The organism is Neisseria sp. P0013.S005, assembly GCF_051958425.1.
GTDB lineage: Bacteria > Pseudomonadota > Gammaproteobacteria > Burkholderiales > Neisseriaceae > Neisseria > Neisseria subflava.
In genome coordinates this window covers 56,525-171,867 of sequence record NZ_JBQCVL010000003.1, presented here as the reverse complement: position 1 = coordinate 171,867, position 115,343 = coordinate 56,525, and the positions used below count along the sequence as shown (strand labels likewise).

The 115,343-nt window shown below is 47.6% G+C and carries 105 protein-coding genes, 3 tRNA genes and 4 pseudogenes (2 of these 112 running past the window's edge); 54 read left to right on the top strand and 58 right to left on the bottom strand.

Annotated features, from left to right (window positions below):
* A protein-coding gene (locus ACTHTA_RS04835) for an FAD/FMN-binding oxidoreductase (protein ID WP_308887588.1) crosses the window boundary here: on the top strand, positions 1-1,029 show its end. Its footprint begins 2,805 nt before the window's first position; 1,029 of the gene's 3,834 nt are visible here — the last part of the coding sequence; its start codon lies beyond the left edge, outside the window; the stop codon is at positions 1,027-1,029.
* 187 nt (positions 1,030-1,216) lie between these two features.
* Here ACTHTA_RS04835 and ACTHTA_RS04830 read toward each other — a convergent pair whose 3' ends face one another.
* From ACTHTA_RS04830 to ACTHTA_RS04820, 3 genes are read right to left on the bottom strand one after another with little or no spacing between them, the layout of a single operon-like run.
* Positions 1,217-2,671: a LutB/LldF family L-lactate oxidation iron-sulfur protein gene (locus ACTHTA_RS04830; protein ID WP_049333852.1), complete on the bottom strand. Its 1,455-nt coding sequence runs from the start codon at positions 2,669-2,671 to the stop codon at positions 1,217-1,219.
* A complete protein-coding gene (locus ACTHTA_RS04825; protein WP_440364080.1) occupies positions 2,668-3,369 on the bottom strand; it encodes a LutC/YkgG family protein in 702 nt (233 codons plus the stop codon). The genes ACTHTA_RS04830 and ACTHTA_RS04825 overlap by 4 nt, the downstream gene beginning before the upstream one ends.
* Positions 3,366-4,145 (bottom strand): (Fe-S)-binding protein, encoded by a 780-nt coding sequence (locus tag ACTHTA_RS04820; protein WP_308887590.1) that lies wholly within the window; start codon positions 4,143-4,145, stop codon positions 3,366-3,368. Before ACTHTA_RS04820 ends, ACTHTA_RS04825 begins: the two co-directional genes overlap by 4 nt.
* A gap of 667 nt (positions 4,146-4,812) precedes the next feature.
* On the opposite strand from ACTHTA_RS04820, the gene ACTHTA_RS04815 reads away from it, so the two are divergent.
* From ACTHTA_RS04815 to clpP, 11 genes and pseudogenes are all read left to right on the top strand, one after another.
* Positions 4,813-6,723 carry an alpha-amylase family protein gene (locus ACTHTA_RS04815; protein WP_440364081.1) on the top strand — a complete coding sequence of 637 codons (1,911 nt, stop codon included), beginning with the start codon at positions 4,813-4,815 and terminating at the stop codon, positions 6,721-6,723.
* A gap of 153 nt (positions 6,724-6,876) precedes the next feature.
* The gene (locus tag ACTHTA_RS04810; protein WP_070748714.1) at positions 6,877-7,701 is read left to right on the top strand and encodes an amino acid ABC transporter substrate-binding protein; all 825 of its coding nucleotides are present in this window, start codon (positions 6,877-6,879) and stop codon (positions 7,699-7,701) included.
* On the top strand, positions 7,691-8,407 hold the full coding sequence (locus ACTHTA_RS04805) for an amino acid ABC transporter permease (protein WP_308887592.1): 717 nt from the start codon (positions 7,691-7,693) through the stop codon (positions 8,405-8,407). The genes ACTHTA_RS04810 and ACTHTA_RS04805 overlap by 11 nt, the downstream gene beginning before the upstream one ends.
* Positions 8,408-8,416: 9 nt before the next feature.
* On the top strand, positions 8,417-9,184 hold the full coding sequence (locus tag ACTHTA_RS04800; RefSeq protein WP_308887593.1) for an amino acid ABC transporter ATP-binding protein: 768 nt from the start codon (positions 8,417-8,419) through the stop codon (positions 9,182-9,184).
* A 171-nt stretch (positions 9,185-9,355) separates the two neighbouring features.
* Complete coding sequence (locus ACTHTA_RS04795; protein ID WP_308887594.1) at positions 9,356-11,275, top strand: ATP-binding cassette domain-containing protein; 1,920 nt, start codon at positions 9,356-9,358, stop codon at positions 11,273-11,275.
* A 47-nt stretch (positions 11,276-11,322) separates the two neighbouring features.
* A complete protein-coding gene (locus ACTHTA_RS04790) occupies positions 11,323-11,676 on the top strand; it encodes a nucleolar protein (protein WP_440364082.1) in 354 nt (117 codons plus the stop codon).
* 36 nt (positions 11,677-11,712) lie between these two features.
* Entirely contained in the window at positions 11,713-12,264 is a 552-nt protein-coding gene (locus ACTHTA_RS04785) for a hypothetical protein (protein ID WP_440364083.1), read from the top strand.
* 188 nt (positions 12,265-12,452) lie between these two features.
* Positions 12,453-13,155: pseudogene (locus ACTHTA_RS04780) on the top strand (DNA translocase FtsK 4TM domain-containing protein); the annotation flags it as partial.
* A gap of 101 nt (positions 13,156-13,256) precedes the next feature.
* Positions 13,257-14,897: pseudogene (locus ACTHTA_RS04775) on the top strand (DNA translocase FtsK); the annotation flags it as partial.
* Between the two features lie 192 nt (positions 14,898-15,089).
* Positions 15,090-16,400: a trigger factor gene (tig, locus tag ACTHTA_RS04770; RefSeq protein WP_308887598.1), complete on the top strand. Its 1,311-nt coding sequence runs from the start codon at positions 15,090-15,092 to the stop codon at positions 16,398-16,400.
* A 90-nt stretch (positions 16,401-16,490) separates the two neighbouring features.
* Complete coding sequence (clpP, locus tag ACTHTA_RS04765; RefSeq protein WP_003683589.1) at positions 16,491-17,111, top strand: ATP-dependent Clp endopeptidase proteolytic subunit ClpP; 621 nt, start codon at positions 16,491-16,493, stop codon at positions 17,109-17,111.
* Between the two features lie 65 nt (positions 17,112-17,176).
* Here the strand turns inward: clpP and ACTHTA_RS04760 are convergent, their stop codons facing one another.
* Both ACTHTA_RS04760 and clpB read right to left on the bottom strand, forming a co-directional pair.
* A complete protein-coding gene (locus ACTHTA_RS04760; protein WP_440375717.1) occupies positions 17,177-19,165 on the bottom strand; it encodes a site-specific recombinase in 1,989 nt (662 codons plus the stop codon).
* A gap of 229 nt (positions 19,166-19,394) precedes the next feature.
* Positions 19,395-21,968 (bottom strand): ATP-dependent chaperone ClpB, encoded by a 2,574-nt coding sequence (gene clpB, locus ACTHTA_RS04755; RefSeq protein ID WP_313971599.1) that lies wholly within the window; start codon positions 21,966-21,968, stop codon positions 19,395-19,397.
* Between the two features lie 258 nt (positions 21,969-22,226).
* On the opposite strand from clpB, the gene trpS reads away from it, so the two are divergent.
* The 3 genes from trpS to tpx all read left to right on the top strand — a co-directional run bounded on the left by trpS (position 22,227) and on the right by tpx (position 24,395).
* Entirely contained in the window at positions 22,227-23,237 is a 1,011-nt protein-coding gene (gene trpS / locus ACTHTA_RS04750) for a tryptophan--tRNA ligase (protein ID WP_308887601.1), read from the top strand.
* Between the two features lie 81 nt (positions 23,238-23,318).
* The gene (locus ACTHTA_RS04745; protein ID WP_137040815.1) at positions 23,319-23,858 is read left to right on the top strand and encodes a hypothetical protein; all 540 of its coding nucleotides are present in this window, start codon (positions 23,319-23,321) and stop codon (positions 23,856-23,858) included.
* A 42-nt stretch (positions 23,859-23,900) separates the two neighbouring features.
* On the top strand, positions 23,901-24,395 hold the full coding sequence (gene tpx, locus ACTHTA_RS04740; RefSeq protein WP_003679194.1) for a thiol peroxidase: 495 nt from the start codon (positions 23,901-23,903) through the stop codon (positions 24,393-24,395).
* Between the two features lie 103 nt (positions 24,396-24,498).
* On the opposite strand, the gene ftsH is transcribed toward tpx, so the two are convergent.
* Positions 24,499-26,460, bottom strand: a complete 1,962-nt coding sequence (gene ftsH / locus ACTHTA_RS04735) for an ATP-dependent zinc metalloprotease FtsH (RefSeq protein ID WP_308887602.1) — start codon at positions 26,458-26,460, stop codon at positions 24,499-24,501.
* A 70-nt stretch (positions 26,461-26,530) separates the two neighbouring features.
* Positions 26,531-27,151: an RlmE family RNA methyltransferase gene (locus ACTHTA_RS04730; protein ID WP_308887603.1), complete on the bottom strand. Its 621-nt coding sequence runs from the start codon at positions 27,149-27,151 to the stop codon at positions 26,531-26,533.
* Positions 27,152-27,262: 111 nt separating this feature from the next.
* Between ACTHTA_RS04730 and yhbY the strand changes: the two genes are divergently transcribed.
* The 6 genes from yhbY to ACTHTA_RS04700 all read left to right on the top strand — a co-directional run bounded on the left by yhbY (position 27,263) and on the right by ACTHTA_RS04700 (position 36,509).
* Positions 27,263-27,550: a ribosome assembly RNA-binding protein YhbY gene (gene yhbY / locus ACTHTA_RS04725; RefSeq protein ID WP_039863504.1), complete on the top strand. Its 288-nt coding sequence runs from the start codon at positions 27,263-27,265 to the stop codon at positions 27,548-27,550.
* A gap of 224 nt (positions 27,551-27,774) precedes the next feature.
* Positions 27,775-29,202, top strand: a complete 1,428-nt coding sequence (locus tag ACTHTA_RS04720; protein WP_308887604.1) for a tetratricopeptide repeat protein — start codon at positions 27,775-27,777, stop codon at positions 29,200-29,202.
* A 600-nt stretch (positions 29,203-29,802) separates the two neighbouring features.
* Entirely contained in the window at positions 29,803-32,466 is a 2,664-nt protein-coding gene (gene aceE, locus ACTHTA_RS04715; RefSeq protein WP_308887605.1) for a pyruvate dehydrogenase (acetyl-transferring), homodimeric type, read from the top strand.
* 144 nt (positions 32,467-32,610) lie between these two features.
* Positions 32,611-34,221, top strand: a complete 1,611-nt coding sequence (gene aceF, locus ACTHTA_RS04710) for a dihydrolipoyllysine-residue acetyltransferase (protein ID WP_440364285.1) — start codon at positions 32,611-32,613, stop codon at positions 34,219-34,221.
* Between the two features lie 78 nt (positions 34,222-34,299).
* Entirely contained in the window at positions 34,300-36,081 is a 1,782-nt protein-coding gene (lpdA, locus tag ACTHTA_RS04705) for a dihydrolipoyl dehydrogenase (protein ID WP_313971604.1), read from the top strand.
* 89 nt (positions 36,082-36,170) lie between these two features.
* Positions 36,171-36,509, top strand: coding sequence for a P-II family nitrogen regulator (locus tag ACTHTA_RS04700; RefSeq protein ID WP_003683576.1), 339 nt, complete (start codon positions 36,171-36,173; stop codon positions 36,507-36,509).
* Positions 36,510-36,763: 254 nt separating this feature from the next.
* On the opposite strand, the gene ACTHTA_RS04695 is transcribed toward ACTHTA_RS04700, so the two are convergent.
* Positions 36,764-36,991: a hypothetical protein gene (locus ACTHTA_RS04695; protein WP_003683601.1), complete on the bottom strand. Its 228-nt coding sequence runs from the start codon at positions 36,989-36,991 to the stop codon at positions 36,764-36,766.
* Here ACTHTA_RS04695 and ACTHTA_RS04690 point away from each other — a divergent pair.
* From ACTHTA_RS04690 to ACTHTA_RS04680, 3 genes and pseudogenes are all read left to right on the top strand, one after another.
* Positions 36,977-37,690 carry an aldo/keto reductase gene (locus ACTHTA_RS04690; protein ID WP_308887309.1) on the top strand — a complete coding sequence of 238 codons (714 nt, stop codon included), beginning with the start codon at positions 36,977-36,979 and terminating at the stop codon, positions 37,688-37,690. The genes ACTHTA_RS04695 and ACTHTA_RS04690 overlap by 15 nt on opposite strands.
* A 74-nt stretch (positions 37,691-37,764) precedes the next feature.
* A pseudogene (locus tag ACTHTA_RS04685) lies at positions 37,765-38,589 on the top strand (low temperature requirement protein A).
* Positions 38,590-38,719: 130 nt separating this feature from the next.
* The gene (locus tag ACTHTA_RS04680) at positions 38,720-39,094 is read left to right on the top strand and encodes a hypothetical protein (protein WP_308887308.1); all 375 of its coding nucleotides are present in this window, start codon (positions 38,720-38,722) and stop codon (positions 39,092-39,094) included.
* On the opposite strand, the gene ACTHTA_RS04675 is transcribed toward ACTHTA_RS04680, so the two are convergent.
* Together ACTHTA_RS04675 and ACTHTA_RS04670 are read right to left on the bottom strand one after the other, a co-directional pair.
* Positions 39,065-39,388 (bottom strand): BCCT family transporter, encoded by a 324-nt coding sequence (locus ACTHTA_RS04675; RefSeq protein WP_308887307.1) that lies wholly within the window; start codon positions 39,386-39,388, stop codon positions 39,065-39,067. The genes ACTHTA_RS04680 and ACTHTA_RS04675 overlap by 30 nt on opposite strands.
* The gene (locus tag ACTHTA_RS04670) at positions 39,303-39,548 is read right to left on the bottom strand and encodes a hypothetical protein (RefSeq protein WP_308887313.1); all 246 of its coding nucleotides are present in this window, start codon (positions 39,546-39,548) and stop codon (positions 39,303-39,305) included. Before ACTHTA_RS04670 ends, ACTHTA_RS04675 begins: the two co-directional genes overlap by 86 nt.
* A gap of 217 nt (positions 39,549-39,765) precedes the next feature.
* Here ACTHTA_RS04670 and mpl point away from each other — a divergent pair, with 217 nt between their 5' ends.
* Complete coding sequence (gene mpl, locus ACTHTA_RS04665) at positions 39,766-41,142, top strand: UDP-N-acetylmuramate:L-alanyl-gamma-D-glutamyl-meso-diaminopimelate ligase (protein WP_308887306.1); 1,377 nt, start codon at positions 39,766-39,768, stop codon at positions 41,140-41,142.
* 262 nt (positions 41,143-41,404) lie between these two features.
* Here the strand turns inward: mpl and ubiT are convergent, their stop codons facing one another.
* From ubiT to ubiU, 3 genes are read right to left on the bottom strand one after another with little or no spacing between them, the layout of a single operon-like run.
* On the bottom strand, positions 41,405-41,845 hold the full coding sequence (gene ubiT / locus ACTHTA_RS04660) for a ubiquinone anaerobic biosynthesis accessory factor UbiT (protein WP_308887305.1): 441 nt from the start codon (positions 41,843-41,845) through the stop codon (positions 41,405-41,407).
* On the bottom strand, positions 41,832-42,749 hold the full coding sequence (locus ACTHTA_RS04655) for a U32 family peptidase (RefSeq protein WP_049328364.1): 918 nt from the start codon (positions 42,747-42,749) through the stop codon (positions 41,832-41,834). Before ACTHTA_RS04655 ends, ubiT begins: the two co-directional genes overlap by 14 nt.
* A gap of 13 nt (positions 42,750-42,762) precedes the next feature.
* A complete protein-coding gene (gene ubiU / locus ACTHTA_RS04650; RefSeq protein WP_070631052.1) occupies positions 42,763-43,770 on the bottom strand; it encodes a ubiquinone anaerobic biosynthesis protein UbiU in 1,008 nt (335 codons plus the stop codon).
* A 455-nt stretch (positions 43,771-44,225) separates the two neighbouring features.
* Here ubiU and ACTHTA_RS04645 point away from each other — a divergent pair, with 455 nt between their 5' ends.
* Positions 44,226-44,879 carry a DUF1287 domain-containing protein gene (locus ACTHTA_RS04645; RefSeq protein WP_308887304.1) on the top strand — a complete coding sequence of 218 codons (654 nt, stop codon included), beginning with the start codon at positions 44,226-44,228 and terminating at the stop codon, positions 44,877-44,879.
* A 386-nt stretch (positions 44,880-45,265) separates the two neighbouring features.
* Positions 45,266-45,712: a phosphatase PAP2 family protein gene (locus ACTHTA_RS04640; RefSeq protein ID WP_308186697.1), complete on the top strand. Its 447-nt coding sequence runs from the start codon at positions 45,266-45,268 to the stop codon at positions 45,710-45,712.
* Positions 45,713-45,834: 122 nt separating this feature from the next.
* On the opposite strand, the gene ACTHTA_RS04635 is transcribed toward ACTHTA_RS04640, so the two are convergent.
* The 5 genes from ACTHTA_RS04635 to lon form a co-directional block, all read right to left on the bottom strand.
* Positions 45,835-45,963: a FeoB-associated Cys-rich membrane protein gene (locus ACTHTA_RS04635; protein WP_003683546.1), complete on the bottom strand. Its 129-nt coding sequence runs from the start codon at positions 45,961-45,963 to the stop codon at positions 45,835-45,837.
* On the bottom strand, positions 45,960-47,828 hold the full coding sequence (feoB, locus tag ACTHTA_RS04630) for a ferrous iron transporter B (protein WP_308887312.1): 1,869 nt from the start codon (positions 47,826-47,828) through the stop codon (positions 45,960-45,962). Before feoB ends, ACTHTA_RS04635 begins: the two co-directional genes overlap by 4 nt.
* Before the next feature lie 27 nt (positions 47,829-47,855).
* A complete protein-coding gene (locus tag ACTHTA_RS04625; RefSeq protein WP_440364286.1) occupies positions 47,856-48,125 on the bottom strand; it encodes a FeoA family protein in 270 nt (89 codons plus the stop codon).
* Positions 48,126-48,471: 346 nt separating this feature from the next.
* Complete coding sequence (locus ACTHTA_RS04620) at positions 48,472-48,741, bottom strand: HU family DNA-binding protein (protein ID WP_003683413.1); 270 nt, start codon at positions 48,739-48,741, stop codon at positions 48,472-48,474.
* A 185-nt stretch (positions 48,742-48,926) separates the two neighbouring features.
* Positions 48,927-51,386, bottom strand: a complete 2,460-nt coding sequence (lon, locus tag ACTHTA_RS04615; protein ID WP_049328368.1) for an endopeptidase La — start codon at positions 51,384-51,386, stop codon at positions 48,927-48,929.
* A gap of 213 nt (positions 51,387-51,599) precedes the next feature.
* Here lon and ACTHTA_RS04610 point away from each other — a divergent pair, with 213 nt between their 5' ends.
* From ACTHTA_RS04610 to lipA, 3 genes are all read left to right on the top strand, one after another.
* Positions 51,600-51,875 carry an HP0495 family protein gene (locus ACTHTA_RS04610; protein ID WP_254346331.1) on the top strand — a complete coding sequence of 92 codons (276 nt, stop codon included), beginning with the start codon at positions 51,600-51,602 and terminating at the stop codon, positions 51,873-51,875.
* Positions 51,875-52,477, top strand: coding sequence for a lipoyl(octanoyl) transferase LipB (gene lipB / locus ACTHTA_RS04605; protein WP_308887301.1), 603 nt, complete (start codon positions 51,875-51,877; stop codon positions 52,475-52,477). The genes ACTHTA_RS04610 and lipB overlap by 1 nt, the downstream gene beginning before the upstream one ends.
* A 129-nt stretch (positions 52,478-52,606) precedes the next feature.
* Positions 52,607-53,590 (top strand): lipoyl synthase, encoded by a 984-nt coding sequence (lipA, locus tag ACTHTA_RS04600; RefSeq protein ID WP_003683323.1) that lies wholly within the window; start codon positions 52,607-52,609, stop codon positions 53,588-53,590.
* 203 nt (positions 53,591-53,793) lie between these two features.
* On the opposite strand, the gene hemB is transcribed toward lipA, so the two are convergent.
* From hemB to ybaK, 5 genes are all read right to left on the bottom strand, one after another.
* On the bottom strand, positions 53,794-54,795 hold the full coding sequence (hemB, locus tag ACTHTA_RS04595) for a porphobilinogen synthase (protein ID WP_308887300.1): 1,002 nt from the start codon (positions 54,793-54,795) through the stop codon (positions 53,794-53,796).
* Between the two features lie 32 nt (positions 54,796-54,827).
* Positions 54,828-55,538, bottom strand: a complete 711-nt coding sequence (locus ACTHTA_RS04590) for a DUF6973 domain-containing protein (protein ID WP_308887299.1) — start codon at positions 55,536-55,538, stop codon at positions 54,828-54,830.
* A gap of 160 nt (positions 55,539-55,698) precedes the next feature.
* A complete protein-coding gene (locus ACTHTA_RS04585) occupies positions 55,699-56,571 on the bottom strand; it encodes a DMT family transporter (protein ID WP_308887298.1) in 873 nt (290 codons plus the stop codon).
* 3 nt (positions 56,572-56,574) lie between these two features.
* A complete protein-coding gene (locus tag ACTHTA_RS04580; RefSeq protein ID WP_003683538.1) occupies positions 56,575-57,162 on the bottom strand; it encodes a DnaJ domain-containing protein in 588 nt (195 codons plus the stop codon).
* A 15-nt stretch (positions 57,163-57,177) separates the two neighbouring features.
* Positions 57,178-57,663 (bottom strand): Cys-tRNA(Pro) deacylase, encoded by a 486-nt coding sequence (ybaK, locus tag ACTHTA_RS04575; RefSeq protein WP_128580975.1) that lies wholly within the window; start codon positions 57,661-57,663, stop codon positions 57,178-57,180.
* Between the two features lie 99 nt (positions 57,664-57,762).
* Here ybaK and ACTHTA_RS04570 point away from each other — a divergent pair, with 99 nt between their 5' ends.
* From ACTHTA_RS04570 to ACTHTA_RS04560, 3 genes are all read left to right on the top strand, one after another.
* Positions 57,763-58,116, top strand: a complete 354-nt coding sequence (locus ACTHTA_RS04570) for a RidA family protein (RefSeq protein ID WP_003683286.1) — start codon at positions 57,763-57,765, stop codon at positions 58,114-58,116.
* A 128-nt stretch (positions 58,117-58,244) separates the two neighbouring features.
* On the top strand, positions 58,245-59,204 hold the full coding sequence (gene ttcA, locus ACTHTA_RS04565) for a tRNA 2-thiocytidine(32) synthetase TtcA (RefSeq protein WP_308887297.1): 960 nt from the start codon (positions 58,245-58,247) through the stop codon (positions 59,202-59,204).
* A 159-nt stretch (positions 59,205-59,363) separates the two neighbouring features.
* A complete protein-coding gene (locus ACTHTA_RS04560) occupies positions 59,364-59,852 on the top strand; it encodes a DUF456 domain-containing protein (RefSeq protein WP_036472395.1) in 489 nt (162 codons plus the stop codon).
* A gap of 61 nt (positions 59,853-59,913) precedes the next feature.
* On the opposite strand, the gene ACTHTA_RS04555 is transcribed toward ACTHTA_RS04560, so the two are convergent.
* The 6 genes from ACTHTA_RS04555 to ACTHTA_RS04530 all read right to left on the bottom strand — a co-directional run bounded on the left by ACTHTA_RS04555 (position 59,914) and on the right by ACTHTA_RS04530 (position 65,264).
* On the bottom strand, positions 59,914-60,573 hold the full coding sequence (locus ACTHTA_RS04555; protein ID WP_250589879.1) for a YecA family protein: 660 nt from the start codon (positions 60,571-60,573) through the stop codon (positions 59,914-59,916).
* A 34-nt stretch (positions 60,574-60,607) separates the two neighbouring features.
* Positions 60,608-61,399, bottom strand: coding sequence for a TrmH family RNA methyltransferase (locus ACTHTA_RS04550; RefSeq protein WP_308887296.1), 792 nt, complete (start codon positions 61,397-61,399; stop codon positions 60,608-60,610).
* Positions 61,400-61,517: 118 nt separating this feature from the next.
* Positions 61,518-62,066, bottom strand: coding sequence for a sigma-E factor negative regulatory protein (locus ACTHTA_RS04545; RefSeq protein WP_308887295.1), 549 nt, complete (start codon positions 62,064-62,066; stop codon positions 61,518-61,520).
* A gap of 5 nt (positions 62,067-62,071) precedes the next feature.
* Positions 62,072-62,671, bottom strand: coding sequence for an RNA polymerase sigma factor RpoE (gene rpoE / locus ACTHTA_RS04540; protein WP_004519728.1), 600 nt, complete (start codon positions 62,669-62,671; stop codon positions 62,072-62,074).
* 219 nt (positions 62,672-62,890) lie between these two features.
* Positions 62,891-64,216, bottom strand: a complete 1,326-nt coding sequence (gene tilS, locus ACTHTA_RS04535) for a tRNA lysidine(34) synthetase TilS (protein ID WP_308887294.1) — start codon at positions 64,214-64,216, stop codon at positions 62,891-62,893.
* 88 nt (positions 64,217-64,304) lie between these two features.
* Positions 64,305-65,264 carry an acetyl-CoA carboxylase carboxyltransferase subunit alpha gene (locus ACTHTA_RS04530; RefSeq protein ID WP_003683467.1) on the bottom strand — a complete coding sequence of 320 codons (960 nt, stop codon included), beginning with the start codon at positions 65,262-65,264 and terminating at the stop codon, positions 64,305-64,307.
* Positions 65,265-65,468: 204 nt separating this feature from the next.
* On the opposite strand from ACTHTA_RS04530, the gene ACTHTA_RS04525 reads away from it, so the two are divergent.
* On the top strand, positions 65,469-65,870 hold the full coding sequence (locus tag ACTHTA_RS04525; protein WP_003679090.1) for an RNA-binding S4 domain-containing protein: 402 nt from the start codon (positions 65,469-65,471) through the stop codon (positions 65,868-65,870).
* 102 nt (positions 65,871-65,972) lie between these two features.
* Here the strand turns inward: ACTHTA_RS04525 and ACTHTA_RS04520 are convergent, their stop codons facing one another.
* The 4 genes from ACTHTA_RS04520 to ACTHTA_RS04505 form a co-directional block, all read right to left on the bottom strand.
* The gene (locus ACTHTA_RS04520) at positions 65,973-67,172 is read right to left on the bottom strand and encodes a hypothetical protein (protein ID WP_308887293.1); all 1,200 of its coding nucleotides are present in this window, start codon (positions 67,170-67,172) and stop codon (positions 65,973-65,975) included.
* Between the two features lie 96 nt (positions 67,173-67,268).
* Positions 67,269-69,032 (bottom strand): exodeoxyribonuclease V subunit alpha, encoded by a 1,764-nt coding sequence (recD, locus tag ACTHTA_RS04515; protein WP_308887292.1) that lies wholly within the window; start codon positions 69,030-69,032, stop codon positions 67,269-67,271.
* 132 nt (positions 69,033-69,164) lie between these two features.
* Positions 69,165-69,848 (bottom strand): lipoprotein-releasing ABC transporter ATP-binding protein LolD, encoded by a 684-nt coding sequence (gene lolD, locus ACTHTA_RS04510; protein ID WP_003683651.1) that lies wholly within the window; start codon positions 69,846-69,848, stop codon positions 69,165-69,167.
* Positions 69,841-71,091, bottom strand: coding sequence for a lipoprotein-releasing ABC transporter permease subunit (locus ACTHTA_RS04505; protein ID WP_308887291.1), 1,251 nt, complete (start codon positions 71,089-71,091; stop codon positions 69,841-69,843). Before ACTHTA_RS04505 ends, lolD begins: the two co-directional genes overlap by 8 nt.
* 214 nt (positions 71,092-71,305) lie before the next feature.
* Between ACTHTA_RS04505 and ACTHTA_RS04500 the strand changes: the two genes are divergently transcribed.
* Positions 71,306-71,593, top strand: coding sequence for a hypothetical protein (locus tag ACTHTA_RS04500; protein WP_003683377.1), 288 nt, complete (start codon positions 71,306-71,308; stop codon positions 71,591-71,593).
* A 62-nt stretch (positions 71,594-71,655) separates the two neighbouring features.
* On the opposite strand, the gene recR is transcribed toward ACTHTA_RS04500, so the two are convergent.
* From recR to rnr, 4 genes are all read right to left on the bottom strand, one after another.
* On the bottom strand, positions 71,656-72,261 hold the full coding sequence (gene recR / locus ACTHTA_RS04495; RefSeq protein ID WP_440364508.1) for a recombination mediator RecR: 606 nt from the start codon (positions 72,259-72,261) through the stop codon (positions 71,656-71,658).
* Positions 72,262-72,343: 82 nt separating this feature from the next.
* On the bottom strand, positions 72,344-74,197 hold the full coding sequence (locus ACTHTA_RS04490; protein ID WP_308887290.1) for a SurA N-terminal domain-containing protein: 1,854 nt from the start codon (positions 74,195-74,197) through the stop codon (positions 72,344-72,346).
* A gap of 145 nt (positions 74,198-74,342) precedes the next feature.
* Positions 74,343-74,690 (bottom strand): ArsC family reductase, encoded by a 348-nt coding sequence (locus tag ACTHTA_RS04485; RefSeq protein WP_308887289.1) that lies wholly within the window; start codon positions 74,688-74,690, stop codon positions 74,343-74,345.
* An 81-nt stretch (positions 74,691-74,771) separates the two neighbouring features.
* Positions 74,772-77,267, bottom strand: a complete 2,496-nt coding sequence (gene rnr / locus ACTHTA_RS04480; RefSeq protein ID WP_308887288.1) for a ribonuclease R — start codon at positions 77,265-77,267, stop codon at positions 74,772-74,774.
* 79 nt (positions 77,268-77,346) lie between these two features.
* Between rnr and ACTHTA_RS04475 the strand changes: the two genes are divergently transcribed.
* The 3 genes from ACTHTA_RS04475 (at position 77,347) to ACTHTA_RS04465 (ending at position 77,714) form a co-directional block, all read left to right on the top strand.
* Positions 77,347-77,433 (top strand) — tRNA-Leu (locus ACTHTA_RS04475).
* Positions 77,434-77,472: 39 nt separating this feature from the next.
* Positions 77,473-77,559 (top strand) — tRNA-Leu (locus ACTHTA_RS04470).
* A 64-nt stretch (positions 77,560-77,623) separates the two neighbouring features.
* Positions 77,624-77,714: transfer RNA gene (locus tag ACTHTA_RS04465), tRNA-Ser, on the top strand.
* A gap of 179 nt (positions 77,715-77,893) precedes the next feature.
* Here ACTHTA_RS04465 and ACTHTA_RS04460 read toward each other — a convergent pair.
* From ACTHTA_RS04460 to dnaQ, 5 genes are all read right to left on the bottom strand, one after another.
* Positions 77,894-78,631 (bottom strand): thermonuclease family protein, encoded by a 738-nt coding sequence (locus tag ACTHTA_RS04460; protein WP_440364142.1) that lies wholly within the window; start codon positions 78,629-78,631, stop codon positions 77,894-77,896.
* Between the two features lie 73 nt (positions 78,632-78,704).
* Complete coding sequence (rpiA, locus tag ACTHTA_RS04455) at positions 78,705-79,376, bottom strand: ribose-5-phosphate isomerase RpiA (protein ID WP_154953726.1); 672 nt, start codon at positions 79,374-79,376, stop codon at positions 78,705-78,707.
* Between the two features lie 43 nt (positions 79,377-79,419).
* Positions 79,420-79,899, bottom strand: coding sequence for a 2-C-methyl-D-erythritol 2,4-cyclodiphosphate synthase (gene ispF, locus ACTHTA_RS04450; protein ID WP_308887286.1), 480 nt, complete (start codon positions 79,897-79,899; stop codon positions 79,420-79,422).
* A gap of 32 nt (positions 79,900-79,931) precedes the next feature.
* Entirely contained in the window at positions 79,932-80,618 is a 687-nt protein-coding gene (ispD, locus tag ACTHTA_RS04445; protein ID WP_440364141.1) for a 2-C-methyl-D-erythritol 4-phosphate cytidylyltransferase, read from the bottom strand.
* A complete protein-coding gene (gene dnaQ / locus ACTHTA_RS04440; RefSeq protein ID WP_049352375.1) occupies positions 80,615-81,352 on the bottom strand; it encodes a DNA polymerase III subunit epsilon in 738 nt (245 codons plus the stop codon). The genes ispD and dnaQ overlap by 4 nt, the downstream gene beginning before the upstream one ends.
* A gap of 340 nt (positions 81,353-81,692) precedes the next feature.
* On the opposite strand from dnaQ, the gene ACTHTA_RS04435 reads away from it, so the two are divergent.
* From ACTHTA_RS04435 to ACTHTA_RS04425, 3 genes are all read left to right on the top strand, one after another.
* Complete coding sequence (locus tag ACTHTA_RS04435) at positions 81,693-82,169, top strand: hypothetical protein (RefSeq protein ID WP_003683363.1); 477 nt, start codon at positions 81,693-81,695, stop codon at positions 82,167-82,169.
* Positions 82,170-82,316: 147 nt separating this feature from the next.
* On the top strand, positions 82,317-83,000 hold the full coding sequence (locus tag ACTHTA_RS04430; RefSeq protein WP_049352378.1) for a 16S rRNA pseudouridine(516) synthase: 684 nt from the start codon (positions 82,317-82,319) through the stop codon (positions 82,998-83,000).
* A 781-nt stretch (positions 83,001-83,781) separates the two neighbouring features.
* On the top strand, positions 83,782-85,146 hold the full coding sequence (locus ACTHTA_RS04425) for a sodium-dependent transporter (RefSeq protein ID WP_049352380.1): 1,365 nt from the start codon (positions 83,782-83,784) through the stop codon (positions 85,144-85,146).
* A 60-nt stretch (positions 85,147-85,206) separates the two neighbouring features.
* Here ACTHTA_RS04425 and dld read toward each other — a convergent pair whose 3' ends face one another.
* The 4 genes from dld to ACTHTA_RS04405 form a co-directional block, all read right to left on the bottom strand.
* Complete coding sequence (dld, locus tag ACTHTA_RS04420) at positions 85,207-86,898, bottom strand: D-lactate dehydrogenase (protein ID WP_049352383.1); 1,692 nt, start codon at positions 86,896-86,898, stop codon at positions 85,207-85,209.
* Between the two features lie 165 nt (positions 86,899-87,063).
* The gene (gene pnp / locus ACTHTA_RS04415) at positions 87,064-89,184 is read right to left on the bottom strand and encodes a polyribonucleotide nucleotidyltransferase (protein ID WP_440364140.1); all 2,121 of its coding nucleotides are present in this window, start codon (positions 89,182-89,184) and stop codon (positions 87,064-87,066) included.
* 237 nt (positions 89,185-89,421) lie between these two features.
* Positions 89,422-90,285 (bottom strand): phosphoribosylaminoimidazolesuccinocarboxamide synthase, encoded by an 864-nt coding sequence (locus tag ACTHTA_RS04410; RefSeq protein WP_003683512.1) that lies wholly within the window; start codon positions 90,283-90,285, stop codon positions 89,422-89,424.
* A 152-nt stretch (positions 90,286-90,437) separates the two neighbouring features.
* Positions 90,438-91,625 carry a calcium-binding protein gene (locus tag ACTHTA_RS04405; protein ID WP_440375715.1) on the bottom strand — a complete coding sequence of 396 codons (1,188 nt, stop codon included), beginning with the start codon at positions 91,623-91,625 and terminating at the stop codon, positions 90,438-90,440.
* A 627-nt stretch (positions 91,626-92,252) separates the two neighbouring features.
* On the opposite strand from ACTHTA_RS04405, the gene rfbD reads away from it, so the two are divergent.
* The 4 genes from rfbD to ACTHTA_RS04385 all read left to right on the top strand — a co-directional run bounded on the left by rfbD (position 92,253) and on the right by ACTHTA_RS04385 (position 97,871).
* Positions 92,253-93,116: a dTDP-4-dehydrorhamnose reductase gene (gene rfbD / locus ACTHTA_RS04400; protein ID WP_070630986.1), complete on the top strand. Its 864-nt coding sequence runs from the start codon at positions 92,253-92,255 to the stop codon at positions 93,114-93,116.
* 151 nt (positions 93,117-93,267) lie between these two features.
* Entirely contained in the window at positions 93,268-96,126 is a 2,859-nt protein-coding gene (uvrA, locus tag ACTHTA_RS04395) for an excinuclease ABC subunit UvrA (RefSeq protein WP_313971266.1), read from the top strand.
* Positions 96,127-96,171: 45 nt separating this feature from the next.
* A complete protein-coding gene (locus ACTHTA_RS04390) occupies positions 96,172-97,071 on the top strand; it encodes a hypothetical protein (protein WP_308887275.1) in 900 nt (299 codons plus the stop codon).
* A 269-nt stretch (positions 97,072-97,340) separates the two neighbouring features.
* Positions 97,341-97,871, top strand: coding sequence for an REP-associated tyrosine transposase (locus ACTHTA_RS04385; protein WP_308887274.1), 531 nt, complete (start codon positions 97,341-97,343; stop codon positions 97,869-97,871).
* 293 nt (positions 97,872-98,164) lie between these two features.
* On the opposite strand, the gene ACTHTA_RS04380 is transcribed toward ACTHTA_RS04385, so the two are convergent.
* The 5 genes from ACTHTA_RS04380 to ACTHTA_RS04360 form a co-directional block, all read right to left on the bottom strand.
* Positions 98,165-98,500 carry a DUF5339 family protein gene (locus ACTHTA_RS04380; protein WP_308887273.1) on the bottom strand — a complete coding sequence of 112 codons (336 nt, stop codon included), beginning with the start codon at positions 98,498-98,500 and terminating at the stop codon, positions 98,165-98,167.
* A gap of 191 nt (positions 98,501-98,691) precedes the next feature.
* Complete coding sequence (gene nrdD, locus ACTHTA_RS04375) at positions 98,692-100,473, bottom strand: anaerobic ribonucleoside-triphosphate reductase (protein ID WP_308887272.1); 1,782 nt, start codon at positions 100,471-100,473, stop codon at positions 98,692-98,694.
* A 117-nt stretch (positions 100,474-100,590) separates the two neighbouring features.
* The gene (gene nrdG, locus ACTHTA_RS04370) at positions 100,591-101,100 is read right to left on the bottom strand and encodes an anaerobic ribonucleoside-triphosphate reductase activating protein (protein ID WP_308887271.1); all 510 of its coding nucleotides are present in this window, start codon (positions 101,098-101,100) and stop codon (positions 100,591-100,593) included.
* Positions 101,101-101,387: 287 nt separating this feature from the next.
* Positions 101,388-102,530, bottom strand: a complete 1,143-nt coding sequence (locus tag ACTHTA_RS04365; protein WP_070630972.1) for a THUMP domain-containing class I SAM-dependent RNA methyltransferase — start codon at positions 102,528-102,530, stop codon at positions 101,388-101,390.
* 116 nt (positions 102,531-102,646) lie between these two features.
* Positions 102,647-104,038, bottom strand: a complete 1,392-nt coding sequence (locus tag ACTHTA_RS04360) for a nucleobase:cation symporter-2 family protein (RefSeq protein WP_003683421.1) — start codon at positions 104,036-104,038, stop codon at positions 102,647-102,649.
* A gap of 336 nt (positions 104,039-104,374) precedes the next feature.
* On the opposite strand from ACTHTA_RS04360, the gene dapA reads away from it, so the two are divergent.
* The 8 genes and pseudogenes from dapA to ACTHTA_RS04320 all read left to right on the top strand — a co-directional run.
* On the top strand, positions 104,375-105,250 hold the full coding sequence (gene dapA, locus ACTHTA_RS04355; protein ID WP_049351544.1) for a 4-hydroxy-tetrahydrodipicolinate synthase: 876 nt from the start codon (positions 104,375-104,377) through the stop codon (positions 105,248-105,250).
* Positions 105,251-105,331: 81 nt separating this feature from the next.
* Positions 105,332-106,462, top strand: coding sequence for an outer membrane protein assembly factor BamC (bamC, locus tag ACTHTA_RS04350; protein WP_070748803.1), 1,131 nt, complete (start codon positions 105,332-105,334; stop codon positions 106,460-106,462).
* 122 nt (positions 106,463-106,584) lie between these two features.
* The gene (locus ACTHTA_RS04345) at positions 106,585-106,815 is read left to right on the top strand and encodes an NGO_0222 family membrane protein (protein ID WP_003679018.1); all 231 of its coding nucleotides are present in this window, start codon (positions 106,585-106,587) and stop codon (positions 106,813-106,815) included.
* Positions 106,816-106,824: 9 nt separating this feature from the next.
* Positions 106,825-107,418 carry an RdgB/HAM1 family non-canonical purine NTP pyrophosphatase gene (rdgB, locus tag ACTHTA_RS04340; protein ID WP_308887268.1) on the top strand — a complete coding sequence of 198 codons (594 nt, stop codon included), beginning with the start codon at positions 106,825-106,827 and terminating at the stop codon, positions 107,416-107,418.
* A 75-nt stretch (positions 107,419-107,493) separates the two neighbouring features.
* On the top strand, positions 107,494-108,003 hold the full coding sequence (locus ACTHTA_RS04335) for a hypothetical protein (RefSeq protein WP_308887267.1): 510 nt from the start codon (positions 107,494-107,496) through the stop codon (positions 108,001-108,003).
* A 72-nt stretch (positions 108,004-108,075) separates the two neighbouring features.
* Positions 108,076-108,414: a glutaredoxin family protein gene (locus ACTHTA_RS04330; protein WP_241479528.1), complete on the top strand. Its 339-nt coding sequence runs from the start codon at positions 108,076-108,078 to the stop codon at positions 108,412-108,414.
* A gap of 96 nt (positions 108,415-108,510) precedes the next feature.
* A complete protein-coding gene (gene hemW, locus ACTHTA_RS04325; RefSeq protein ID WP_308887265.1) occupies positions 108,511-109,686 on the top strand; it encodes a radical SAM family heme chaperone HemW in 1,176 nt (391 codons plus the stop codon).
* Between the two features lie 59 nt (positions 109,687-109,745).
* Positions 109,746-109,853: pseudogene (locus tag ACTHTA_RS04320) on the top strand (opacity family porin); the annotation flags it as partial.
* 111 nt (positions 109,854-109,964) lie between these two features.
* On the opposite strand, the gene ACTHTA_RS04315 reads toward ACTHTA_RS04320, so the two are convergent.
* From ACTHTA_RS04315 to ruvB, 7 genes are all read right to left on the bottom strand, one after another.
* Entirely contained in the window at positions 109,965-110,333 is a 369-nt protein-coding gene (locus tag ACTHTA_RS04315; protein WP_070632916.1) for a VanZ family protein, read from the bottom strand.
* Entirely contained in the window at positions 110,330-110,539 is a 210-nt protein-coding gene (locus tag ACTHTA_RS04310) for a hypothetical protein (protein WP_036472378.1), read from the bottom strand. Before ACTHTA_RS04310 ends, ACTHTA_RS04315 begins: the two co-directional genes overlap by 4 nt.
* 103 nt (positions 110,540-110,642) lie before the next feature.
* Positions 110,643-111,221, bottom strand: coding sequence for an aminoacyl-tRNA hydrolase (pth, locus tag ACTHTA_RS04305; protein WP_254346280.1), 579 nt, complete (start codon positions 111,219-111,221; stop codon positions 110,643-110,645).
* A gap of 54 nt (positions 111,222-111,275) precedes the next feature.
* Positions 111,276-111,548 (bottom strand): RnfH family protein, encoded by a 273-nt coding sequence (locus tag ACTHTA_RS04300; RefSeq protein WP_308887264.1) that lies wholly within the window; start codon positions 111,546-111,548, stop codon positions 111,276-111,278.
* Positions 111,541-111,972 carry a type II toxin-antitoxin system RatA family toxin gene (locus ACTHTA_RS04295; RefSeq protein ID WP_003683270.1) on the bottom strand — a complete coding sequence of 144 codons (432 nt, stop codon included), beginning with the start codon at positions 111,970-111,972 and terminating at the stop codon, positions 111,541-111,543. The genes ACTHTA_RS04300 and ACTHTA_RS04295 overlap by 8 nt, the downstream gene beginning before the upstream one ends.
* 90 nt (positions 111,973-112,062) lie before the next feature.
* Positions 112,063-113,970: an ATP-binding cassette domain-containing protein gene (locus ACTHTA_RS04290; protein WP_440364138.1), complete on the bottom strand. Its 1,908-nt coding sequence runs from the start codon at positions 113,968-113,970 to the stop codon at positions 112,063-112,065.
* 122 nt (positions 113,971-114,092) lie between these two features.
* A complete protein-coding gene (gene ruvB, locus ACTHTA_RS04285) occupies positions 114,093-115,124 on the bottom strand; it encodes a Holliday junction branch migration DNA helicase RuvB (protein ID WP_308887261.1) in 1,032 nt (343 codons plus the stop codon).
* A 216-nt stretch (positions 115,125-115,340) separates the two neighbouring features.
* On the opposite strand from ruvB, the gene cmk reads away from it, so the two are divergent.
* Positions 115,341-115,343: the beginning of a (d)CMP kinase gene (gene cmk, locus ACTHTA_RS04280; RefSeq protein WP_308887259.1), read on the top strand. The gene runs 657 nt beyond the window's last position; the window shows 3 of its 660 coding nt (coding positions 1-3); its start codon is at positions 115,341-115,343; the stop codon falls past the right edge of the window.

Genomic DNA, 115,343 nt, shown 5'->3' with positions numbered 1-115,343 from the left:
ATGATACAGACCGGCTTCCCTGCGCAAAACTTTGCCTACAAAATCGGCAAGCTTCTTCCGATTGGCACTAAAAAACAAAAAGCCGAACCGAAAGCCACCGTCGGCACCGCCTCAATCAAAGAACAGGTTATCCACTTCATCAACCGTCCTTTGCCGAAAAGCGTACCTGCTAAAACTCCGCGCTCCATGCTGGGTATAGAAGACGACAAGAGTATTCCTATCATCCGCAATCCGGCTTCTCCTGAAGATGCCGAGGCCGTATTCTACTTTCCAGGTTGCGGTTCCGAACGTCTGTTCAGCCAAATCGGGCTTGCCGTTCAAGCCATGCTCTGGCATGTCGGTGTACAAACCGTCCTGCCGCCGGGCTATATGTGTTGCGGCTATCCGCAAGACGCAGGCGGCAATAAGGCTAAAGCCGAAGAAATGAGTACCAACAACCGCGTGGCTTTCCACCGTATGGCAAATACCCTCAACTACCTCGACATTAAAACCGTCGTCGTCAGTTGCGGTACCTGCTACGACCAACTGGAAAAATACCGTTTTGAGGAAATCTTCCCAGGCTGCCGTATCATCGACATCCACGAATATCTGCTTGAAAAAGGTGTACAGTTAAACGGAGTACAAGGTCAGCAATACCTCTACCACGACCCTTGCCATACCCCGATCAAAACCATGAATGCCACCCAAATGGCCAGCAGCCTGATGGGACAGAAAGTCGTCTTAAGCGACCGCTGCTGCGGCGAGTCCGGTATGTTTGCCGTCAAACGGCCAGACATTGCCACTCAGGTCAAGTTCCGCAAACAAGAGGAAATTGAGAAAAACCTCAAAGAGCTGCCGCAGGGCGAACCCGTCAAAATGCTTACCTCCTGCCCAGCCTGCCTGCAAGGCTTGAGCCGCTACGCTGATGACAACAATATGCCCGCAGACTACATCGTCATCGAAATGGCGAAACACATCCTCGGCGAAAACTGGCTGGATGAGTTTGTGAAAAAAGCCAATAACGGTGGTGTAGAAAAAGTATTGCTCTAAGGACTTAGACAAAAACTTGTGGCTGTAATAAAGGCCGTCTGAAAATCTTTCAGACGGCCTTTTTATTCAAAAGAACCAAAATACAATAATCAAATCAAATGCCTTTACAAATAGCGATGCTACACCAGCAGTATTCAATAAAAAATAAAACCTGAGGCTTTTATCCCCCAGGTTTTATTTTCAAGTCTTATGCTTTTTCTTGCTGACGTTTTCTTTCTGCCATCATCTCATGCAATGTTTGCTTGGCAGGTTTCATCGGAACATGGTTATTGGTCCAGCTTAACTGCTTGCTTGGCGTCAATGCACGGAATTTGGTAGCAGCCCAGCCGAATGCTCGATAAGCTTTACTGCCGCTGAAAATACCGTTAAACGTACGCCATGCCATTTGTTCGCCGAAAGTATGCGATGCACCTTGACCACGGATAGGATGTGGAACGGTTTCTGTTGGCGAACGTTGTGCTTCAACACGCAGACGTTGCATTTGTTCGGTAATCGGAATGCGTACCGGACAAACTTCAACACAGGCACCGCACATGGTACACGCAGTCGGCAGATCGCGTGTCGCATCCAAGCCCAACAAGTGCGGAGAGATAATCTCGCCAATCGGGCCGGGATAAGTCGTACCGTAAGCCGCACCGCCGATACGTGTATAAACCGGACAGTGGTTCATACACGCACCGCAACGGATACATTGCAAGGTGCGGCGCATTTGATCTTCTGCATACGCTTGGCTACGGCCGTTATCAAGCAGTACCAAGTGCATTTCTTGAGGACCGTCCAACTCTTCGCTACGGCGAGGACCGGTAATCATATTGAAATAAGTGGTAATGTTCTGACCGATGGCGGAGCGTGGCAGCAGACTGTACAAAGGTGGAACATCCGACAGCTTCGCAACCACTTTTTCAATACCGGTAATGGCAATATGCACAGGCGGTACAGTGGTACTCAAGCGGCCGTTGCCTTCGTTTTCGACCAGACACAAAGTGCCCGTTTCAGCAACGGCAAAGTTCACACCGCTCAAACCGACATCGGCAGTACTATAAATATCGCGCAATGCTTTACGAGCAAATCCGGTCAACTGGTCTACATCGTCTGTTAATGGAGTACCGAGGTTTTGATGGAAAAGCTCACTCACCTGCTCTTTGGTCTTGTGAATGGCAGGCATCACGATATGAGTTGGTTTCTCGCCGGCCATTTGAACGATAAACTCGCCCAAGTCGCTCTCAACCGCTTTAATGCCTTGATCTTGCAGATAATGGTTCAGCTCAATCTCTTCGCTGACCATAGATTTACCTTTCACCATCAGCTTACCGTTTTTATCGGTAATGATGTTGTGAATGATTTGGCAGGCTTCGGCAGGGGTTTCCGCCCAGTGGACTTTAACGCCTAACTTGGTCAGGTTTTCTTCCAGCTGTTCCAACAATGCAGGCAATTTGGACAACGAACGTTGACGGACATGCTCACACAAGTCACGCAGGCTTTGCAGCTCTTCTTCATCTGTCAAAACGGCTTTGCGCTTGGTCATCAGCATATCCATCGCTGTACGCAAGCTTTTACGCAGAGGCTTGTCTTGCAAAGAAATCGCAGCGTTTTGCTTGAACGTTTCCGGCTTCATATGGAATTTAATGGTTTGGGAACTCATGCTTTTTCCTCCAAATCGGCAGGGGAAATATGATCAGGCAGAACGGCCAAAACCACCAAATCGCGCGGGCCGTGTGCACCATAGGCCAAAGTTAATTGAATATCGGCAGTCTTAGATGGGCCGGAAATCAAAATAACGTTGGTAGGCATGCCTTTTTCTACCAGTTTTTCGCCTTCAACAGCATTATGGAATTCGTTGTACATTTTGCTGGTGTCAAACAGGCAGAAATGCACAGGCGGAACCAAACTCAGGCTGCGCGGCTCGACAGGACTGGACTCCAGCATAATCGTACCGGTACGGGCAATACCGCATTTAGAGCCGCTAAAACCCGCCTCAATATCTGTAAAGAATTCGTTTTTCCAATCGTCGATTTTTCGCTCAAAACCACGCGGTTCAATATTGGTATCGGCCAAAGCTGCACGAGCCAGCTGACCATGTTCTGTTTCCAATGGGAGCAGAATGTTTTTCAAGCCTTTGTCTTCGGCTGCTTGACGAAATACTTGCGGCCAGTTGGATTTGGTAACCCAATAGATTTCAGTTTTGACGGCACGCATGGCAGCCGCCCAATGTTTCAAGCGTTCGACATCGTTTGCCCAAGAAACACCCATTTCACGGTAATAATCAAAAACCGGCGGTTCTTCCATCGGCAAGGCATCGGCTTTTTTCAATTTCGCTAAAATATTTTCGCGCGCGCTCATGCTTTACCTCCGGTACGTTCCAACAGGAAAGATGCAATATGTTTCGGACGTGGCATATTGGGTTCATCTTTGGCAATTTTGCCACCGATATTCATCATGCAGCCGCAATCCGCGCTGATGATTTCAGTTGCACCTGTTTCTTTTAAGGCTGCGACTTTGTCGGTTACCATCGCGCCGGAAATATCAGCTTGTTTCACAGAGAATGTACCGCCAAAACCGCAGCACTCGCTTTCATGGTCGTGAACGATACGTTCAACATTTTCCATGCCGTCAATCAGCTGCCAGCCTGACAAATGGACATTCATCTCACGACGTGCCGCGCAGGAAGTATGAACGGCCACTTTAACCGGCTCGCCTTTATCTTCAGGTTTGTAACCAATCGCCAGCAGGAAGTGGGTAAATTCAATGATACGGTTGGCACAATCAATCGCTTTTTGCTCGTACTCGGTGCCTTTGAACAAAATCGGCCAGTGGTGTTTCATCATGCCGCCGCAAGAACCGGAAGGCACGACAATCGGCCAATTTTCAGGGAATAAATCCAGTTGCGCTTTGGCAACATCAAAAGCTTCTTTAGGATGACCTGACGAATAGGCAGGTTGGCCGCAGCAGCTTTGCTCCATAGGATAATGGATATGGATGCCCTGTTGTTCGATTAAAGTGATGGCATCCATGCCTGCTTCGGGCATGAAAAGGTCGAGAACGCAAGTACCGAAGAAATAAGCATCGGTTGGCTTGCTGTCGAATACGGTGATTTGTGGTGGTTTGATTGCGCTCATTTTTTTGGAACGGGATAACCCATTTTCTTGTGTAAAAATAAGATGGATACTTTAAGTAATTGCTTGTAATGGGTCAAGTCTAATTTTAAAAAATAATATTAAAAAAGCATGACAAACCAGGCAGACACCTCTCCCTTATTGATTTGATAATCTACATAATAACCACTATCAATAAGAAATTTTATGGGTTCATTTTTAAATAAATGAAATTCAACCATTCACTCTCTCTTCAAAACACAATAACTGCCTCTTTATAGAATCTTGATTTACATCAGAAGTCATGAACTTAATCTCTATGACACGTTTTGAAACAAAATAAGCAACCCGTTATGCTGCACATATGTTTCAGACGGCCATACTTAGCATAAAAAGATGTCTAATATAATAAAAATAAAAGTTTTTCTCACAAGACTCAGGCCGTCTGAAAAATAGTTCGTCAAAAGGCTACTTTCCATCTGCTCAATCCTACTTTTAATCAAAATCAAACACTTGAAAAATCATCATCCCTAACCTTGAAAACCTTATGCACACTCAAGCACTTCCAGTATTATTGTGACAGTTTCTTGACGCAAAATTACAGTCTTAGCCGCCCACAATCGGCATGGATTTGCAAAAGAATTGAAACCAAGCTTCAAAACAATTTCACCTTAACTTCGGAGTAGGCATTATGTTGACCCAGACTCAACAGGTTGATTTGACCTTGCATCACCTTAAAGAACGCACCCTATCGATTTATACCCCCGAACAGCGTGCAAGCATCGAGACATCTGAAGACTGGAAACAGTTTGACAGACGACTTGAAGAACACTTCCCAAAACTGATGCACGAGCTGGACAATGTTTACAACAACAACGAAGCCATCCTCCCCATGCTGGAGCAACTGATTGCCCAAGCATGGCAAAGCTATTCACAACGCAACTCATCCTTAAAAGATATTGATATTGCGCGCGAAAACGATCCTGACTGGATTTTGTCCAACAAACAGGTTGGCGGCGTGTACTACGTCGATTTGTTTGCCGGCGATCTGCAAGGCTTGAAAGCCAAAATCCCTTATTTCCAAGAGTTGGGCCTGACCTATCTGCACTTGATGCCCCTGTTTAAATGTCCTGAAGGCAAAAGCGACGGCGGCTATGCAGTCAGCAGCTACCGTGATGTCAATCCGGCACTGGGTACGATAGACGACTTGCGCAATGTCATTGCCGCCTTGCACGAAGCAGGTATTTCCGCCGTCGTCGATTTCATCTTCAACCATACTTCTAACGAACACGAATGGGCAAAAGGCTGCGCCGCCGGTGATCCGCTCTACGATAACTTCTACTACATCTTCCCCGACCGCTGGATGCCCGACCAATACGACCGCACCCTGCGCGAAATCTTCCCCGACCAGCATCTGGGCGGCTTCTCCCAATTGGAAGACGGACGCTGGGTATGGACGACGTTCAATTCCTTCCAATGGGATTTGAATTACAGCAATCCATGGGTATTCCGCGCCATGGCGGGCGAAATGATGTTCCTCGCCAATTTGGGCGTCGATATCCTACGTATGGACGCCGTCGCCTTCATTTGGAAACAAATGGGTACGGATTGCGAAAACCTGCCGCAAGCCCACGCCTTAATCCGCGCGTTCAACGCCGTCATGCGCATCGCCGCACCTGCCGTGTTCTTCAAATCCGAAGCCATCGTCCACCCCGACCAAGTCGTCCAATACATCGGACAAGACGAATGCCAAATCGGCTACAACCCGCTGCAAATGGCATTGCTGTGGAACACCCTCGCCACCCGCGAAGTCAACCTGCTCCATCAAGCACTGACCTACCGCCACAACCTGCCCGACCATACTGCATGGGTCAACTATGTCCGCAGTCATGACGACATCGGCTGGACGTTCGCCGACGAAGACGCATCGCAATTCGGCATCCACGGCTACGACCACCAACAATTCCTCAACCGCTTCTTCGTCAACCATTTCGACGGCAGCTTCGCGCGCGGTGTACCGTTCCAATACAACCCCAACACAGGCGACTACCGTGTTAGCGGCACAGCCGCAGCATTGGTCGGCTTGGCTCAAAACGATCCATATGCCGTTGACCGCATCAAACTTTTATACAGCATTGCTTTGAGTACCGGCGGCCTGCCGCTGATTTACCTAGGCGACGAAGTGGGTACGCTCAATGACGACGACTGGTCGCAAGACAGCAATAAGAGCGACGACAGCCGCTGGGCACACCGTCCTCGTTACAATGAGGAGTTGTACAAGCAACGTCATGACAGCTCGACCACTGCCGGTCAAATCTTCCAAGGTTTGCGCCATATGATTTCCATCCGCCAAAGCAATCCGCACTTTAATGGCGGCAGGTTGGTCACCTTTAACACCAACAACAAACACATCATCGGCTATATGCGCAACAACGCGCTTTTGGCATTCGGCAACTTCAGCGAACATGCGCAAACCATCAGTGCGCACACCCTACAGGCCATGCCGTTTAAAGCGCACGATTTGATCAGCGGTCAAACCGTTTCTCTGAATCAGGACTTGGTACTGCAACCCTATCAAGTCATGTGGCTTGAAATTGCATAAGCTGAATTTTTTATGCATCATTCAAGGCCGTCTGAACAAATCAGCGTTCAGACGGCCTTTTAAGGCATAAGATGTATTTTGTATTTTTGGCAGTTTCGCTTAGAATGCACGCTTTAATACCAAATGACACACTTAAGTCAGGAGTAAAAATCCATGTTGAAAAAATTCGTACTCGGCACCATCGCTGCAGTAGTTTTGGCTGCTTGCGGCGGAGAAGGCAGCAACTCAGCTTCTTCTGCTCCAGCGCAATCCGGTGCGGCCTCCGGTTCACTGATTGAGCGTATCAACAACAAAGGTACCATCACTGTCGGTACGGAAGGTACTTACGCACCCTTCACCTACCACGACAAAGACGGCAAATTGACCGGCTACGATGTCGAAGTAACCCGCGCAGTTGCCGACAAACTGGGCATCAAAGTTGAATTTAAAGAAACACAATGGGACTCCATGATGGCAGGTTTGAAAGCCGGCCGTTTTGACGTGGTTGCCAACCAAGTCGGCCTGACCAGCCCTGAGCGTCAAGCGACTTTTGACAAATCCGAGCCTTACAGCTGGAGCGGTGCCGTATTGGTTGCCCGTAAAGACAGCAACATCAAATCCATCGACGACATCAAAGGCGTAAAAACCGCACAATCCCTGACCAGCAACTATGGCGAAAAAGCCAAAGCTGCGGGCGCAGAACTCGTACCGGTGGACGGTTTGGCACAATCGCTGACCCTGATTGAACAAAAACGCGCGGATGCGACTTTAAACGATGAATTGGCAGTTTTAGACTATATGAAGAAAAACCCGAATGCGGGCGTAAAAATCGTTTGGTCTGCGCCTGCCGATGAAAAAGTCGGTTCCGGCTTGATTGTCAATAAAGGCAATGACGAAGTCTTGGCGAAATTCAGCACGGCAATCAACGAACTGAAAGCCGACGGCACGCTGAAAAAACTGGGCGAACAATTCTTCGGAAAAGACATCAGTGTTAAATAATTTCCTTGCCTCTCTGCCGTTTATGACGGAAACACGCGCTGATATGCTCATCAGCGCGTTTTGGCCTATGGTCAAAGCCGGCTTCGCAGTATCTTTGCCTTTGGCGATCGCTTCTTTCGTTATCAGCATGATTATTGCCGTGGCCGTTGCTTTGGTGCGAATCATGCCCTCCGACAGCATTTTCCAAAAATGCTTGCTGAAGCTGGTTGAATTTTATATTTCCGTCATTCGCGGTACGCCGCTATTGGTGCAGTTGGTCATCGTATTCTACGGTTTGCCTTCCGTCGGCATCTATATCGATCCGATTCCTGCCGCCATCATCGGCTTTTCGCTCAATGTCGGCGCATACGCTTCCGAAACCATACGCGCGGCAATTTTGTCCGTACCTAAAGGACAATGGGAAGCAGGTTTCTCCATCGGTATGACCTATATGCAGACTTTCCGCCGCATTGTCGCACCGCAGGCATTCCGCGTTGCCGTGCCGCCTTTGAGCAATGAATTTATCGGTTTGTTCAAAAACACCTCGCTTGCCGCCGTGGTAACGGTAACCGAGCTTTTCCGTGTCGCCCAAGAGACAGCAAACCGTACTTATGACTTTTTGCCGGTTTATATCGAAGCTGCATTGGTTTATTGGTGTTTCTGCAAAGTACTGTTTCTGATTCAGGCGCGTTTGGAAAAACGTTTCGACCGCTATGTCGCCAAATAAGGAGTTGTCATGATTAAAATCCGCAATATCCATAAGACCTTTGGCGAAAATACCATTTTGCGCGGCATCGATTTGGATGTCGGCAAAGGACAAGTGATTGTTATCTTAGGTCCTTCCGGCTCAGGCAAAACCACGTTTTTACGCTGTTTAAACGCTTTAGAAATGCCTGAACAAGGTCAGATCGAGTTTAACAATGCGCAGCCGTTAAGCATCGATTTTTCCAAAAAACCAAGCAAACACGATATTTTGGCACTGCGCCGCAAATCCGGCATGGTGTTCCAACAATACAACCTCTTTCCACACAAAACTGCGTTGGAAAACGTCATGGAAGGGCCGGTTGCCGTACAAGGCAAGCCTGTCGCCAAAGCGCGTGAAGAGGCTGTCAAATTGCTTGAAAAAGTTGGTTTGGGCGATAAGATTGACCTCTACCCCTACCAACTATCCGGCGGTCAACAGCAGCGTGTCGGCATTGCCCGCGCATTGGCAATTCAGCCTGAATTAATGCTGTTTGATGAACCGACTTCCGCACTCGACCCTGAATTGGTGCAAGATGTTTTGGATACCATGAAGGAATTGGCGCAAGAAGGCTGGACCATGGTTGTCGTTACGCATGAAATCAAATTTGCCTTAGAAGTGGCAACCACCGTTGTCGTGATGGACGGCGGCGTTATTGTCGAACAAGGCAGCCCGCAAGATTTGTTCAATCATCCCAAACATGAGCGGACACAAAAATTCCTGCGCCAAATCCGTGCGGACAATGCCGATCTTCAAATTTAATTGAAACAACAGACAATTTGAAAGCATTTCCGACCGTCATTTCATAAAGGCCGTCTGAATAAGTGAAATAGAAATCGTTGATTTCGTTTTCATACTTGTTCAGACGGCCTTTTATATGTCTTTTCAGGTAAAATAACGCCTTTCGTTTTACTCATCCCTTTGCCTGCCATCATGATAGAAATTAAAAAACTCACCCTGCAACGCGGTTTGAAAGTCCTGCTCGATAAAGCCGATGCCGTAATCAACCCCGGCCAACGCGTTGGTTTAATCGGTAAAAACGGTACGGGAAAATCCAGCCTGTTTGCGCTGATAAAAGGTGAAATCACACAAGATGGCGGCGAAATCCTTATTCCCAAAACATGGCGTCTGGCTTCCGTCTCTCAAGAAACGCCTGATTTAGATATTTCCGCTTTAGACTACGTTTTGCAAGGCGATGCCGAATTACAGGCTTTTCAGACGGCCTTAGCCCAAGCAGAAGCGCAAAACGACGGCATGAAGCAAGCCGAATATCACGCCAAACTTGAAGAAATCGATGCCTACACTGCTCCGGCACGCGCCGCCAAACTGCTTAACGGCTTAGGTTTTGCACAAGAAGAACATACCCGTCCCGTCAAATCCTTCTCCGGCGGCTGGCGCATGCGCCTCAACCTTGCCCAAGCGCTGATTTGTCGTGCCGATTTGCTGCTCTTGGACGAACCAACCAACCATTTGGATTTGGAAACCGTACTGTGGCTGGAAAACCATCTCGCTTCCCTACCCTGTACGCAAATCATCATCTCCCATGACCGCGACTTCTTGAATGCCACCACAACGCAAACCATCGAACTGTCGCAACAAAAACTGACCCAATACGGCGGCAATTACGATTTCTACCAAGCCGAACGCGCCCAACGTCTGGCGCAACAACAAGCCGCTTACGTCAAACAACAGGCACAAATCAAACATCTGCAATCCTTTATCGACCGTTTCAAAGCCAAAGCCACAAAGGCCGTACAAGCTCAAAGTCGCATGAAGGCATTAGCCAAGCTCGAGCGCATAGCCCCGGCGCATTTGGATAGCGAGTTTTCCTTTGAGTTTGCCAATCCGACCCACCTGCCCAATCCGTTATTAAAACTCGACCATGCCGACTTGGGTTATGGTGATCATACCGTTTTGCACGATATCACCTTGTCTCTGGAAAGCGGTGCACGTTACGGCCTGTTGGGCGTTAACGGCAGCGGTAAATCCACATTTATCAAAGCATTGGCAGGAAAAATCAATTTACTTTCCGGCAGCATCGTCCGCTCCGAAAAGCTCAATATCGGCTATTTTGCCCAACACCAACTAGATACCTTACGCGCCGACCAAAGCCCGGTTTGGCATATCCAACAGCTTTCACCCGAAGTCCGCGAACAGGAAATCCGCAACTTTTTAGGCGGTTTCAACTTTGTTGGCGATATGGCGGTTCAAAAGACCGAGCCGTTCTCCGGCGGCGAAAAAGCGCGGCTTGCCCTTGCCATGATTATCTGGCAAAAACCTAATCTGCTCCTGCTTGACGAACCGACCAACCACCTAGACTTGGATATGCGCCACGCCCTGACACTTGCCCTGCAAAGCTTCCAAGGTGCATTAATCGTCGTTTCGCACGACCGCAGCCTGCTTGAAGCAACTACCGACAGCTTCCTATTGATTGACAAAGGCCGTCTGAACAACTTCGACGGCGATTTGAACGACTACCGTCAATGGCGATTGGCACAAGAAAACGCTGCAGCAGCCCCCGCCGCATCTGCCCAAAGCCAAAGCCGCAAGGACACCAAGCGCATAGAAGCACAAATCCGTCAGGAAAAAGCCAAACGCAGCAAACCGATTCAGCAGAAGATCGACAAAGCCGAAAAAGAAATCGCACGATTAACTGATATTCAGACAGCCTGTGAAGCATTTTTGGCACAAGAATCTGCTTATTCAGAAGAAAATAAACCCAAATTGCAAGAGACACTCGCACAATTAACAGAAACTAAAGTAAAATTAACGCAACTGGAAGAAAACTGGCTGCAATGGCAGGAAGAGCTTGAGCAAATCCAAGTTGATGTCGAAGCCGAGTTTTCCCAATAAAAATAGAGCCATCAGGCCGTCTGAAATAAAACACAATACGGAAAAACATGACTTCAACCATCAAACAAGCCGGATACTTCCTCGTATCCTCTTTCGTCTTGGGCATTTCTCTTCACGCAGCCGCCGCAGTTTATTCCTGCGGCAACGGCAGCTATACCTCCGAACCCAAATCCTCCTGCGCACAGGCTCAATTGCCTAAAATCAGCGGTCATCAAGGCAGCGGTTACCACCTCAACATCCGCAGCCTCAATGCCTCTGATGAACGCGTCAATGCAAAACCCAAGAAAAAGAAGCGTACGGAAAAATCCGATAAACAAGAGAAAAAAGCCGATAAACCGAGCAAAAACAAAAACAGTGCAAAAGCTAAAAAACAGCAGCCCATGCCGTCTGAACAAGAATAAAATGCTCAACTGCAACGAATTAGCCCTACCTGAATCATGAAAAAATATCTGCTTACCCTATCCCTGCTGCCGCTTGCTGTTTTCAACAGCCAAGCCCACGCCGCAAAAATCTACGCCTGTGAAGTCAACGGCTCGATTGTCTATACCTCGCGTCCAAGCGGCAACTGCCAAGCCGTCAACGATTTGCCGATTGTCGGCAAATACAGTAGCAGCCGATACGACGCCCCGGTCAGCGATGCGCCTACACTCAACGCGCCAACATCACAAACGGCTCCGGCAAAAAGCAAAAACACAGCGGCAAAATCCAACCACAAAGCAACGCCCAAACCTGCCCCTATCCGCACTGCTTCTGAAACGGCTCCTCCTCCGGTTCCAAAATCCTCCGGTGTCAACAGCCGCCGCTCTATTCTGGAAACCGAGTTATCCAATGAACGCGCGGCTTTGGCCGATGCCAAAAAGCAACTGAGCCAAGCGCGGACAGCCAAAGGCGGCAGCGTCAATCAACAGGCCATCAGTACGCTGCAAGGCGCTGTTTTGGATAGGGAGAAAAACATTCAAGCCCTCCAGCGCGAACTGGGCAGGATGTAAGTCCAAATCAATCAAAACATCAGGCCGTCTGAATAGGTGGAAACGAAATCCAAAATTTTCGTTATGCCAAACAGACGGCCTGAATCCTATAATGATTACGCCCGTTTCAATTTCTTGTGCCCAGTAAATACGGTATAATTTGCCCTTTACGCACATTACCTCCGGTCTTTTCAGACGGCCTTTATCTCATGACTGCAAAATCTTCTAAAACCCAAACAAAAAAACGCGTCTCTACTAAACCGGCAGCCAAACCGACCACACGCAAATCCACCAAAGCACAAACTCAAGCCGACAATAAAGTCTCCCAACGCCTCAAGGCCGCCAAAGAGCTGCAAAAAAATGAAGAAAAAAAAGCGCGTCCCGAGCATGTCGTCAACTTGATTAATGATGCTTTATGGCTGTTTGGCTTGGTTATCACCATTTATCTGGCTATTTCCCTGGCCAGCTTCAGCATGGACGACCCTGCATGGTCGCGCAGCGTTCCCAAAAGCAACGATGTCGCCAATCTCGGCGGCCTCTTTGGCTCCTATCTTTCCGATGTCGGATATTATCTGTTCGGCTTATCGTTTTGGTGGTGGATAGCTGCATCTTGCGTTTTCCTCTATAAAAATTTCCGCCCCATGAAAAAGCAGGAAAACCATAAGCCTTACAATCACGGCGTAGCCGCTTTGGCATTATTTCTCCTGCTGGTGTGCAGCCCGATTATCGAACATTTCTTGTTTGACAACGCATTGAGCGAATCCCTTCCCGTCGGTGCAGGCGGCTTGGTCGGCTTACTTGCGGGCTCAGGCTTGGCTTGGCTGTTGGGCAAATCAGGCAGCCTGTTGATTATGCTGGTGATGTTGCTGTTGTCCATTTCCCTGTTGGCTCAGGTGTCATGGTTGGAAGTCATGGCCAAATCCAGCAGCCATGTGGGCGACCTGTTTGGCAGCTTGATGAAAAAACTGTCGCAATATCAAAATAAAAAAGAAGATGTCAGCGCCGAAGCTTTGGAAACCCAAAATACGCGCCGCATGGTTAAAGAGGCAAAAACCATTACCGCCACTCCGGTTGCTCCGTTGGCAGGAAGCAGCAGCAACCGTAAAACTGTTGCCGTATCTGTTGCGCCGCCTCCTAAAATCCAAACTTCCCTGTTTGACGATACAGAACCTAAAAACAATGGCGAGTACCACAAGCCCAACATGAACCTGTTGCGTATGCCGTCTGAAGAACCAGTTGCCGTCAATCCGGATGAATTGCAACAGACCGCAGAATTGATCGAAGCCAAGCTGGCTGAATTTGGCATCGGCGTACAGGTTGTTTCCGCCACTTCCGGCCCCGTGATTACCCGCTACGAAATCGAACCGGCACAAGGTGTCAAAGGCAGTCAAATTGTCGCGCTGTCCAAAGATTTGGCGCGCTCGATGTCTCTGCAAGCGGTACGCATCGTAGAAACCATTGCCGGTAAAAACACCATGGGCATTGAATTGCCCAATGAGAAACGCCAAGACGTGATGTTGAGCGAAATCCTCTCTTCATCCGTATTTACCGATGCCAAGTCCAAACTGACCGTTGCTTTGGGTAAAGATATTGCAGGTACGCCCGTTGTCGGCGACTTGGCAAAAATGCCGCACCTTTTGGTCGCAGGTATGACCGGCTCGGGCAAATCTGTCGGCGTGAACGGTATGATTATGTCTATGCTCTTCAAAGCCACGCCTGACGAGGTCCGTTTCATTATGATTGACCCGAAAATGCTGGAATTGAGCATTTACGACGGCATTCCGCACCTGCTTTGTCCGGTTGTGACCGATATGCGCGAGGCAGGACAAGCGTTGAACTGGTGCGTTGCCGAAATGGAAAAACGTTATCGCCTGCTTTCTCATGCCGGCGTGCGTAATTTGGACGGCTTCAACCAAAAAGTCGAACAAGCCAAAGCAGCAGGCAAACCATTACTCAATCCGTTCAGCTTAAATCCTGACGATCCTGAGCCTCTGGAAAAACTGCCGTTGATTGTGGTCGTTATCGATGAGTTGGCTGACTTGATGATGACCGAACGCAAATCCGTTGAGCAGCAAATCGCACGTCTTGCCCAAAAAGCGCGTGCGGCAGGCATTCACATGATTGTCGCCACCCAGCGCCCGAGTGTCGATGTAGTTACCGGTCTGATTAAAGCCAACATTCCAACACGCATGGCCTTTACCGTACAAAGCAAAATCGACAGCCGCACCATTCTTGACCAAATGGGTGCAGATGAATTGCTCAAATACGGCGACTCGTTATTCCTGCAACCGGGCAGCGCAGAACCGACACGCCTGCAAGGTGCGTTTGTTTCCGATGATGAAGTGCATCAAGTCGTCAATTTCGTCAAAGAACAGGCTCCGACCAATTATGTGGAAGGTCTGCTCAGTGGTGAAGCAGCCATCGAAACCACCAATATTGTCAATCCGAATGCAAACAGCGATGAGCTATTCGATCAAGCCGTTGCCTTCGTATTGGAAAGCCGGAAAACTTCCATTTCTGCACTGCAACGCCAATTACGCATCGGCTACAACCGTGCCGCCAATTTGGTAGATGCTCTTGAAAATGCCGGTGTTCTCTCTCCTGCAGACATCAACGGCAGCCGACGGATTCTGGCGCAAAAAGACCAGCTGTAAAAAACAACAATATCGAAACTCAAAGGCCGTCTGAAAAGAATTTCCCACTTTTCAGACGGCCTTTTTATGTTATTCGTGAAACATTGTGTTATACTAAGCAGCTAAATTTTGACCTTATGCACGCTTCCGAAATTCTTCGGAATACTGAGCAGAAGGATAACCGTTTAAACACAACAAATTTAAGGGCTTACGATGAGCGTAACTGTTGAAACTTTAGAAAATCTGGAACGCAAAGTAGTATTGTCTCTGCCTTGGTCCAAAATCAACGCAGAAACTGAGAAAAAACTGAAACAAACCCAACGCCGTGCAAAAATTGACGGCTTCCGTCCCGGTAAAGCACCGTTCAAAATGATTGCCCAAATGTACGGTGCAAGCGCACAAAACGACGTTATCAACGAATTGGTACAACGCGAATTCTATGAAGTTGCCGTTGCTCAAGAATTGAAAGTTGCCGGTTACCCACGCTTTGAAGCCGTTGAAGAACAAGACGATCAAGAGTCTTTCAAAGTTGCCGCTATTTTTGAAGTTTTCCCTGAAGTAACTATTGGCGACCTGTCTGCCCAAGAAGTAGAAAAAGTTATTGCGACTGTTGGCGATGCCGAAGTTGACCAAACTGTAGAAATCCTGCGTAAACAACGCACCCGCTTCAACCATGTTGACCGCGAAGCCCAAAACGGCGACCGCGTCATCATCGACTTTGAAGGCAAAATCGACGGCGAACCTTTCGCTGGCGGTGCGTCTAAAAACTACGCTTTCGTATTGGGCGCAGGTCAAATGTTGCCTGAATTTGAAGCCGGTGTTGTCGGCATGAAAGCCGGCGAAAGTAAAGATGTTACCGTAAACTTCCCTGAAGACTACCACGGTAAAGATGTTGCCGGTAAATCTGCCGTATTCACCATCACTCTGAACAACGTTTCTGAAGCTACTTTGCCTGAAGTTGACGCAGACTTCGCTAAAGCTTTGGGTATTGAAGACGGCGACGTTGCCAAAATGCGTGAAGAAGTGAAGAAAAACGTTGGCCGCGAAGTTGAGCGCCGCATCGGTGAACAAACCAAAGAATCTGTAATGAACGCCCTGCTCAAAGCAGCCGATTTGCAAGTTCCTGTTGCTTTGGTCAACGAAGAAGCCGCCCGCTTGGCAAACGAAATGAAACAAAACTTCGTTAACCAAGGTATGGCTGACGCCGCCAACTTGGATCTGCCTTTGGATATGTTCAAAGAACAAGCAGAACGCCGCGTTTCTTTGGGCCTGATTTTGGCTAAATTGGTTGAAGAAAACAAACTTGAGCCAACTGAAGGCCAAATCAAAGCCGTTGTTGCCAACTTCGCAGAAAGCTACGAAGATCCTCAAGAAGTTATCGACTGGTACTACGCAGAGCCTTCCCGCCTGCAAGGTCCGACTTCTTTGGCAGTAGAAAGCAACGTTGTTGATTTCGTTCTGAGCAAAGCTAAAGTAACCGAAAAAGCGCTGTCTTTTGACGAAGTAATGGGCGCACAAGCTTAATTGCTCTAAGGCCGTCTGAAACAGACAATCAAAAGCACCGAAGCGCTTTAAATGGCTTTGGTGCTTTTCCATCATTAATAGGAGACAAAAATGTCCTTCGATTTCAATAATTACCTTGTCCCTACCGTTATCGAACAAAGCGGTCGCGGCGAGCGCGCATTCGACATCTACTCACGCCTTTTGAAAGAGCGCATCGTTTTCTTGATCGGCCCGGTGACAGACGAATCTGCCAACTTGGTTGTTGCGCAATTACTGTTCTTGGAAAGTGAAAACCCTGATAAAGATATCTTCTTCTATATCAACTCTCCGGGCGGTTCGGTTACTGCAGGTATGTCGATTTACGACACCATGAACTTCATCAAGCCTCATGTTTCTACCTTATGCTTGGGTCAAGCAGCAAGCATGGGCGCATTCCTGTTGTCCGCAGGTGAAAAAGGCAAACGCTTTGCCCTGCCAAACAGCCGTATCATGATTCACCAACCGCTCATCAGCGGCGGTTTGGCCGGTCAGGCTTCCGATATTGAAATTCACGCTAAAGAGCTGCTGAAAATCAAAGAGAAACTGAATCGCTTACTCGCCAAACATTGTGACCGCGATTTGGCCGACTTGGAGCGCGATACCGACCGCGACAATTATATGTCTGCCGATGAAGCTAAAGAATATGGTTTGATTGACCAAGTTTTGGAAAACCGCGCCTCTCTGCAAGCCTAATCTTTATCGGTTTTAAATCAAAAGGCCGTCTGAAAAATATATATTCAGACGGCCTTTCTTCAATCTTACTTCGTATTTTCTTTGTTATTCACTTGAACCGGATACAACAAAATCAAAGGATTGGCTTTCACTTGACTCCAGAAGCTTTTCAGCAAATTGTGCATACTGCCCAAACGCGTACCGCGAGAACGAAGCGCAACAGCCAAAGCCAAAGAAAAACTGACCACCAGATTCACCATACCGATTGCCAATACACTTGCCAAGCCAAGTATAAAAGTGAATATATCTGCATGACCGCTAATCGCGGCATAACCCAAGTTTGCCGAAGAGAACGCCACATGGCGAATATCCAGCGGCAAGCCGAAAAGATGGCCAAAATAGCCGGTCATCCCCAAAAGCATACCGAAAATAAAATTGCCCATAAGCGAGCCGTAATGCTTATGAATATAAGCGGCCAAACGGCGACGCGGCTGCGGACGCATGATTTTTCGTAAAAACGGATTAAACGGCAGGCGCTGACGCAGGTTCAGATAATCGGAACGGTTATCAAAGAAGCCGGCAATAATCCCCGAACAAAACAACCATACACCGGCAATAGCGGCATACCATAAGGTTGGCTGAGTAAAAATCTCAATAGATTTAAGCTGGTAGGCTGTAACCGCCTCATTCAACAAGGGCTGCCCATGCGTGTAGGCATAACCCCAAGCGATCCCAGCCGCCAACAATACGGCAATCGATACATTACCAAACACGGCCACACTTTGCGAACGACACACGTCAATCAGCAGTTTTGCCAATTTATTGTCCACCGCTTTACTGCCTTCATTTGAGTCCACCTGCTCGGCAAAGCTCGCCGCTGTCATGGCAGGCTGCTTAGTCGCAACGGTGCAGTGCAGCATATGAATCAGCATAAAGCCTAAGCCATAGTTAAGTCCGGCAAGGAATGAAGTAGTAAACTCGCCGAATCCCAAAGACGCAATATGGATTTTATTTAATGCCATCAAAGCAATAATTACGCCGCCACCTGCTGCAGAATAAAACATTTTGAAATATTCGCTACGGTTGCGCGTAATGTAATGCTCACCATGATGACTTTTGTTTTCCGTAATACTGCGCGCCAGCATTCGGATACTGCTTTTACGCAAGTGGCTGGTACTGTATTGCTCTACCGCCGCGTAAATCATCGCATTCATCAGATTGATGGTTAAGCGGGTACGGCTGCCGGTTTCGATTTGAATATTGGTCAACAGTTTCAGACGGCCTAGGGTTTGCTGCAGACGCTCCAGCAAGTGGGCCACTTTCACTGACGAACCAGACCCCGCCCCTGTACCACGACGACGCAGATACTCAATTTGCTTGTTGCACTGGTCAAACATGACCTCCAAGTGCGCCGTATCGTAAGTTTCTTCACTGTGGCGATAGTGTTCAACCAATTTTGCAATTTCACGTTGCAAAGCAACAAATGCCGAATCCGCCTCCAACAAACGGGGAGCAATCCGTATTAAATCCGGCTCAATCGCTTCGGAAGCAATCCAAATAGACAGCATTTCTACCGCTCGCAAACGGGCATCTGCCAACTGTCGGCTGGCCGTCTGAAGCAAAGCAGGATCCGCTTTACCCAGCAACAATTCATACATGCTCAACCATTGGCGCAAACTCAGGGTCTGCAACCATTTATCATCGTTTTTCGAATGAAAAAGATATAAAAATACTTCGCGCAGATTGGAAAAATCTTTATAAGACGGGCTGAAACGTTCATAAATCCGTATGCCCATCTCTCGAGTAAAGCTATGGCGCGAGAAAATACCCAGCTTAATCAGCGCAGGATAGATGTGAACTTTGGACAACCAGGCATAGAAGCGCAGGCTGAATTGACGGCATAAAGCATCGTCTTGTTTTAAAGTAGATAAAATCAAATCGAAACGTTCGGAGGCCTGTTTTTTGCCTCCTCGGCGCAAAAATTTGATTAATGCATTGAGAATAAGAACAAAGTCGGTATCATTTAAGCGCTCCGACAAAATAATGTGAAGATTTTGATTAGTCAGTTTTTGCATTGTAGTATTATTACATAAAATGAGATATTTAGCAAGAACCTCAACAAACAGGTCGGATTATATCGCATTCTTTATCAACCGATGGCACAAGATTTTCGATTAATATTCTCTAAAATTCAATGAATAATCAAATTAGATAACAAATATATGATGTGAATCAATAACTAGGAAAGGCCGTCTGAATTCTTTCAGACGGCCTTTTACAACAGCATACTACATTGTTTTAACCTTATGCAAACAAGAGCTTACCACCCTCTTCTTTAACATGGATTGTGCTATCAGGTGCATATTTGCCTTCAAGCAATGCTTTTGCCAGCGTATTTTCGATTTCTGATTGGATGGCGCGTTTGAGCGGACGGGCACCATACACAGGGTCGAAACCGGCTTTAGCAATCAGATCCAAGGCAGCATCATCGACTTTCAGATGCAGATGTTGTGCTTCCAAACGTTTTTCCAAACCTTTAAGCTGGATTTTCGCAATGCTGCGGATATTGGCCTGATCCAAACCATGGAACACGACTACTTCATCAATACGGTTGATCATTTCAGGACGGAAATGTTCTTTCACATCCTCCATCACAACTTCTTTTACCGCTTCGTAGTCCTGAGTACCCATTTGTTGGATATGTTGGCTACCGATATTGGAAGTCATCACGATAACGGTATTTTTGAAGTCCACTGTTCGACCTTGTCCATCGGTCAAGCGGCCGTCATCCAATACTTGTAACAGAATGTTGAATACGTCCGGATGAGCTTTTTCCACTTCATCCAAAAGAATCACGCTGTATGGTTTGCGGCGGACTTGCTCAGTCAGGTAGCCGCCTTCTTCGTAGCCGACATAGCCGGGAGGCGCACCGATTAAGCGGGCAACAGCATGTTTTTCCATGTATTCGGACATGTCGATACGAATCAGGTGATCCTCGCTGTCAAACAGGAAACCTGCCAATGCCTTACACAATTCAGTTTTACCCACACCGGTCGGGCCTAAGAACAAGAAGCTGCCATAAGGTTTATTCGGATCGGCAAGGCCTGAGCGGCTGCGGCGGATAGCGTCAGACACAGCACGCACGGCTTCGTCTTGACCAACCACGCGGCGGTGCAATACTTCCTCCATCTTCAGCAGCTTGTCGCGTTCACCTTCCATCATTTTTGACACAGGGATGCCGGTCATGCGGGAAACGATTTCGGCTACTTCATCCGCACCGACTTCAGTACGGAAAAGTTTGTTTTGTTTTTTGCCGTCAGGATTGCTTTCTGCCGCTTGCAATTGCGCGCTCAATTTAGGCAACTCACCGTATTCAAGCTCAGAGGCACGGGCAAAATCGCCTTGGCGTTTAGCCTGCTCGATTTTGACTTTGATGTCGTCCATCTGTTTCTTGATGTCGGCAGTGCTGGATGATGCCGCTTTTTCGGCTTTCCAGATTTCATCCAAATCGGCGTATTCTTTTTGCAGTCCGTCGATTTCTTCGTCTATCAATTCCAGACGTTTTTTGCTGGCATCATCGGTTTCTTTGGCAACGTGCATTTTTTCCATTTTGAGCTGGATAATGCGACGGTCAAGTTTATCCATTTGCTCAGGTTTGCTGTCCAGCTCCATTTTGATACGGCTGGCTGCTTCGTCAATCAAATCAATCGCTTTATCAGGCAGGAAGCGGTCGGTGATGTAGCGGTCGCTCAATTCTGCGGCGGCAACGATGGCGGGGTCGGTGATGTCGATGCCGTGGTGGATTTCGTAACGTTCCTGCAAACCGCGCAGGATGGCGATGGTGTCTTCCACGCTGGGTTCGCCGACCAATACTTTTTGGAAGCGGCGTTCGAGTGCCGCGTCTTTTTCAATGTATTGGCGGTATTCGTCCAAAGTGGTCGCGCCGATGCAGTGCAGTTCGCCGCGCGCCAAAGCCGGTTTCAACATATTGCCCGCATCCATTGCGCCGTCGGTTTTGCCTGCGCCAACCAAAGTATGGATTTCGTCAATGAAAATCAGAGTGTTGCCGTCATCTTTAGCCAAGTCGTTCAACACGCCTTTCAAGCGTTCTTCAAATTCGCCGCGATATTTCGCACCCGCAATCAAAGCCGCCAAATCCAAAACCAAAAGGCGTTTGTTACGCAGAGATTCAGGTACTTCGCCGTTGACGATACGTTGTGCCAAACCTTCAACAATAGCGGTTTTACCTACACCCGGCTCACCAATCAGCACAGGGTTGTTTTTGGTACGGCGTTGCAATACTTGAATCGCACGACGAATTTCATCATCACGACCGATAACAGGGTCGAGCTTACCATCACGGGCGCGTTGAGTCAGATCAAGTGTGTATTTTTTCAAAGCATCTCGTTGGTCTTCGGCATTCGCATCGTTCACGTTTTGTCCTCCTCGTACCGCATCGATTGCGGCATTGATATTTTGTTCGGTCGCACCGGCTTCTTTCAAAATGTTGCCGGTAGCATCATTCTGCTGAACCAAAGCCAGCAGGAAAAGTTCGCTGGCGATATAGGCATCGCCGCGTTTGGTTGCAGCCTTGTCCATCAAGTTCAATACAGCTTGCAGCTCACGGCTAGGCATAATATCGCCGCCTTGACCGGATACTTTTGGCAAGCTGCTCAAATGTTGCTGCAAACGTTGTTTTACTTGAGGCACATTCACGCCTGCATGAGCCAGTAACGCAGCAGCACCACTGTTTTGATCGTCAAGCAACGCTTTTAAGATAAAGCCGGCCTCAAGGTAGCTGCTGTCCGCAGCCAAAGCCAAACTTTGACCTTCTTGCAGAGCTTGCTGGAATTTAGCAGTCAATTTATCAAATCTCATTTTACGTTCCTCTTCAAATATATTCTGTTAGAGCCTATATAAGCGCAAATGTGGATAACTCAATAGCTATTTACTCCATTAATCAAAAATTTTTACTATATTATTGTTTTATAAAGTTTTATTTTTATAATTTTATGTGCATAACTTTTATTATCCAGTTACCCTTTGCCCAAAAGGCCGTCTGAAAAATTAAGAATAATCAGGTATAATCGGCACCATATTTATTTTCAGACGGCCTTTGTGCCGAAGGATACTTTCATGAGCAAAAAACGAGTTTTAACAGGCGTTACCACAACAGGTATTCCACACTTGGGCAACTATGTCGGTGCCATCCGCCCGGCTATCCGCGCAGCGCAAGATTCCAATACCGAATCATTCCTCTTTTTAGCCGACTATCACGGCATCATCAAATGTCATGAGCCGGAAATGATTCATCAATCTACTCAAGCTGTTGCCGCCACATGGCTCGCCTGCGGACTCAATCCGGAACAGACTACTTTCTACCGTCAAAGCGACATTCCCGAAGTGATGGAGCTAAACTGGATTCTGACCTGTATCACCGCAAAAGGCCTGATGAACCGCGCCCACGCTTATAAAGCCGCAGTACAGACAAATACCGAAAACGGTCAGGAAGATCCGGATCACGGCGTGGAAATGGGCCTGTACAGCTACCCTATCCTCATGACTGCCGACATCCTTATGTTCAATGCCCATGAAGTACCAGTCGGTCGCGACCAAATCCAACACGTTGAAATGGCACGCGATATTGCCGGCCGCTTCAACCACCGCTTCCAAGAACTCTTCACCCTGCCAGAAGTAAAAATCGACGAAAATGTCGAACTCTTGGTCGGCTTAGACGGACGCAAAATGTCCAAGTCCTACGGCAATACCATTCCGCTTTGGGAAAACGACAAGAAAACCCAAAAATCGGTCAACAAAATCATCACCAATATGAAAGAACCCGGCGAGCCGAAACAGCCTGATGAAAGTCCTCTGTTTGAAATCTACAAAGCCTTTTCCACGCCGTCTGAAACTGCCGAGTTCACGCAAATGCTGGCCGAAGGCCTTGCTTGGGGTGAGGCCAAGAAACTCTTGAGCGCAAAAATCAATGCCGAACTCGCAGAGCCGCGCGAGCGCTACAATGAATTGACCGCCAAACCCTCTCAAATTGAAGACATTTTGCAGTCCGGCGCACAAAAGGCACGTAAAGAAGCACGCGAATTGTTGGATAAAGTACGCGATGCAGTAGGTATTCGTCCGTTGAAATAATAGCAAGGCCGTCTGAAAATTTCAGACGGCCATAGTATCGTTTATTATTTGAAATATAATCGTTTTTCTAGGGTTTCTCATATGAAAAAAACCTTTCCCCTTATCTTGCTCAGCCTTTCATTGGCTGCCTGCGGCGGTAAATCTGAAGATAATGCAGCCAATGATGCTGCTTCAGGCAAAGCGCCAAAGCCTACCTTCAAAGTTAAATATATCGATGAACAAGCCATAGCCGGTTTGGATTTGGGTACAGCTCAAGAAGGCGAAACCAAAGAAGGTAAAAAACAACGCACCTATCCGATTAACGGCATAGAGGGTGGCGTCATCAATCTGATTGGCAAGCACCCTACCGACTTAGAAGTCATCAGCGGCCAATGCATGGAAAAAAATGAAAAAGGCGTTTCAGCCGGCTGGTCAGCCAACGGAGTCTGCCACACTACCTTTGCAAAAATGGTGGATAATATTGCCCAAGACGGCAGCAAACTAACTGACTATCTGATATCACATGCTGCTTTGCAACCTTATACCGAAGGTAAAAGCGGTTATGCCGCCGTACAAAACGGCCGCTATATTTTAGAAATTGACAGCGAAGGCATGTTCTATTTCCGCCGCCGTCATTACTAACCCCCTGACTATCCTATTTTCCCCTGACACAAGGACTGAATCATGGCCCAAGTTACTTTCCAAGGCTCACCTATTTCTACAAACGGCAATTTGCCCGCTATCGGCCAAGTTGCACCTGATTTCACATTGGTAGCAGCAGACCTATCTGAGAAATCATTGGCTGACTTTGCAGGCAAACGCAAAGTGCTGAATATTTTCCCTAGTATTGACACCGGCGTATGCGCCCAGTCCGTCCGCACTTTCAACAAACGTGCCTCTTCTTTGGATAATACCGTCGTTTTGTGCATTTCTGCCGATTTACCGTTTGCACAAGCCCGTTTCTGCGGTGCAGAAGGTTTGGAAAATGTAGTGACACTTTCTACATTCCGCAGCAGCTTTTCTAACGATTACGGTGTTACACTGACAGAAAGCCCATTACGCGGCCTGACTGCCCGTGCAGTGGTGGTTTTGAACGAGCAAAACCAAGTTCTCCACGCTGAGTTGGTTTCTGAAATTGCGAACGAGCCTGACTACGAAGCTGCTTTGGCTGTTTTGTAATTGACTCAATAAAATCAGGCCGTCTGAAGCTTTTCAGACGGCCTTTTGCTTATCTTCAAAATAAAAACGGTAGCTTAAAAGCTACCGTTTTCTGTTTCAAGCCTTATACAGATTTATCTGTTTTGTCTGCTTCTACTGACTCAGTATTCTGAACCTCATTTTGCTCAACAGGTTCAACAGTTTCAGCAACAGGCGCTTCAGGCTCTTCTACTTTGTCATCACGGACATTGTGGCTGTAATCTTTAGGCGGACTAGGTTGTTTACCGGCCATAATTTCCAAAACTTGGTCTCGATCGATGGTTTCCCAATCCATCAGTGCTTTGCACATGGTTTCCATCTTATCGCGATTTTCATCCAAGATTTTGTAAGCGACTTGGTATTGCTCATCCAAAATACGGCGGATTTCCGCATCGATATCTTGTTGGGTTTTCTCGGAAATATTTTGAGATCGGGTTACGCTGCGACCCAAGAATACTTCACCTTCGTTCTCAGCATAAACCATCACCCCCATTTTATCGCTCATACCATAACGCGTTACCATCTCGCGTGCCATTTGAGTTGCACGCTCGAAGTCATTAGATGCGCCGGTAGAAATACGGCCGACAAAAATATCTTCAGCAATACGGCCACCAAACAAGATTGAGAGCTGACTCAGTATTTGGTCTTTGTACATGCTGATACGGTCACGCTCAGGCAACTGCCAAGTCAAACCCAATGCGCGGCCACGAGGCATAATGGTTACTTTGTGAACCGGATCGGTAAACGGCAGGCTTTCCGCTACGATGGCATGACCGGCCTCATGATAGGCTGTCGCACGTTTTTCATCTTCGTGCATCACCATGCTGCGACGCTCCGGACCCATGTAGATTTTGTCTTTTGCATCTTCAAAGTCGCTTTGATCGACTTTCACTTTATTGCGACGACCAGCAAACAAAGCTGCTTCATTGACCAAGTTTGCCAAATCCGCACCTGAAAAACCAGGTGTACCGCGTGCTAAAGAAGTCAAATCTACGGATGCATCCAAAGGTACTTTTTTAGCGTGTACTTTCAAGATTTGCTCACGGCCACGGATATCAGGCAATGGAACAACGACTTGGCGGTCAAAACGGCCCGGACGCTGCAACGCAGGGTCAAGTACATCAGGACGGTTGGTTGCTGCGATCACAATAACAGTTTGGTTGCTTTCAAAACCATCCATTTCAACCAACAATTGGTTCAATGTTTGCTCACGCTCATCATTGCCACCGCCCAAACCGGCACCACGCTGACGGCCGACAGCATCAATTTCATCAATAAAGATGATACATGGCGCATTTTTCTTAGCCTGCTCGAACATATCGCGGACACGGCTCGCACCGACACCGACAAACATTTCTACGAAGTCAGAACCTGAAATACTGAAGAATGGCACACCGGCCTCACCAGCAATCGCTTTGGCCAGCAATGTTTTACCCGTACCAGGGCTACCGGCCAACAAAATACCGCGCGGTACACGACCACCCAGGCTTTGGTAACGGTTAGGCGATTTCAAGTAATCCACGATTTCTTGTACTTCTTCTTTTGCCTCATCACAACCGGCAACATCGGCAAAAGTAACTTTATTGGAATCTTTGTCCAACAAACGTGCACGGCTCTTACCAAAAGAGAATGCTCCGCCTTTACTGCCACCGCCGCTTTGCATGCGCATGAAGTAGAACCATGCACCGATCAACAACAAAACAGGCAGCAGGCTGTAAAACAGACTAGCCAGCATGCTTGGTTTTTCTTCCGGAGTCACTTTGACGCGTACTTTGTTGTCCAACAGTGTTTTAACCAAGTTGTCATCCAAAGGCGCATTGGTATAGAAGGCAGTTTTATCGGTGCGCTCACCTTTAATCAGATAGCCGCTGACAACAGATCCTTCAATATTGACATTGGATACTTCGCCACTATTAACTTGCTGAATAAATTGAGAATATTCGATTTGCTGTTTATCTTCCTGCTTATCGCTGAGTGCATTGAATGCTGCTAAAAGCATAGCACCACCCACTACCCAGACTAATATGTTTTTAATGGTATTCCCCACTGAACAGGCTCCATGGTTACAAAATAAATAAAATCAAGGGAAAGAATTTTAAAGCACCCACCCTACATTGTCAGCGTTTATTTTTACCTAATAGGTAAATCTCACTGGAACGATTGCGGGAAGCATCCGGCTTTCGGGTTTGTACACTGGCAAAAATTTCATGCATAGCCGCCGTATACTCTTGATAACCCGCGCCTTGAAACACCTTCACCAAAAAACTGCCTCCGGTTTTCAAATGCTGGGAGGCAAAATCCAAAGCCAGTTCACACAAATAAAAACTGCGTGCCTGGTCGGTTACGGCATTGCCTGACATATTGGGTGCCATATCACAGATTACAAGGTCTAACGGACGATTATCCAATAAGGCTTCAAACTGCTCCAAAACAGCATCTTCCCTAAAGTCACCCTGAATAAATGACACGCCTTCAATAGCATCCATCGGCAAAATATCCAAAGCAAACACTGCCCCTGTTTTACCGACCAGCTTGGCTGCAACCTGTGACCAACTTCCCGGCGCGCTGCCCAAATCCGCCAAAACCGTACCTGGCTTGATTAATTTGTCTTTTTGATTAATTTCCAATAATTTATAAGCCGCTCTGGCACGATATCCGTCCTTTTGTGCCATATGGACATAATGATCGTTGACATGCTCATGCAGCCATGCTTTTGAAGATTTTGAGCGTACAGCCATCTTGATTTGAAATGCTTAAGTTAAAATCAGCATTGTACGTTATTTCCCCCGTAAATGTTCTAAATCGCGTACAATATAGCCATTATTCTTTTTAATTGGATACTTATTAATATGAGCGACAACAAATTAAGCACCAAAGAAATTTTGGCCTTGAAAGCCCAAGCACATCACCTCCACCCTGTCGTTATGGTTGGCCAACAAGGCTTGACCGACTCGGTCATCAAAGAAACCGATGCCGCATTGACAGCGCATGAATTGATTAAAGTCCGTGTTTTTGGTGATGATCGCGCTGAACGTATTGAAATTTGCAATGCCCTGTGTGAAACACTGGGTGCTCAACTGGTGCAACATATTGGCAAATTACTTGTTTTATGGCGCAAAAAACCGGACGATGAATAATTTAAACTGAATAAACAACAGAAGTATTTTCTCAACCCACTTTATCACACCCTTCTGTTGTATTTATGCAGCATAAAACAAATTATTCCATTATTCTAAGTATAAAAATACAAATACGGTTGTCTGTTTTTGTAAATAACCTCAAAATTACAAAATCATAACGGCCGCCCCCTGTCGGCCGATTATTTTATTCTTAATCCTTCACAAAATATAAAAGCAAACCGATGAATGCTCAACAATATGAAGAATCTTTTCTGCTAGCAGAAAAATTAATCACTCAAGACCCACCTGACTTTGCACGAGCCATCCCATTGCTCTGCGAAGCAGCAGAAGCCGGACATATTGAGGCTGCATTTCAACTGGCAGGCTGCCTATTCGAAAACCACGAAAACGAACAAGATTTGGCAATTGCAGTTGAATATTTAAAACAAGCAGCAAGAGCCGGTCATCCCTATGCCCGCTATAATCTTCTCCAATTACAAGAAAATAACGGTGCAGAAGTAGAAACGCTTATTTCAGCCTATCAAGAGCTTGCCGAAGAAGGATTAGCCCCTGCCCAGCTGCGCCTGATGCGTTTATATGCAGACAATGGCAATGACCAAGAAGCAGTCAAATGGGCATTGAAAGCTGCCGAACAGCAAAATCCTCAGGCACAATACTTCTTAGCCCAACATTACCAATATTCCAGCTCTCCTGATTTGGAATATTCCCATAAACTTTATCAGCAATCCGCTGCACAGGGATTTATTGCGGCACACTGGCAACTCGGCCTTCAATACAAATTGGGGCAAGGTGTTGCACAAAACCCTGAAAAAGCAATCGAACATTTGCGTATTGCCGCCGATTACGACATTGTTCCGGCGCAAACTTCTCTTGCAGAACTCTTAGTCGCATCAAATCCTGCTGAAGCATTGGAATGGTTTGAAAAAGCTGCCGAAAAAGGTGACAGCAACGCGCATGTAGCACTTGCCGAAATCTATCTATTGGGCAAAAACACCGAACGAGACCCTCAAAAGGCCTATCAGCACGCTAAATTTGCTGCGGATCAAAATGATCCGGAAGGCTTGCGCCTTTTAGGTGATATCCATCGCTACGGATTGGGACGAGCAGTTGATGCAGACACAGCCCGTCAATATTATCAACGCTCGGCTGATTTAGGTAATCTTGTCGCCTACCAAAAACTTCTGTCTGACAGCGCATTGAATAACCAGCAAAACTATGAGCTGACGAAAGAAATCGCCCTCCAACGTCAGGAAGCTGAACGTCTATACAAGCTGGCATTTGCAGCGCACTATGGCTTAAAACGCCAACAGAATTACGCTGAAGCACTGGATCTATACCATCAATCCGCAGAACGTGGACACAGCAAATCCCAAACCAATCTTGGCATGATGTATTACAGTGGACAAGGCGTACCTGTCGACTATGCCCAAGCTGCAAAATGGTTTGAAGCAGCAGCCAAACAAAGAGACACGATGGCTCAATATAATCTTGCCTGTCTGTATTATCACGGTATGGGCGTAGAAAAAGACATCAATAATGCTTGTTTCTGGCTGCAAGAAGCCATCCAACATGGACATGAACAGCAAGACGTTCTCAAAGAGCTTTTGGCTCAATGGAAGCAATTCGCTCAAAAAGGCTCTGCCGATTAAAGGCCGTCTGAAATTCTAACTTCCTACACAAATGACATGTCAGAACTAAACAGACTGTACATGTCATTTTTTCATTTATCCTTCCTCAATAATCTTCATTTCAAATCCCATTCTCTCTTAATCTCTTTTAAAGTCTTCAGACGGCCTATTCTATTTGTAAAAAATCAGATAATATAAATTTTCTCTTTCAAACCCTAAATCCAATCTGAACTTTCAATTTACAACAAAATTTGAAAAATATTTTTCGTATTCGAATTCATTTACTCAAATATCTAATACTTTTTACTGTATCACTAAAAACAAGCTCCATAACTCTTTTAAAAAGTCTTAATTTCAACCTCTACATCCTATCAATATCTACAGCATGATTTGCCAGTTTGCCCAATTACTGATAGCATTTGCAGATTAGCTGGTTCGCAAAAAGTTCAATTCTTTCTAATTTTTCATCAACGGTTATAACGTATTGAAAATATTTCAGTAATTAAAACTTTTTCGAATTTGACTCTAGGAATTTTCGTTTTTAACTAACATCTGTTCGCAAACGAAAATATCGGAGTAATACTCCGTCATTGAAAAACACTCAACACAAGGATAGATATTATGTCCACCCAATTACACGATGTTGACCCAATTGAAACCAAAGAATGGTTAGACGCGTTAAGCTCTGTTTTAGAATATGAAGGCAGCGAGCGCGCCCAATACCTGCTGGAAAGTTTGGTCAAATACAGCCGTGACAAAGGCATCCGTATGCCTCACGGCACCACTACTCCATACTTGAACACCGTTTCCGTTGAAGATGAAAAAGGCATCCCCGGCGACCAAAACATCGAACACCGCATCCGTGCATTCGTTCGTTGGAACGCTGCCGCTATCGTTTTGCGCGCGGGTAAAAAAGATTTGGAATTGGGTGGACACATCGCATCTTTCCAATCAGCCGCCACTATGTACGAAGTCGGCTTCAACCATTTCTGGAAAGCTAAAGGCGAAGGCGAAGAAGGCGATTTGGTATTCTTCCAAGGCCACGTTGCCCCTGGTATCTACGCACGCGCTTTCGTTGAAGGCCGTCTGACTGAAGACCAGCTGAACAACTTCCGTCAAGAAGTTAACGGTAAAGGTCTGCCTTCTTACCCTCATCCTCACCTGTTGCCTGACTTCTGGCAATTCCCAACCGTATCTATGGGTCTTGGCCCATTGATGGCAATTTACCAAGCACGCTTCCTGAAATACTTGGAATCTCGCGGTCTGGCTAAAACCAAAGGCCGTAAAGTATGGGTATTCTGTGGCGACGGCGAAATGGACGAACCTGAAAGCCAAGGTGCTATTGCTCTGGCTTCACGCGAAGGCTTGGACAACTTGGTATTCGTCATCAACTGTAACCTGCAACGTTTGGACGGCCCAGTACGCGGTAATGGCAAAATCATTCAAGAGCTGGAAGGCAACTTTGCCGGCGCCGGCTGGAATGTTGTGAAAGTTATCTGGGGCCGTCGTTGGGACCGCCTCTTGGCAAAAGACAAAGACGGCATCCTGCGCAAACGCATGGAAGAGTGCTTGGATGGTGACTACCAAACTTACAAATCCAAAGACGGTGCATACGTTCGCGAACACTTCTTCAATACGCCTGAACTGAAAGCATTGGTCGCCGATATGACTGATGACGAAATTTGGGCATTGAACCGTGGTGGTCATGACCCTCAAAAAGTGTACAACGCTTACGACCGCGCAGTGAACCACGCCGACGGCAAACCTACTGTAATCTTGGCGAAAACCATTAAAGGTTACGGTATGGGTGCATCCGGCGAAGGTCAAAACGTTGCCCACCAAGCCAAAAAAATGGACAAAGCGTCTCTGAAACAATTCCGTGACCGCTTTGACATTCCTGTAACTGACGAGCAAATCGACAGCGGCGACCTGCCTTACCTGACTTTTGCTCCCGACAGCGAAGAATACAAATACCTGCATGCACGCCGTGAAGCTTTGGGTGGCTACCTGCCTCAACGCAACCCTACCCAAGAAGTTCTGGAAGTGCCTGAACTGTCTGCATTTGATGCTCAACTGAAATCCAGCGGTGACCGTGAATTCTCAACCACCATGGCTTTCGTCCGCATCCTGTCTACTTTGCTGAAAGACAAAAAAATTGGCAAACGCGTGGTGCCTATCGTTCCAGATGAAAGCCGTACGTTCGGTATGGAAGGCATGTTCCGTCAATACGGTATTTGGAACCCTAAAGGCCAACAATACACTCCTCAAGATAAAGACCAACTGATGTTCTATAAAGAGTCTGTTGACGGTCAAATCTTGCAAGAAGGTATTAACGAACCAGGTGCTATGGCTGACTGGATTGCTGCTGCGACCAGCTACGCAAACAACGACTTTGCCATGATTCCTTTCTACATCTACTACTCTATGTTCGGTTTCCAACGCGTTGGCGACTTGGCATGGGCAGCAGGCGATATGCATGCACGCGGTTTCCTGCTGGGTGGTACTGCCGGCCGTACAACGCTGAACGGTGAAGGTCTGCAACATGAAGACGGCCACAGCCATGTTCAAGCAGATTTGATTCCAAATTGCGTTTCTTACGATCCGACATTCCAATACGAAGTAGCCGTTATCGTTCAAGACGGTCTGCGCCGTATGTATGCCAATAACGAAGACGTGTTCTACTACATCACCCTGATGAACGAAAACTACGCTCACCCGGATATGCCTGAAGGCGCAGAAGAAAACATCCTGAAAGGTATGTACCTGCTGAAAGCCGGCGGCAAAGGCGACAAGAAAGTTCAATTGATGGGTTCCGGTACTATCCTGCAAGAAGTCATTGCCGGTGCTGAATTGTTGAAAGCCGACTTCGGCGTGGAAGCAGACATCTGGTCTTGCCCATCATTCAACCAGCTGCACCGCGATGCCATCGAAGTGGAACGCTTCAATCGTCTGAACCCATTGGAAACTGCAAAAGTACCGTTTGTTACTTCTCAACTGCAAGGTCATGACGGCCCAGTGATTGCCGCTACCGACTATATCCGCAGCTATGCTGACCGCATCCGTGCCTATATTCCTAACGACTACCACGTCTTGGGTACTGACGGCTTCGGTCGCTCCGACAGCCGTGCCAACCTGCGCAGCTTCTTCGAAGTTGACCGCTACAACGTTGCCGTTGCTGCATTGAGCGCATTGGCTGAGCAAGGCAAAGTCAGCAAAGAAACCGTTCAACAAGCCATTGAAAAATATGGTATCAAAGCCGATTCAGCTCCTAGCTGGAAACGCTAATTGGTGTTTCAGACGGCCTGTCTGCTTCATTCAGACATCAGGCCGTCTGGAAACCGAATGCTTGAATGGTTTGAACAAACTGTACCGATGCCGTAAGAAACTGTTTTCGGACGGCATCAAACTGAAAATATTAAAGGAACTCAAATGAGTATCGTAGAAATCAAAGTCCCTGATATCGGCGGTCATGAAAACGTCGACATCATCGCCGTAGAAGTCAAAGCGGGCGACACCATCGCCGTTGACGACACCCTGATTACGTTGGAAACCGACAAAGCCACTATGGACGTACCTGCTGATGCAGCCGGTATTGTTAAAGAAGTTAAAGTTAAAGTGGGCGATAAAATCTCTGAAGGCGGCGTTATTCTGACCGTTGAAACCGGTGCTGCCGCTGCAGATTCCGCTCCTGCAGCAGAAGCTCCTGCTGCTCCAGCTGCTGCGCCTGCAGCCACTCCTGCCGGTGGCGCTACCGTACAAGTTGTTGTACCTGATATCGGCGGTCACTCTGACGTTGACGTTATTGCCGTTGAAATTAAAGTCGGCGACACTGTTGCCGTTGACGACACCCTGATTACTCTGGAAACCGACAAAGCCACCATGGACGTACCATGTACCGAAGCCGGTGTGGTTAAAGCCGTATTCCTGAAAGTTGGCGACAAAGTATCCGAAGGCTCCGCCATTATTGAAGTAGAAACTGCCGGCTCTGCCGAAGCAGCCCCTGCTCCTGCCACTCAAGCCGCTGCGCCTGCACCAGCTGCCGCTCCTGCTCCTACTGCACCAGCAGCTGCGCCTGCACCTGCTGCTCCTGCTGCTCCTGCTGCTGCCAAAATCGATGAAGCTGCATTTGCAAAAGCGCATGCAGGTCCTTCCGCACGCAAACTGGCGCGCGAATTGGGCGTAGATTTGGGCCAAGTCAAAGGTACCGGTCTGAAAGGCCGTATCATGGGCGAAGACGTTAAAACCTTCGTTAAATCCGTTATGCAAAGCGGTGCAGGCAAACCTGCCGCTGCTTCTTTGGGCGGCGGTCTGGACTTGTTGCCATGGCCTAAAGTTGACTTCTCTAAATTCGGCAGCGTCGAAGTTAAAGAACTGTCACGCATTAAGAAAATCTCCGGTCAAAACCTGTCTCGCAACTGGGTTGTGATTCCTCACGTTACCGTACACGAAGAAGCGGACATGACCGAATTGGAAGAATTCCGCAAACAGCTGAACAAAGAATGGGAACGCGAAGGCGTAAAACTGTCCCCATTGGCGTTCATCATTAAAGCCTCTGTTGCTGCGCTGAAAGCCTTCCCTGAATTCAACGCCTCTCTGGATGGCGACAACTTGGTGCTGAAAAACTACTTCAACATCGGTTTCGCAGCAGACACGCCGAACGGCTTGGTTGTTCCTGTAATCAAAGACGTGGATCAAAAAGGCTTGAAACAAATCAGCCAAGAACTGACCGAATTGTCTAAAAAAGCCCGCGAAGGCAAGCTCAAGCCACAAGAAATGCAAGGCGCATGCTTTACCATTTCCAGCTTGGGTGGCATCGGCGGTACAGGCTTCACGCCAATCGTGAATGCTCCTGAAGTTGCTATCTTGGGCGTGTGCAAATCCCAAATCAAACCGGTTTGGAACGGCAAAGAATTTGCTCCTCGCCTGATGTGCCCGTTGAGCCTGTCCTTTGACCACCGTGTCATCGACGGTGCCGCCGGTATGCGCTTCACCGTATTCCTGGCTAACATGTTGAAAGACTTCCGCCGCATTACTCTGTAATCCGAGCATTTTCAGACGGCCTAAATAAAAAGGCCGTCTGAAAAAAAGAAGCCCGAACATCATTCAGAAAGATTAGACATGAGCTTAATTGAATTGAAAGTGCCCGACATTGGCGGTCACGAAAATGTAGATATTATTGCGGTTGAAGTAAATGTGGGTGATACCATTGCTGTGGACGATACCCTGATTACTTTGGAAACTGATAAAGCGACTATGGACGTACCTGCCGAAGTTGCAGGCGTAGTCAAAGAAGTTAAAGTTAAAGTGGGCGACAAAATCTCTGAAGGCGGTTTGATTGTTGTCGTTGAGGCCGAAGGTGCAGCTGCTCCTAAAGCCGAAGCACCTGCCGCTCCTGCACAAGAAGCTCCTAAAGCAGCCGCTCCTGCTCCTCAAGCTGCTCAATTCGGCGGTTCTGCCGATGCCGAATACGACGTAGTCGTATTGGGTGGTGGCCCCGGCGGTTATTCTGCTGCATTTGCTGCTGCTGACGAAGGCTTGAAAGTTGCCATCGTCGAGCGTTACAAAACTTTGGGCGGCGTTTGCCTGAACGTCGGCTGTATCCCTTCCAAAGCCTTGTTGCACAATGCTGCCGTTATCGATGAAGTACGCCACTTGGCTGCCAACGGTATCAAATACCCTGAGCCTGAACTCGATATCGACATGCTGCGCGCCTACAAAGACGGCGTGGTTTCCCGTCTGACCGGCGGTTTGGCAGGTATGGCTAAAGGCCGCAAAGTAGATATTATCCAAGGTGACGGCCAATTCTTAGATCCGCACCACTTGGAAGTTTCTCTGACGACCAGCGAAGTGTACGAACAAGCGGCTCCTACCGGTGAGAAAAAAATCGTTGCCTTTAAAAACTGTATCATTGCAGCAGGCAGCCGCGTAACCAAATTGCCTTTCATCCCTGAAGATCCTCGAATTTTCGACTCCAGCGGCGCATTGGCCCTGAAAGAAGTACCGGGCAAACTGTTGATCATCGGTGGCGGTATTATCGGTCTCGAAATGGGTACGGTTTACAGCACTCTGGGTTCTCGCCTGGATGTTGTTGAAATGATGGATGGCCTGATGCAAGGCGCAGACCGCGACTTGGTTAAAGTATGGCAAAAACAAAACGAATACCGTTTTGACAACATCATGATCAACACCAAAACTGTTGCTGTTGAGCCTAAAGAAGACGGCGTTTACGTTACCTTCGAAGGTGCAAATGCGCCTAAAGAACCACAACGTTACGATGCCGTACTGGTAGCTACCGGTCGTGCGCCTAACGGCAAACTCATCAGCGCTGAGAAAGCCGGTATTGCTGTAACTGATCGCGGCTTCATCGAAGTGGACAAACAAATGCGCACCAACGTGCCACATATCTACGCTATCGGCGATATCGTCGGTCAACCGATGTTGGCACACAAAGCCGTTCACGAAGGCCACGTTGCCGCTGAAAACTGTGCCGGCCACAAAGCCTACTTCGACGCACGCGTTATTCCGGGCGTTGCCTACACTTCTCCTGAAGTGGCATGGGTTGGCGAAACCGAGTTGTCTGCCAAAGCTTCCGGCCGTAAAATTACCAAAGCCAACTTCCCATGGGCTGCTTCCGGCCGTGCGATTGCCAACGGTTGCGACAATGGTTTCACCAAGCTGATTTTTGATGCTGAAACCGGCCGCATCATCGGTGGCGGTATCGTTGGCCCTAACGGCGGCGATATGATCGGCGAAATCTGCTTGGCCATCGAAATGGGCTGTGATGCAGCCGATATCGGTAAAACCATCCACCCACACCCAACCCTTGGCGAATCCATCGGTATGGCTGCGGAAGTGGCATTGGGCGTATGTACCGACCTGCCGGCTCAGAAAAAGAAATAAGTTCACTCAAATAAAATTTGAACGAACTTGATGGAACAAAGGCCGTCTGAATGTTTCAGACGGCCTTTTCGCAAATAAGGAGACTCAATATGAAAAAAATCGAAGCCATTATCAAACCTTTCAAACTCGACGATGTACGCGAAATCCTGACTGAAATCGGTATTACCGGCATGACTGTCAGCGAAGTCAAAGGTTTCGGCCGCCAAAAAGGCCATACGGAAATTTATCGCGGCGCGGAATACGCAGTCGATTTTCTGCCTAAAGTAAAAATTGAATTGGTATTGGCTGACGACAAAGTCGATCAGGCTGTGGACGCCATTTTAGAAACCGCGCATTCCGGCAAAATCGGTGATGGTAAAATCTTTATTTATCCCGTTGAAGAAGCGATCCGTATTCGTACTGGAGAACGCTCAGAAGCAGCACTTTAATAGAAATCGTAAAATACAGAAGACAAATGCCGTCTGAAAATAAGTCGTAGCGTGGTTTGCTCAGAACTTATTTTTCAGACGGCATTATTTTCACAATTACAGCCACAACTTTTCTAAGACATCAAACCATCACTGCCAGCCTGAATAAACATAGAAACCATAGATAATAAAATGCCGCTTATCAAACAAGCAGCATTTTATGTATCCGTTTTCTATGATTGACTTAGGTTCAATCTACCAAAAATCTCACATTATCAAGCATTAAGAAATTCGAGCAGATTTTTTCCGCCTACTTTCAGAGCATTGACGAATATGTTGACTTTCTCTTGTTGCTCTTGAGTATGGCTTACCGTATACAACCAGCCTTCCGGCGTGATTGTGTAGTTGATGCCCAAGCCGCCTACTGAAGTCGGTGCAAAGGCAAAATTTACTACCGTACTGTTGTCGCCTACGGTTGGATCGGCATTGTGGGGCAAACTCATTCCGCCAGCAGCGTGGAGAATGTGCTGGACAGCCGCCCCGAATCCATCCGCAAGCAAGTGGACGAATCCTTACGCAATCTGCAAACCGACTACATCGACCTGTATTACCAGCATCGCATTGACCCGAATGTACCCGCCGAGGCGGTAGCGGAAGTAATGGGCGAATTGATTAAGGCAGGCAAAATCCATCATTGGGGCGTGTCCAACACGCCAATTGAGTATATGGCCGCCGCCCACGCCGTTACGCCCATTACCACCACGGAGAACCAATATTCCATGGTGTTCCGCGCCCCCGAAAAAGCATTGTTTGCTTTTTGCGAAGCCAACCATATCGGCTTTGTGGCATACAGCCCGCTGGGGAACGGCTTTTTAAGCGGCCGTTTTAACGCGCAGACCCAATACGCCGAAGGCGATTTCCGCCGCACGATGAAGCGTTTTTCGGCGGATGTGATGACGAAAAACCAGCCTGTGTTGGACTTGCTGCACGAGCTCGCCGCCGCCAAATCCGCCACCGCCGCGCACATCGTGTTGGCGTGGGAACTGGCGCAAAAGCCCTTTATCGTACCGATTCCGGGCACCACCAAAAAACACCGCTTGGCGGAAAACCTCGGCGCACTGCGAATCCGCCTGACTGCGGACGAATTGCACACCATTAACCAAAAACTGGGCAAAATGGACATTGACGAGAGCTATTTTTAAGCCGCCCAGTCAATGGTACTTGTCGGTAAAAACTGTTATTCTTCAATAAGTTATTCATCACAACCGGAGAGCTTATGCCTGTTGGAGAGAAAAAAGTCGGGCTGCCCGAGCTGTTTTATGATTTGGTGTTTGTATATGCTTTGTCCCGCACCACCGAGCTGGTGCACCACGCCGACGAAGCCGATTACGTCACGTTTCTGATTTCGCTGGTGATTCTGTTTACCGTTTGGTTATACCAGAGCATTTACATCAACCGCTTCGGCGACAACTCTTGGCGGGATCGGCTGTTTTTGTTTGCCGATATGTTTTTGCTGCTGTTTTTGTCCAATGCGGTGGGCAGCGACTGACTGGCGAATTTTGTGCCGTTTAATCTTGCGCTGGGGCTACTGGTCGGCAGTGTCTGCCTGCAATATCTGTTGCAGCTTGCCCGCCACGCTTCCCCCAAACAACGCCGCAGAATCAAGCTGGTGGCGGGATTGCGCGGATTGACGGCGGCGATGGTGCTCGGTTCGCTGTTGTTTCCCGCCCATATCAGACAGTGGGTTGCGCTGGGCGGTTTCGGTTTGGGTTGGATTTTGCCCACCTTTGTCAGCCACAAGCAACCTGCGGTGAATTTTCCGCATCTACTCGAACGCCTAAACGGGCTGGTGATTATTTTTTTCGGCGAAACCGTGATCGACATCGCCCCTTATTTCCACGTGGCGAAGTTTGAAATCGGCGCACTGCCCGTGATTGTGATTCTGTTTGCGATGTTTACGGTTTATGTGATGCAGTTTTCCTATTTTGTAGAAATCAATAGTGTTGTTTACACTTTTGGCTTTTGCTTGAAGACCCGTTTGAGCAGCTATCCGGCATTGTCAAGAATGTCGATAGACACGGGAAACCCGCTCTGTTCTTGATAATGCCGGATAGCTGCCTAAGAATCATTCAAGCAAAAACAAAAGCTGTCCGCCGTAGAAAAAGTGTAAACAACGCGACGATTTCCTACACCTATTTATCGACGAACACAAAGCGCAAAACTCGGGCGCATTGCCCTCGTACAGCCATTATGCCGTACTGATCGGCATCGCTTTGACAACGGTGGCACTGGCGTGGCTGCACCAAAACAGCACCGCTACCGCTGAGTCCGTCCGAATGCTGTGGCTCGGTTTGGGCGTGTTTTATCTCGGGGTTGCCGCCAACACGCCGTACAACAAGCTCGAACACCGCCGACCGCAACGGCTTTGGATTTTTCAGACGACCTTATTCGTTATCGGCGCAGGGCTGGCCGCCGTTTTACCGCCGCAGCCCCTTGTTATCTTAACCACAACGGCATTGATGACCGCTGCGATTGCCATGGCAACAGTGTATTTTGAACATCGCACCCGACAACTTTCACAAACAAACCAGAACCACGAAACCTAAGAACAGGATAACGGTCAACGGTTTGGTTGCGAAAGACAGAGGCAGCATATTGAGCAGGTAATAGAATGTACCTTCGTAGTCGCCTTTATTGACAATTTCTGCCAAGCGTCCAGTACCTTCAACAGTATCAAGCAGGTTGAAGCCGGAGAATACGGAGAACCAAATCACGAGGAAGCCGACTGGTACCATAATGGATGCCAGCACGAATTCACGCAAAGTACGGCGTTTGGAAATTTTCGCTAAGAACACGCCCACAAATGGTGCCCAAGTAATCCACCATACCCAGTAAGCCATTAGACCAATCACGGTTGTGGAACAAGTACAGCTCGAAAGAATGGTGAACGGTTTGAGTAAGAATATTACCGATAGAGACAACCAAGTTGCTGAGGAAGTAGTGAGTCGGGTCAACCAAGAAAACAAACACCAGCATGAGTAAAGACAGAACTACAGTCATATCGCCCAGCCATTTCATACCTTTTTCAATCGGCAACACAGCGCCCAAAGTATAAATATTTCAGTAGCAACTATAACCTAAAAATTCCCTATTAAGATTCAATCTTCCCTATCTCTCCCCTATTCTTATTGCCGCTTTACTTTCCAGACGACCCCTTTATCCAAACTCCGTTATAATGACGGTTTTAAAATTAATTCATTCCCAAGACGGTCTTATCATGAAACACATCCACATTATCGGTATCGGCGGCACATTTATGGGCGGCGTAGCGGCTATTGCCAAAGAAGCAGGTTTTAAAATCAGCGGTTGCGACGCGAAGATGTATCCGCCGATGAGCACCCAGCTTGAAGCCTTAGGTATAGGCGTACACGAAGGTTTTGATGCCGCTCAATTAGACGAATTTAAAGCCGATATTTACGTTATCGGCAATGTTGCCAAACGCGGCATGGATGTGGTTGAAGCGATTTTAAACCGCGGCCTGCCTTATATTTCCGGCCCACAATGGCTTGCTGAAAACGTATTACACCAACACTGGGTACTCGGCGTAGCCGGAACACACGGCAAAACGACTACAGCCTCCATGCTCGCCTGGGTCTTGGAATATGCCGGTCTCGCACCAGGCTTCCTGATTGGCGGCGTACCGGAAAACTTCAGCGTTTCCGCCCGTCTGCCGCAAACGCCGCGCCAAGATCCTAATTCAAAATCCCCATTCTTCGTTATCGAAGCCGACGAATACGACACTGCCTTTTTTGACAAACGCTCCAAATTCGTACATTACCGTCCGCGTACCGCCATTTTAAACAATCTGGAATTCGACCATGCCGACATCTTCGCCGATTTGGGCGCGATACAGACCCAGTTCCACCATCTCGTGCGCACCGTGCCGTCTGAAGGCTTAATCGTCTGCAACGGACAGCAGCAAAGTCTGCAAGACACTTTGGACAAAGGCTGCTGGACGCCGGTGGAAAAATTCGGCACCGAACACGGCTGGCAGGTCGGCGGAGTCAATGTCGACGGCTCGTTTGACGTGTTACTTGACGGCAAAAAAGCCGGACACGTCGCATGGGATTTGATGGGCGGACACAACCGCATGAACGCGCTTGCCGTCATCGCCGCCGCGCGTCATGCCGGAGTCGATATTCAGACGGCCTGCGAAGCCTTGAGCGCGTTTAAAAACGTCAAACGCCGCATGGAAATCAAAGGCACGGTAAACGGTATCACCGTTTACGACGACTTCGCCCACCATCCGACCGCCATCGAAACCACCATCGAAGGCCTGCGTCAGCGCGTCGGAAACGCCCGCATCCTCGCCGTCCTCGAGCCGCGTTCCAACACCATGAAACTCGGCACCATGAAAGCCGCCTTACCCGAAAGCCTCAAAGGCGCCGACCAAGTGTTCTGCTACGCCGGCGGCGTGGACTGGAACGTCGCCGAAGCCCTCGCGCCTTTGGGCGGCAAGCTGCACGTCGGCAAAGACTTCGATGCCTTCGTCGCCGAAATCGTGAAAAATGCCGAAGCAGGCGACCATATTTTGATCATGAGCAACGGCGGATTCGGCGGAATACACGGAAAGCTGTTGGAAGCGTTGAAATAAGAGTTTGTTGAAAGTTTTAAATAATTGAGGCCGTCTGAAAACCGGAATTTGGTTTTCAGACGGCCTTTTTGTTGTGGATTGAGACTTTTGCAAAATACCTTTTTACCCGGTGGCCAAAATCCAAACACAAATTCCCAAATCCCTAAATACCTTGGTAGAAATTTAGGGATTTGGGAATTTTGTAAAAGGTATTGGATATTTTATTTTTAAATCATAAACTTAATGGATGAATGCTTTGCTTTATTCTTGCACGAACCGGCATTCAGTCGGACAACTGCCGCTTCAAAAACCAATCTCCGAACGGCCAGTCCACGCTGTCGAGCAGGTTTTTGGTAATCAGCCCAAGCTCGGTATCGCCTTCGATTTGCAGTTTGCGGTTGAAAAACAAAGTATCCGGGTCTTCCTCGCGCATCATCATGCGCATAAAGTCGATGCCGTTGGCGGCAAGGCGCAAATCGGGCGTACCCAAAAAATCCGCATCGATGAATTTTTCGGCATTGGCGGTGAAACGCACCTTGATGCCTGCGTCCAATACGTCAATTTCGAAGGTTCGACCGTCAAACAGGCTCATATCGGCGGGCAGCAATCCGCGTTTGAGCATGGTGTTGAGGGTAAAAACCAAAGCGAAGCGCGGTGGCCTGCCCGGTAATTTTCCGCCGATTTTTCCCGCCCATGCGGGCAATACGATTTCAGGCAACGCCATAATATTCCTCCTTCACGGCTTCGATACCCGGCTGGCCGTGCCAATAGCCGTCCACCAGCGTGCCGGTGGTCAATCTTTCCAATTCGGGCAGCGCATCCGCCAGTGCGGTTTTGCCGTCCAATACATCGCGGTGGATACGGATGATTTCCGCCATGCCGTGCATTTGCGGCGACAGGCGCAGCATGTTCACACCGATTTGCCGCAAATCCTCATGGTGCGGCAGCAGGTTTTGGCAGCCGTAAGACATGGTTTGGATGCCGTTGATGGTTAAGAACGGCTTGCCCTCGCGGGTGTTCATGTCCATGCCTTGCTCGTAATCCAAGCAGCGGAATTCGCAGCCGTCTTTGTTCAGGTTGTAATGCCGCGCGGTAAAGCAGCGTGAAGAGTACGCCAAAGGCATTTTGCCCCAAGCAAACAATTCCGTTTCGATGTCGTCTGAAGCCTTGATGATTTCGGCAACTTTGTCACGGCTCAACTCGGATGGCGCAATCCAGCGGTATGCGCCCAGTTTTTGGAACAGTGCCAGCGTGCTTTCGTTGTAAATGTTCAAGCTGGCTCCGGCGACAAACGGAATACCGTGTTCGCGCGCCAATTTGACCGCACCCATGTCGTTGGCTTCGACTTTGAATTTGTCCTGCCCCGTGATTTTACGCAGGCGCTTCAAATCGGATTCACTTTCCAGCAGCACCTGAGACGACAAGATAATCTCTTTGCCGCTTTCCGCCAAATCTTCCGCCAAGCTGACCCAGTCGGCAAAACGCATTTTCTGGCGGCGCGAACACACCACTTCTCCCAGATAAATGGTGTCCACTGGCGCATCCAGCATGGCGGCGTAAAATTCCAGCAGGGCTTCCTTCTGCCAGAAAAACAAAACCGGCCCCAACGATAATTTCATCGGATTCATTTTTCCTCCTCCCTTATTTCCACGGACGGCTGTATGCGCCCAAGGTCGTCTGATGCCCTTCCGAAACCTTGCTCAGCGCGTTGTTCCACACCGGATTGACTTTGAAATGAGCCGGATCGGCAGCGGCCGCGTCCAAAGCCTGCCGCAGCGATTTGGTAACCTGCGCCGTGTACATCGGGCTGCGCTGGCGGCCTTCGATTTTAATGGCGGATACACCGATTTTGATGAGTTCGGGCAACATTTCCAAAACATTCAGGCTGGTCGGCTCTTCCAGCGCGTAATAGGTTTCGTCATTGACTTCAAAACGGCCTTTGCACAGTGTTGGATAGCCTGCCGGTTCGTTCGGTTTGTACTGGTCGATTAACACCTGGTTCAACCGCACGTTCATGCGGTCGGGCAGCTGCTCCCAACGCACCGCCTTCGCCGGTGAACACACGCCCTGCATATTCGGTGATTCGCCCGTCGCATAGCTCGATAAAATGCAGCGCCCTTCTACCATCACACACAAACTGCCGAAACCGAACACTTCGATTTCCACATCCGTATTGTCAATCACATGCTTGACCTGATCGACCGTTAAAACGCGCGGCAACACGGCACGGCGGACGCCGAACAGTTCCTTCATCATATTGATGGCTTCGTAATTGGTCGCCGAACCCTGCACCGACATGTGCAGCCTCAAATTAGGATGACGCTCGGCGGCATAAGCCATAATCGCAGGGTCGGCAACGATTATCGCGTCCGCCCCCAGCTGCACCGCCGTATCGACAGCCCGATGCCACCGCTCGATTTGTCCCGCCTGGGCAAAAGTATTGATTGCCATCAACACATTGCGGCCGCGCGCATGTGCGTAAGCCACTCCTTCCTGCGCCGATTTCATATCGAAATTCAGCCCCGGAAAATTGCGCGCATTCGTCGCATCTTTCAGCCCCATATAAACCGTGTCCGCGCCATTGTCCACCGCCGTCTTCAAAGCAGGCAGATTACCGGCAGGACAAACCAACTCAGGGATTTTCGGCATTTTGCGTTCCTCGACTCTTGTAGTTTGTTATTCGAAAATCAATATCTAATATGATTTCGGGTATTTTAGAGATTTGGACACAAGACATTATGATTTAAATCAACTGTGAAATCAGGTTTGGATAGCGTATGTTTTAGTTAACATAATTTAACCATATAAAATATCAAGTTAATCAGCGGGTTATCTTTTCTAGCTTGATAATATGAGAATAGTTATTATCTATTAAATTTATAGATTTTTACAATAAAAGGTCGTCTGAAACCTGTTTCAGACGACCTTTTATCATGTACCAATTTAAAATCTATATTTACGAAAAACGTTTTAGTAATACCCAAATAACACTCATCTATTATTTACCCATACATACTTGCTAAAGACCATTTTTCCATTATGCATTGCCAACCCACCCAAAAATTTGATAATAATGCAAACAACATCTAAGCCGTGTATATATCATGAAACACAAAACAGCCTTTAAGCCCATAGTTATCAGTATTGTGCTTTCTATCCTTCTGATTACAACAGCTGTATTTTTTGCCCGTCATCACAACTCTATCCCAAGTATTAATACCGATTTCCTACAACAGGAGATTACCGAACCCGAAGAACCATCTCCGCAAATTGTCCAATCTGCACGAAATCAAATTGGTAAAACCCTTCGTTACGACCCGGCTTACACGAAGCTCACTTATCCGATGGGCGATGTACCGATGGGAAAAGGCGTTTGCACAGACGTGGTCATCCGTGCATTGCGTGAGCAAAATATAGATTTGCAAGAGCTTGTTCATCAGGACATGAGCCGCAACTTTTCCTTCTATCCTAAACGCTGGGGTTTGAAACAACCTGATACCAATATCGACCACCGCCGTGTCCCTAACCTAATGACTTATTTCACGCGTCAAGGCTGGGCCGTTCAAGATACAAACTATCAAGCTGGCGATATTGTAACTTGGGAACTAAAAGGCAACCGTCCCCATATCGGCATTGTCTCCGATCGAAAAATCGGCGATAGGCCACTGATTATCCATAATATCGGTTCGGGAACCCGTGAAGACGACGTCCTCTACCGCTACACCATCACCGGACATTTCAGGCTTCCCGTTCAATAAATCATGAGACTACTGAAAGATTCACTTCAATATCATACCCAATCTGTAATTTTGCGCTTTTTTTTTACAATCCACCTTTCGAGGCCGTCTGAAACCATAGATGAGATAACCATCCGACAAAATATTAAAGACAGTGCGACATATTCCATATCACTGATATATATGATAGTGTGATGAACTTTTATGATTTTAATTATATTGGAATCATGGATGGAGAAAATCGGTAAGTGGATAAGCTATCGAAACTAAAGATTAAATATACAATTTTTATATCAATATTTTTTATTGTTTTTTAAAAGGGAGCTGAATTTTATACATATACAGTCGATAATGTGCCTTCATATTTTATAGACTGGGAAAGGAATATTCCTTTCTTGCCCATATTTATGTTGCCTTATATGACGTCACCGTTTTTCTTCTTGGTCACTATATTTTTGGAAAAGAACGAAAGCAGTCTGAAATTACTGATAAAAAGAGCAACCTTTTTAATCGGAGTTTCTACTGCTCTATTTGTAATATTTCCTATGAAATTTTATTTTCCCAAGCCTGAAGTCGATAACCAAATTTTAAAATCCTTCTTTTATATTTTGGGAAAATTGGACAGTAGTTTTAACCAATGCCCGTCATTACATGTGAGTTTCGCTTTTCTTTCAGCTGAGGTTTATTGTAGAGAATTCAAATCCAAATTCTTAAAATCATTTTTTGGTATCTGGGGATTTTTACTCGCTATTTCGGTCTTATTTGTCTATCAACACCATTTGATTGATTTTGTAGGGGGAACATTAATATTTTTAATCACTTGTATCCTTTTCCCAAGAAAAAAGACAGTTTAAGCATTTTGTCACAGAATCTTAGAAAGCACTACAACAACGATTGAAGCATAGTTCAAACATACAAAAAGGCCGTCTGAAACCATTTCAGACGGCCTTTTACTTTTAAACCTAACCCTCTTTATTTAACCGCAACCGCCGCATTTGCCGCAGCCGCTGCTGCAGTCGCGTTTTTTCGGTTTGAACACGAATTTTCGCAAGAGGAAGAATACACAGGCAAGCATAATCAAGCCGACGATAATATATTGAGTCATGACGATAGTATCCTTGAAGAAATTTGGTAAACCACGAATGCGGCAAAATAAGCCATCAGGAACAAATAGCCTGTAATCATAAGCATATTTTTCGTGGATTTGGTTTCGCGTTTAATTACGGTCAAAGTCGCGGCACACATCGGAGCATACACATACCAAGCCAAGAAGGCAAAGGCGGTCGGCAGGCCCCAGTTGTTGTGTATGATAGGAATCAGTGCGTTTTGTACTGCATCTTCAGACGATGCGCTGACGGCGTAAACAGTACCTAATGCGGCAACGACCACTTCGCGCGCGGCAATACCCGGAATCATGGCAATACACATTTCCCAAGTAAAGCCCAAAGGTGCAAACAACGGCTGAATAACATGACCAAGCGTACCTGCCAAGCTGTAATCGATGGCTGCACCGGTTGCGCCTTCAGGCGGTTGCGGCCAGCTTACCAAGCCCCACAGAACCACGGCCAACGCAAAAATGATGGTACCCGCGCGTTTCAGGAAGGCTTTTACCCTATCCCACAAGCTGGTCATGATGTGTTTAAAGTTAGGCGTACGGAAAGTCGGCAATTCCATCAAAAGTGGAAATTGTTGCACGTTGCCTTTCATTCGCGCCAAGCGTTTCATGATATATGCCGCCAATGCAGCCGACAGGATGCCTGCGATATAAAGAATAAACAGTGTCAGGCCTTGCAGGTTGAAAATACCGCCCACTGTACGGTCAGGAATGACGGCGGCGATAATCAGCGCATACACCGGCAAACGTGCGGAACAAGTCAGCAACGGCGCAACCGCAATGGTAACAAGGCGTTCGCGCGGGTCGTTAATGGTTCGCGCCGACATCACGGCAGGAACGGCACAGGCAAAGCTGGACAAAAGGGGAATAAACGAACGGCCGGACAAACCGCTTTTCGCCATGATGTTATCCAACAGGAAGGCTGCACGCGGCAGATAGCCCGAGTCTTCCAAAAGCAGGATAAAGGCAAACAAAATCGTAATCTGAGGCAGGAACACCAACACGCTGCCCAAACCGGCAATGACGCCGTTGACGAGCAAGTCGTTGAGGATGCCCGGCTCCATGTTGGCGCCTATCCATTCGCCCAGCGCGGCAAAGCCGCCTTCGATGGCTTCCATAATCGGTTCCGCCCAAGTGTAAACCGCTTGGAACACCATAAACAGGATCACCAGCAGCATAATCATGCCCCAGATGGGGTGCAGCACGATGTCGTCGAGTTTTTTGTGCCATGCGGGCAGCGTCATCTGGGTGCGTACCACTTGTGCCAAAATCGATTCGACTTCTTGATAAAGTTTGTCGCTATCCAGCGCATCGAGCGTGCGTTCGGCAGAGGCGGGGTTTGCGGGGAAAGAGCGTTTGCGCGGCAGCTTCGCCACGGCTTCGCGTACAGCCTGTACGCCCGACACGCTCACTGCAACTGTTTCCAAAACAGGTGCATCCAACAACTCGCTCAGTTTGGCCGCGTCGATATTCAAGCCCCTTTTGCGGGCCACGTCGCTCAAATTCAGCGACACCACCATAGGCAGTCCCAGCGTTTTCAGTTCCAAAATCATGCGCAGGGTCATACGCAGGTTGGTCGCGTCGGCAACGGCAATAATGGCATCGGGCGGAATGCCCATCTTGCCTACCATTACATCTTTCGCCACCGCTTCGTCGGGGCTGGTCGTGCGTAGGCTGTATGTGCCCGGCAGGTCGATAATGCGGACAGCCTCGTCATCGAGGAAGGCGCCCTCGCGCTTATCGACAGTTACGCCCGGATAATTGGCAACCTTGGCATGTGAGCCGGTCAAACCGTTGAACAAAACGGTTTTGCCGCAGTTTGGCGCGCCAATCAAGGCAAAATAGCTTAGTTCCATCATTTTTCCTTATTCTTTCAGACGGCCTTAAACGGCCTCAACGATACGACACATAATCTTCCCGGCCTCTTCCAAACGCAGGGAAAATTGGGATTGATTGCCCAAGCGTACTGCAAACGGTCCTCTTCCAAAACCGCCCACGGCAATCACTTGCAACGGCATTCCGCTGGAAAAACCCAAATCCGAAAGACGACGGGTTACCAAGGCATCCAAATCACCAAAAACAGGGTTGGGAGCAATGGAATCAATATGTACGACTGCGCCTTTTTTAAGGCTTGATAAAGGAATGGTAGACATAAGCCTCTCTTTTCATTTGTTTTAAAATCAGATTATTGAAAAAATGTGAGAAGTATGACGAGTGCGTGGCACATTTGAAAGATTGGTTATGAATGGCTATTTGCCCCTTCTTTCGATAAGTGCGGTTTGTTTTGAATACTGTGTTTCCGTTAATGATAAGGTATATCAATATAAAAATCAAATGTAACAAGATAAACTAAAAAGGCTGAAATCCTTTTATCATTAGGATTTCAGCCTTTTTATGCACTCAACAAACTAAAGGCCGTCTGAAAGGTTTCAGACGGCCTTCAAAATAAAAAACCGAATCAAATCGGTTTTTTATTCCCATTCAGGGAAAGACTCTAAATTACAGAGCGTCTTTCAATGCTTTACCGGCACGGAATTTAGGAGTTTTAGCAGCAGCAATAGTCAAAGGCTCGCCAGTTTTAGGGTTGCGGCCTTGACGTTCGGCGCGTTCGCCGACGTAGAAAGTACCGAAACCGACCAGAGTAACAGTGTCGCCGTTTTTCAACGCGTTGGTTACGGCATTAGTAGTAGCATCCAAAGCTTTTTGCGCAGCAGATTTGGAAATGCCGGCTTCTTGAGCAATTGCTTCGATCAATTCAGACTTGTTCACAATTAGTCCCTTCCTATCGTAAAAAATGATGAAATGCCCGAATACTCGGGGCTTAAGCACTTTTAAAGCACATACGCACTTTATAGCAATTCTCAAATTATCATGTCAAGTAAAAGATGTGGAATTGCCCTATTTTTGTGGCATTCAGGGCAAAACCACATTTTTTGCAACATCAGACGGCCAACTTAATGCTTGGTTGCTTTTGTTCTTGACTTCGCCTTAGAAGTTTGCGAGGTATCGGCAACCGTCAATTCAGCTGCCCATTGCTCAGGCTGAGTTTCCAAGCCCAAAGCCAATACTTCATCAATCCATTTGACCGGATGAATGGTCAGACCGGTTTTGACATTTTCAGGGATTTCTTCCAAATCTTTGACGTTGTCTTTTGGAATCAATACATGCTTGATACCGCCGCGCAAAGCAGCCAGCAGTTTTTCTTTCAAACCGCCGATAGGCAAAACTTCGCCACGCAAAGTGATTTCGCCGGTCATCGCCACGTCTGCACGCACCGGAATTTTGGTGAAGGCAGAAACCATCGCCAAAGTCATGGCGATACCTGCGCTCGGACCATCTTTTGGCGTCGCACCTTCAGGTACATGAACGTGAATGTCTTTTTTCTCGTAAAAATCAGGAGCCAAACCCACTGACTCAGCACGGGAACGGACAACCGACCATGCGGCCGATACCGATTCTTTCATGACATCGCCCAGTTGGCCGGTACATTGAATCGTACCTTTACCCGGCAAGGCAACCGCCTCAACAGTCAACAACTCGCCACCGACTTCGGTCCAAGCCAGACCGGTTACCTGACCGATGCGGTTTTCGCTTTCGGCTACACCATAGTCGAAACGGCGCACGCCCAAATAGTCATGCAGATTTTTCTCAGTAACTTTAATCGCTTTAGGCTTGGCCTTGCTTACTGTTTTGGATTTGGACGCTTTTTTCTTGTCCTCATTCAAGGTAACCTGCATGACCACTTTGCGGCAGATTTTGGCAATTTCGCGATCCAACGAGCGGACACCGGCCTCGCGGGTGTAGTAACGGATAATATCGCGCACTGCACTTTCATCAACCACCAACTCGCCCTCTTTTACACCATTGCGCTTCATTTGTTTCGGCACAAGGTATTGCATGGCAATATTGATTTTTTCGTCTTCCGTATAACCGGACAGACGGATGATTTCCATACGGTCAAGCAGCGGAGTCGGGATATTCAAGCTGTTTGAAGTGGCAATAAACATCACATCGCTCAAATCATAATCGACTTCGGCATAGTGGTCGGCAAACTTGTTGTTTTGCTCAGGATCCAGCACCTCAAGCAAAGCACTGGCCGGATCGCCGCGGAAATCGCTGCCCATCTTGTCGATTTCATCCAGCAGAAACAATGGATTTTTCACACCCGCTTTCGCCATGTTTTGCAGGATTTTGCCCGGCATAGAGCCGATATAGGTACGACGGTGGCCGCGGATTTCGCTTTCATCACGCACGCCGCCCAACGCCATACGCACATATTGGCGGCCTGTCGCTTTGGCAATCGACTCACCCAAGGAAGTTTTGCCCACCCCCGGAGGACCAACCAGACACAAAATCGGGCCTTTGAGCTTGTCCATACGTTTTTGAACGGTCAAATATTCCAAAATGCGCTCTTTGACTTTTTCCAAACCATAATGGTCGGCATTCAAAATCAAATCAGCCTTGGCAATATCTTTGCTGACACGGGATTTTTTCTTCCATGGCAGCTCAAGCAAAGTATCGATATAGTTGCGCACGACGGTAGATTCCGCAGACATTGGCGGTATCATTTTCAGTTTTTTCAATTCAGACAGACATTTTTCTTCAGCCTCTTTGCTCATGCCTGCTTCTTTGATTTTTACTTCCAGCGCATCCAGCTCGTCGCGCTCGTCTTCTTCGCCCAATTCTTTCTGAATCGCTTTTACTTGCTCATTCAAATAATACTCACGTTGGGATTTTTCCATTTGACGTTTTACACGGCCACGAATGCGTTTCTCAACCTGCATGATGTCAAGTTCGGCTTCCAACTGCGCCAGCAGAAATTCCAAACGGTCAACAATGCCGGCAGTCTCCAATACATATTGACGCTGCTCCAATTTCAGCTGCAAATGCGCGGCAATGGTATCTGCAAGGCGGCTGTTGTCATCAATGCTGCTGATGGTACTGATGACTTCGGCAGGGATTTTTTTGTTCAACTTCGCATATTGCTCAAATTGAGTCAGCAGAGTACGGCGCAAGGCCTCAATTTCAGGATTGTCCTTGTCGCTATTCTCATCAATCGCCTCAACATGGGACAAAAACAATCCGCCTGTTTCATCAACCGTCAACGCGCGCGCACGACGGATACCTTCTACCAATACTTTAACGGTACCGTCAGGCAGCTTCAAAACCTGCAAAACTTGGGCAACCGTACCAGTTTGGTGCAAGTCTTCAGCTTTAGGGTCTTCTGTATTAGGGTCAAGCTGGGCCAACAGGAAAACCGGATCATCATTGGCCATTGCCGCCTCAAGGGCCGCAATCGATTTAGGACGACCGACGAACAGCGGCAATACCATATGCGGATACACCACGACATCGCGTAAAGGCAAGGTAGCCAGCGCACTGTATTCCTCGAAATATTTGTCTTTTGTCGGCATAGTTAGAAATCTCAATCATTGTTAAATCAGAATGTAGCTCAAAATTGGGCTGAAGCGCTGCATTTCAAGACTTGAAAACAGCTTATCCGCACCTATTTTCGAAAACATCATTTTTAATAGCCCGATATGGACGTTTACGATAAAATATATCGGATTTCGGGCCGTCTGAAAACTTCTCAGACGGCCCAAGCCAACCAAACAAGGCAATAAACCATGACAGACTCAACTGAAAAAAAATCACTGATTGAATTTCCCTGCACTTTCTCCTTGAAAGTTATGGGTGCAGTTCATCCCGAATTTGAATCCGCCATCTTGGAAACCGTGCGCAAACACGCTCCCGATACCGAGCCGCACCACATTACTACGCGCCCAAGCAGCAAAGGCAACTATACCGGCGCAACCGTCAAAGTAAATGTTGACAACCAAGAGCAGCTCGACAATATCTACCGCGACCTGACTTCACACGAATTGGTAAAAGTGGTGCTGTAATGAAAATCGTGCACAAAGGCTTGGTCGATTACCTGCCGACTTTCGAAGCCATGAAGGCATTTAATGCCTCGCGTGACGAAAATACCGAAGACGAATTATGGGTGATCGAACATCCGCCCGTATTTACCCAAGGCTTGGCCGGAAAACCCGAACACCTCCTCATCCGCGACGATATTCCCGTTGTCCAAATTGACAGAGGCGGTCAAATTACCTATCACGGCCCCGGCCAACTGGTCGTCTATACGATGATCAATTTCAAACGCCGTAAAACCAGTGTCCGCCACATCGTTTCCGCACTTGAAAACAGCATCATCGCCACCTTGGCAGAATATGGCATCGAAGCAGCCGCCGATCCCAAACGCCCCGGCGTTTATGTCGGCAAGCGTAAAATCGCTTCCCTTGGCCTGCGTATCAAAGACGGCTCCGTTTACCACGGCTTAGCCCTCAACGTGAACATGGATTTAAGTCCGTTTACCCATATCAATCCCTGCGGTTATGCCGGTATGGAAATGACCCAAATTGCCGACTATGTCTCTCCGGCACCCAGTTTGGCAGAAATTTCAGACAAACTGACCAAGCATTTACAAAAAGAGCTGGCATAAGGCCGTCTGAAAATATTCAGCCCCAACGCCATCCTTTAACAGCCCCTCTGAACTCACAAGCCTTTAGGCCATGGAGGCCGCAATCAGCTTTTCAGACGGCCTTCATAACGACAGAAAGAACACATCACCATGAGTGAAGAAGTAAAAAACGACCCAAAACGCGGCATCAAACTAAAAGGCGCGGACAAAACTGCACGCATTCCGATTAAAGTTGTTCCATTGGAACAAAAATTGAAAAAGCCCGAATGGATCCGCGCCAAATTACCGGGTAAGAAATTCTTTGAAATCAAAAACATTCTTCGCGAACAAAAAATGCATACCGTGTGCGAAGAAGCATCTTGTCCAAATATCAGCGAATGCTTTACCAAAGGTACGGCCACATTCATGATTATGGGCGATATTTGTACCCGCCGCTGCCCGTTCTGCGACGTTGGCCATGGCCGCCCCAATATGTTGGATCCTGACGAGCCTAAACACTTGGCCGAATCCGTCAAATCCATGAACCTGCGCTATGTCGTGATTACTTCTGTCGACCGTGACGACCTGCGTGATGGTGGCGCACAACACTTCGCCGACTGCATTAAAGCCATCCGCGAAACCAGCCCGAATACCAAAATCGAAATCCTTGTTCCCGATTTCCGAGGCCGTCTGGACATCGCACTGGAAATCTTGGCAGAAACACCGCCCGACGTGATGAACCACAACTTGGAAACCCATCCAAGCCTGTATAAAAAAGCCCGTCCGGGTGCCAACTACCAACATTCCCTCGAGCTTCTGCGCCGCTACAAAGAAATGATGCCCCACATCCCGACCAAGTCCGGCATCATGGTCGGCTTGGGCGAAACAGATGAAGACGTGCGCGAAATCATGCGCGATATGCGTGCCAACAATATCGAGATGATTACCATCGGCCAATATCTGCAACCTTCAGACGGCCACCTGCCCGTCTTGCGCTATGTAACACCTGACCAATTCAAAGTTTTTGAAAAAGAAGCATACGAATTGGGCTTTACCAATGCCGCCATCGGCGCAATGGTTCGCTCCAGCTACCACGCAGACGAGCAAGCAGCCGAAGCTTTGCGTGAAACACACGGCGGTTGCAGCCATCACTAAGGTTTAAATCATATAAGGCCGTCTGAAAAATCAGGGAACTGTTTTTCAGACGGCCTTTATTTAGTCAAAATGACTATACAAGATTTTTTAGATTTTAAAAAATTAATTTTAGTCGGTTCCCTATTGAGCCAATCTTAAGTAATACAAAAAAGCGGCTAAACAGGATAAACACTGTTTGCCGCTTTTTGATTTATTTCTTTATTTTACTTCTTCAACAATTTTGCCGCTTCAATCGCATAGTAAGTCAAAATGCCATCGGCACCGGCGCGTTTGAATGCCAACAGGCTTTCCAAAATGGTTTTTTCGCCATCCAGCCAACCGTTTTGAATGGCAGCCTGAAGCATGGCATATTCGCCGGAAACTTGGTAAGCATAAGTCGGTACGCCGAACTCATCTTTAACTCGGCGGACGACATCCAGATACGGCAGACCTGGTTTTACCATTACCATGTCTGCACCCTCTTGAATATCCAATGCGACTTCGTGTAAGGCTTCGTTAGTGTTTGCAGGATCCATTTGGTAGGTTTTCTTGTCTGCCTTGCCCAAATTTCCGGAGCTGCCGACGGCGTCGCGGAACGGGCCGTAGAATGCTGAAGCATATTTTGCCGAATACGCCATGATGCGCGTATGGATATGTCCGGCATCTTCCAAAGCTTCGCGGATGGCAAGAATACGTCCGTCCATCATATCTGATGGGGCAATGACTTGTGCGCCCGCATCTGCATGACACAAAGCCTGTTTTACCAAAACTTCAATGGTTTCATCGTTGAGGACATAGCCATTTTCATCGGTTAAACCGTCTTGGCCGTGAATGGTATAAGGGTCCAAGGCAACGTCGGTCATGATACCCAACTCTGGGAATTTCTCGCGCAGAGTTCGTACTACTGTCGGCACCAAGCCTTCAGGGTTATAAGCTTCCTCCGCAAGCTCGGTTTTGTTTTGTGTTACCACGGGAAACAAAGCCAGCATAGGAATGCCGAGATTCAGCGCTTCTTCAGCGGTAAACAACAATTTGTCCAAACTTTGGCGTTTGACACCCGGCATGGACGGGACTGCTTCTTCCTGATTCTGGCCTTCCAATACAAAAACCGGATAGATTAAATCATCTGCCGTCAAAGTATGCTCGCGCATCAGGCGACGTGAAAAATCGTCTTTACGCATACGGCGCATACGGGTGTTTAAGACATAACGCGGAGGAAAATTCATAATAATTGCCTTTAAATGATGAAGTCTTAAAATCAGTCTTCGACTTGACGCATGGCTTTGACCGAACGTTTGATTTCACTGAGCGTACCGGTTTTATAACTATTACGTTCCTGTTCGGTCATGCCGTTTTGATCCAATTTGGCGATATTTTTTAATGCCTCGGCATACTTGCCGTCTGAAAGTTTTTCCTGTTTGATGTGCCAACGGTTTTTCACTTCGGAAGCCGTCCATAAGCCTACTTTGTTGTAGTAGAACAAAATACTTGCCGCCAGCGTTTTCATATCGCTGTCGGGCTTGGCACTGCCGATACTGCGGCCGATACGGTTGTTGCGCTGATCGACCGCTTGGTCGGCAAGGTAACGGCTGAAGTAGTCGTCTTTACCTTCACGCAATTCCATATCCGTCAGACGCGCATTACCTGCTTTTTCTGCAATAATGCTGTCGAATTTGGAAGCAATCGCCGCCTGCCACAATGCTTGACGTACAGCATTGACTTGCGTCCCCCTGCTGTCGCCGTTTGCTTTATCGTCCAGACCTGAACGCTCGGCAAAACGTGCCGCATTGCTGGTCATATTGATTAAACCTTCATCTTCCATGCCGATAACTTGGGCGGCTACGGGATGGTTCAGCGCGAATTGAGCCATTTTACTGCGGCGGCTTTGATCTTCCTGATAAGATTGACAACCGGACAATACCAGCATGCCGAGAACGGCGCATTGAATGTGTTTTTTAATATATTTCATGATGTAACTATCGATATTATTGTGTGAGTTCAACTTCTTTGTTTAACATAGAAACGCCCGTAAGCGTAAAATAATTTCCATACGGCCAAATCGGCGCATGAATGGCTATTTTATAATAAAAATAAGGCCGTCTGAAAATTTTCAGACGGCATAAGTATTTTTAGCCTACCAAGCTGCGAATCTGCGGCCAGTAAAACAGGCAGGCTATCGAGCAAATAGCAATGCTGATACCGGCTGCATTAATGCTGCTGATTTTTTCCTTAAATATTGCCGCACCAATCAGCGTACCCAAAACAATCACGCCAATATTCATACCAGCAAATACCAAGGTCGGATTATCTTTCATGATTTGGTGTGCAGAAATGTAGGTAACAATATTCAAAAAGTTCAGGCAACCCAAAATCATACCGCCCACTATGCCCTCTTTGGTCCATTTGCTTCCTTTGGCAAACAGGTAGCCAAACATCAAGATACCGGCCAAACAAAACGCCACCAGCAAATTACCGGCAAACGCGGTACCGCTTTTCGCCACTTGTTTGAACAAAATATCAATGACACCATAGCCGCACCAAACGCCTAAAAGCAGCATCACTTGCGTGCTAAAGCCGCCGGATTTCTTGCCGCCATCGCTTTTCCAAAGTAAGAAAAACAGTGCCGTAAATGCCAATACCAAACCAATCAGACGGCCTTCGGTCAGTTGCTCATGAAACAACGTAAACGAAGCAACAATGGGTAAAAACAGCGAGAGGCGTTGCGCCGCATCTGATTTGATGATACCTGCCGCATCTACGGATTTGCCCATAATGACAAATACGGTTGGCAGCAAAATGCCCAAGGCCGCAAAAAGCCACCACGTCGGTAAAAATACCTGCGGATTGCTCAAATCAGGCTTTAACACCAGCATGGTCAAAGTGACGGCAACAATGTAGTTCACCGCCACCGCCTGCTCGATATTGATTTTTTGCTTGCGCGCCACTTTCAGCAATACGGACACCAACACGCTGCAAACGATACTTGCCAATAAATATGCCATGCTTTAAAACCATCCTTGAGTGGAGACGGGCTTATCTTCATTCAGTTTAATCAGTCCGATGACTACACGGTAAATAAACCAAATGGCAGTTACCAACAAAATTAACCAACCAATTAAGATAAGTGTAGTAAAAGTGCCCAAAACCGTACCTACTAAAGACACCCAAAATGTCTTAATCAAATAATCGATATGGCTGGCGTAAATACTGCCTTGAGCCTCATCGCGTTTAACATACGCCATGATCACACCGACAACGGGGGTAAACAAAATCAATAAGCCCACAGCATATGTCACATAAGCGATAAAAACATAGTTTTTCACGTCAGAGCTGGGTGCATTGACCACATTTGTCGCCATATCAGTGAAGTTGTTGGTATTGGTTTCCTGACGCTCGTACTGCATAGCCGCATCATAAGCCAACCGTTTTTCCGGATGAGACAATACTTCAAAAGCCTGTCCGATGGCTTTAAACCGCTCCGCATCTTTCTGAATATCCGGATTGGCCACCAATTTGCCGTAAGCCTCGCGGATAACGTTAATATCAGCATCCTGAGATACTCCCAAGATTTCGTATAAATTTAATTGTTCCATCTGTATTCCTATCCTTTATGAATCGACTGCAACATGAACATCTTTCGGATTAAGCGTCCGCAGGTTTTCAGGCTTCATGCCTACGATAAACCCACGTTTGCCGCCATTGATAAAAATCTCGTCCAAAGCCCAAATACTTTCTTCCACATAAACCGGCAAAGCGGTTTTCATACCGAACGGTGATGTACCGCCGACCAAATATCCAGTCCATTTCGCCGCCTGATCCGCTGTTGCCGGCTCGATGTGTTTCAAGCCTAGCTCGCGCGCCAGATTGCGGGTGGAAATATGTTTGTCGCCGTGCATTAAAACAACCAAACCTTTTTTATGCTCATCCTGCAAGACGATCGTTTTGATGACTTGATGCTCGGGCTTGCCCGTACATTCGGCAAAACGCGCCGTACCGCCATGTTCTTCATACGCGTAAACATAAGGGACAAAATCGATTTTCTTACTGCGTAAAAAGCGTACTGCCTGCGTAACCGGATATTCTGCTTTACTCATGGGTTGTTTCCCGCCATCCTTTTCAGACGGCCCCTCTTAAATGTGGAACGTAAACAGTCGCAATGTTACCATACCTTCTTTTTGAAATCAGGAGACAACATGGACATCCGCTATCTTGGTGCAAGCAAACGCTATTCGGAAGCCGTCGTAGCTAACGGCTTGGTTTTCCTCTCCGGCATGGTTCCCGAAAATCCTGAAGCCGATGCCAAAGCGCAAACTGAAAATGTTTTAGCGCAAATCGATTCATGGCTCGCACAATGCCAATCCGACAAAGCCCATATTTTAGAAGCCACCATCTATCTGCCCGATATGAACGATTACGCCGCTATGAACGAAGCCTGGGATGCATGGACAGCTCCTGAACGCGCTCCGGCCCGCGCCTGCGTGGAGGCGAAACTGGCTTCGCCCGACTGGAAGGTTGAAATCAAAATTACCGCCCTTCAAATCAAATAAAGCACAAATATCAGGCCGTCTGAAAACGCCGCTTCAATCAAGCACTCGCAGTTTTTCAGACGGCCTTTATTCTTTTGCGGTACAATACCGCCCTTAAATTTTTCTATTATTTCAAAGCACAAACAGCCATGTCCAAAAAAACCAAGCAAGAATTAGAAAACAACAAACTCAGCAAACGCCTGCGCCACGCCGTCGGTGATGCCATTAACGATTTCAATATGATCGAGCCGGGCGACAAAATCATGGTCTGCCTCTCAGGCGGCAAAGACAGCTACGCCCTTTTAGACATTCTGCGCCAGCTTCAAGCCAGCGCGCCGATTGATTTTGAACTGGTCGCCGTCAATCTCGACCAAAAACAGCCGGGCTTCCCTGAAGAAGTATTGCCGACCTATCTCGAAAGCATCGGCGTACCGTACAAAATCGTCGAAGAAGACACCTACTCCACCGTCAAACGCGTGTTGGACGAAGGCAAAACGACTTGTTCGCTGTGCAGCCGCCTGCGCCGCGGCATCCTCTACCGTACCGCAAAAGAATTGGGCTGCACAAAAATCGCCTTGGGACACCACCGCGACGACATCCTTGCCACCTTGTTTTTAAACATGTTTTACGGTGGCAAACTCAAAGCCATGCCGCCCAAACTGGTAAGCGACAACGGCGAACACATCGTCATCCGTCCTCTCGCGTATGTCAAAGAGAAGGACTTGATTAAATACGCCGAGCTGAAGCAATTCCCAATTATCCCATGCAACCTCTGCGGCTCTCAGCCCAACCTGCAACGCCAAGTCATCGGCGATATGTTGCGCGACTGGGACAAACGCTTCCCTGGCCGTATCGAGTCTATGTTCTCCGCTCTACAAAACGTCGTTCCATCGCATTTGGCCGATACCGAACTTTTCGACTTTGTCGGCTTGGAACGCGGTCAAAGCCTGAAACACGGCGGCGACTTGGCATTTGACAGCGAAAAAATGCCGGAACGTTTCTCCGACGGCAGCGAAGAAGACGAAAGCGAAATTAAAATCGAACCGCAAAAAACCGAACGCAAAGTCATCAATATTTTGGCAAACAAACCCAAAACCTGCGGTATGTAACCGCGTTTAGACATTCAGACGGCCTTTCGGTAGCTATTGACTGAAAGGCCGTCTGAATATTTAGGCATATTTTCATTTTCTTGCATAAACCTTTATCGCAATCCGGCAAAACGCCCTCATAATACCGCCGTTATCCACCCCTCCATCAAAAGGAAAACCATGACCACCATTCTGATTATCCTCGGTTTAATCGCCATTGTTGTCGGCATTTTAGGCACTATTTACCCTGCCTTGCCCGGACTGGGTTTGATGTTTGGCGGCGCATGGCTGTTGGGTTATGCCGGCGATTATCAAGTGTTTGGCTCGGGTACGCTGACCTTTTTGGCCATTGTTGCCGTATTCGGTACTGCAATGGATTATGTGGCGGGTGCATTGGGTGCAAAATATACCGGCGCAAGTAAAACCGCGGTTTGGGGTGCATTTATCGGCGGCATCGTCGGCGCATTCTTCTCTATTCCCGGCTTGTTGCTCGGCCCGTTGACCGGCGCGGCCATCGGCGAATTTATTGCACGCAAAGACACTTGGCAGGCAGGCAAAGTCGGTATCGGTACGTTTATCGGCTTCATCATCGGTACCGTAGCCAAAATCGGCTGCGCATTGACCATCGCACTGACCATCCTGTTTGTTTGGTTAGCCTCATTCTTCTAAATAAAAAATATTAAAGGCCGTCTGAATTTCAAGTATTCAGACGGCCTTTTTATTTCATTGGTTATTTGCCGCAGCAAGCTTTGTACTTTTTACCGCTGCCACACGGGCAAGGATCGTTACGCCCCACTTTTTCGCCTTCACGGCGTACGGTTTGCGGCTTATTGATGATGGCCTGCCAGTACCAGTAAATATCCAGCAGGACATGTGGCAAATCAGATTCCAGCTGGGTCAGCTCTTTTTCATTCAGATGCAAGATGACTTCGCCGTTTTCCTCATCATCATAGATACCACCCAAAGCCATAATCGGATAGAACAAATCTTCAAATTCTTCCTGTTCGACTGCTTCAAACCAATCGGTAGGCACAATATCCAGTGCGTAAAGGTAGGCATTACACCAAGTGTAGAAATCCGGATTACCGGCTTCATCTTCATAAAACCACAGATCAGGCAGGATTTTTTCGTTGAGCTTCATGCGCATATCGGCGGCCATTGCCATGACCAAACGTTCGATTTCGGTGCGCTCTTTGGCATCAAACAAAGATTCCTCACCCAAAATCTCAGGCAGCCAGTTGGTCGGGTTCAAAGCATCCGGACCGCTCAATAAAGCCATCATAAAACCTTGAACCTCATCACAACGCATGGTGTTGTGGGCTTCAGATTTGGCATCCAGCAATTCCATCAATCGGCTGCGTGCTGCTTCATCAAAAGTCAGTATTTGCATTTTTGTTCCTTAAAATAAAATCGTATTATTGTTTTCAGACGGCCTGGGCATGAATACGCTGCCGCATTTGTTCAAACAGACAAACCGTTGCCGCCATCGCGACATTCAAGGATTCGGTTTGCCCCAACATGGGGATTTTGACACAGGCATCGGCCTTCTCTTTTACCGTTTCACTCACGCCGCTGCCTTCGTTGCCAAATACCCAAGCACAGGGTTGACTGAGGTCCATTTCATACAAACCGATATTGCGACCGCCCAAGGCAGTTGCCCAAATTTGATGCTGATACGTTTCCATCCAAGCGGATAATTCCACTCGGCTAAAAATAGACAGCAGAAAATGCGCACCCATCCCCGCTCGCAACACTTTGGGCGACCAGATATCCACGGAATCATTGCTGCACACAATTTGCTTGACTCCTGCCGCCGCCGCGCTGCGCAAAATTGTGCCTGCATTGCCGGGGTCTTGTACCCGCTCCAATACCACACAATCGCCGTCTGAAGGTAAACCTGCCTGCTGCGGAATATCAATCCAAGTCATCACATCATTGGCATCGGTCAGGCTGGTGATTTTAGACAGTGCTTCGTTACCAACCCAAGTAATCAATCCCTCGTCCAACTGCGCCGTAATTTCTTGAATTTCAAGATGTTGCTGTTTCTTTTCAGGCAAGTAAACCTGTTTGGGCGTACCGCCGCTTTGCAAATAAGTTTGCAGCAGATGTACGCCTTCCAATACGGTTTCACCGCTTTCACGCCTTGCTTTGGCCTGCGTCAGCAGGCGGAATAAATGTTTGAGCTGTTCGTTTTGAGCAGAGGTAATCAGTTTCATGGAGCGCATTATAACTGTTTTAACTTCCTTGAAGCTATGCTTTCAGACGGCCTGATGGTTTTACTTAGAAAATAAAAAACCCTTACAATGAAGCAAGGGTTTTACATGATTTCATTTTTTACTGCACAACTGTCTGCTGCTCATTTTGCTGCTCGGTACGGACAGTCGGACGGTTTTCAATTTTGCCGTCTTTTGCCGCATTTGGCACAACAGTTTCGCCAGGCTCGGAAGCTGCTTTATCACTAGGCGTACCGCTTACCGGAATAATATTTTGGGCTGGCTGAACATTAGACTTCTCTGCAACCGGCATAGCGTCATGAGAAGTTTGCGGTGTAAATTGCCATACTGCAACAGCAATCGCACACACGCTGGCAGCGGCCGCAAAGAATTTGAAGAAGCCGCTATTGGCCGCTTCACGCTGAGCATATTTTTCCTGTTTGCCTTCAGCCTCGGTTTGAGGCACTGTAAATGCTTTGCTTTGCATGGTTTCACCGGCCATACTCGCTGCCGCACTCTGACGGATACAGTCGCCGATAATGTGGTATTCATGCCAAGCGCGCAGGGCCTCCTCGTCTGCCAATACGGCATCCAGCATCTCATCAGTCAATGCTTCACCGTCCATCAATGCAGACACATACTCCAATGCTTTATTTGTTTTGTCGTTCATTTTTATTACCACCTTTGATCTTCAGAAGTATCCAACAGCGGCCGCAAATCTTTTGCAATCAGTTCACGCGCTCTGAAAATACGCGAACGTACAGTACCTATCGGACAATCCACTACCCGAGCTATTTCTTCGTAAGACAAGCCATCCATTTCCCTAAGTGTAATGGCTTGACGCATATCGTCTGGCAGTTGCGCAATGCTTGCTTCGACGGTCTGCAAGATTTCCCGATTCATCATTTCAGCTTCCGGCGTATGGTAATCTGCAATCTGATCGGTTAAATCGAGAACATCTCCCTCCTCATTGGCTGCTTCCGAACTGACAAAAAACTGGCGACCCGAAGTGGTCAGAAAATTCTTTGCCGTATTGATACCGATACGGTACAGCCATGTATAAAATGCACTCTCACCTCGAAAATTAACCAGCGCACGATAAGCCCTAATCATTGCCTCTTGGGTTACATCGTGTACTTCGTGCTCATCCTGAATAAAACGGGAAATCAGTCTGTTTAGCCGACGCTGATACTTGGACATCAGCATCTCGAATGCCTTATGGTCACCTTTCTGCGCGCGCTCCACCAAAACTTGATCTATTTGGCGATCGTTCATACCCAACCTTTAATCGTTTTACTGCTTTAAACCAAAAAATAGTAAAGCGTGCTGTGCACAATAAAGACAGCATCGCTTTGAAATAGTTCCACAAGATTACATTTAATCGCAAAAGTTTATTCGTATAGATACTCTAATATAAGCTATATTGCTTATTATATCTACACTTAGCACAAGTAGTTAAATTACTAATACTTATTAAATTTAAAGTTAGTCTCTTTACTTTTCTACTATATATTTAGCTAACTTTTCATGAACAGGCAGATAGCCTTCCCCTATTTGAACATCGCTTCCCACCCGAAGATTAATAACAGCAAGGCACTTGTTGCCCATACTTAGGATAATCGGCCAATATTTACGGACGAATGGCACAATATGACACTCTTGCAATAGTTTTTCGACTGATTTTTCCCTCTGCCCCGACTGAATCACATCACCTTTGGCCACATTTCGAAATACCGCCTGCTTCTCCAACTCCTCTTCTGACAAACCTCCCTTAAAGGGTAATAAAACGAAACCGTTTTCCAGCAAAATATCTTTCAGACGGCCTCGAACTTCCCTGCCATTACACCAAGGCAGTTTTTGAAACTCACTTTCCTGACAAACAAACAGCTTATCTCGATATACGACTAGTTTCCCGTCTGGCAAATTCAACTGCGCTTGATCAGCGGTTTCTAATACTCGGGCAAAATCGGCAATGCTGTGATAAGAAGGCAATGATTCCGTTTGCTTTCGCAAAAAATACCAAAGCAGCCGACGACGCAAAAGCGGGGTACACTGCCGCCATAGACTGATGCTGAATATTCCGTTTGGACTGATGCGCTGGTATTCAGACTCAATCAATTCATCTAAAAGCTGCAAATCTTCCTGCAATAATCGAACATTGGTACAAATTTGCTGCTCAAAATTCGGGATACGCTGCTGCCATTTCGGCAAAGCCTGATTTCTCATCCAATTGCGTAAATAGCCGGAGTCTTCATTACTTTCGTCTTCAACAAAAGATAATCCCCATTGTTGCGCATACTCAGCCAGTTCCTGACGGGAAAATGCCAAAAGCGGCCGCCAAATTTGAATCTCTTCATTTAAATCACGCCATACCGGCATGGCCGCCATACCGCGTAATCCACCCCCTCGCACAGCCGACAACATAAATGTTTCGATTTGATCATTGCGGTGATGGGCCAAAACAATAATTTTCTTCAGGCCGTCTGAAAATGCCTGATATCGGGCAGCCCTGGCCGCAGCCTCCAAACCTTTTCCTTGTTTTTCCACATTGACACGGCACACGCGCAAGGTCACATTCAAACCCCGACAATAATCCTGACAAAATTTTGCCCAACTGTCGGCATTAGTGCTTAAACCATGATGAACATGGACGGCACGCAAATCAAAATGGTGAAATTCACGCGTCCGGTGCAAAAGATGCAGCAGGACGACAGAATCCAATCCGCCACTCAAACCAACTTCAACAACAGTATGGCTCGGCAAATCAGGAAAAGCTGCGTGAAAACTTTTAAATAGGGAATCAGGGGATAGTTGCGACATTTCAGACGGCCTAAAATTGTGAATTACTCAAAAATAGAACACAAAAAAAGCAAGCAGCGACATCTGCTTGCTTTTTCAGCAGTCAAACTTATTTATCGGTAAATTTACCGTAAGCCATGATGCGGTCGAAACGGCGAGAAAGCAAGTCAGGCATGGTCATGCTTTGCGCTTCGCTTAATTGCTGTTCCAAAACGGTTTTGACGTTTTTCATCGTGGTTTCAAAATCACGGTGTGCGCCGCCCAAAGGCTCATCAATTACTTTATCAATGAGATCCAACTCTTGCAGGCGTTTGGCGGTAATACCCAATGCTTGCGCGGCATCTGCTGCTTTTTCAGCAGTTTTCCAAAGAATAGAAGCGCAACCTTCGGGAGAAATCACCGAATAAGTCGAATATTGCAGCATATTGACGTAGTCGCCGACAGCCACTGCCAACGCACCACCCGAACCGCCTTCGCCAATGATGGTGCACAATACCGGCACATGCAGGCGGGTCAGTTCGTACAAATTACGGCCGATGGCTTCAGACTGGCCGCGTTCTTCCGCACCGATGCCCGGATACGCGCCCGGGGTATCGACAAAGGTCATGACCGGAATATTGAATTTTTCGGCAGTCTTCATCAAGCGCAGTGCTTTACGGTAACCCTCAGGACGCGGCATACCGAAATTGCGGCGGATTTTTTCTTTGGTATCGCGACCTTTCTGATGGCCGATAACCATCACGCTTTGGCCGTTGAAACGCGCCAAACCGCCGACAATGGCATGATCGTCAGAATAATGGCGGTCGCCGTGCAACTCTTCAAAATCGGTAAAAATACCGTTGATATAGTCCAAAGTATAAGGGCGTTGCGGATGGCGGGACACTTGTGAAATTTGAGCCGGAGTCAGCTTGCTGAAAATTGACTTGGTCAACTCGTTGCTTTTCTTTTGCAGTCTGGCAATCTCGTCGGAAATATCGACGGCAGATTCGTCTTGTACGAATCGCAACTCGTCGATTTTATTGGTTAATTCGGCGATGGGTTGTTCGAAGTCCAAAAAAACGGGTTTCATAAAACAAAGCTCTCGGTAACGGTTGCTGACATGATACGCTAATCAGACGTATTTGACAGCATTTCTCAAAGGGAAACTGCCATCTTTTGCAATAAAAAATCTTTCAGACGGCCTTTAACAAAGAAATAGTATGGCTGCACTAAACGCATGAAGTGCCGTATCTTATGATAAACTTCAATTCAGTTCAATCATTTCAAACAGGCTATGAAAAACGATCATGACAATTCGTCCATGCGCTTGGACAAATGGCTGTGGGCCGCGCGCTTTTTCAAGACCCGCGCGCTGGCACAAAAACATATTGAGCTGGGCAGGGTTTTGGTAAACGGCTCAAAAGTGAAAAACAGCAAAAATATTTCTGCCGGCGACACCATCGACATGACTTTGAACTCCCTACCCTACAAATTCAAAGTTGCCGCACTCAATCATCAACGCCGCCCGGCACCGGAAGCGCGTCTACTCTACGAAGAAGACATGAAAACGGCTGCCGAACGCGAAGCTCAAAAACAGCTCGACCAAGCCAGCCGCATCAGTGCCGCTTATCCGGACGGGCGCCCAACCAAACGCGACCGCCGCCAGCTTGACCGTATGAAGCGCGATAGCTGGTAAAGCGTTTCATCCATTTCATCCATTGTTTCAGACGGCCCTATATCCATGCCGTCTGAAAACCAAAAACAGGCAGGACACCCTGCCTGTTTTTATTTGTGATGATTAAAACTTATATTCTAACTGACCACGAATAACGTTTACGTCCTGCTTATCCGTGCCGACGGTAGGCGTAACCTGTTTGCCGGCTAAATAGAAGCCTTTGAGTTTCCAGTTTTTCCAAGGAATATAAGTCGCACCGATTTGTACGCCTTGGACGTTTTTGCTGTAATCCTCAACAGAAGAGACACCGGACAACGATCCGACACGGCGGTAGTTCAAGAATACATCGTAAGAATTGCGGACATTCCAGTCGGCCAATTTATAGCGTACTTCAGTGAACACACCGTCATTTTTGATTTTTTGTCCGGCATCATTATAGGCTTTGATATTGGACTTGCTGACTGCGGCCATCCAATGCCAATCGTCATTAAACTTGATGTCCGTACCGATTTCTCCGAAGACCGCATTTTTCTTCGCACCGCGTACATCGATGTCTTTCATGTAGCTGACGGTTGCGCCGACGTTGATATTCTCATTCACAGACAACATGCTTTGAACCGCGGCAAAATGTCTGCGGCGGCCGCCAATGCCCCATACGTTGTCGTTCAGACTGCCGGTACGGCGGCCTGCATAAATTTTGGTAGGCAGGGTTTTATTGTCGAAGAAGATTTCGCCGCCGGTTACTTCGGTATCCCAGACGCGGCCGTAGGAAGAGAACGCACCAAATTTACCGACACGCGCTTTAATGTTGTTGTACAAAGTACCTTCGGCATACAGTTTATTGACCGGCACATCATGATCGCCGTTGAATTTACCAGTTTCCAAATCGATATTCGGCTCAATTTGCGCCACCAATTTCCAATCTTTATACAGTTTTGCGCGTAACCAAAACTCCGCATTGAAGTTGGCATTGGTATCTTCAGGCGTAGGATTGATGCTGCTGTTGTTGGCATTGATGTCTTTGGTATCCGCACGTACGCGCAAGCCACCATTCACAGTCAACAAATCATTGAAAATACTGATTTTATCGTCATCTTTACGAATGATACTGCCGGAATTGACGTAATCGTTGGTGGTGGCCAAAGCTGCCGCATCACGTCCGCCATCAGCATTCTCTGCCAAAGAATAAGATGATGAAGCCAATAAAATACAGGTTGCAATCAGTTTGGTTTGAAATTTCATGCCGACTCTCCAAAAGAAGGTATTGAAAGTGAAGTATTCGATAAAGCGTACAAAATTATGAATTTCGTATAAATTATTCATTTTATTTACTAATTATTTTTATCGTATGTAAATTAGTGTAATCAATCAAGCAGATTTAAACGCTTTATCCTCTTTCAGACGGCCTCTTGATTCAGGTCAAACGGAAGCCTGCTCATCAGGCTGTTCAAACTGCCATTTCAAGGCATCGGCCAATGCTGTCCTGCGTTTTTGATGGCATTCCACAGCTTTACATAATTCCTCCGCATTTCCCCAAAATACAAAACGTTCACGCGCACGGGTAATGGCCGTGTAAAGCAAAGCCTTATCCAAACCTCGGGCCTCTTCTTCACTCTCCGTCGTTGCAGGTACTGACGGCGGCAACAGCCATACTTCCCGATATTCCGAACCTTGGCTCTTATGCACCGTCATGGCAAAAGCCGATTCAAAATCGGGCAAACGGCTGATAGCAATTTTTTTGAATCCATCTTTCTCAGGAAAATATGCAGACAAGCCATTCAACGATTCTTTATTCGGCATAATCAGCCCGATGTCGCCGTTAAACACTTCCAACATATAATCATTGTGCGTAATCATGATGATTTGTCCGGCAAACCAAGGCGTTTCGCCCGAAACCTTGCCTTGCCGTTGCAGGTATTCTTGATAAGCCTGATTCAAATCATCAGCATCCTGCCGCCAAGCCGCCAATACCACCACATCGGCCGCATGACCATAGGCGAGTGCAACATTATTCTCCGCCACGGCCTGCCAATAATCCTGTTGCTTTTGATACAGCAAGGCAACCTGCTCTTTCAGACGGCCTGATTTCATTTCCAATTCTTTGGGGAACTTGTCAAACTGTTCAACCGCAGTTTGCTTTTCCCCGGACACCACCGCCCTTGCCAAACAACCAATACCGCTGTCTGCACCAAAACGGTGGCTAAACGTCAATTTAGCATTGTTTTGCGATAAAGCCTGTGGCTGCCCTTTAATATCAAAACCATGATCGGGCAGGTACACTTCCAACTTTTCAGCAGTTTCTTTATCCAAAGCCGTCGGACGCGACAATGCCGCCAATACGGCTCCCAAGCCAACCGACGGCAACTGGTTTTCATCGCCAAGCAACACCAGACGACAGCCAGTCGGCACGGCACGCAATAAATCCAACACCAGCGGCAAATCCAACATCGAAGCCTCATCCACCACCAAAACATCCAAAGCGAGCGGATATTCACGATTGAATGCAGGGCGCATTTGCGGCGGCCGCAGTTTCAACAATCGATGGACAGTCTGCCCTTCCAAGTTTTCCAAATGCGCTTTAATGCTCGGAGACAAATCAAAACCGTCCAAAGCACGTTGCAAAGCCCGTGCCATATGCGCAGCCGCTTTGCCCGTCGGCGCAGCCAATGCGATACGGGGCAGCTTCGCACTGTTATTGCAAATCAGACCCAAAAGCTTTGCTACGGTCGTCGTCTTACCCGTACCCGGCCCACCAGTAATCAACATAAAATTTTGCAGCAAGGCCAAAGCCGCAGCATCCCGTTGCTCTTTACTGTCTTTAGGGTCAAACCAATCGCTCAGGCTTTTTGAAGCCGCCATGAAATTCACTTCTTCCGCCTCGGCACTTGCCAGCCGTTTGATTTCAACAGCCAAATCATGCTCCAACTGCCACATCCGCCCTAAAAATAATTTCCGTCCGTACAGGATAAGCGGTTTATCCGCATTGCCGACCAAATTCGGCAAGTTGCTTAAGGCATCGGCATCCGCTTTATCCAAGTAAATGAACGAATGCCCGTTTTGCAAGGCTGCAAACAGTCGAACCACATAAGGCTCAATAACGGATGCCCCCTGCACTTCGTGGCGGCGGAAAAACGCTATAGCCGCATCTGCGGCAGAGGAAAGGATAGAGTCGGTCGGATTCATGGTTTAGGCTTGCTTGATACGGAAAAAAGAAAGGCCGTCTGAAAAACCGTGTTTCCATAAATGAAAACCTGTTTTTCAGACGGCCTCTATTATACCGTTCAAAGCATAAAATATTTGCCTGAAATAATAACCTTATTGCAGCACTTGCAGGCTGCCGTCTTTCATAGTCATTACCCGATCGAAACGCTCAGCCAACTCGTCATCATGGGTCACCACAATCAGGCTGGTGTTCAATTCGCGTTTCAAATCCAGCATCATGTCCAGCACATTTTGCGCATTTTTACGGTCAAGGTTCCCCGTCGGCTCATCTGCCAATAAGCATTTCGGCTCATTAACCAAAGCACGGGCAATCGCCGCACGCTGACGCTCGCCGCCGGAAAGTTCGCTCGGACGGTGCAGCATACGCTTGTCCAAGCCAACCTTTTTCAGCATCTTGACAGCCTTCTCCTCAGCCATTGCCTTGGGCATTTTGCCGATTAAAAGCGGCATCATGACATTTTCCAAAGCAGAAAATTCAGGCAATAGATGGTGGAACTGATACACAAAGCCCAAATAACGGTTGCGCAATTCGCCTAACTGTTTTTGGCTTAAACCGCCCAAATCCTGATCCATCAGTATTACCTTGCCTTCAGACGGCATATCCAAACCACCAAGAAGGTGCAGCAATGTGGATTTACCGCTGCCTGACGAACCGATGATACTCACGCTTTCCGCTTCGGCAACTTCAAAATCTAAATGATTCAACACTTGTACATTCAATGCGCCGTCATTATAGCTTTTGCCAACGCCGGTACATTTCAAAATTGTCTTACTCATAACGCAAAGCCTCCGCGGGTTGGGTTTTTGCAGCACGCCAGCTTGGATACAGTGTGGCGATAAATGCCAAGCCAAGCGAAATGCAGGCAATAACGGCAACATCCTTCAAATTCACATCACTAGGCAGGTAATCGATGAAATAAACCTGTGAGTTAATCAAATGCACGCCAAACAGGTCTTCAAAAAACGTGACAATCTTGCCGACATTCCAACCCAGCAATACACCGCATACCACGCCCACAAGCGTACCGAAGAACCCCGCAAATGCGCCTTGTACCAAGAAAATCTTCATGACGCCGTCCGGGGACAAACCCAACGTGCGCAAAATCGCAATATCGGCTTGCTTTTCCGTTACCGCCATTACCAAAGACGAGACGAGGTTAAACGCAGCAACCGCGATAATCAGTGTCAAAATGATGAACATCATGCGTTTTTCCAACTCTACGGCTTCAAAATAACTGCGGTTGTTAAACGTCCAGTCACGCACCCAAACTTCATCTTTTTTAGCATCTGGAATCAACTTGGCAATGAAAGACGGCGCATTCTGAGGATCAGCCAGTCGCAAACGCAGCCCACCGACATTTTCTCCCAGTCGATACAAGACTTGCGCATCCTTGATATGCGTCATGGCCAAGGTGTTATCGACTTCATAAACACCTGTTTTTACCACACCGACCACATTAAACTGCTTCAAGCGCGGTACCACGCCGGCAGGGGTAACGTTACCCTCTGGCGTAATCACTGTAACCTTGCCGCCAATCTCCGTGCCCAATGCCTCAGCAAGCCCTTGGCCCAAAATAATATCAAATTCGCCTGGCTTCAAATCGTCGAAACTACCGGCCGGCATATCCTTGCCGTAATCAACGACATTTTTTTCTTCAGACGGCAAAATACCGCGTATCTGAACACCGCGCACTTCACCGGCATTGGCAAGTAAAGCCTGATCGGAAACATAAGGCGCGCTGGCCAATACTTCCTTTTTGCCTTTTACAAATTCGCGCAAATTCTGCCAACCCGGCGCGCTACCGACATCGTAATAGCCAATTTCCGCATGAGGTGCAACGTTCAACAATTGACCGCGTATCTCTTTCTGAAATCCGTTCATCACGGATAAAACCACAATCAGAGCCGTTACACCCAAGGCGATACCGGCGATTGAAATCATGGTAATAAATGACATAAAGCCATTGCGTTTTTTCGCACGCAGATAGCGCAGGCCTATCCAAGTTTCTAAAGAAGCCATTCAAAAATGCCTCATTCGTTTGTCAAAAAAGGCTTATTGTACCGTAAAACCGACAGGTCGTCCGATTGCCCGACTGATGTAGCATTCAGGGATAAAGCGTATGTAAAACCATGTATCTTCCCGTAAATTCCGCCGAAAAACTTGCACAATCGGCCAATCGCCCTTATTCTGAAGCTGTGACACACTTTGTCACCATCAAAAAGGAAATACACTAATGAACAGCAAAAAATTCTTGGCCCTCGTATCTGTAGCTGTAGGTTTGTCATTCAGCTTCAATGCATATGCTGCCAAAGAAATCAAAATCAGTTCAAACAATACCGCTTACTCCGACGCCGATGTTCAAAAACTGGCAGCCACTGCTGTCGGCATGGGCGTAAAAGAACCTGTCAGCCTCAACAGTGGAAACGGTGTTGTTACCGTATCCGGCAGCAGCGCAACCAAATGCGCATTCAAAGTCGGCAACGGCGATACGCCTCAAATTCAAGGCGTCAGCTGCAAATAATCTGATTTAATCAATGAAAAGGCCGTCTGAAAGACTTTCAGACGGCCTTTTTATATTGCCATTTAAGATTGGATATTCCTTCTATCGTAAACAGCTTGAGCCAAAGTACCGGCATCCACATATTCCATCTCGCCGCCTAAAGGGATTCCCCTTGCCAATCGGCTGACTTTATAAGGAAGGTTTTTAAACAATTCTGCCAATACATATGCTGTCGCATCGCCTTCGGCTGTGAAGTTGGTTGCAATGATAATTTCCTCAATATCGCTCACCTGCAAACGGGCAACCAGCTTATCTAACGCTACTGCCGAAATATCCATGCCCTGCGCCGGACTGACTTGCCCCATCAGAACGAAATACAGGCCATCATGACAATTAGCCGCCTCCATACTGGAAACATCCGCCGGCATATGCACAATCATCAAGCGGCTTTTCTCACGTTTTTCGTCCGCACAAATTTCACACAAATCGCCCTCGCAAAATGTGTTACACATCCGACAATGCTGCACCTGTCTCAAGGCAAATTGCAAAGCATCCACCAACTCCTGCGCTTCTTCGCGTTTGTACTGTAAAAGCTGATAAGCCATGCGTTGTGCGGATTTCGGGCCGACATTGGGCAGGATTTTTAATGCATTAATCAAGCGGACAAAGGCATCAGGTTTTTTACTCATGATTTCAGACGGCCTTTTAAAAGATAGCTAAAAATAAGAAAACAGCCGGAATTTATCCGGCTGCCCTACTCAAATACTCTGCTTATTCGGCAGCATTATTAACTTGCTGTGCGCCTTGCTTACGATCGATTTTCTTACCCAAATACTGGAGTAAATTATCGAACACATTCGCAGAAAGCTGCTGAACCAAAGCCTGTTTGGCAGCCGGAATCTGTGAATCGGCATTTTCAGGAGCAGAAACGCTCTGAACTTCCATAATCACCGGTGCAGGCATACCTTCCAATAATGCGTACGCAGGTTTACCGCCGACAGGACGCGCTTTCAGCAAAGCCGCATAAGCTTCAGGAGACATGGTTTTGCGTGCATCTTGCGCACTCAATTGCGAAACAGGCGACCATTGAACATCGGCAGCTTTACCGGCTTTCAATGCAGCCAAAGTTTCTTGGGCTTTCTTCTCTGCCAGTTTGGCGGCTTCAGAGCGCAGATATGCTGCGCGGACAGTGTCTTTAACTTCTGTAAATGGTGCAATTTTCTCTTCGCGCACTTCTTTCGCACGAATAACCCAAACGGTTTCGTTGTTGATGGCAATGACTTCAGAATTGTGTTTTTTCTTCAGTACATCGTCGCTAAACGCAGCATTAATCAACGTTTCAGGCAAACCGGCTTCTTTGGCGCCCGCTTTGGTCACCCACTCATCCAAGTTTTCCACTTTCAAGCCTGAATTGGCAGCTGCTTTTGCCAAAGAAGATGGATCGTTGAAGGTATCTTCACCTAATTTTTCTTTGGCAGCGTTAAAGGCAGAAGCTGCTTTTTTCAGTTTCAAGGCTGCTTCGATACGCGCTTTGGCTTGTTCCAAAGTCGGCTCAGCTTCGACATTCAAAACTTTGATGATGTGATAACCCAAAGACGATTTAACGGTATCGCTGACTTCGCCTTTGCCCAATGCAAATGCCGCTTTATCGAATTCAGGTCCAAAGCCACTACCGCCGCTTTTGCTCAGGTAGCCCAAATTGCCGCCTTTGTTGCTGCTGGACAAATCTTTGGAGTACTTGGCCGCCAACTCGGCAAAAGCATCTGGGTGCGCTTTGAGCTCTGCAGCCATTTTGTCCACTTCGGCTTTAATTTCCGCATTACTTGCTTCATCTCCGTTAGGCATAACCGGAATGAAAATATGCGCAATTTCGGCTCTTGGCGACAAATCTACGCTTTTACTGTCGTAAGCTTTTTGTACTTCTTCCGCACTGACGGTTTGCTTGTCAGCCAAATCTTTGATGTTCAAAGCCACATATTCCAGCTTAACGGCTTGAGGAATCAAATAATCTTTCTTATGCGCTTCATAATACTTTTGCAAAGCCGCATCATCTACTTTTACTTGTGCCGCAAATGCTTCAGGGCTGAATGTAAATGAACGGATGGTACGGGTGGCCTGGGTCAGGTTAATCAACTGACGCGCTTGCGCATCGCTGACCAACGCACCGTTTTGCACCAAATTCAACAGATTTTGCAATTGGAACTGTTCGCGGATATCTTCGACAAACTGATCCTCCGTCATTTTGCGCTGATCCAAATACTTCTTGAGCAAATCCTGACTGAATTTGCCGGAAGCATCATGGAAATTCGGATCATCCACGATAACTTGCTTGATTTGTTCCTGAGACACAGCAATGCCCATCAGCTTGGCACCCTGCTTCAGGTAAGCTCTTTGCAATAAAGATTGGAATATAGCATCACGCGAAGGCGCATTATTGCCGGCAGCCTGCTCATTTTGTATCGCAATCTGTAAAGCATGCTCGCTGACCTTCTCATCCCCGACTTTGACAATGTAATCAGAACCCGGCGAAGACAAATTATTGGCACCGAATCCGATAAAGGTCAGACCAATGATACCTAAAACAATCTGGGCGGGTGTTTTATATTTTTCAACAATATGGAACATATTTATCCGAAAGAAAAGTTTGGCGTGGCAGCCGGAAAATGCTGCCGCAAAAATCTTAAAATCCTGAAAACAGGCTCAAAGCGCGTATTGTAACGTATTTTTTCGAGGCTTGCTTTTTCAGACGGCCTAAAAACCTAAAAATGCCTTATCCGAAAATTTCCTGATACGCGTCTACTGAAAATCCGACATGAACCTGTCCTTCTTTGACCAATACAGGCCGCTTGATGATGCTGGGATTTTCCATCATCAAAGCAATCGCACCTTCTTTTGTTGCGGCAAATTCTTGCGCATCTTTATCCAACTTGCGCCAAGTCGTGCCTCTTTTATTGAGCAAAATTTCCAAAGCTGCCTGCTCCAGCCAGCCATCAATCAATTCGGCAGTCGGGGCGTTTTTCTTAAAATCTACAAACTCAAACTCGATGCCATTTTCCGCCAACCAACTGCGCGCTTTTTTAACCGTATCGCAATTGGGAATACCGTATAGTTTTATCATCTTATTTATCCTTGGTTTTATTCATAAAATCACAAATTCAGGCCGTCTGAAACTTTTCAGACGGCCTGAATTGAATGCCGCCTATTTCTTAGCAGCTTTCTTCACTTTAATCTTCACGCTTTTGTGTTGAGCATTACTTTTACCCCCGGCTTTGACGGAAGCTGTTTTCGCCTGCGCTTTTTTCTTGCTCGCGGCTTTAGGTTTACTTGGCTTAGCAGGCTTGGAGGCAGGTTTACTTTTCACCTTGCTCTTCTTTGCCTTCACGGGAGCAGCCAACGCTTCATCAATTTCTTTAGCTGAAAGTTTACGCTTACGTTTCTCAACAGGTTTGTCAGCAGCTATTGGCTTACTCACAGGTTTCGCTTTTCTACTACCACGTTTCTTACCGACTGAACCGCCGCTGACTAAGGTCAAATCAATCTTGCTGGTATCCAAATCGGCTCGCGCGACTTTTACAGTGACCGTATCGCCCATGTTGAAACGGACACCGCTGCGTTCGCCCTCAATCGCCATAATTTCAGGACGGAAGTTGAAATAATCCTCTCCCAAATCACTGATATGTACCAAGCCGTCAATATGAATATCGTCCAAGGTTACAAAAATACCGAAGCTGGTCATGCCCGAAATCTTGCCACTGAAGACTTCGCCGACTTTGTCGCGCATATAATAAGTTTTCAGCCAGTTTTCCACATCGCGACTGGCATCATCGGCACGACGCTCGCAGAAAGAGGTATGCACGCCCAAAGCCTGCCAGGTTTTATTGGGTTGGTAAGTTTGTCCGTTCAATACAGCCTTAATGGCACGATGTACCGTCAAATCCGGATAACGGCGGATAGGCGATGTAAAGTGTGCATATGCACTATAAGCCAAACCAAAGTGACCGTCGCAATGCGGCTCATAAACCGCCTGCTGCATAGAACGCAACATCATTACTTGCAACAGCTCCGCATCCGGACGGTTTTTAAATTGCTCGGCAAGCGCAGCATAGTCTTTCGGCGTCGGATTATCGCCGCCACCCAAACTCAGCCCCAGCAAACCAAGTTGCTCGCGTAAAGTGGCCAGTTTTTCGGGAGTCGGACCCAAGTGATTGCGGAACAAAGCCGTATGTTTGTTCTTCAGCAAAAATTCTGCCGCGCAAACATTCGCCGCCAACATACATTCTTCAATCAGCTTGTGCGCATCGCTGCGGACAACAGGAACAATCTTATCGATTTTACCGTTGTCGTCGAAAATCATCTGAGTCTCAACGCTCTCAAACTCAACCGCGCCACGCTCAAAACGCTTTTTCTGCAAGATTTTAAATAACTGATACAGAGTATCGATTTGTTGCTTAAACGGATGATCCTGACCGTCTGAAATCCAATCCCAAACTTGATTGTAAGTCAGTCGCGCATGAGAACGCATTACTGCCGGATAGAAACGGTATTCCTTGATATTGCCGGCATAGGTAATCACCATATCGCACACCATACACAGGCGTTCAACATCAGGATTGAGCGAGCAGATACCGTTGGACAACTTCTCCGGCAACATCGGAATAACACGGCGTGGGAAATACACGCTGGTACTGCGTTCTTGAGCATCCACATCGATTCCGTCATCAGGACGGACATAATGGCTGACATCGGCAATCGCCACCACCAAACGGTAATTGCGGCCGACTTTTTCAGCAAAAACCGCATCGTCAAAGTCCCGTGCAGTTTCGCCATCAATGGTTACCAGAGGCAAATCGCGTAAGTCCACGCGCCCTTTCAAGTCGGTTTTACGCACATGATCGGGAATTTTCTTCGCGGCTTTGACACATGCTTCACTGAATTGATGAGGCAAATGGTGCTTGCGTACAGCGATTTCGATTTCCATACCGCTGTCGGCATAATCGCCCAACACTTCAATCAGCTTAGCTACTGCAGGACGATGCGCTTCAGGATACGTCTCAATTTCAGCCACAATCACTTGGCCGGATTGCGGTTTAAATTGCGCCACGCTTTCAGGTTCCAGCACGATACTTTGGCTCAAACGCTTGTCTTCCGCTTCCAAAATGGCCACGCCGCGATCCATATAAAAACGGCCGACCACTTTAGACTGCGCACGCTCCACCACATCCAAAACCGTACCTTCACGACGGCCTCTGCGGTCAATACCGGCAGGACGAACGGTAACAATATCCCCATGCATCACACCGCGCATCTGACGCTCATACAAAACAAAATCGCCCTCGCCTGTCGGCGTTAGCGGCACGGCAAAACCAAAGCCGTCTTTATGCGCTTCGACACGGCATTTAACCAATGCCAATTTCTCTGCCGCACACACCGCGCCACGTCGGTTGATCAACACCTGACCATCACGCGCCATCGCTTTCAGACGGCGTTCGAAGAATTCATATTCATCTTCTGTAATCGACAATTCATGTGCCAAAGCTTCGATTTTGGTCGGCACACCTTTTTGTTCCAATAATTCAATAACCCATTCACGGCTGGGCAGCGGATGAGCGTAACGTTGTTTCTCCCGCTCCAAATACGGGTCTTTTTCTCGTAAATTTAAAGATTTAGTATTTTTGTTCATTTTGATAGTTGACATTCTTTTTTTAAAATATATAATAGCTGCTTCTTCGCAGTTCAGGTAGTCAACTCTACCTTAAATTGAAGAATAAAGCAAAGCCCAGGTGGCGGAATTGGTAGACGCGCTAGCTTCAGGTGCTAGTGTCCTCACAGGCGTGGAAGTTCGAGTCTTCTCCTGGGCACCAAATATTTTGGTGCTTCTTTGCTTAAAGAAAATTTAAATTGCCCAGGTGGCGGAATTGGTAGACGCGCTAGCTTCAGGTGCTAGTATCCTCACGGGTGTGGAAGTTCGAGTCTTCTCCTGGGCACCACTAATAAATCAATCAGTCAAGTTTTCACATTATTCTGAAATAACAACTCAGGATAATAGTCCACAGAGAGGTGGATGAGTGGTTTAAGTCGCACGCCTGGAAAGCGTGTATACGTGAATAGCGTATCGAGGGTTCGAATCCCTTCCTCTCTGCCAGATACTAAAGACACCAACTAACGGTGTCTTTTTTCATATCTGCCCTTCTTAAAAATATTACATTACACTTTTATTTCTCTTACCCTCTAATCAGAAACCTGCCACACATTCTTATCTTATACTAAACCTTGATGATTAAAGGCCGTCTGAAAGTTTTTAGACGGCCTCTTTCTTAAAACTTACCAAATCCCAAACCATTGTTTATCAGACTGCTTTTTATTGCCGTTCTGCTGCTCATGGTTTTGACGGCGAAATTGCCAAGGCGCTTGCGGATTGTCTTTTTTCCATAAGCCTTTACGCTTTTCCTTGGCTTGTTTTTGTGCGGCCGAATAGTCGGTGTAAGCAGTTTTACTTTGTTGTTTTTGGGCATAACTTTCATAATGCCATGCGGCGCCATCCCGTATCTGCATCAAATTCAAGTCAATCGTGCCGACTGATACTTGGGCAACTTCGCGCTGGTAGCGGTCGGCTTCAAACACGCGGACTTTGGCTTTTTTATTTAGTGCAGCATCAATCAAATTGTCTCGTGATTGCGTACCATAGGCTTGATTGATTTCCGGCGCATCGATATAGGCCATGCGGATTTTGTGTTTCCTGCCGTCGCTATCGATAATGTGCATGGTATCGCCATCATGGATTTTGATGATTTTCCCGTTGTATGTGTAGAATTGTCGCGATGACTTTTGTTTTTGTTCCGGTTTGGGTTTAGCTTCGGCTTTGGTGTCAGATGTGGCTTTGACGACATTTTCACCCAGCCATTCATTGACCTTTTCTAAACCGATATTGTCGCCTTGTGCCAATGTGGCAGCAACGCTTACCCCTGTACGAATCAACTCGGTATCGCGTGAGCTGTAACCAAGCGCACCCAAAACAGATAAAACAACGGGCAACCATTTTATAATTTTACTGATTTGCATATTTTGCCAAATTGAAGGCCGTCTGAAAGACCTGATGCACTTTCAGACGGCCTTTAAGATTAATTAATCTTTATTAATCCTGACAAGGCAGGATGACTTTTGCACCTTCTGCCGTACCCAAAACCAATACATCGGCGGCATCACGGGCAAAAATACCGTTTTCGAGTACGCCGGTGATTTTATTGATTTCGTCTTCCATTTTCAGGGCTTGGTCGATATTGAGGCCGTGAACATCAACGATTTGATTGCCATAGAAAGTAGTATAGCCGACACGCAACTCAGGCTGTCCGCCCATGGCAAGCAGTTTGCGCGACACCAGCGAACGGGCATTTTCAACCACTTCTACCGGCAATGGAAATTTGCCCAAACGGGAAACATATTTGCTTTCATCGGCGATACAGACAAATTTATCGGATGCGCTGGCCACGATTTTTTCGTTCAAATGCGCACCGCCGCCGCCTTTAATCATTTGCAGCGCGTGGTTGACTTCGTCTGCGCCGTCAATATAAACTGCCAAACCCATCACTTCATTCAGTGAAACTTCTGGAATCTCGTATTTTGCCAAAAGCTCGCTGGATTTTTTAGAAGTAGACACGGCACCCTTGATTTTCTTACCGCTTTTACCCAAAGCTTCGATAAAAAAGTTGATGGTAGAGCCGGTACCGATACCGATGTATTCGTTTTCAGGAACAAATTCCACCGCTTTTTCGGCGGCAATACGTTTGAGTTCGTCTTGAGTTGCCATGTTGTCAGTCTTTCAGTTTGAATAATAAAGTAATTTTAAGCTCTTAGGCCTTAATCAGCAATACTGCCGCTTGCGCTTCAATGGCTTCCATACGTCCCAGATAGCCAAGTTTTTCGTTGGTTTTACCCTTGATGTTCACGCAGCTTTCAGGCAAACACAAATCTGCGGCAATATTGGCGCGCATTGCCGGAATGTGCGGCGCAAGTTTTGGCTTTTGCGCAATCACGGTCGTATCGACATTGACCACCTTCCAACCCAATTCCTGCACGCTTTGATAAGCCTCGCGCAACAGCACACGGCTGTCGGCATCTTTGAATTCGGCGGCAGTATCAGGAAAATGACTGCCGATATCGCCCAAACCGGCCGCACCCAACAGGGCATCGGTAATCGCATGCAAAAGCGCATCGGCATCTGAATGACCCAGCAAGCCTTTTTCAAACGGAATGTTGATGCCGCCGAGTATCAAATCTCGACCTTCAACCAACTGATGGACATCGTAGCCCTGTCCGACACGGATATTCATGTTTGTTTCCTTAAATAATGGGTTTTGATTGTTCAGACGGCCTTGAGCAACAATCTGACAATGTATTCGTCTTGAGGCAGCGTCAATTTCAAATTGCGCGTATCGCCCTGCACCAAGCACGGCCGGATACCCAGTTTTTCAATCGCTGACGCTTCATCCGTAATTTCACTTAAATCATCAACCGATAAAGCACGGTGTAACAAGGCCGTCTGAAAAAGTTGCGGCGTTTGCGCCTGCCATAATCCTGCGCGCGCAACGGTTTCCTCAATATGATGACTGCCGTCTGAGCGCTTGAGCGTATCGGCCACCGGTATAGCCAAAATACCGCCTTCATCCTTCTCACCCGCCTCATCAAGCAAACGTGTTAACGCTTCAGCAGTCAGGCAACAGCGCGCGGCATCATGAACCAAAATATTGTCTTGCGCCTCGGCCAAACCTTGCTCCAATAAAACGGACACACCATTGCGTACCGTTTCGGCACGACTTGCGCCGCCTACTCGAAAGACGCGTACTTTCTCAGACAGGGCCGTCTGAAAAACTGAATCTTCCGGTGAAAGAATAACGGCAATTAAATCTATACGGGAGTGTTGCTCAAAGATTTCTATGGTATGTTGCAATACGGCTTTACCATTGATTTCAACATATTGTTTGGGTTTTCCTGCGCCAAATCGCGCTCCCACACCGGCAGCAGGAATCAAAGCAATATTGCGGCGCCTCATGCTGACGCTCCGGCATTGGCCTCATCAGGCATTTCGGCCTTTCGCCATACACACGCTTCGCCTAAATCGTCCAAATATTTTTCATGTGCGGCCAGCTCGTCTGCATTGGCTTTGATAACTTTCAACTGCGATGTACGTTTGGTTTCGGCAATAACGGTTTGTTTGACTTCGCCCTCTTCTTCCGCCTCGCCGCCCATCAGGTCGAACTGCTGACGCGTCATGGCAAGATAGACTTCACCCAAAAGCTCGCAGTCGATTAACGCGCCGTGCAAGACACGTTTGCTGCGGTCAACGGAAAAGCGGTTACACAACGCATCCAAGCTTGCCTTTTGCCCCGGAAACATTTCACGCGCCATGGCCAGCGTGTCTGTAACTTTGCAACCGAGTTCCTCAATAGAAGGCAAACCCATGCGGCGGAATTCCATATTCAGGAAGCCGACGTCAAACTTGGCATTATGGATAATCAGCTCTGCGCCACGGATAAAGTCGGCAATCTGTTTACCCACTTGAGCAAACGGCGGCGCATTCTTCGCTTCCAATACTTCAATCGTCAAACCATGCACCTTCGCCGCTTCCTCCGGCATATCGCGCTCAGGGTGGACATATAAATGAAGGGTGGAGTCGGTCATTTGGCGGTTTATCATTTCCAAGCCGGCAAATTCGACCAGACGGTCGCCGTTTTCAGGATAAAGACCCGTGGTTTCCGTATCGAGGATAATCTGACGTTGGCTCATGGTTGGTAGTTTCTGCAATTATCAAAACGTCCTGAATCATACTGAAGGCCGTCTGAAATGTATAGTCAGCAAAACTTTAGCTACTTTTGAAATACCCTTTTTAGCTGGATTTTTTCAGACGGCCTTTATTCTTTTCTCATTTAATGGCCATCTATTACAACATTTTTGAGTAGAAAACCCAATTTCTAGAAAATTTTTTAAATTTAATTTCTTTAATAATTAATACCTTACTTACAGATTAAATAATAGGAACAATTATCATTTGCAAATTTAAAAAATCGCCGTATAATACAACCCATCGAGACAAAACAACCGTACAACAGAATGAAAGGAGAAGAAAATGCCCGAAAGTATTTTTAAGCAAGTCTCCCTTGACATTCTGAGACTGCACCAACAAGCCATCCGCTCTTTAATCGCTACCAAGTGTTGCGACGAATGTGAAGTACATGACGCAGTATTCATTACTTTAGATGGCCGATATTATGTTTGGCTCCCTTGCATGGGTAAATCGCCCCAATCAGAAACCGGCATCCTGCTGATTGAAGATGAAGATGGCAATACACGCTTGAGCTGGGTTGCCGGTACACGCGAAGTCAAACAAAAAGACAGTCTGTACAACCGCGTTGTTTCCGCCCTGCAAAGAAAAATGCAGCGCACGAAAAACAAGTTTATCCAGTCGGCAAACGCCCGATTGCTTGAGCTGACGCCGCAGCAAGGCCGTCTGACGACAAATAGCAAAGATTTCTCGCTTTCACCACATGACTTGATGAAAGCACTTTATCCGGCAACACATCAAATAGGAGAATTTGCCCTGTAACAGTTTTTGGTAGTGGTTTGTGTTCCTTTTGCGCCCCTTAAAATTTTAAAGGGGCGATTTTTTTTGCCCCTACTTTTCAGACGGCCTAAACACCGGTTTTCCAGTACAATAAAGGCCGTCTGAACATTTCTTACTTTTCAACCAACCATGCAACTGCTCAAATACATCCAATCACAAGGCCTCGGCAGCCGCAAGCAATGCCAATGGCTGATAGACAACGACTGCATTACCATCAACGGCGAAATCCATAATCGTGCCAAAGACAATATCGATCCGTCTCAAGTGCACACCCTGTCTGTTGACGGCGAAGAAATTGCCGCCGTCCCCATGCCCCATTTCTACATTCTGCTTCATAAGCCTGCGGATTACGAGACTTCGCATAAACCTCAGCAATATCCAAGCATCTTCAGCCTGTTTCCCGAGCACATGCGCAATATCGATATGCAGGCAGTCGGTCGCTTGGATGCAGACACAACCGGCATTATTCTGATTACCAACGACGGGCAATTTAACCACCGCGTTACCTCGCCCAAACACAAAGTTCCGAAGCTCTACCGCGTCACTTTGAAACATCCTGCCGACGATACCCTTTGCACCACACTCAAAAACGGCGTCCTTCTGCATGACGATAATGAAACCGTTGCCGCAGCCGAAGCAGTATTGGCCGACCCAATCACATTGATGATGACTATTACCGAGGGTAAATACCATCAGGTCAAACGCATGGTTGCGGCCGCAGGCAACCGTGTCGAGCAGCTCCACCGTGAGGAATTCGGCGACTGGAATGTCGATGATTTAGCCGCCGGAGAATGGAAATTTATCCAAATCTAAAAAAATTCCAAATTTTTTCGATAAATTTTTAAACAATATGGATTTTTTATTTATTTAAAATCAAAAATCTAAACCTTATTATTTTTATTTAACAGAATTTAACACTGTGAAGACTGAACTATTGTATAATTCGCCTGTCTGAGTAACGCTTGCTTCGAAAGAAGTGAGTAAGTGAGTAAGACGTTTTCCCCGTAATGTGTTTGGCCATCTATACTTTCCCCTTAGTATAGATGGTTTTTTTTTATCTAAAATTTGGCAACCAAGCGGGCGTACTTTCAGACGGCCCATCTCATCTAAAGAAGCCATCATTGCTAAACCCCGTCTCCACTCATTAACTTGCCATTACTCCTTTTCTCTTTCTCGTCTCTTCCGCATCAATCTGTGCCGTTCCCATTTCAGACAAATCGTTTTATAGAAAGAAAAACTATCAGCGACTATCCAAGCTAAGGTTACAGGATGTTATTAGACAGCCTTAGATAAATACCATCTTTGTTGCCGACATACTTGAAAGCACACCTTGGTGCTATCCAATATCCTCACAACAACCTTTTCCCATATCCTACTTTTCAGACGGCCTTTATCGTTACGGCTCTTTCAATCATTCATATCGCTTCAGCCAAATTCTCTGTTTGCAGGTTTTAATACCAATCAAACCAGATAAATCCACTAAAAATTCTTTACTACATGGTTTTTTTAACTAATTTTCTTTTTAGACTTTAGTCAAGATTCGTTAAATCTTTGCGGTAAAATGTTGTCTTTGTTTTTATACATCTGAGTATTTATGTCTTCCAATCAACCCCGTCAAACCTGGTCCAACCGTTTGACTTACATCCTTACCGTTGCCGGCGCGACTGTCGGCTTTGGCGCAACATGGCGTTTCCCGTATTTGGTCGGTGAAAACGGCGGCGGCGCGTATGTGTTTCTGTTCTGTATCGCCATGCTGGTCATCGGTATTCCGATGATTTTGGTGGAAAACGTCATCGGCCGCCGTAAAGGCGTGAACGCGCTGGATGCGTTTGGCGGCACAATGAATGGCAAACCCGTTGCCAAAGTTTGGAAATTGGTCGGTTGGATGGGCCTGCTCGGCGCATTCGGCATCATGGCCTATTACATGGTGCTCGGCGGCTGGGTGATCAGCTACATCATCAATATCATCGGCGGTAATTTGGACATTTCCAGTCCGGTTTCCGGCGAAGTCACCAAAAGCTTCTTTACCGAACACATCGAAAACAGCCCTTGGGAAATTGCTTTCTACACCTTCCTTTTTGTGGTTGTAAACCAATGGATCTTGGTCAAAGGCGTAATCGGTGGTATTGAAAAAGCGGCAAAATACCTGATGCCTTTGCTGTTTTTATTCCTGATTGCCATGGTCGTGCGCAACGTTACCCTGCCGGGCGCAATGGAAGGTATTACCTTCTATCTGAAACCTGACTTCAGCAAAATTACCGCTGAACTGTTCGTCTTCGTTTTAGGACAAGTATTCTTCGCCTTGAGCTTGGGTTTCGGCGTGATGATTACGTTATCCAGCTATCTGGATAAAAATGAAGATCTGGTTCAGACGGCCGTGATTACCGCGATTACCAACACTTTGATTGCCGTGTTGGCGGGCTTCATGATTTTCCCTTCCCTCTTCAGCTTCGGCGTTGCCCCTAACTCCGGCCCGACTCTGGTGTTCCAAAGCCTGCCGATCGTGTTTTCCAATATGTGGGCAGGCCCTGTGTTTGCAGTAATTTTCTTCTCCCTGCTTCTGATTGCCGCGCTGACCACTTCTCTGACTATTTATGAAGTGTTGATTACGACCATTCAGGAGAAAACCAAAATCCGCCGCGCAGCCGCGATTACCATCGTACTGGCAGGTATTTTTATCTTCGGCAATATTCCTTCCATCTTGAGCTACGGTCCATGGAAAGACATTTCCGTGTTTGGTAAAAACATTTTTGATGCCTTTGACTATATCAGCGGCAACATCCTGTTTATGCTGACCGCGCTCGGCTCTGCCTTGTTTGTCGGCTTCGTGATGAAAGATGAAGCGAAGGACGAATTGCTCTACAAAGGCAACCAGACCACTGTCAATATCTGGTTTGCCTATGTGAAATACCTCGTACCGTTGGTGATTCTGCTGATTTTTGTCAGCAACTTGTTCTGATAAGCAAGCATATAAAAAGGCCGTCTGAAAAGTTCAGACGGCCTTTATTTTGACTATGCTTTATTCTGCCCAGTTTTTCTTCTTACTGGTTTTACCGATACCGGGGTTGAAGCTGTTGGTCGGGTCAAGTTTTTTATAGAACTGTTTCAGCTCGGGCTTGGCTTCATACAGATGACCGACATTATGCTCGGCAGGATATTGCGCACCGCGTTGGTCAAGCAGATGGAGCATTTCATGTTCCAAAGCCATACAGTCGTTGCCTTTTTTAATGATGTAGTCCTGATGGAACACATGACACATAAAATGTCCGTAATACAATTTATGGATGATTTTATTGTCAATTTCAGGCGGCAGTGTTTCAAACCAATCACGATCATCACGGCGCAAGGCGATATCGAGTGCAACCAAATCCTCTACTTCATCATCATGTACAGAACGGTAACGGATCGCGGCAGAAGCCACAGCAAAGCGATGCAGCATGGCCGCCTGCGTTTCTTCGGCATTACATTCGAAGAATGCGCCGCCATGGGTTGCAAAATATTCTTTCAAGAAAGCACGCGCTTCTTCTACGCCCTCGCCACCCATTTTTAAAATCAGGTGATGTTCATATTTATCCCGATAGTTGCGCATAGACTTCGGCAAGTGATCGGGCAAAATTTTACTGATCAGTTGCATGAATTTATCAGAGAAGTGTTTTGGTAAGAAACTTATCTTTTTGCTGAATCTATCCACACGGGCTTTCAGATCAAACAGTTTCGGAAGTTGGTGGGTACCGAACGTCTTAATGATATAAAAAGTATCTTTACCATAAACGGCAGCAATATCAAAAGCATGACGATGGATATACTCACCGGAAATAGGCAGGTTTTTAAACTCACTCAAAGCAGCACGACGAATATCGGTCAGCTCATTAATATCATTGGTGCCGATATAGAAAACGGCAGTCTGTTTTTCTTGTGGGAACGTATCCAAGCGTACGGCAAACACCATCAGCTTGCCCGCGCAACCTGATGCTTCGTAGTGACGCGCAGGGTCGGCATTAAAACGGGCGGCAGTCGGTTCATTCACTTGGCGGACATGATCGCAATAAGCATGGTCATGCCCTTTGCCTGCATTTTGAACAATGTCTTTTTTCTGATAATGGAAACCTTGCAGATTGGTCAGAATTTCTTCAGGGGTTTCGCCCAAATCAATGCCCAAATGGTTGACCAGCTCCAGTTTGCCCTCTTCGTTGATTTGTGCAAACAGAGCCATTTCCGTATAAGCCGGGCCACGCTGTACCAAAGCGCCGCCGGAGTTATTACATACGCCACCCAATACAGATGCGCCGATACAGGACGAGCCGATCACGGAGTGTGGCTCACGGCCTAAAGGTTTCAGCAGCAGCTCCAATTGATTCAGGGTAGAACCGGGTAGGCAGACAACCTGTTCGTTATTGTTAATCGGCTGAATGATGTTCAGACGCATGGTATTCACAATCACGATATCGCGGTCGTAATCATTACCGTCAGGAGTCGATCCGCCGGTCAGGCCAGTATTGGCGGCCTGCGTAATCACGATAACACCAGCCTCAACACACGCCTGCAAGATTTGCCACATTTCCAACACCGTACCCGGACGGACAACCGCCAACGCCTTGCCTTCGCCAAAACGATAGCCTTGACGGTATTGTTCAGTTTTTGCCGGGTCTGTGATGATGTATTTTTCACCGACGGTTTGCGTCAGCCGGCTGATTAATTGCGTAGCATTCATTGCATACTCCTTGAGAGATAAATATATTTATTAAATTGCAATCATTGTAGTAATCCCTTTTATCAAAGTAAAGGCGAAACCTGTTTTTTATACTCATCTTTTAAATAAACAAAAGGCCGTCTGAAATTTTCAGACGGCCTTTTGTTTCAAGCTTGAATAATCAGATTATTCGGCTGCTTTCTCTTCGCGTGCAGGTGCTTCCAGCAAAGCTTTGATAGACAGGCGCACGCGGCCGCGATCGTCTACTTCCAATGCTTTTACATTTACGACCTGACCTACTTGCAGGTAGTCGCTGACATTGCGTACGCGCTCGTGAGCGATTTGGCTGATGTGTACCAAACCGTCTTTACCCGGCATCACGCTGACAATCGCGCCAACGTTGTTGTCGAGGATTTTAACCACAGTACCTTCGTACACTTTGCCCACTTCCACTTCGGCAGTGATTTCTTCGATGCGTTTTTTCGCCGCATCGCCTGCTTCTTGAGTAGTCGCAGCGATAGTAATGGTACCGTCTTCAGCGATATTGATTTCAGTACCGGTTTCAGCGGTAATCGAACGAATGGTTTCACCACCTTTACCAATCACATCACGGATTTTGTCTTGGTTGATTTTCATGGTGAACAAGCGTGGTGCGTGTGCAGACAGCTCTTGCGGGCCTGCAACGGCGGCTTTCATCTGATCCAAGATGTGCAAACGTGCTTCTTTGGCTTGAGCCAAAGCGATTTGCATGATTTCTTTGGTAATGCCTTGGATTTTGATGTCCATTTGCAGCGCTGTTACGCCTTCGGTCGTACCGGCAACTTTGAAGTCCATGTCGCCCAAGTGGTCTTCGTCGCCCAAGATGTCGGTCAATACGGCAAATTTGTTGTTGTCCAAAATCAGACCCATCGCAATACCGGCAACGTGTGCTTTCAAAGGCACACCGGCAGACAGCAGGCTCAAGCAGCCGCCGCAGACGGAAGCCATAGAAGACGAACCGTTGGACTCGGTAATTTCGGAAACGACACGCATGGTGTAGCTGAATTCTTCAGGAGACGGCAATACGGCAACCAGTGCGCGTTTTGCCAAGCGGCCATGTCCGATTTCACGACGTTTCGGTGCGCCGACGCGACCGACTTCGCCGGTAGAATATGGCGGGAAGTTGTAATGCAGCATGAAGCGGTCGGTGTATTCACCGGAAAGCGCGTCAATAATTTGCTCGTCGCGAGAAGTACCCAAAGTCGCTACGGCAAGGGCTTGGGTTTCGCCACGGGTAAACAATGCAGAACCGTGAGTGCGCGGCAATACTCCGGTTTGAATGTTCAGCGGACGAACGGTACGGGTGTCGCGACCATCAATACGCGGTTGTCCGTCCAAAATTTGGCTGCGGACAACGTCGGCTTCCAAATGTTTGAAAATACCTTTGATTTCATTGGCAGCCAGAGTATCGGTTTCTTCGGTAATCAGCGCATCTTTCACTGCATTCCAAGCTTCGTCCAATTTGGCAGAACGCGCTTGTTTTTGACGGATTTTGAACGCTTCTTTAATGGTTTCGCCCGCAATTTCGCGTACTTTTGCAACCAATTCTTCATTGGTTTCAGGCGCTTTCCAATCCCATACTTCAGGGTTTACTTCATCGGCGAACTCGTTGATGGCGTTAATGGCCACTTGCATTTGATCGTGACCGTAAACAACCGCACCCAGCATCACTTCTTCAGACAAGATGTCGGCTTCGGATTCCACCATCAACACGGCTTTAGAAGTACCGGCAACAACCAAGTCTAATTGTGATTTAGCCAATTCGGCTTTAGTCGGGTTCAAAACGTACACGCCGTTTACATAACCCACGCGTGCCGCACCAATCGGACCGGCAAACGGTACGCCGCTCAACACCAGCGCGGCAGACGCGCCCAACATTGCAGGAATGTCAGAATCAATTTCAGGGTCAACAGACACGACCATCGCTACGATTTGGATGTCGTGGTAGAAACCTTCAGGGAACAGAGGACGAATCGGACGGTCGATCAGGCGGCTGGTCAGGATTTCTTTTTCGCTTTGTTTGCCTTCACGTTTGAAGAAACCGCCGGGGATTTTACCTGCTGCGTAAGTACGCTCGAGGTAATCGACAGTCAGAGGGAAGAAGTCTTGGCCTTCTTTCACTTCTTTGTTGGTAGTAACGGCAACCAAAACAACGGTGTCGCCCATAGATACTTTAACGGCAGCAGCGGCTTGGCGAGCAATTTCGCCAGTTTCCAAAGTAACGGTTTGATTACTGTATTGGAAGGTCTTAACGTGTTTATTGAACATTATTGTTCCTTTCAAAATACCGCACTGCTAAAACACTAATAATGCACACTAAAATCCGAATGTGCATAGTTAGGGTTTCAGACCGTGCGGCAGGTTATAAACAAGCTTTCAGACGGCCTTTAAAGGCACTGAAAACAACTCTCGATTATAAAGGCAACCATCCTTAAAATCCAGTATTGATACAATAAAAAGGCCGTCTGAAACATATCTCTTTCAGACGGCCTTCAAACTTAAAAATTAATCCTGAGTCAGCAAAGTCAATGCTTCCTGATATTTTTCGACTGTTTTCTGAATTACATCGGCAGGCACTTTAGGCGCAGGCGCTTTTTTGTTCCAACCGCTTTGCTCCAGCCAGTCGCGGACAAATTGTTTGTCAAAAGACGGTGGATTGGTACCGACTTTGTATTGGTCGGCAGGCCAAAAACGGCTGGAGTCAGGCGTCAACACTTCATCCATCAAAGTCAGCGTACCTTCTTCATCCAAACCAAATTCAAACTTGGTATCGCAAATAATAATACCGCGAGATTTGGCATATTCAGCCGCTTCTGTATAAAGCTGAATCGCTTTGGCGCGCACTTCCGCCGCCAATTCTTTTCCGATAATACGTTCGCATTCTTCAAAGCTGATGTTTTCATCATGATCGCCAACCTCAGCTTTGGTCGATGGCGTAAAAATCACTTCGGGCAACTGCTGCGCTTCCTGCATACCTTCAGGCAGTTGAATACCGCAAACAGAGCCTGTCTTTTGATAATCTTTCCAACCGCTACCCGCCAGATAACCGCGCACAATAGCCTCCACTTTCACCGGAGTGAGTTTTTTAGCCACGACGGCGCGTTTTTCTAAAACTTTGGCTTCGTTTTCAGGCAAAACATCGTAAACGGTATGGCCGGTAAAGTGGTTAGGCATAATATGAGCCAGTTTTTTAAACCAAAAATTGGAAATCTGCGTCAGAATCTCCCCTTTACCCGGAATCGGGTCATCCAAAATCACATCGAATGCAGACAGTCGGTCGGAAGCAACCATCAACATACGTTTATCGTCAATTTCGTACAAATCGCGTACTTTGCCGGAGTAGATTTTTTTCAAGCTGATTTCAGACATTTCGGGTATCTCTTAGATAGACAGAAGAATGCGATATTTTAGCCCAATTTGGAATTTTTCGTCAGATTGTTTACAAAATAAAGGCCGTCTGAAACCTTATATTTTGGTTTCAGACGGCCTTAACCGTTGATTTCAGAGAAGAACCCTGAAAATTACCATCCAGAAACTTGAGTCTGTTCTTGGATGTGGTTCACAGCAGACAGAGAGTAGTAGTCACCGTGGCCGGTTACTTGGTAAGTGCTACCGTCAGCAAATTTGAAGTTTTCAACTTTGTGATTGTTACCGGTGAACCAGTCGTCGATGGTGATGCTGTCAGAACCGACAGAAACAGTCAGGTTGGCACCTGATTTGCTCAGCAATACGTCGGAAGCTGCAATGCCTTTACCGAACAACAGGGTGTCATTACCGCTTTCCTCACGGATAGTGTCGTGACCGTAACCTTTGTCGAAGAAGTAAGTGTCGTTACCGGTACCGCCGATCAGGATGTCGTTGCCGACACCGCCGTCGAGGTAGTCGTTACCGTCTTTACCAACCAGGCAGTCATCGCCGGCCAAACCGTACAGATGGTTGTTGCCGCCGTTACCTTCGATGTTGTTGTTCAAAGAGTTACCGGTACCGTTCAGGTTTTGCATACCTTGCAAAAACAGGTTTTCAACGTTATCGGTCAAGGTGTAGTCGATAACGGTACGAACAGTATCGATACCGCCGTTCAGATTACCGTACTCGATAACTTGGTCGTCGGCATCGTCAACGAAATAAACGTCGTTACCGTCGCCACCGCGCATGATGTCAGCACCGGAACCACCGTTCAGGTAGTCGTTACCGTCACCACCTTGCAGGTAGTCTTTACCTTCTTCACCGTACAGAGAGTCACCGTCGGCATCACCGTAAATGGTGTCATTACCTGCACCGGCGTAGATTACGTCTGCGCCGTTGCCACCGAAGATGATGTCTTCGCCAGCAGTACCATAAATGGTATCTTTAGCATCAGTACCGCGGATAACGTTGGGTCGGATGATATTACCTGGGTTTTTGTCTTCGTGACCGTATGAGTTGTCTTGGTTATGGTCGTCAACACAGTCTTTGCAGTCTGGTTTTAGCTCTGGCTTAGGCTTAGGCTCAGGTTTTGGTTGTGGTTTTGGTTGTGGTTTTGGTTGTGGTTGTGGTTGTGGTTGTGGTTGTGGTTGTGGCTCAGGTTTTGGTTGAGGTGGTTTACGCTGAGGTTTTTGTGGTTGTGGTTGCGGTTGTGGGTGTGGCTCAGGGTTTAGTGGACGTGGTATACGCCGAAGTTTTGGTTGTGGTTTGGTGTGCCAAGGGTGGTAAGGTGAACCAGGTACCACATTAACTATTGGCGGCACGCTGCCAATTCTAGAGGTGCTACCGGTAGAACCAGAAGATTTTGATGAACCGCAGAAGTGAGCTGGGTCGGACTGCCCTGGAATAGAAGAGCAGTAAGGCTTACCTGGGGTCCAGATAGGCTTACTAGCCTGGGGTCCACGAGACCCGCTGTAAGATCTTGCCATAATAATTACTCCCAAAATGGTTAATAAAGATATCGAGCTAGAGGAACGAGCAAATCCGCCCTTGCTCAAATATTATTTTAGTTATATTTTTCAAGATATTTACTGAAAAATATCAAACGGTAGAATTTTCCGACAAAAGGACGGAGTTTTGCCTGTTTTTAAATTCCATTATCCTAGCAACAATAAAAACATCAACATTGATTCACACTCTCTCAAACAGCATAGATCCTTTATCTATCTTGTTGAAAGCTGAACTTTAACTATAGTTATAGTAAGCAAACATAATACCAATAAGTGGTTATTATTGTGGATAGATGATATCGATAATTTGCCCAAATACAGCCGCATCCGCATTTTGTTCTACGTCAATAATGTGAATTTGTCGTATTTACACTATAATGACACGAATACCTATTTAACAGCTATCAGAGGAGATACTCAACCATGCGTACTTTATTGACCGGAGCCAAAGGCCAGCTTGCCCGTTGTCTGCGCGACCGCCTACCCGAAGATTGGGAACTGATTGCTACCGATTCTACTTCGCTGGACATTACCGATACCGAAGCCGTGCATCACATGATCAAAAACTTCCAACCAGATGCCATCGTTAATGCCGCGGCTTACACTGCCGTCGATAAAGCAGAAGAAAACGCAGAGGCTGCTTTTGCCGTCAACGCAACCGCTGTTCACAACCTGGCCGCAGCCGCCCGCGCCGCACACGCGCGCTTTATTCATATTTCCACTGATTATGTATTCGACGGCGAAGGCAAACGCCCTTACCGCGAAACCGACTACACCAATCCGCGCAGCACTTACGGTCAATCCAAAGTTGCAGGCGAGCTTTTGGCTTTAGCCGCGCATCCGGAAAGTACAATCGTCCGTACTTCATGGCTGTTTAGCGAATACGGCAGCAATTTCGTCAAAACCATGTTGCGCCTTGCTAAAGAGCGTGACTCCCTCTCCATCGTTCATGACCAAACCGGCTGCCCGACTTATGCAGGCGACTTGGCTCATGCCATCATCAGTTTATTGCAACAGCCTACTTCCCCACGCGGCATCTTCCATTACTGTGGCAATAAATCGGCAACATGGTACGAATTTACCAAAGCTATCTTTCAGACGGCCCACCAATTAGACGACAGCTTCCGCATTCCGGAACTGAACGCAATCACCACCGATCAATACCCCCTGCCCGCTCCGCGTCCGGCATACAGCATTATGGATTGCTCACGCCTAGAGACCAAGTTTGGTATCAAACCGTCCGACTGGCAAAAAGCCCTGCGCGAAATTCTCCGCACAATCGACTGATAAGCTGATCCATCTATATCAAGGCCGTCTGAAAACATATTTTCAGACGGCCTCTTTGTTTCTTTTATATCAAATGCTTTATCTATCCAGTCTGTCATTTGAAAAGTGCTACAATAGCCGTTTATTTTATTTTTTCAGACGGCCTGACACCATGTGCAACCATCATCCCAAACATTCACACGACAACGACACCATCCGCATCCGCGGCGCGCGCACGCATAATTTGAAAAACGTCGATTTGGACATTCCGCGCCACAAACTGGTGGTGGTAACCGGGCTGTCGGGCAGCGGCAAGTCGTCGCTGGCGTTTGACACGCTGTATGCCGAAGGGCAGCGGCGTTATGTCGAGAGCCTTTCCGCCTATGCGCGGCAGTTTTTGCAGATGATGGACAAACCCGATGTCGATTTGATCGAAGGCCTGTCGCCCGCGATTTCCATCGAGCAGAAATCCACCAGCCACAACCCGCGTTCCACCGTCGGCACGGTTACGGAAATCCATGATTACCTGCGCCTTTTGTACGCCCGCGTCGGCACGCCGTATTGCCCCGAACACAATTTGCCGCTGTCGAGCCAAACCGTATCGCAGATGGTTGATGCCGTGTTGAAGCTGCCGGAAGACACGCGCGTGATGATTCTGGCGCCGGCGGTGCGCGAGCGTAAGGGCGAGTTTGTCGATTTCTTTGCCGATCTACAGGCTCAGGGCTTTGCACGGGTACGCGTGGACGGCGAAGTCTATCAGTTGGACGAAGTACCGAAGCTGGAAAAAAACATCAAGCACAATATCGACGTGGTTATCGACCGCGTGAAAGTGAAGGCGGACATCAAGCAGCGGCTGGCGGAAAGTTTTGAAACCGCGCTGCGCCACGGCAACGAGCGCGCGCTGGCAATGGAGATGGACAGCGGCGAAGAACATTGGTTTTCCGCGCGGTTTGCCTGCCCCGTGTGTTCGTACAGCCTGCCCGAATTAGAGCCGCGCCTCTTTTCGTTCAACAACCCGATGGGTTCCTGCCCGACTTGCGACGGCTTGGGCAACACCAATTTCTTCGACCCCGAAAAAGTGGTCGCTCATCCGGAATTGTCGCTGGCAACGGGCGCGATTGACGGCTGGGACAAGCGCAACCAGTTCTATTTCCAAATGATTCAGTCGCTGGCGCGGCATTATGGTTTCGATGTGCAGGCTGCTTGGGAAACGCTACCTGAAAAAGTCAAAAAAGTCGTGCTGCACGGCTCAGGCAAAGAAGTCATTGATTTCACGTACCTGTCCGAACGCGGCACCACCTTCAACCGCAGCCACGCCTTCGAGGGCATCATCCCCAATCTCGAACGCCGCTACCGCGAAACCGACAGCGAAACCGTGCGCGAAAAACTGCGCGAATACCAAAACCACCGCGCCTGCCCAAGCTGCGGCGGCGCACGTTTGCGCAAAGAAGCCCGCTACGTTTACGTCAGCGGCGAACCGTTGCACGAAGTTTCCGCCTGGCCGCTGACCAAAACCCACCAATTCTTTGAAACGCTGGATTTAGACGGCAACAAAAAACAAATCGCCGAAAAAATCCTCAAAGAAATCACCGAGCGGCTCGGTTTTCTGATTAACGTCGGGCTGGATTACCTCAATCTCTCCCGCTCCGCCGAAACCCTTTCCGGCGGCGAAGCCCAGCGCATCCGCCTCGCCAGCCAAATCGGCAGCGGCCTGACCGGCGTGATGTACGTTCTGGACGAACCCTCCATCGGCCTGCACCAGCGCGACAATGACCGCCTGCTCGCCACCCTCAAACGCCTGCGCGACTTGGGCAACAGCGTGATTGTGGTCGAACACGACGAAGATGCCATCCGCGAAGCCGATTTCGTGGTCGATATGGGCCCCGGCGCGGGCGAACACGGTGGCAACGTACTGATTGCCGACACGCCCGAAAACGTCGCCAAATGCGAAAATTCCGTTACCGGACAATACCTCAGCGGCAAAAAATCCATTGCCGTGCCGTCTGAACGCACGCCCGTCAATCCCGACCGAATGCTCGTCCTCAAAGGCGCGCGCGGCAACAACCTCAAAAACGTTACCCTCGAACTGCCGCTCGGTTTGATTACCTGCATCACCGGCGTATCCGGCAGCGGCAAGTCCACCCTGATTAACGACACCCTCGCCAAAATCACCGCCCGCGAACTCAACCGCGCCCAAGAAGAACCCGCCCCATACGACGACATCCGCGGCCTCGAACACCTCGACAAAGTCATCAACGTCGACCAATCCCCCATCGGCCGCACCCCGCGCTCCAACCCCGCCACCTATACCGGTCTGTTCACCCCCATCCGCGAACTCTTCGCCGGCGTACCCCTCTCGCGCGAACGCGGCTACAACGTCGGCAGATTCTCCTTCAACGTCAAAGGCGGCCGCTGCGAAGCCTGCCAAGGCGACGGCGTGATCAAAGTCGAAATGCACTTCCTGCCCGACGTATACGTCCCCTGCGAAGTCTGCCACGGCAAACGCTACAACCGCGAAACGCTCGAAATCCAATACAAAGGCAAAAACATCAGCCAAGTCCTCGACATGACCGTCGAAGAAGCCCGCGAATTTTTCGACGCCGTCCCCACCGTATCGCGCAAACTGCAAACCCTCATGGACGTAGGCCTAGGCTACATCCGCCTCGGCCAGTCCGCCACCACCCTTTCCGGCGGCGAAGCCCAGCGCGTCAAACTTGCCTTGGAACTCTCCAAACGCGACACTGGCAGAACACTCTATATCCTCGACGAACCCACCACCGGCCTGCACTTCGCCGACATCGCCCTGCTGCTGGAAGTGATAGGCCGTCTGAAAGGCAAAGGCAACTCGATTGTGATTATCGAGCATAATCTGGACGTGATTAAAACTGCGGATTGGATTGTGGACTTAGGACCGGAAGGCGGCGATGGCGGGGGGAGAATTATTGCTTCAGGTAGCCCTGAGCAGGTGGCGAAGGTTAAGGGGAGTTATACTGGGAAGTATTTGAAGATGGTATTAGAACAATGGGATTAACCTCAATTTAAAGATTAGATAAATCAAAATTAAAGGATACTAAAAATGTCTGCTTCTAAAAGCACTAAAACAAATAATGAAGAATATTGTTTTGCAATTATGCCAATTTCTGACGTAGATACTCATCCTAAAGGCCATTTCCATCATGTGTATCAAGATATTATTAGCCCTGCTTGTGAAAAATCAGGTTTCCGTGCATGTCGTGCTGATGATGTAAAAGCTACAAATTTAATACAGTTAGATATCCTAAAAAAATTAATTGAAGCCCCTATTGCCATATGTGATTTAAGCACAAGAAATCCAAACGTTTTATTTGAATTGGGAATTCGGCAAGCATTTGATAAACCTGTTGTCTTAATTCAAGAGATTGGCACCCCACCAATATTTGATATTACTGGACTAAGGTATCTACAATATTCTAAAGATATGAAATATCATGAGGTTTTAAAAACACAAAATGAACTTTCTAATGCTATTGATGAAACAATTGGAGTTGACAAACAAGATAAAAATATTAATTCAATAGTAAAACTTTTAGCATTAAAATCACCTGCACAAATCCCAGATCTAAAAGGAACTCAAGATAGTTTAGCTTTTGATGTAATTCAAACAGAGATGCGTTCATTAAGGCGACAAATGGAAAATTTAATGAAAATTATAAGTTCTCAAGAAATAAGTTCACAAGAACTTTTGAGTCCATTTAAAATTAATATAAAAACTGATGAAGGGTTAATAAAAAGGAAGCTAATAAAATTAGAGAATGAATTCTTAGAATTATCCCTTCTAACAGATGAAAAAATGAAATCTTCTAAGCTTACCAGTTTACTAAATCGAGTTAATATCCTAAAAGATGACATGGGCCTTATCTTCCCTCCTTGGGAAGAGCTTCCTCAACAAGTAGAATTACTTAGAAAAACTATACTTCAACAACTTGAGAAGCAGTAGCCTGCATATCCAACCGACCGCGTGCGTGGCTGCGCCACACACCCTACCTGTGAATTACACGAAACTTCAAAACCAACGTGTAGGGTGTGTGCGGTACGCACGCACGCGGTCGGTTGATTGACGGTTTGCCGTTTCAACTTTTAACTTCGTTGAAGCTAGCGCTTTCAGTCGGCCTCCAATGTCGTCTGAAAGCGTCAGCTCCAACGAAGTTAAAACCTTAAACAACAAACTATTCCTTCTCCAACACCCAAACCACAAGCAAAAATCCTATGGCGCGTTATCGCAGAAACTTCATTGCCGGCGGCACATTCTTTTTTACCGTCAAACTCGCCAACCAAAAATCGCGCCTGCTTGTCGAACATATCAGCTTATTGCGTGTAGCCTATATGGATGTACAAAAACAATATCCCTTTGAAACCGTCGCCGTATGCGTACTGCCGAACCATATTCACGCCATTTGGACGCTGCCGCCCGACGATGCGGATTATTCCCTGCGCTGGCGGCTGATTAAAACCAAATTCTCCGCACATTTCCCTCATGCCGAAAACCTGTCTGCCAGCAAACAGCGGCGGCACGAACGCGGTATTTGGCAACGGCGTTTTTACGAACACACCGTGCGCGACGAAACGGATTTGCAACGTTGCGCAGACTATATCCATTTCAATCCCGTCAAACATGGATTGTGCGGCAATGTCCGCGATTGGCCGTTTTCGTCGTTTCACCGTTATGTACGGGATGGATGGCTGCCGTTAGATTGGGGTGGCACAAAAGAAACAGCGGTAATGAGTTTTGGGGAGTAAATGCTATAAAAAACTACCGACCGCGTGCGTGGCTGCGCCACACACCCTACCTGTAAATTACACGGAACTTTAAAATCAACGCGTAGGGTGTGTGCGGTACGCACGCACTCGGTTGCTTGATTGACGGCTTGCTGTTGTAAATTTCAACTTAGTTAAAACTAACGCTTTCAGATGGCATGAGAAATGGCCGTCTGAAAACTGAAAAAGCTTTATCTAAAATAACTACCCTAACTCACACAACAAAAAACGGATTCCAAATTATTGGAATCCGTTTTTCAATAAAGCTATTTATATTATTTAGCTTCTTCTTTAGCATCTTCAGCAGCTTCTTTGGCTTCTTCGGCTTTGTCTTCAGGAGTTTCGGCAGCAGGAACGCCTTTCAAAGCGTCCAAAGAAGTTTTACAAGTTGCATCGCGTTGGTCTGCAGGCAGGTTTTTCAGGGCTTCTTTGGTTTGTTCGAAAGATTTTTGCATCATGTCTTTGGTTGCGGCATCTACGTCTTTAGTTGCTTCGGCAAATGCTTTTTCGTACTCGTCACAAACGGCAGAAGAAGATGAGTCTGAACCGCCACCGCATGCTGACAGGGACAGGGCTGCCAATAAAGCTGCTAATAAAGCTGATGTTTTCATATGTCTCTCGCTTTTTTTTCGAGTTTGAGTTAAAGGAGATTATATGTTAATTCATTATATTAAAGTGTCAAGTATTGTTGTTTAATTTAATTAAAATCATATCATTGAAAGAATCAGTCTATCCAAACATCCTAAAGGCCGTCTGAAATTTCAGACGGCCTTCGCTTTTGTAAGTAATCCTTTTTTAACGATTACGCCGCTTTACGGTGATAATGTCTGAGCGCGTGTTCTTTGCGCCGTCCGCTACTGAATGCAGATACGCGTTTCAGATAGCCGATGACGCGGGTGCCGTAGTCGATGTCGTGCGAACCGCATGCAGAACAAGCGTGCAGGGTACGTTTATCGATATGGCCGCATTCGTTGCAAATGGTGATGCGCACGTTCACGCAGAAGTAGTTGCAGCCGGTTTGCGCGGCGATGTCCAAGAGCGAGCGGTAGCCGGATTCGGGCAGGGCTTCGTCGAGGTTCAGGTGCAGCGCGGAGCCGCCGTCGAGCCAGTCCACCAATTCTTTGCCGTGCAGCAGGAATTTGTCGAGCGCGTTGATTTCTTCGTCTTCGACGACGTAGAAATAGGAGTTGTAGCATTCGCGGCTGACTTGGTAGCCGTCGGCTTTGTCCCATTTGGCGTTTTTCACGCCGAGGTTTTCGGCGGGGACAAACTCGGTGTTGAACTTCACGCCGTAGTGTTTGCTGGCAGCTTGATTGGCTTCAAATATGGTTTTCAGACGGCCTTGGACAAAGTTGATGTAATCGTCGTTGTAGCCGACTTTGATGCCTTGCGATTCGGCGGCTTCCGCCATACCGTTGATACCGATGGTGAGGAATTGTTTGTCCAGCGTGATGAAGCCTGCATCGTAAACGGGCAGCATTCCGGCGGCTTGGTATTCTTCCATCAGTTTGCGGTAGGCGTATTGGTATTTGTGGATTTTGGCCACTTCGGCGGCAAGGTCTCGCCCATCTTGTTCCAACCGGTTCATATTGATGGTGATGACGTTGATGGAACCGGTCGCCACGCCGCCCGCGCCGAGGGTGTAACTGAAGGTTCGATCTTCGATGGCATTGCGCAAACGGCAGCAGGAAGCCAATGAGTCGGGATTGTCGGAAAGATAGACGAAGAAGGAATTGCCTTCCGCCAACTCTTTCGCCATTTCGTCGGCAAACACGGTGTCTTTGCATTTGCCGCCGTCAGTCAGCATCGCGGCGGTCACGACGGGGAAGGTCAAAACGGCTTTGGTGCGTTCCTGATTGAACCATTTGAGGAAGAAGTTTTGCAGCTTCGCCACGCTCGCCCACGCCGGTTTGCTGAAATCGGGGAAGACGAAATCACCGAACATCGCATCGAAATAGTATTGGTCGTACACGGAAATATTCCAGAATACGCTCTGATAGCCGCGCGCGGCGGCGGGCTGGTTGATGCTGTACACCACCTGCTGCATGTGGTTGGCGATTTCTTTGCCGTGGGTTCCCAAATAATCATCACCGTAGTCTTTGCGGGCGAAGTAGTCGAAATAGGTCAGAAATTCCACCGTCGCCACCGCACCGGCAAACTGCGCGCTGATGGCAAACACCAGGTTGATAAACGAACCGCAAAACGAAGCCAGATGCTGCGGCGCCTTGGATTCGCCGCCGAGTTTGCTTAAGCCGTCAAGCAGGAAGGGATACAGCGTAACCGACACACAATAAGGCTTGAGACTGGTTTCGTCGTGCACATAAATCTCATGTGCCTCAATCTGGCGGATGTATTCGTCGGCCACGGATTGGTCGAAAATTTCGGCAATTTTGCGCGACACTTGGGCGCGGTTAATCTGCACGAAAAAGTCTTTCATGATTTCCGCTTCCATCGTGGCGATATTTTTCTGGGTAACGTTGGCATTGGCGTCCATTTTTGAGCCGTCCGCCGCGTTTTGCGCACTGATGTAGTCGTGCATGAATTGCAGTTTGCCGTTTAACTGTTCGGGATGCAGCCGAATCATGTTAATTCTCCTGTAAGGTTTGAATGATTTATCAAGCAATGACGGTCAGGCCGTCTGAAACATCGCTGTCAGCGAATACAATAAATTCAATTTAAATCAGTGCAATACAGCACCAGGCTAAATTGAAGCCACTGGAAAAACTTTAGGTGCAGGTTTGTCTTTGATAAACAATCGGTTCAACACTTCGCCCGTGCGCAAATCGATAAACTTCTGATTGGTGGTCGGGCTGTCCAAGCCGCCCAGCTCCATCTGCCAGCGGCCGGTTTTCAGATACGTCAAATAAGGCAGAATGCCGTCTGAAACCGCCTCCAGCTCCTCACGCTCCAGACCGGTGTACAAGCAGGCTTTCAAACCTTCCCGAGTAACAATAGCCAGCATTTCCTGCAAGGCTTTCGGTTGCCACTCCCCACCCATAAACAACACGCAGCTAATTAGCCCGCGATAGCGGTTCAGACGGCCTTTTAAATAATCCTCGGTCAATTCTGTGCCGATGCTCTCTTTCCATGTATCGGCACTGTGGCAACCTTTGCAACGCAGCGGACAGCCTGAAAACAGAAATGCCAGCGACACTTCGCCTGGCACTTCCTGCCAAACAATTTGCTCGATTGTAAATTTCAAGCTGCTCATTGCAATACCATAAACACAAGATATGGTGCGAATTAAAACACAATACTACTAGATATGGTATTTTTATTTAACAATGAATTTTATCCATATAATAGATTTTTGTTATTTAACCAATTGTAAATTACTATATTAAGTTCAACTTTATACCAATAAAAAGGCCGTCTAAACACGATTCAGACGGCCTGAAATTAAAATACGAGAAGCAAACTCCGTTATGGCAAAGTCTATATAAATAAAACAAAAAAGGCCGTCTGAAATCATCTTTCAGACGGCCTCTATTTCAGGTTTTAGCCCCGATTCGAGCCTTTAACCATATCCATCAAAAACAATCGGCAATCCAAGTTGCCATTGAACAGTGGAATCTTACGCTTCGGAGAAAGGCGCATAAATTTCGGCATATCGCGATCGCCGGTCAACATTCCGGCAAGCCAGCCTGCGTAATGCTGTTTCAACCATGTGCCCAGTTGAGGATAAAGCGCCTGTAAAGCCTGAATTTCGGCAAGACGCACGCCATAAGGCGGATTGGAAATCATAATGCCGTGTTCGCCGTTTGGTCGCGCAGCCTGCGCATCTTGCACGTCAAAGCGGATGAAATTATCCACTTCGGCGGCTTGGGCATTGGCCAATGCGGCACGGATCATATAACGGTCGTTGTCGCTGCCGGAAATTGGCGCGGCGGCCGGTTTGATTTGTTTTTCAGCCTCACGGCGCAGGGCTTGCCATTTTTCTTTGTCGAAGTTTTGCAGTTTTTCAAAACCGAAACGGCGCATCAAGCCCGGCGCACGGTGTGTCGCAATCCATGCAGCCTCAATGACAATCGTGCCGCTGCCGCAAAACGGGTCTTGGAAAGGCTGCGTACCGTCATAGCCTGCCAAAAGCAGCAAACCTGCCGCCAAATTCTCTCTCAATGGCGCTTCGCCGGTATCCTGACGATAGCCGCGCTTGAAGAGAGCTTCGCCGGAAGTATCGATAAAGATTTCCACATTGCGCTCATCGATAAAGGCATGAATGCGGATATCGGGGTTGATTTTGCCCACGCTCGGACGCGCATCATAAATATCCCGGAAGGCATCACAGACGGCATCTTTGATCTTCAAACCGACAAAATCCAGGCTTTTCACATTGGCACGCTTGCCTTCAACTTTGACTTTAAAGGTCTGCTCCAGCTTAAACCAACCTGTCCAATGCAGATTTCGTGCCAGTTTGTAGATATCGTGTTCGTTGCGATAACCGCCTTTGGTCAAGCGCAGCAAAACACGGCTGGCAACGCGCGAATGCAGGTTGATGCGATACACCTGCTCCATCGTGCCTTTACATGCCACACCGCCGTCAACAGCGCGGATATCCTGACATGCCATGTTTTCAAGTTCCTGCGTCAAAGGTGCTTCCAAACCGCGAGGACAAGTGATAAAAAGTGAATAAACCGTCATATAAAACCTTTCCGGGTAGAGCTATCCGAACCACTAGGATAACAAATAAAAACAATATTATAGCTGAAAAACCAAAGGCCGTCTGAAACTTCAGACGGCCTTTGAATAAAGCTTGCTTAGTGATCCAAACTGTCGGTTTCCACCTTAACCGCTTTATCGGTTTTATCTTCCGGCAAAACCAAGTTCAACAATACCGCCATAATACCGCCGGCTGAAATTGAGTTTTGGAACAATACCGGCAGGTTTTTGAACACTTCCGGCTCAAATGCTACGCCCAAACCCAAACCGACAGAAGTAGCCGCGATAACCGCTTCACGACGGCGAATACCGTGGCTGACCAAAATCCGCACGCCGGCAATCGCAATCAGGCCAAACATCAATACCATCGCGCCACCCAAAACCGGACTCGGAATCGTAGTAAACGCACGGCCGATGACAGGGAACAAGCCCAACAATACCAAAATCGCCGCAATATATTTGCCCACATGACGCGAAGCCACGCCGGTCATTTGAATCACACCGTTATTTTGCGCAAAAGTGGTCAAAGGCAAAGAGCCCAACGCAGTCGCAATCACAGACACTAAACCATCTGCCAATACACCGCCGCGCAGACGTTTGGTGTATTCCTCACCCTCAATCGGCTGCTCGGAAACCATCGCAGTCGCCGTCAAATCGCCAACTGCCTCAAATACGCTCAATAAGAAAATCGCACCGGCAACTATAAATGCGTGCCAATCAAATGCGAAACCATATTTAAACGGAACAGGCAGGGTAATCAACGGCAAGTTTTGCAGGGCGGAAAAATCCACTTTGCCCAAAAACAGCGCAACAATATAACCGACAATCAAACCTACCGCGATACCACTCATACGCAGCAATGGATTTTTCAAGCAGTTGAAAACCAATACAATCAGCAACACCAGCGATGCCAAACCCAAGTTTTCCATCGAGCCGAACGTACCGTCTGCTTTCGCACCGAAGCCGCCGCCGAAATCGGTAATGCCGACATGTACCAAGCTCAAGCCGATCAGCATAACGACCACGCCGCTTACAGTCGGCGTAATCACTTTTTTCAAATAAGGCAAAAGCCAAGCGGAGAAGCACACCAAAAACGCGCCGACAAAGGACACGCCCAAAAGCGTTGAAATCATCACATCTTCAGTCAAGCCGCCCTCTTTCATACCGGTACCGAGCGCAATCATCACGGTAACAAAAGAGAAGTTGACCGACTGAATCGACAACATACCCGAACCGACCGGCCCGAAACGGTTGACCTGCAAATAAGTACCGACACCGGAAGCCACCATTGCCATTGACACCAAATAAGCCGTCATTTCAACCGGCAGCTCCAACGCCCCGCCGACAATCAGTGCCGGAGTAATCATCGGAACAAAAATCGCCAGAAGGTGCGTAACCGCACTCAACAACGCATTCCCAAACGGCGGCTTGTCTTCCAAACCATAAACCAAATCAAGCGATTTCGCCTGTTTTTCAGTCATTCCGGCCATGTTGAACCTTCTCTCAAGAATCGTTAAAAAATATTAAGATGCGTATTTTAACCAATTTGAAATGTATCAGCAAATTCAAAACCGTCAGGCCGTCTGAAAGTTCCGCCCAGCCGTTTTCAGACGGCCTCAAACCGCCTTAACACATTTTAATTCTTGACATCATTTTTCCATCTCAAAACAAACAAACCAATGATTTAAAAATGTATTATTCATTAAGATAATGACAAGTCACCATTAAACGGCAAAGCCGCTTAGCGGATATGTTTCACACAAACAACAAAGTAAGCTACAATCCACTGCATAATCCACCCACACCATAAAATTAAAGGTTTCCGTATGTTAAAAGGCAGTCTGGTTGCCCTGATTACTCCGATGAATCAAGACGGCAGCATCAACTACGAACAACTTCACGACTTAATCGACTGGCACATTGAAAACGGCACCGACGGCATCGTCGCAGTCGGCACTACCGGCGAGTCAGCCACCCTGCCTGTCGAAGAACATTTGGCCGTTATTGAAGCCACTGTCAAACACGTCAACAAGCGCGTTCCCGTTATCGCCGGCACAGGCGCCAACAACACTGTCGAAGCCATCGCCCTTTCCAAAGCCGCCGAGCAAGCCGGTGCGGACTATACCTTATCTGTTGTTCCCTACTACAACAAACCTTCGCAAGAAGGCATTTACCAACATTTCAAAGCCATCGCCGAAGCCACTTCGATTCCGATGGTTATCTATAATGTTCCCGGCCGTACCGTCGTCAGCATGAGCAACGACACTATTTTGCGTTTGGCCGAGATTCCGAATATCGTCGGCGTAAAAGAAGCCAGCGGCAATATCGGCAAGAACATCGAATTGATCAACAGCGTTCCTGAAGGTTTTGTCGTTTTATCCGGCGATGACCCTACCGGCCTGCCTTTCATGCTATGTGGCGGTCATGGCGTGGTAACCGTCGCAGCCAACGTCGCACCGAAACTCTTTGCTGACATGTGCCGAGCCGCCCTTGAGGGCGATATTGCGACCGCCCGTCGTCTAAACGAGCAACTTATCCCGATTTATAACACCATGTTCTGCGAGCCCAGCCCAGCCGCGCCCAAATGGGGCCTGAGCTTATTGGGCAAATGCGAACCCCATGTTCGTCTGCCTTTGGTAGCACTGACCGAAGCCGGTCAAGCCAAAGTCCGAGCCGCTCTGGAAAAATCAGGACAAATCTGATCCGGAAATAAGGCCGTCTGAATCCCAAACACCCTTTTCAGACGGCCTCCCTGTTAAGAACTTCATCCACAGGAAAACAAGATGACCTATATCAAACCCATCGTAGTAGCCCTCGCCCTGATTAGCATGACTGCCTGTTCCGGCAACAAAAAAGAACAACCCAAACTCGACTATCAAAGTCAATCACACCGCTTGGTCAAACTGGAAGTACCACCTGATTTGAACAACCCAGACCAAGGCAACCTCTATCAATTACCGGCAGGCAGCGGCGCCGTCCGTGCCAGCGATTTCAACAAACGCCGCACTCAAGCCGTACAACAGCCTGCCAATGCAGAAGTCTTGAAATCCGTTAAAGGCGTACGCCTTGAGCGTGACGGCAACCAACGCTGGTTGGTTGTCGAAGGCAAATCGCCTCGCGAAATTTGGCCTTTGCTGAAAGTGTTCTGGCAAGAAAACGGTTTCGACATCAAATCTGAAGAACCTGCCATCGGTCAAATGGAAACCGAGTGGGCTGAAAACCGAGCCAAAATCCCTCAAGACAGCCTGCGCCGCCTGTTGGATAAAGTTGGCTTGGGCGGCATCTACTCTACCAGCGAACGCGACAAGTTCATCATCCGCATCGAACAAGGCAAAAATGGTTCGACCGATATCTTCTTCGCCCACAAAGGCATGAAAGAAGTTTATGCCGACCGTAAAAAAGACACTACAATGTGGCAGCCGGGTGAAAACGACCCTAACCTCGAAGCCGCATTCCTCGCCCGCTTTATGCAATACTTGGGCGTTGACGGTCAGCAAGCCGAACAGGCTCTGACCCAAAGCGTTGCCGCTCGCAGCAATGCGTCTGAATTGGCGCGTGTGGACAACGGCACTTTGTTGCTGGCAGGCGATTACGGCCGCAACTGGCGCCGTACCGCCCTTGCGCTTGACCGCATCGGTCTGACAGTTATCGGTCAAAATGCCGAACGCCGCGCTTTCTTGGTTCAACAAGCGCCAACCGAAGGCGAAGCAGTTGCCAATAAAAAACCAGGCCTGTTCAAACGCGTATTTGGTAAAGGCAAAGCAGAAGCGCCAAAAACTTATCCTGAAATCATCGTTTATGTTGAGCCTATCAACAATGGCGCACGCCTCCACTTGTTGAACAAAGACGGCAGCCCATACAAAGGCAGCGATGCCTCCACATTGTTGAGCCGCCTGCACACAGAATTGCGTTAATCCGTTATTCGACTTAAGGCCGTCTGAAATATTCAGACGGCCTTTTTAACGAATACGGCATGGTTTCAAATTCCCAATCTGACGTTATAATCAGAACATTTTTCCCACTTATCCAAGCTGCCATGACCCGACAAAAAGCCTATCTGCTCCTGACTGCCCTGTTTACCCTGATGTTTATCGTACTGATTCTGTTGGGCGCTTATCTTCTAAGCATTCACAGCAAACAATTTGCCGTTGCCGCCTTTCTGTTTGCCTTTGCCGCCGTTTTTGCCCAAATCGGCAGCCTTGCCCTTTACATCCGCCACAAAGCACGCGCACAAATGGCTCGTATGCAGCAAACCGAAAACCATTAAGGAAAAACCATGTTTGAAAAAATCGTCCTTGCCAGTGGCAATGCAGGCAAACTCAAAGAATTTTCCCGCCTCTTTGCCGACTTAAACATCGAAGTCCTGCCGCAATCGCAGTTCAATATGCCCGAATGCCCAGAACCGTACTATACCTTTGTTGAAAATGCCCTGGCTAAAGCACGCCATGCCGCCAAATACAGCGGCTTACCGGCACTTGCCGACGACTCCGGCATCTGCACCAACGCCTTAAACGGCGCACCCGGCATTTTCTCCGCACGTTATGCAGGCGAAAACCCCAAATCCGATGCCGCAAACAACGCCAAACTATCTGCCGATCTTGCCGATAAAGACGACAAAAGCTGCTACTACGTCTGCGTACTCGTCCTCGTCCGCCACGAAAACGACCCGCAGCCCATCATTGCCGAAGGCATCTGGCGCGGACAATGGCAGGCAGAAGCCGCAGGTACAAACGGCTTCGGCTACGACCCGCATTTCTATTTGGCCGAACATGATTGCACCGCCGCCGAGCTTGACCCTGAAATCAAAAATGCCGAAAGCCACCGCGCCCAAGCATTGCGTGAATTGTTAAGAAAAATTGAATCCTTATAAATCGATAATAGGCCGTCTGAAAACCTGAAACGTTTTTTTAGATGTTCCAAATCCAATAAATAATAAAAGAAAGCCATGTCCCCTAAGCAAATCTTGATTGTCGCCATCCGCTTGGTTGTTTTAATCGGTATCGTACAAACGCTTGGTAGCATCGCGACCATATTCGTACAGACAGAAAGCATGTATGACAGTAAACAAATCTCATCCGTACTGATGCTCTACGGCTTGTATTTAATTGCATGGCTGCTGCTATGGTGTTTCCCTGCCGCCATTGCCAACCGCCTGTTGCCCGAACATCTGCAAACCGTACAGGAAGCCCCAAAACACCCTGCACCATGGCTGACGACCGGTATTGTATTAATAGGCATATATACTGTTTTCCAAGCTATCCCCGACCTAATTTACCAGTTCTCTCTCTATCTTTTTGTACAGTCTATTGCTATCGACACACATACATCCGTTTGGGCGGACCTCGGCGCACAAAACCAAGCCGGTATACTTGCCAACATCGCGCAGCTTTTTATCGGCATTTTCGTGCTATTCGGCGCACCAAAACTCTCGTCTTGGATACGCAAAAGACTTTAACAACAGGCCGTCTGAAACCTTCAGACGGCCTACCTCACATTCATTCCCATGCCCAAGCCCACACCTGAAGAATTGGCAGCCTTTGCAAAACACGTCGCTGCCTTCATCCCAACCACACCTGACGAACTTCTGCAACTCATTGACAGTCAAGAAACTGCTATCGCCTTTTTAGGCAAACCAAGCTGTTCATACTGTCGCCGTTTTGTTGCAAAACTGTCTACCGTTTCCTTAAACAAGCAGCTTACCATCCGCTTTACAGACAGCAGCAACAAAGCAGCTTTAAAAACTTTTCGTGAACAACACGGCATCAAAACTGTTCCCGCTCTACTCAAAATCTCACAAGGCAAAATAAAATCCGTCTGCAATTCCAAATTATCAGAAGAAGAAATTGAAGCTTTTTTGAGCGCTTAGACTTTGCAAATTTCCTACTGATTACTTTCCCAACCAACATTTCAGTTAAAATAACGGCCTAAAAATTTCAGACGGCCTTGAGCCTCAACATATACCATGACCCAAATCACCTTCCAACGCCCCGGCCAGCTAACCGCCCTGCCTCCTTTATCACTCTATATCCACATTCCTTGGTGCATCAAAAAATGCCCGTATTGCGACTTTAATTCCCACAGCCTGAAAAACGGCCTGCCGGAAGAAGCCTATATCGATGCCCTATTAACCGACCTGCAGCTTGAATTGCCCAATATTTGGGGCAGACCGGTAGAAACCATATTTTTCGGCGGCGGTACACCCAGCCTGTTTCAGGCGGAATCGATTGACCGCTTGTTAAGCGGCGTGCGTTCGCTGTTGCGCTTGCAACCCGAAGCGGAAATTACTTTGGAAGCCAATCCGGGCACATTTGAAATTGAGAAGTTTCAAGGATTTAAAGACGCAGGCATTACGCGCCTGTCTATCGGCGTACAAAGTTTTAACGACGATATGCTGACTAGATTGGGACGCGTTCACAATGGTAAAGAAGCTCTGACAGCCATTGATACTGCATTGAAATTATTTGACAAAGTCAATATCGATTTGATGTATGCCCTGCCAAACCAAACCGTTCAGACGGCCTTAAACGATGTCCAAACCGCTATCGCAACAGGCGTATCTCATATCAGCGCATATCATCTGACAATGGAACCGAACACGCCTTTCGGTCATACGCCGCCCAAAGGATTGCCGCAAGATGAAGCAGCTTTGGATATTGAAGATGCCGTACACGGCGAATTGGAAGGCGCAGGCTTTATTCACTACGAAACATCGGCTTTTGCAAAACCTGGTATGCAGTGCCGCCATAATTTGAACTATTGGCAGTTCGGCGATTACTTGGGCATAGGCGCGGGCGCACACGGCAAAATTTCCTATCCCGACCGTATCGAACGAACTGTCCGCCGTCGCCACCCCAACGACTATCTTGCCGCTATGCAAAGCAATCCGCATGAAGCCGTTGAACGCAAAACCGTTGCTGCTGAAGACCTTCCATTCGAGTTCATGATGAATGCCCTGCGCCTGACCGACGGTGTACCTGCTTCAATGCTACAGGAACGTACCGGCGTACCCACTGCAAAAATCATGGCACAAATCGAAACCGCCAGACAAAAAGGCCTGCTTGAATCAGACCCGACCGTGTTCCGCCCGACCGAGCAAGGCCGTTTGTTCTTAAACGACTTGTTACAGTGTTTTTTATAAGTGCTTTTTTACAACAGTTGAAACATTTTTAGATTTGCTTAATTTACGACAAGAAAATACAAAACGTTGCCTTGGATGCAGGCTATCGCTATAACCACTGGAGCAAGATCAATAACGTTAAGCTCCATTCCCACGAAGTATATGCCGGTGTACGCGTAACGTTCTAATATTTGAATGCTTGTCATGAAGCAATCATTGCTTCAAATATCAAGTAACAAAAGGCCGTCTGAAACCTGTTTCTCAGGATTTCAGACGGCCTTTAATTTTTTTAAATATGTCTAACTTTTTGCTGCTTTTACTTTTTCTGCAAACCACAGCGCCGCCGCAGCACCTGCCATATCGGCAATACCGTCCGCGATCGAACCTTGGCGCGTAGCAGTCAGAAATGCCTGGGCCAACTCACTTCCTACTGCAAACAATAAAGCGGCAAGCAGAATGCCTTTATAGGGTATTTCCCTATTCTCTTGAATAAATATTTTTGCGCACAGCCATGCCTGACCGAAGAAAAGTCCGAAATGGCCGACTTTATCAAAATGGGGAAATGGTGGAGCGCTATTGCCGCCCTCTTTGAAAAGTAAGGCATAAATGGCGGCGGCAAACCAGATCAAGGCAGCGGCAGTAAATTTGTTTAATGGTAAGGCTTTCATTTGTCTGCCTCTTCATCCAGCCATGTTTGACAGATGTCTGCCAAGCGGACAAATTTTCCACCACGCGCCTTCAAAATATCACGCCATTGTGCCACTTCTTCTGCATCCGGTGCATCTTCAATACTGCATTCGTAAAGGCAGAAGTCTAATGTTTCGCCAACAATGCCTGGGGCTTCGGTCTGCATAAGGCTGGTCAGTTCGCTCATATTTACTGTTTCTTCGATTGGTTTATCGCTAGCCAGACTGCGCCGTCCGTTTTCAGGCCGTCTGAACATGATGCGCAAGGTTGCCTGTTTGATTCGGGTACGCTTACTTACTGTGTAAAAAACGTGTTGCTTCTTCCCATTCGCCATTCAACACGGCTGGCAATCCTTGCAGGGATTTGGCGATGGAGTCATCAATTTGCTGTCTATGTTCCGCCGACGGTTTATTCAACACATAACCGACAACCAGATTACGGTCGCCCGGATGATCAATACCTAAGCGCAGGCGGTAGAAATTAGGCGTACCCAAACGAGTCTGAATGTCTTTGAGGCCGTTGTGTCCGCCGTTGCCGCCGCCAAGTTTGAATTTGATACGGCCGCATGGAATATCCAGCTCGTCATGAACCACCAAGATCTCCTCCGGCTTGATTTTGTAAAATTGAGCCAAAGCGGCTACTGCCTGACCGGAGCGGTTCATAAAGGTCATGGGTTTGAGCAGCCAAACATCGCCATCCGGCGTAGTGGCGCGCGCTACTTCGCCGTAAAATTTCTTTTCGTCTTTAAAATTGACTTTCCATTTCCACGCCAGTTCGTCCAACAGCCAAAAGCCGACATTGTGGCGCGTTTGTTCGTATTCTTGGCCTGGATTGCCCAAACCGACGATTAATTTAATTTTCAAGCTCATTACTGTTCTTTCAGTTTGACAGGCCGTCTGAAAAAGTTTCAGACGGCCTTTGATTTATTCTTGCCCTGCGCGTTTACGTCGCGCTTCTTTCGGATCAATCAACAATGGACGATAGACCTCAATCCGATCACCATCGCGCAACACAGTCTCGCCTTTCACAGCCTTGCCGAAAATACCCAAAGGCGCTTGCTGTAAATCCAACTCTGGGAACTCCACCTCCAATCCGCTTTGCAGGGCAGCTTCGCGTACGGTTGTACCTTCGACAACGGTCATGCTCTTCAACACTTGCCTATCGGCCAGTCCGTAAACAATTTCAATCTCAAGCATAGCGGCGGTCGGCCTCTTTGATAAAAGCATCCACCAGCGTACCGGCGAGATGGCCGAACACTGGGGAAATCATGGCAGAGAGTACTGCATTGGAAAAATCGTATTCTAATCTGAATTCGACTTTACACATATCATCGCCCAAGTCGATAAATTTCCAAGTGCCGCGCAGGGTTTTAAACGGCCCTTCGAGCAAATCCATGCGGATTTCCTGCCCCGGGATATTGTGGTTGTGCGTCGCAAATGACTGTTTGACGCGCATATAGTCCATAAACAGGCGCGCTTTTAGTTCGTTGCCTTTGCGTTCGATGACTTCGGTCTTGCTGTACCACGGCAAAAATTTTGGATAGTCCTCAACTTTGTCCACCAGCTCAAACATTTCCTTAGCACTATGCAGCACCAATACGTTTTTCTCGACTTTTTTCATGTTGGTTGTAGGCCTTGTTTTTGAATATTTGGGGTTCAGACGGCATGATTTAGAAAAATATCTGCCCTACTTTGGGACAAAATTCCCAATTTAAACCGCTTCGCCATTTTGTTTCGCTTCCAGCCATTCCCAGCGTTCCAGTTTTTCCAAAAGCGACATCTCAATTTCTTCAGCCCTGCTTTGTAACGCACCTGCTTTTTCGTAATCTTTGAAAATTTCAGAATCGGAAAGCTGCGCGTTGATTTCTGCCTGTTCGGTTTCCAAGGCGGCGATTTCGTCGGGCAGGGCGTCGAGTTCGCGCTGTTCTTTGTAGGAAAGTTTGACCGTGCGGTTGGCTTTGGGTTTGACTTTTTCAGGCTCGGCAACCGCTTTAGGCGCAGAGGCCGTTTGAATTTTATCTTCCCGCGATTTTGCGTTGATATAATCCTGATAGCCGCCGATGTATTCTTTCAGACGGCCTTGTCCTTCGAAAACAATGCTTTGGGTAATCACGTTATCCAAGAACATACGGTCATGCGAGACAAGGAATACCGTGCCTTGATAATCACGCAGCAAATCTTCGAGCAGCTCTTGAGTGTCGATGTCCAAGTCGTTGGTCGGTTCGTCCAAGACCAAAATATTGGCGGGACGGGTAAAGAGTTTTGCCAGCAAAAGGCGGTTGCGTTCGCCGCCTGAGAGCGATGAAACAGGACTTTGTGCGCGAGCCGGATGAAACAGGAAATCTTCCAAATAACTCATCACATGCTTTTTCTTACCGCCGACTTCAACGTAATCATTGCCCTGTCCGAGCGTGTAAAACACAGTATCATTTTCGTTCAACGCGCTGCGGAACTGGTCGAAATAGGCAACCTCTTGCTTACTGCCGATGCGGATTCTGCCGTAGGTCGGCTGCAATTCGCCCAAAATCAGCTTGAGGAAGGTGGTTTTGCCAATACCGTTTGGACCGATTAAACCGATTTTGTCGCCGCGTTGCAAAATGGCGGAGAATTTGTCCATGATAACTTTGTCGCCATAGGCAAACGAAGCGTGTTCCAATTCGGCGATGATTTTGCCACTTTTCTCGCCGCTGTCGAGCTTGAAGTTGACCTGCCCTTGTACATTGCGGCGTTCGGCGCGCTGGCGGCGCAGCTCTTCCAAACGGCGCACGCGGCCTTCATTACGGGTACGGCGCGCTTCAATGCCTTTGCGTATCCACGCTTCTTCCTGCGCGTGGAATTTGTCAAACAGGCGGTTATGTTCCGCTTCAACCGCTAATTCCTGCGCTTTTTTCTCGCTATATTTAGAGAACGATCCGGGATAGGAGCGCAGAATGCCGCGGTCTAGTTCGACGATGCGCGTAGCGATATTATCCAAAAAACGGCGGTCGTGGGTAATCACAACCAAGCTGCCTTCAAACGCTTTAAGCAGATTTTCCAGCCAAATAATCGCGTCAATGTCCAAATGGTTGGTCGGCTCGTCCAGCAGCAATACGTCGGGCTTTTGCACCCAAGCCTGCGCCAAGGCGACGCGCTTTTTCTGACCGCCGGAAAGATTGCCGATTTTTTCGTTTTCCGGCAAACCGAGTTCCCCCAAAGTCTGCTTGACTGCCGCATCCAGTTTCCAGCCGTCCTTCGCTTCGATTTCAAGCTGTAATTCGTTGAGTTCTTTCAATAAGGTTTCACTTGAACCATTTTCCAACTCATGGCTGACGCGGTGGTAACGGCGCAGCAGGTCGCGGATTTCGCCCAAGCCTTTGGCGACGGTGTCGAATACGGTGGCTTCTTTGTCGAAAAACGATTCCTGCGGCACATAAACGATTTTGAGGTTGTTTTGAATGATAATCTGCCCGTCGTCGAGCTTCTGCACGCCGGCGAGGATTTTTAGAAACGAAGATTTACCCGCGCCGTTGCGGCCGATTAAGCCGATTTTTTCGCCGCTGTCGAGTTGGAAGGAAGTTTTGTCGAGCAGGGCGACATGGCCGACGGCAAAGGAAGCGTTTTCTACGGATAAGATATTCATGGGGAAACTTCAAAAAAGAAAAGGGGGACATTTTAACCGATTATCGGCAGATATCTGCCGATAATCATATGAAATTGAAAGTATCAGGCCGTCTGAAAGCAGTTTTCAGACGGCCTTCATCATTATTCTTGAACCTTCAAGCCGAAATGCAGATAGGCTCGTTCGGTTGCTACGCGTCCGCGCGGTGTACGCTGCAAAAAGCCCTGCTGAATCAGATATGGTTCAATCACATCTTCGATGGTATCGGTCGATTCGCCAATCGCAGCAGCCACGTTTTCCAAACCGACAGGACCACCGCTGAACTTGTGCAGAATCGCCTCAAGGAATTTCCTGTCCATTACATCCAAACCTTGCCCGTCCACATCCAACATACTCAAAGCCGCATCAGCAATTTCCGCATCAATGACGCCGTTGTTTTTCACATCGGCATAATCGCGCACTCGTCGCAAAAGGCGGTTGGCAATACGCGGCGTACCGCGGCTGCGCTTGGCCACTTCCATCGCGCCCTCGTCGCCCATATCCAACTGCAACAACTGGGCAGAACGGGCAACAATAGTCGCCAAATCTTTATTCTGATAAAACTCTAATCGGGATACGATACCGAAACGGTCGCGCAAAGGATTGGTCAGCATACCGGCACGGGTCGTCGCGCCTACCAATGTAAACGGCGGCAAATCGATTTTGACCGAACGCGCGGCCGGTCCTTCGCCTATCATGATGTCCAACTGATAATCTTCAAGCGCAGGATAAAGGATTTCTTCAACCACAGGACTTAAACGGTGGATTTCATCGATAAACAGCACATCATGCGGCTCGAGATTGGTCAACAAGGCTGCAAGGTCGCCGGCACGTTCCAAAACTGGGCCGCTGGTTTGGCGCAAATTAACGCCTAACTCTTTGGCGATAATGTGCGCCAAAGTAGTTTTGCCCAAACCCGGAGGGCCAAACAACAAAGTGTGGTCAAGCGCTTCGCTACGTTTTTTCGCCGCCTGAATAAAAATGGCCAACTGCTCTTTTGCCTTATCCTGCCCGATATAGTCGTCTAAAGTTTTCGGACGTAAAGCGCGTTCAAGCAATTCTTCCTGAGCGGAAATATTTTGAGCAGTGATAATGCGCTGAGGTTGTGCAGAAGTAAGATTATCAGTTTGTAACATAATGTTTCTAAATTCTAAGACCGTTCCCGACCCGTTATTTCAGACGGCCCGAACAATCAGATAAAGCGGTTAAATTATGATTTTGGCCATTATACCCGATAAGGCCGAACCACTTTTCCCTCAAATCTAAATCACACAAAAATTTTCGTTTTCAGACGGCCAAAGCAACGTATAATAAATGGTTAATTCAAATACCTATCGCATTCAGGAGAATACATG

Coding starts and splice junctions, on each gene's coding strand:
- rdgB (WP_308887268.1), top strand. CDS start 106,825: ATGTTTGAAAAAATCGTCCTTGCCAGTGGCAATGCAGGCAAACTCAAA.
- dnaQ (WP_049352375.1), bottom strand. CDS start 81,352: ATGAGCCAACGTCAGATTATCCTCGATACGGAAACCACGGGTCTTTAT.
- ACTHTA_RS04520 (WP_308887293.1), bottom strand. CDS start 67,172: ATGAATAATTTATACGAAATTCATAATTTTGTACGCTTTATCGAATAC.
- ACTHTA_RS04525 (WP_003679090.1), top strand. CDS start 65,469: ATGAAAAACGATCATGACAATTCGTCCATGCGCTTGGACAAATGGCTG.
- aceF (WP_440364285.1), top strand. CDS start 32,611: ATGAGTATCGTAGAAATCAAAGTCCCTGATATCGGCGGTCATGAAAAC.
- ACTHTA_RS04635 (WP_003683546.1), bottom strand. CDS start 45,963: ATGACTCAATATATTATCGTCGGCTTGATTATGCTTGCCTGTGTATTC.
- tig (WP_308887598.1), top strand. CDS start 15,090: ATGAGCGTAACTGTTGAAACTTTAGAAAATCTGGAACGCAAAGTAGTA.
- ACTHTA_RS04720 (WP_308887604.1), top strand. CDS start 27,775: ATGAATGCTCAACAATATGAAGAATCTTTTCTGCTAGCAGAAAAATTA.
- ACTHTA_RS04430 (WP_049352378.1), top strand. CDS start 82,317: ATGCAACTGCTCAAATACATCCAATCACAAGGCCTCGGCAGCCGCAAG.
- feoB (WP_308887312.1), bottom strand. CDS start 47,828: ATGGAACTAAGCTATTTTGCCTTGATTGGCGCGCCAAACTGCGGCAAA.
- ACTHTA_RS04555 (WP_250589879.1), bottom strand. CDS start 60,573: ATGCAAATACTGACTTTTGATGAAGCAGCACGCAGCCGATTGATGGAA.
- hemB (WP_308887300.1), bottom strand. CDS start 54,795: ATGAATTTTCCTCCGCGTTATGTCTTAAACACCCGTATGCGCCGTATG.
- ACTHTA_RS04390 (WP_308887275.1), top strand. CDS start 96,172: ATGTCTGCTTCTAAAAGCACTAAAACAAATAATGAAGAATATTGTTTT.
- ACTHTA_RS04730 (WP_308887603.1), bottom strand. CDS start 27,151: ATGGCTGTACGCTCAAAATCTTCAAAAGCATGGCTGCATGAGCATGTC.
- ACTHTA_RS04785 (WP_440364083.1), top strand. CDS start 11,713: ATGAAAAAATATCTGCTTACCCTATCCCTGCTGCCGCTTGCTGTTTTC.
- tpx (WP_003679194.1), top strand. CDS start 23,901: ATGGCCCAAGTTACTTTCCAAGGCTCACCTATTTCTACAAACGGCAAT.
- ACTHTA_RS04505 (WP_308887291.1), bottom strand. CDS start 71,091: ATGGCTTCTTTAGAAACTTGGATAGGCCTGCGCTATCTGCGTGCGAAA.
- ACTHTA_RS04790 (WP_440364082.1), top strand. CDS start 11,323: ATGACTTCAACCATCAAACAAGCCGGATACTTCCTCGTATCCTCTTTC.
- bamC (WP_070748803.1), top strand. CDS start 105,332: ATGACCTATATCAAACCCATCGTAGTAGCCCTCGCCCTGATTAGCATG.
- ACTHTA_RS04820 (WP_308887590.1), bottom strand. CDS start 4,145: ATGAGCGCAATCAAACCACCACAAATCACCGTATTCGACAGCAAGCCA.
- aceE (WP_308887605.1), top strand. CDS start 29,803: ATGTCCACCCAATTACACGATGTTGACCCAATTGAAACCAAAGAATGG.
- ACTHTA_RS04310 (WP_036472378.1), bottom strand. CDS start 110,539: ATGAGCGAACTGACCAGCCTTATGCAGACCGAAGCCCCAGGCATTGTT.
- ybaK (WP_128580975.1), bottom strand. CDS start 57,663: ATGAGTAAAGCAGAATATCCGGTTACGCAGGCAGTACGCTTTTTACGC.
- mpl (WP_308887306.1), top strand. CDS start 39,766: ATGAAACACATCCACATTATCGGTATCGGCGGCACATTTATGGGCGGC.
- ttcA (WP_308887297.1), top strand. CDS start 58,245: ATGTCCAAAAAAACCAAGCAAGAATTAGAAAACAACAAACTCAGCAAA.
- yhbY (WP_039863504.1), top strand. CDS start 27,263: ATGAGCGACAACAAATTAAGCACCAAAGAAATTTTGGCCTTGAAAGCC.
- ACTHTA_RS04485 (WP_308887289.1), bottom strand. CDS start 74,690: ATGATAAAACTATACGGTATTCCCAATTGCGATACGGTTAAAAAAGCG.
- ACTHTA_RS04670 (WP_308887313.1), bottom strand. CDS start 39,548: ATGACTGTAGTTCTGTCTTTACTCATGCTGGTGTTTGTTTTCTTGGTT.
- ACTHTA_RS04745 (WP_137040815.1), top strand. CDS start 23,319: ATGAAAAAAACCTTTCCCCTTATCTTGCTCAGCCTTTCATTGGCTGCC.
- lon (WP_049328368.1), bottom strand. CDS start 51,386: ATGCCGACAAAAGACAAATATTTCGAGGAATACAGTGCGCTGGCTACC.
- rnr (WP_308887288.1), bottom strand. CDS start 77,267: ATGTCAACTATCAAAATGAACAAAAATACTAAATCTTTAAATTTACGA.
- rpoE (WP_004519728.1), bottom strand. CDS start 62,671: ATGAACGATCGCCAAATAGATCAAGTTTTGGTGGAGCGCGCGCAGAAA.
- ACTHTA_RS04315 (WP_070632916.1), bottom strand. CDS start 110,333: ATGAAAGCCTTACCATTAAACAAATTTACTGCCGCTGCCTTGATCTGG.
- ACTHTA_RS04655 (WP_049328364.1), bottom strand. CDS start 42,749: ATGAATCCGATGAAATTATCGTTGGGGCCGGTTTTGTTTTTCTGGCAG.
- tilS (WP_308887294.1), bottom strand. CDS start 64,216: ATGTCGCAACTATCCCCTGATTCCCTATTTAAAAGTTTTCACGCAGCT.
- ACTHTA_RS04530 (WP_003683467.1), bottom strand. CDS start 65,264: ATGAAACCCGTTTTTTTGGACTTCGAACAACCCATCGCCGAATTAACC.
- ACTHTA_RS04380 (WP_308887273.1), bottom strand. CDS start 98,500: ATGAAAACATCAGCTTTATTAGCAGCTTTATTGGCAGCCCTGTCCCTG.
- ACTHTA_RS04645 (WP_308887304.1), top strand. CDS start 44,226: ATGAAACACAAAACAGCCTTTAAGCCCATAGTTATCAGTATTGTGCTT.
- ACTHTA_RS04500 (WP_003683377.1), top strand. CDS start 71,306: ATGAACAGCAAAAAATTCTTGGCCCTCGTATCTGTAGCTGTAGGTTTG.
- dld (WP_049352383.1), bottom strand. CDS start 86,898: ATGAATGCTACGCAATTAATCAGCCGGCTGACGCAAACCGTCGGTGAA.
- rfbD (WP_070630986.1), top strand. CDS start 92,253: ATGCGTACTTTATTGACCGGAGCCAAAGGCCAGCTTGCCCGTTGTCTG.
- ACTHTA_RS04830 (WP_049333852.1), bottom strand. CDS start 2,671: ATGAGTTCCCAAACCATTAAATTCCATATGAAGCCGGAAACGTTCAAG.
- ACTHTA_RS04695 (WP_003683601.1), bottom strand. CDS start 36,991: ATGAGTTTGCCCCACAATGCCGATCCAACCGTAGGCGACAACAGTACG.
- ACTHTA_RS04700 (WP_003683576.1), top strand. CDS start 36,171: ATGAAAAAAATCGAAGCCATTATCAAACCTTTCAAACTCGACGATGTA.
- ACTHTA_RS04550 (WP_308887296.1), bottom strand. CDS start 61,399: ATGAAACTGATTACCTCTGCTCAAAACGAACAGCTCAAACATTTATTC.
- ispD (WP_440364141.1), bottom strand. CDS start 80,618: ATGAGGCGCCGCAATATTGCTTTGATTCCTGCTGCCGGTGTGGGAGCG.
- ACTHTA_RS04335 (WP_308887267.1), top strand. CDS start 107,494: ATGTCCCCTAAGCAAATCTTGATTGTCGCCATCCGCTTGGTTGTTTTA.
- lolD (WP_003683651.1), bottom strand. CDS start 69,848: ATGAGTAAGACAATTTTGAAATGTACCGGCGTTGGCAAAAGCTATAAT.
- ubiT (WP_308887305.1), bottom strand. CDS start 41,845: ATGGCGTTGCCTGAAATCGTATTGCCCGCATGGGCGGGAAAAATCGGC.
- ACTHTA_RS04760 (WP_440375717.1), bottom strand. CDS start 19,165: ATGCAAAAACTGACTAATCAAAATCTTCACATTATTTTGTCGGAGCGC.
- lipA (WP_003683323.1), top strand. CDS start 52,607: ATGAGTGAAGAAGTAAAAAACGACCCAAAACGCGGCATCAAACTAAAA.
- ACTHTA_RS04365 (WP_070630972.1), bottom strand. CDS start 102,530: ATGACGGTTTATTCACTTTTTATCACTTGTCCTCGCGGTTTGGAAGCA.
- ACTHTA_RS04580 (WP_003683538.1), bottom strand. CDS start 57,162: ATGGAACAATTAAATTTATACGAAATCTTGGGAGTATCTCAGGATGCT.
- ACTHTA_RS04345 (WP_003679018.1), top strand. CDS start 106,585: ATGACCCGACAAAAAGCCTATCTGCTCCTGACTGCCCTGTTTACCCTG.
- nrdG (WP_308887271.1), bottom strand. CDS start 101,100: ATGAGCAGCTTGAAATTTACAATCGAGCAAATTGTTTGGCAGGAAGTG.
- ubiU (WP_070631052.1), bottom strand. CDS start 43,770: ATGCCGAAAATCCCTGAGTTGGTTTGTCCTGCCGGTAATCTGCCTGCT.
- rpiA (WP_154953726.1), bottom strand. CDS start 79,376: ATGGCAACTCAAGACGAACTCAAACGTATTGCCGCCGAAAAAGCGGTG.
- nrdD (WP_308887272.1), bottom strand. CDS start 100,473: ATGATTCGGCTGCATCCCGAACAGTTAAACGGCAAACTGCAATTCATG.
- trpS (WP_308887601.1), top strand. CDS start 22,227: ATGAGCAAAAAACGAGTTTTAACAGGCGTTACCACAACAGGTATTCCA.
- hemW (WP_308887265.1), top strand. CDS start 108,511: ATGACCCAAATCACCTTCCAACGCCCCGGCCAGCTAACCGCCCTGCCT.
- ACTHTA_RS04460 (WP_440364142.1), bottom strand. CDS start 78,631: ATGCAAATCAGTAAAATTATAAAATGGTTGCCCGTTGTTTTATCTGTT.
- pth (WP_254346280.1), bottom strand. CDS start 111,221: ATGAGCTTGAAAATTAAATTAATCGTCGGTTTGGGCAATCCAGGCCAA.
- ACTHTA_RS04640 (WP_308186697.1), top strand. CDS start 45,266: ATGTTGCCTTATATGACGTCACCGTTTTTCTTCTTGGTCACTATATTT.
- ruvB (WP_308887261.1), bottom strand. CDS start 115,124: ATGTTACAAACTGATAATCTTACTTCTGCACAACCTCAGCGCATTATC.
- ACTHTA_RS04300 (WP_308887264.1), bottom strand. CDS start 111,548: ATGCTTGAGATTGAAATTGTTTACGGACTGGCCGATAGGCAAGTGTTG.
- recD (WP_308887292.1), bottom strand. CDS start 69,032: ATGAATCCGACCGACTCTATCCTTTCCTCTGCCGCAGATGCGGCTATA.
- ACTHTA_RS04295 (WP_003683270.1), bottom strand. CDS start 111,972: ATGAAAAAAGTCGAGAAAAACGTATTGGTGCTGCATAGTGCTAAGGAA.
- clpB (WP_313971599.1), bottom strand. CDS start 21,968: ATGAGATTTGATAAATTGACTGCTAAATTCCAGCAAGCTCTGCAAGAA.
- ACTHTA_RS04585 (WP_308887298.1), bottom strand. CDS start 56,571: ATGGCATATTTATTGGCAAGTATCGTTTGCAGCGTGTTGGTGTCCGTA.
- ACTHTA_RS04610 (WP_254346331.1), top strand. CDS start 51,600: ATGACAGACTCAACTGAAAAAAAATCACTGATTGAATTTCCCTGCACT.
- ACTHTA_RS04815 (WP_440364081.1), top strand. CDS start 4,813: ATGTTGACCCAGACTCAACAGGTTGATTTGACCTTGCATCACCTTAAA.
- ACTHTA_RS04800 (WP_308887593.1), top strand. CDS start 8,417: ATGATTAAAATCCGCAATATCCATAAGACCTTTGGCGAAAATACCATT.
- ACTHTA_RS04675 (WP_308887307.1), bottom strand. CDS start 39,388: ATGGCTTACTGGGTATGGTGGATTACTTGGGCACCATTTGTGGGCGTG.
- ACTHTA_RS04410 (WP_003683512.1), bottom strand. CDS start 90,285: ATGTCTGAAATCAGCTTGAAAAAAATCTACTCCGGCAAAGTACGCGAT.
- ACTHTA_RS04795 (WP_308887594.1), top strand. CDS start 9,356: ATGATAGAAATTAAAAAACTCACCCTGCAACGCGGTTTGAAAGTCCTG.
- dapA (WP_049351544.1), top strand. CDS start 104,375: ATGTTAAAAGGCAGTCTGGTTGCCCTGATTACTCCGATGAATCAAGAC.
- ACTHTA_RS04385 (WP_308887274.1), top strand. CDS start 97,341: ATGGCGCGTTATCGCAGAAACTTCATTGCCGGCGGCACATTCTTTTTT.
- ACTHTA_RS04490 (WP_308887290.1), bottom strand. CDS start 74,197: ATGTTCCATATTGTTGAAAAATATAAAACACCCGCCCAGATTGTTTTA.
- clpP (WP_003683589.1), top strand. CDS start 16,491: ATGTCCTTCGATTTCAATAATTACCTTGTCCCTACCGTTATCGAACAA.
- lpdA (WP_313971604.1), top strand. CDS start 34,300: ATGAGCTTAATTGAATTGAAAGTGCCCGACATTGGCGGTCACGAAAAT.
- ACTHTA_RS04590 (WP_308887299.1), bottom strand. CDS start 55,538: ATGAAATATATTAAAAAACACATTCAATGCGCCGTTCTCGGCATGCTG.
- ACTHTA_RS04560 (WP_036472395.1), top strand. CDS start 59,364: ATGACCACCATTCTGATTATCCTCGGTTTAATCGCCATTGTTGTCGGC.
- ACTHTA_RS04810 (WP_070748714.1), top strand. CDS start 6,877: ATGTTGAAAAAATTCGTACTCGGCACCATCGCTGCAGTAGTTTTGGCT.
- ispF (WP_308887286.1), bottom strand. CDS start 79,899: ATGAATATCCGTGTCGGACAGGGCTACGATGTCCATCAGTTGGTTGAA.
- ACTHTA_RS04625 (WP_440364286.1), bottom strand. CDS start 48,125: ATGTCTACCATTCCTTTATCAAGCCTTAAAAAAGGCGCAGTCGTACAT.
- uvrA (WP_313971266.1), top strand. CDS start 93,268: ATGTGCAACCATCATCCCAAACATTCACACGACAACGACACCATCCGC.
- ACTHTA_RS04825 (WP_440364080.1), bottom strand. CDS start 3,369: ATGAGCGCGCGCGAAAATATTTTAGCGAAATTGAAAAAAGCCGATGCC.
- ACTHTA_RS04545 (WP_308887295.1), bottom strand. CDS start 62,066: ATGAACGACAAAACAAATAAAGCATTGGAGTATGTGTCTGCATTGATG.
- ACTHTA_RS04290 (WP_440364138.1), bottom strand. CDS start 113,970: ATGAATATCTTATCCGTAGAAAACGCTTCCTTTGCCGTCGGCCATGTC.
- lipB (WP_308887301.1), top strand. CDS start 51,875: ATGAAAATCGTGCACAAAGGCTTGGTCGATTACCTGCCGACTTTCGAA.
- ACTHTA_RS04425 (WP_049352380.1), top strand. CDS start 83,782: ATGTCTTCCAATCAACCCCGTCAAACCTGGTCCAACCGTTTGACTTAC.
- pnp (WP_440364140.1), bottom strand. CDS start 89,184: ATGTTCAATAAACACGTTAAGACCTTCCAATACAGTAATCAAACCGTT.
- recR (WP_440364508.1), bottom strand. CDS start 72,261: ATGAGTAAAAAACCTGATGCCTTTGTCCGCTTGATTAATGCATTAAAA.
- ACTHTA_RS04435 (WP_003683363.1), top strand. CDS start 81,693: ATGCCCGAAAGTATTTTTAAGCAAGTCTCCCTTGACATTCTGAGACTG.
- ACTHTA_RS04360 (WP_003683421.1), bottom strand. CDS start 104,038: ATGGCCGGAATGACTGAAAAACAGGCGAAATCGCTTGATTTGGTTTAT.
- ACTHTA_RS04570 (WP_003683286.1), top strand. CDS start 57,763: ATGGACATCCGCTATCTTGGTGCAAGCAAACGCTATTCGGAAGCCGTC.